The organism is Pseudomonas sp. TE31087 (assembly GCF_057284075.1).
The window spans coordinates 4,889,620-4,982,500 of sequence record NZ_JBXVNN010000001.1; the positions used below are offsets into that span (position 1 = coordinate 4,889,620).

Consider the following 92,881-nt stretch of genomic DNA (forward strand, 5'->3'; position numbering starts at 1 on the left):
AGCGCACCGCCATGGTCGATCTCAAGAGCGGCAGCCGGGTCAACCTGGAAAAGGCCCTGACCCCCACCACCCGCCTGGGCGGCCACCTGGTCAGCGGCCACGTCGACGGCGTCGGCGAGATCGTCTCGCGCGCCGATAGCGCCCGCGCTATCCAGTTCCGCGTGCGCGCGCCCAAGGAGCTGGCCAAGTACATCGCCCACAAGGGCTCGATCACCGTCGACGGCACCAGCCTGACGGTCAACGAAGTCGATGGCGCCGAGTTCGAGCTGACCATCGTCCCGCACACCCTGTCCGAAACCATCATGGCCGACTACCGCGCAGGGCGTCGGGTGAACCTTGAGGTCGACCTGCTGGCCCGTTACCTGGAGCGTCTGCTGCTGGGCGACAAGGCCGCCGAGCCGAGCAAAGGCAGTGGCATCACCGAAAGCTTCCTGGCCGCCAACGGCTTCTTGAAATCCTGATTGAGAAGGGGGTGCCGCGTGGCGCTCAACAGCATCGAAGAACTGGTCGAAGACATCCGCCAGGGCAAAATGGTCATCCTCATGGATGACGAAGACCGCGAGAACGAAGGCGACATCATCATGGCGGCCGAGTGCTGCCTGCCCGAGCACATCAACTTCATGGCCAAGCACGCCCGTGGCCTGATCTGCATGCCGATGACCCGCGAGCGCTGCGAAACGCTCAAGCTGCCGCTGATGGCGCCGCGCAACGGCTCGGGCTTCGGCACCAAGTTCACCGTGTCGATCGAAGCCGCCGAAGGCGTCACCACCGGCATTTCCGCCGCCGACCGCGCCCGCACCGTGCAGGCCGCCGCCGCCAAGGACGCCAAGGCCGAGGACATCGTCAGCCCCGGTCATATCTTCCCGCTGATGGCCCAGCCCGGCGGCACCCTGGCCCGCGCCGGCCACACCGAGGCCGCCTGCGACCTGGCGCGCATGGCCGGCTTCGAGCCAAGCGGGGTGATCTGCGAGGTGATGAACGACGACGGCACCATGTCGCGCCGCGCCGAGCTGGAAGTGTTCGCCGCCGAGCACGGCCTGAAGATCGGCACCATCGCCGACCTGATCCACTACCGCATGATCCATGAGCGCACCGTGCAGCGCGTCTCCGAGCAGCCGATCGAGAGCGAGCTGGGCCAGTTCAACCTGGTCACCTACCGCGATGCGGTGGAAGGCGATGTGCACATGGCCCTGACCCTGGGCAAGATCTGCGCCGAGGAGCCGACCCTGGTGCGCGTGCACAACATGGACCCGCTGCGCGACCTGCTGATGGTCAAGCAACCGGGCCGCTGGAGCCTGCGCGCAGCCATGAGCGCGGTGGCCGAGGCCGGCAGCGGCGTGGTGCTGCTGCTGGGCCACCCGCTGGACGGCGACGTGCTGCTGGCGCATATCCGCGAGAGCGCGGGCGATGCCCCGGCGAAAGCGCCGACCACCTACAGCACCGTCGGTGCCGGTTCGCAGATCCTGCGCGACCTCGGCGTGCGCAAGATGCGCCTGATGAGTTCGCCGATGAAGTTCAATGCGATATCCGGATTCGATCTGGAAGTTGTAGAATACGTGCCCTCCGAGTGACTTGAGGCGGCATTTTCGCCCCTGGACTCGAGTCCAAACCCTCCCGAGGCCGCCACAGCGCGGCCTCGCTCTTGAAGATGAGAACTCCGGAATGACCCTGAAGACCATCGAAGGTACCTTCATCGCCCCCAAAGGTCGCTATGCTTTGGTGGTTGGCCGCTTCAACAGCTTCGTCGTCGAAAGCCTGGTAAGCGGTGCAGTCGATGCCCTGGTACGCCACGGCGTCAGCGAAAGCGACATCACCATCATCCGTGCCCCGGGCGCGTTCGAAATCCCGCTGGTAGCGCAGAAAGTCGCCCAGCAGGGTGCTTATGACGCGATCATCGCCCTGGGCGCAGTAATCCGTGGCGGTACCCCGCACTTCGAATACGTGGCGGGCGAGTGCACCAAGGGCCTGGCCCAGGTGTCCATGGAGTTCGGTGTTCCGGTGGCCTTCGGCGTCCTGACCGTCGACTCCATCGAGCAGGCCATCGAACGTTCCGGCACCAAGGCCGGCAACAAAGGTGCCGAAGCTGCCCTGTCGGCCCTGGAAATGGTCAGTCTGCTGGCGCAGTTGGAGGCCAAGTGATTAGCGACGAAAGCGATCGTTTCAACCCGCGCGATCCAAAACCTGCGGATGCCGGCAAGCCCTCGAAGAGCGCCAAGCGTCGCGAAGCCCGCAAGCTCGCCACGCAAGCGCTCTACCAGTGGCACATGGCCAAGCACTCGCTGAACGAAGTGGAAGCGCAGTTCCGGGTCGATAACGATTTCTCCGATGTCGACGGCGCCTACTTCCGCGAGATCCTGCACGGGGTCCCAGCGAAGAAGGCCGAGATCGACGAGGCGCTCAAGCCTTGCCTGGACACGCCGCTGGAAGAACTCGACCCGGTCGAGCTGGCCGTGCTGCGCCTGTCCACCTGGGAGTTCATGATGCGCGTCGACGTACCGTACCGCGTCGTCATCAACGAAGGCGTGGAGCTGGCGAAGGTCTTCGGCGCCACCGACGGCCACAAGTTCGTCAACGGCGTGCTGGACAAGCTGGCTCCGCGTCTGCGTGAGGCGGAAGTCAAGGCGAACAAGCGCTGATCGCGGCGCTGACCAGCCATGGGTGAGTTCGAGCTGATCCGTCACTACTTCGCCGCCGCGCCTTGTGCGCAGGGCGGCGAGGGTGTGGCCCTGGGGATCGGCGACGACTGCGCCCTGCTGGACCTGCCCGCCGGCGAGCAGCTGGCGATCTCCACCGACACGCTGGTGGCCGCTGTGCATTTCCCCGCGGTCTGCGACCCGCTGCTGCTGGGCCAGCGCTCGCTCGCCGTGGCGGCCAGCGACCTGGCGGCCATGGGCGCCACGCCCATCGGCTTCACCCTCGCCCTGACCCTGCCCGAAGTCGGCCCGGACTGGCTCGAAGCCTTCGCCGATGGCCTCGGCCGCATGGCCCACCGTTGCCGCATGACCCTGATCGGCGGAGACACCACCCGTGGGCCGCTGAGCATCACCGTGACCGTGTTCGGCCGGGTACCGGCGGGCCAGGCCCTGCGCCGCAGCGGCGCGCAGCCGGGCGACCTGCTGTGCGTCGGTGGTTTCCTGGGCAATGCGGCGGGCGCCTTGCCGCTGGTGCTGGGCGAGCGCGAGGCGGCTGCCGAGGTGGCCGGCCCACTGCTGGAGCACTACTGGTCGCCTTTGCCCCAGCTGCAGTTGGGCGAGCGCCTGCGTGGCCTGGCCACGGCGGCACTGGATATCTCCGACGGCCTGCTGGCCGACTGCGGGCATATCGCCAAGGCGTCCGGCGTCGCGCTTGAGGTGAACCTGGCGCAGGTCCCCGTGTCTGCTCCTTTACAGGCTTTCCTGGGGCGCGAGGCGGCGGTGCAGGCGGCGCTCACTGGCGGCGACGACTACGTGCTGGCCTTCACCCTGCCGGAAAGCGCACTGACCTCCCTGGCCCGCGAGGTGCACGTCATCGGGCGCGTGCTGCAAGGGCAGGGCGTGACCCTGCGTGACCCGCAGGGCCAGGACATCACCCCCGTGCAGCGGGGCTATCAACATTTCAGGGAGACACCGTGACCGACCACCCCAACCAGGTGCCTGCGGAGTTCGTTCCGCCTTCGGTCTGGCGCAATCCGTGGCACTTCATCGCCTTCGGCTTCGGCTCCGGCACCCTGCCCAAGGCCCCCGGTACCTGGGGGTCGCTGGTGGCGCTGCCGTTCATCCCGCTGTGGCAGATGCTGCCCGACTGGGGCTACTGGCTGCTGCTGGGCATCAGCATGCTGTTCGGCGTGTGGCTGTGCGGCAAGGTGGCCAACGACTTGCGCGTGCACGATCACGAGGGCATTGTCTGGGACGAGATCGTCGGCATGTGGATCACCCTGTGGCTGGTGCCGGAAGGCTGGCAGTGGCTGCTGGCGGGGTTCCTGATGTTCCGCTTCTTCGACATCCTCAAGCCGTGGCCGATCCGCTGGGTCGACCGCCATGTGCATGGTGGCTTCGGGATCATGCTCGACGATATCCTGGCCGGCGTGTTCGCCTGGCTGGGCATGCAGGTTCTGGTGTGGGCGGTGGCCTGATACAGGGAGCGTTGCGATGGCCTTGAGGAGTGTGTTGCTGGCGTGGGTGCTGCTTTGCGCGGCGCCCGGCGTCATGGCGCAGGAGCAACAGGTGCGCCTGGTCAGCGAGGAGTGGCTCGACTACACCAACGCCGATGGCAGCGGGCTGGCCTGGGACGTGCTGCGCCAGGTGTTCGAGCCGGCCGGGGTCAAGGTCAAGGTGCTGAGCGCGCCGTACAGCCGCTCGGTCGGTTTGGTGAAACGGGGCGAGGCGGATGCCTGGGTCGGCTCGTACAAAGAAGAGAACGACGACAACCTCTATCCGCGCTGGCATTTCGACATGGACCATATCTACGCCCTTGGCCTGGCCGGCAAGCCGCAGCCCACGCTGGACACCATCGGCCAGTACCGCCTGGCCTGGGTGCGTGGCTATGACTACGCCAGCTACCTGCCCAAGGTGCACAACTTCCGCGAGGTCCAGCGCCGTGAAGGGATCCTGCCCATGCTTGAGCATGACCGGGTGGACTTCTACGTCGATGCGCAGACCGAGGTCGAATATGTGCTCGGACAGGCGCCCGAGCCCCAGCGTTTTCGCAGCACCCACGTTGCCGAGCTGCCGCTGTACCTGGCGTTTACCCGCAGCGCGCAGGGCGAGGCCTTGCGCGACCTGTTCGACCGGCGCATGGCGCAACTGGTGCGCAGCGGTGAGTTGAAGCCGATCTTCGAGCGCTGGAAGCAGCCGTATCCGTTCACTGCGGATAGCCAGCCGCATTAGGCTCATGTCGCTGTTCTTGTAGGAGCGGCCTTGTGCCGCGATGGGCTGCGTAGCGGCCCCAGCAATTTCGATGGTGGCTCGGAATCTGGGGCCGCTGCGCGCCCCGTTCGCGGCACAAGGCCGCTCCTACAGGATTTGGTCCTTGTTCCATAAGCATCGAACATTTCGATCTTAAGCCACCATATTCCTCCTGCGCACCTGCGCCGGGCTGCTGATACAATCGGCCGATCTGAAAAATCCTACTATCCAGGAGCACAACGTGCCCGTCGTCTTTGTTGCCGCCTCTAAACTCCCGACTCCCTTTGCGATCTTCACCATGCATGGCTTCCTCGACGAAGCCACTGGCCGCGAGCATGTGGTGCTCAGCCTGGGTGACATCGCGGACGGCGAGCCGGTGCTGGGGCGCCTGCACTCCGAGTGCCTGACTGGCGATGCCCTGTTCAGCCAGCGCTGCGACTGCGGCTCGCAACTTGAAGCCGCGCTGCAGGCCATCGCCCGCGAAGGTCGTGGCGTGCTGCTGTACCTGCGCCAGGAGGGCCGTGGCATCGGCCTGCTGAACAAGATCCGCGCCTACGAGCTGCAGGATGGCGGCGCCGACACTGTCGAGGCCAACGAGCGACTGGGCTTCGCCGCCGACCAGCGTGACTACGCCATGTGCCTGCCGATGCTCGAACACCTGGGCGTGAAATCGCTGCGTCTGATGACCAACAATCCGCGCAAGGTCAAGGCCCTGACCGACATGAGTATCAAGGTTGCCGAGCGCGTGCCGCTGCACACCGGTCACAACCCGCACAACCGCCTGTATCTGGCCACCAAGGCCGACAAGCTTGGCCACATGATGGGCAACAAGCACCAGGGCGAGGTGCCACAGGCGTGACCCGCGGCGAGGTGAAGCGGCGGCTGGCCCTGGCCTGGTGGCAGTACCTGGCCATGGGGTTGTTGCCGTTGCCGATAATGGCCTGGGCGTTCGGCGGCGGTGAGCCGCTGATCCCGGTGCTGGCCATGCCCTTGTTCATCGCCGGGGCCGCGACCATGTTCCTCAGCCTGCCGCGCTTCGGCACCTACAAGCGGGCATTGATCGCCACCGACAAGCAGCTGGGCACGCCGGACGAACCCGCTGCCTGGATCGAGTTGGCGCGGGTTCGACGCCTGGCCATGCTGTTCGCCTGCTTCCCGGCCTGGGTCGCTGCACTGTCGGTGTTGGTCGGGCTGGAGGCCGTGCCGCAGATCCTCCTCGCCCTGTCCTCCGTGGTGGTGCTGTACCTCTACCGTATTCCGCGCCAGCTCGGCTGATGCGGGCGTTTTTCGCCTCCCTCGCATTGTTGTGCCTCGGTACCCTGGCCGAGGCCGGGCCGCGGGTGGTCAGCCTGGCGCCGTCGATGACCGAGATCGTCCTCGAACTGGAGGCCGGCGACCTGTTGGTGGGCCTGTTGGACGCGGGTGAGCGTCCGCCGAGCCTTCAGGACCTGCCCTCGGTCGGGCGCCATGGCCAGCTGGACATGGAGCGCCTGCTCAGTCTCAAGCCTGACCTGCTGCTGCTCTGGCCTGGCAGCGTTGCACCGGCCCAGCGCGACCAGCTCAAACGCCTGGGTATCGCCACGTTCAGTGGCGAGCCCGGCGACCTCGACCAGTTGATCGAGCAGATCGAAGCCATCGCCCGGCGCCTCGGGCGTGACGAGCAAGGTCGTACTTATGCCACCAGCCTGCGTGCGCGGCTGCAGGCGCTGCGAGAGCGTTACCGGCGCGAAACACCACTGCGGGTGTTCTACCAGGTCTGGGACAAGCCGCTGTACACCCTGGGTGGGCGCCAAGTGGTCAGCGATGCCTTGCGCGTCTGCGGGGCACGCAATGTATTCGACGACCTGGCCCAGCCCGCGCCGCAGGTCAGTGTGGAGTCGGTGCTGCTGCGCGATCCCGAGGTGATCCTGGCGGGTGACGCGGCGCAGCTGGCCAGCTGGCGTAGCTGGCCGCAGTTGAGCGCCGTGAAGGGGGAACGCTTGCTGGTGGTGCCGGACAAGGGCCTGGAGCGGCCCAGCGGGCAGATGATCGAGGCCACTGCCCGGCTGTGCGCGCTGCTGGAGGCTAGAGGGTCGGGGTCCAGGTAAGGCTCAGCAGCCAGGTGCGGCCTTCTTCGCGATAGCCGTACTGGCTGCCGTCGAAGCTGTACAGGGCACGGCTGTAGTGCTTGTCCAGCAGGTTGTCGAGTTTCAGTTCCAGCCGAACCTCGTCGCTCGCGGCCCAGCCTCCACGCAATCCAAGCAGGCCGTAGCCACCCAGCGCATTGCGATTGGCCTCGTCATCGTAGCTGCCGCTCACTGCCTGCCAGCTACCGCCCAGGCTGAACCGTTCGAATTGTCGATCCAGATCCAGGCTCAAGGTCCGTCGGGCGCGGCGGGCGAGGGTGTGCCCGCTATCGCGATCGCGAGGGTCGATCAAGGCCAGGCCCAGTTGGCTGTGCCATGCGCCCCACTGCTGCTCCAGACCCAGCTCAAAGCCGTTGATCCGGGCCGATGCCACGTTACGGGGTATGGAGCCTGCGCCGAAGATGATCGCGTCACGCAGGTCGGTGCGGTACAGCGAAGCCTCCAGGCGGCTTTCCTTGCTCAGTTGACTGCGCCACTGCAACTCGTAGCTTTTCGAGCGCTCGGGGTCGAGGTTCGGGTTGCTGTACTGGGGGTAGTACAGATCGTTGAACGTCGGTGCGCGGAAACCTTCGCTGTAGGACAGCAACACATCGTTGTCGACATTGACCGGTACCGTGACGCTGCCGCTCCAGGTGGTCTGGCCGCCGAACTGCTGGTTCTGGTCGCGGCGCACGCCCAATTCGGTGGAAAAGTGTTCACCGGTGAAGCGATGCTGGATGAACACAGCGCGATTGAAGCGGCTGTCCTCGGTGAAGTCGGTGCTGGCGTGGACGCGATCCTGATACCAGTCGGTCCCCGCCAGCAGGTTGTTGCGCTCATCCACGACGAAGTCGTTCTGCCAGGTCGCCTGGTCGCGATAAGTGTTGAACACGAAGCGCTCATTGCTGAGCTTGTCGCGTTTGTCGTCGCGATTTTCGCTGTGACCCAACTCCAGGCGCGAATGCCAGGCCTCGGTGAGCTGGGCGTCCAAGTAGGTGCCCAGGCTGCTGACCGTGAAATCGGTATAGGGCTTTTGGCCGAAGCTCTGGAAAGTGGCCATGTCGAAGCGGCCAAAGGGATTGTCGTACTCGCTGCGTCCTCGGCTGTCGAGCAGGTTCAGGCCGGCTTCGTAACGTTCATTGAAGGCATGGCTCAGGCTGAGGTTGAATGAACGGTTGCGATAGGCGTCATGGTCGCCATCGCTGGAATACGACGGTCCGGTCGAATCGATGCCGGCGGTTTCGTCGAGGCTGGCGCCGAGGTTGAAGCGGGTCGCGCCATCACCGCCCGACAGCCCCAGGCTGCGTTGCCAGGTCTGATTGCTGCCGGCGGCCAGGCGCAGGCGCGGTTGCAGGCCCTGGCCGTCACCACGGCGGGTGAAGATCTGGATCACCCCGCCAATGGCGTCGCTGCCGTAGATCGCTGAGCGCGAGCCGCGCAGCACTTCCACACGTTCGATCTGGTCGATGCCGAGGAACTGCAGGGCGCTGTCGCCAGAGGTGGCATTGGCAATGCGCACGCCGTCGACCAGCACCAGGGTCTGGGCGGCCTTGGTGCCGCGGATGAAGATGCCGGGCAGGCTGCCGCGCCCGCCGGTGGGCGCCACCTGCACGCCGGGGACGCGGGTGAGCAGGTCGGTGACGCCGCTCGGTTGCAGGCGATCGATATCGGCACGGGTGAACACCGTGTTGGCGGCGCTGGTGGTTGTGCGTGACTCGACCTGGCGGCTGGCGCTGATCAGTACGTCGGGGAGTTTCAGGGCGTCATCGCGTTCGGCGGCCAGCAGGAACGTAGGGGCGCAGAGGAGTGCGGCACAGGCAGATTTTTTCATGGGCAGTTCCATCGCATTCGCGGGTAAACCCGCTCCCACAGGATCTCCACAGACCTTGAACGCTGTGCAGTCCCTGTGGGAGCGGGTTTACCCGCGAAAGGGCCCTAGAGGCCGAGCTTGGCCATCCGGGCTTTGACGGAGGCTTCGATACCGGCCGCATCCAACCCACATTCAGCCAGCATCTGCGCAGGCTTGGCATGCTCGACATAGATATCCGGCAGGCCCAGGTGCAGCAGCGGCTTGACCACGCCCTCGCGGGCCAGGAACTCGCCGACGGCGGCGCCGGCACCACCCATGATGGCGTTCTCCTCGATGGTCACCAGCAGTTCGTGGCTGGCGGCCATCTCCAGCACCAGCGCCTCGTCCAGCGGCTTGACGAAACGCATGTCGACCACGCTGGCGTCGATCTGCTCGGCCACCTGCAAGGCTTCGGTCAGTTGCACGCCGAACACCAGCAGGGCGACCTTGCCTCCCTGGCGGCGGATCACGCCCTTGCCGATCTCCAGTGGTTCCAGGTCGCCGCTGATCGGCGCGTTGGGGCCGGTGCCGCGCGGGTAGCGCACGGCGGCCGGGCCCTTGTAGTGGTGGCCGGTGCTGAGCATCTTGCGCAGCTCGTTCTCGTCGCTGGGGGTCATCACCAGCATGCCGGGGATGCAGCGCAGGTACGAGAGGTCGTAGGCGCCGGCGTGGGTCGGGCCGTCCTCGCCGACCAGGCCGGCGCGGTCGATGGCGAACAGCACATCGAGGTCCTGCACCGCCACGTCGTGGATCAGCTGGTCATAGGCGCGCTGCAGGAAGGTCGAGTAGATCGCCACCACCGGCTTGGCGCCCTCGCAGGCCATGCCCGCGGCAAAGGTCACCGCGTGCTGTTCGGCGATGGCGACGTCGAAGTAGCGCTCGGGATAGCGTTCGCTGAAGTCGATCAGGTCCGAGCCTTCCTTCATTGCCGGGGTGATGCCCACCAGGCGGTTGTCGGCGGCGGCCATGTCGCACAGCCACTGGCCAAACACCGAGGCGTATTTTGGCCCGCTGGCTTTTTTCGGCGCGACCGGCTTGTCGGCCGGCTCCAGCTTGGTGATCGCGTGGTAGCCGATCGGATCGACCTCGGCCGGGGCGAAGCCCTTGCCCTTCTTGGTCACCACATGCAGGAACTGCGGGCCCTTGAGGTCGCGCATGTTGCGCAGGGTGGCGATCAGGGTCGGCAGGTCGTGGCCGTCGATCGGGCCGATGTAGTTCCAGCCCAGTTCCTCGAACAGGGTGCCGGGCACCAGCATGCCCTTGGCGTACTCTTCGGTACGACGGGCGATCTCCCAGGCCCCGGGCAGGCGTGACAGCACTTTCTTGCTGCCCTCGCGCATGCTGGCGTAGGTGCGGCTGGAGAGGATCTTGGCCAGGTAGTTGGACAGGCCGCCGACGTTGCGCGAGATCGACATGTCGTTGTCGTTGAGGATGACCAGCATGTTGGCATCCACTTCCTGCGCGTGGTTCAGCGCCTCGAAGGCCATGCCGGCGGTCAGCGCGCCGTCGCCGATCACGGCAATCGACTTGCGCGGATCGTTCTGCAGGCGGGCGGCGATGGCCATGCCCAGCGCGGCGCTGATCGAGGTGCTGGAATGACCGACGCCGAAGGTGTCGTATTCGCTCTCGCTACGGCGCGGGAAGGCGGCGATGCCGTCCTTCTGGCGCAGGCTGAGCATGCGCTCGCGGCGGCCGGTGAGGATCTTGTGCGGGTAGGCCTGGTGGCCGACGTCCCACACCAGCCGGTCGTCCGGGGTGTCGAAGACGTAGTGCAGGGCGATCGTCAGTTCGATGACGCCCAGGCCCGCACCAAAATGCCCACCGGTCTGCCCCACGGTATAGAGCAGGTCCTGGCGCAGCTCGTCGGCCAGGGTCTCCAGGTCGGCTTCGGCCAGCCGGCGCAGGCCGGCGGGCGTGTCGGCGCGGTCCAGCAAAGGCGTGACCGGGCGTTCGCGGGGGATCTCTTGAAACGTCGTGGGCATCAGGCGTGTCGTTATAGGTGTGAAGACGCGGCAGTTTACCCCATTGTAGGAAAAGCTGCCCATTCGGACGGGTGTATGAGGACCACCAGTGCGGCAGAGATCCTGTAGGAGCGGCCTTGTGTCGCGAAAGGGCCGCAAAGCGGCCCCGGCAATCTTTGCGTCAACGCTGAAATCCCGGGGCTGCTGCGCACCCCTTTCGCGACACAAGGCCGCTCCTACAGGGGGATGTGTCAGGTTTTAGTGGCGGCGTTCGACGATGTAGCGGGCCAGCGCCCGCAACGGCTCGGCGTTGTCGCCAAAGCCTTGCAGCGCGGCCAGCGCCTGGTCGCGCAGCTCCACGGCATAGGCCTTGGCCGCCTCCAGCCCGAGCAGCGCCGGGTAGGTCGGCTTGTCGCGGGCGATGTCGGCGCCCTGGCGTTTGCCCAGGGTGGCGGTGTCGCTCTCCACGTCGAGGATGTCGTCCTGCACCTGGAACGCCAGGCCGATGGCCTGTGCATAAGTCTGCAGGGCATCGAGCTGGGCCTGATCGGCGCGGGCACTGGCCAGGGCGCCAAGGCGCACGCTGGCTTCGATCAGCGCGCCGGTCTTGTGCCGGTGCATGTATTCCAGGGCTTGCTGATCGAGCTTGACGCCCACCGAGCCCAGGTCGATGGCCTGGCCGCCGACCATGCCGGCGGGACCGGCGGCCCTGGCCAGGGCCTGGACCATCTGCAGGCGGATGGCGTCGGCCTGCGGGCTCAGGCGCGGGTCGAGCAGGGCGCTGAAGGCCAGGCTCTGCAGGCCGTCGCCGGCGAGGATTGCGCAGGCTTCGTCGAACGCCTTGTGGGTGGTGGGCTGGCCGCGACGCAGGTCGTCGTCGTCCATCGCCGGCAGGTCGTCATGCACCAGCGAGTAGGCATGGATCAGCTCCACCGCGCAGGCCGCGCCGTTGGCATGCTCGGGCGGCACGCCGAAGGCTTCGCAGGCGGCATAGGCCAGCAATGGGCGTACGCGCTTGCCGCCGTTCATCACGCTGTAGCGCATCGCGGCATAGAGGCGTTCAAGCTCCTTCGACGGCGCCTGGAACAGCGGTTCGAGGGCGGCATCGACCCGTGCCTGGGCGCTTTGCTGGTACTGGGCGATCATGCCTCGGGCTCCGCGTCGAACGGCTGGGCAGCCAGCTCGCCGTCACGCTCCAGCAGGATCTGCACCTTCTGCTCGGCCTGGGCCAGGGCGCCCTGGCAATCGCGGGTCAGGGCGATGCCCTGTTCGAAGGCGGCCAGCGACTCTTCCAGCGACAGTTCGCCGTTCTCCAGGCGCTCGACCAGGGCTTGCAGATCGGCGAGGGATTGTTCGAAATCGATGGAGGTTTTTTTGCGGGCCATGGCGACTGTCTCTGTGGCGTTCAGAACGGCGCGACACTAGCAGAGCGGGGCAGGGGGAGCAAATTGCGTGGGCCTATCGTTCGTCGCATTTTGTTGCACTTGTCTGGCGCAAGCCATCTTGCAATCCGTCATGCAATCGAATTGTGGGGGTGGCGGCCCTCTGCCATAATCCGCGCGCTCTGGCCTGCGGGTCAAAGACCTTCCTCCCCGACGTCATGTAATGGACTACGTTGTGAGCTTCCTCTCGATTGAATTCGGCCTCTGTTTCACGCTGTTCTTCCTGCTCTATTGGAGCCTGTGCTGGAGCGTGCGGTTGCAGAACCTGCTGCTCCTGACCGCCAGCTACGGCCTGGTGGCGAGCTTCAGCCTGCAGTCGCTGTACATCCTGCTGGGCTACAGCGCGCTGGTGTACCTGCTCGGCCAGCTGGCGGGGCGCTATCCCGGGCGCTGGTTCAGCCGCGTGCTGCTGCTGACGCTGGTGCTGGGCTGCTTCTACCTGTTCAAGTACCAGGCGTTCTTCGTCGAAGGCGCGCAGGCCGCGCTGGCCACCGCCGGGTTCGATGTGGCGCTGCCGCTGCTGGAAGTGCTGGTGCCGATCGGGCTGTCGTTCTACACCTTCCATTCGGTCAGCTACCTGGTGTCGATCAACCGCCGCGAGCTGGCGCCGGTGCCGCCGCTGGACCTGGCCTTGTACCTGGCGTTCTTCCCCAGCCTGGTGGCCGGGCCGGTCAACCGTGCCCTGCACATGCTGCCGCAGATCCGCCCGCCGGCCATGCGCCAGGTGCTGGAACCGCAGCGGGCGCTGGGGCTGATCGCCATGGCGGTGGTCAAGCTGTTCTTCCTCAGCGCCTGGCTGGGCAGCGAGTGGGTCGACCCGGTGTTCGACACCCCGGGCAGCGCCAGCCCCGAGCAGGTTCTGCTGAGCGTGTACGGCTACAGCTTGCTGATCTACTTCAACTTCAGCGGCTACACCAACCTGGTCACCGGCATCGCCCTGTTGCTGGGCTTCCGTCTGCCGGACAACTTCGACGCGCCGTACGCCGCGCACAACCTCAAGGAATTCTGGGGGCGCTGGCACATCAGCCTGTCGCGCTTCATCCGCGACTATGTGTACATCCCGCTGGGCGGCAACCGCAAGGGCGTATGGCGCGGCAACCTGAACATGCTGCTGGCGATGCTGGTGTCCGGCCTGTGGCACGGGGCGAGCGTGAACTTCATCATCTGGGGCGCCCTGCATGGCGTCGGCCTGGCCATTTCCAAGCTGTTCAGCCAGTGGTTTCCGGGTTTCGCGCGGCTGCCGGGTTCGGGCCTGATGGCGCGGTTGATGACTTTCCACTACGTGGCCTTCGCCTGGATCTTCTTCCGCAGCCCGACGCTTGAGGGCGCGATGGAGATGCTCGGCAACATCGCCCAGCTGAGCCTGGCGGGCCTGAACAGCGCCACGGGCCTGATGCTGCTGGCCTGTGTGTTGTTCGTGGCCAGTTATCCCCAGTGGCTGGCGCTGTTGCGCCAGAGTGGCGCGCTGTTCCAGCGCCTGCCGTGGCAGTTGTACCCGATCCCGCTCGGGGTCGGTGTGTCGCTGGTGATTTTCGCTTCGCAGTCGGGCGTGCCGGGGTTCATCTATGCAAGCTTCTGATAGCAAACAGCTGTTCCAGGTGCAGATGGGCGCCGCCCGTGGCTTGTATGCGATCGTGGTCACCACCGCGTTGCTGTTCTGGCTGAACCAGGATTCGATCAAGCTCTACTGCCAGCAGAAATACCACCAGAGCTGCGAGATACCGCTGCTGGGCCAGCTGCCAGCCTGGCGCATGGGCGCGCAGTTGACGGCGATGCTGGAAGCGCAGCGCGATGACCTGCTCGAGCAGATGCGGCCTGCGTCGCAACTGGCCGAGGAGCCGGCGATCGAGGTACTGCCCGCGCCGATGCCGGTGGTCACGGTCGATCTGCAAACCCCGGCGACCCTGGCCAAGCCGCTGCCACCAATGCCGACGCCCGCGCATGCACAGCCGACGCCTGCGCCGGTCCATGCGCCAGCCGCCGTCGTTGTCGCCCAGCCTGCACCGCCCACGCCGGCCCCGGCGTTGTTGCAGCCGGGGACTGTGGCCTCGCTGGCCGCTGGTGACGAAGTGTTCCTGGTCGGCGACTCGCTGATGCAGGGCGTGGCGCCGCACCTGGCCAACAGCCTGCGCAAGCGCTACCAGATCCGTACCGTCAACCTCAGCAAGCAGAGTACCGGCCTTGCCTACCCGGGCTTCTTCAACTGGCCGAAGACCGTGGCAGACACCCTCGATCATGAGCCGAACGTGCGCCTGATGGTGGTGTTCCTCGGTCCCAACGACCCCTGGGACATGCCCCAGGGCAAGGGCAAGCCATTCCTGCGCTTCAAGTCGCCGGAGTGGGAGGTCGCCTACCGTGCCCGTATCGATTCGATCCTCGAGCAGGCGCGCACACACAACGTGCAGGTGATCTGGGTCGGGCCGCCGAACATGGAGAAGGCGCGGCTGTCCACGGCCATGGGCTACCTCAGCGGGCTCTACCAGGAGCAGACCGCGCTGTTTGGCCAGCATTACGTCTCGGCCAACCCGATCCTCGGCTACACCGACGCCAACTTCTCGTATACGGTGCAGACACCGCAGGGCAAGCGGGTCAAGGTGCGGGTCGACGACGGTATTCATTTCACCATCACAGGCCAGAAGATGATCGCCGAACAGGTTCTGTCGCTGATCAGCTTTCCGGGCCTGACCGTTACAGGACATTGAGATGCGCCAATGGCATCACCTGCTGGGCCTGGCCCTGCTGATCAGCGCCGCGCCGGGTTGCAGTACCGGCGCCAACAGCGTGAGCGCCCAGCCCACGGCCCGGCCCGCCGCCGCGCCTGCCGCCCGTCAGGACGGCAACCTCGCCTTGCTCGCCGGCAAGCTGCGCAATGCCGGCCGGGCGCCGGTTGCCATCGTCCAGCTGGGTGACTCGCACACCGCCGCCGACCTGTTCAGCGGCGAGCTGCGCAAGCTGTTGCAGACACGCTACGGCGACGGCGGCATCGGCTTGGTGCCGGCTTCGCCGGTGCCGGGGATCCGCAACGATCGGGTGATCATCAAGAGCGAGAAGCGCCAGTGGGAGCTGGTGTCGGCGCGCAACCAGCAAAGCCCGCAGTTCCCGTTGGGGGGCTACCTGTCGCTGCCGTTGGCCAATCGCGCCAGTGTTGTGTTGCAGGCGCGTGATGAGGACCGCCAGCGCTACAAGGTCTCGGCGTTGTACCAGTCGACCACCAGTGCCAGCCTCTTCGTCAATGGTGGCCAGCGCCGCGTGCTGCCGGCGAGCAATGGCCAGTGGCGCTTCAGCCCGGCCTACGCCAATGTCGGCCTGCCGGTGCAATTGAGTGTCGAGGGTGGCCGGGGTGTCGCGCTGGGGGGCTGGTACATCCAGGGGCAGAAGAATGCCGGGGTGACCTACTCGGCGCTGGGCATCAACGGTGCGCGCCTGGACGTGGTGGACAAGTGGCAGCCGGGTTGGCGTGACAGCCTCAAGGCCGTGCGGCCTGACCTGGTGATCCTGGCCTACGGCACCAATGAAGCGTTTGACGACAAGCTCGACCTGGCGCTGTACCAGACGCAACTGGAGGCGACCCTCGTCGGCCTGCGCAGGGACCTGCCGCAAACGGCGATCTTGCTGGTCGGTCCACCGGACTCGATCAAGCAGCGCAAGGCGCGCAGCTGTGCGGCGCGCCAGCCTCAACCGTTGGCCTCGGTGATCCGTATCCAGAAGCAGATGGCGCAGAAGTACAAGGCGCTGTTCTGGGATTGGCAGGGGTTCATGGGCGGGCCGTGCTCGATTGCCGGCTGGCAGGCGGGCGGGCTGGCGCGGCCGGATCTGGTGCACCTGACGGCTGATGGCTATCGCAAGAGTGCGGCGGGGTTGTATGAGTTTTTGAAGGGGCCGTTGGGGTTGCGTTGACGGCAGCTTGATTGGCGTTGGGCTTTAGATTGTTGGGGCTGCTTTGCAGCCCTTTCGCGGCACGAGGCCGCTCCTACAGGGGATCGCAATTTCCTGTAGGAGCGGCCTTGTGCCGCGAATGGGCCGCACAGCGGCCCCAAGATGATTCAGGCGATCTCTGCTTCCAGCTCGACCATCGCCTCGCGATAGCGCGCCAGTTCCTCGATGGTCAACACCGGCAGGTTGTACTGGCGGGCATACACCGCCACCTGCTCGCCGCGGGCCATGCTGCCGTCGGGGTTCATCAGTTCGCACAGCACCGCCGCCGGGCGCAGGCCGGCCAGGCGGGCCAGGTCCACCGAGCCTTCGGTGTGGCCGCGACGGGTCAGCACGCCGCCATCGCGGGCGCGCAGCGGGAACACGTGGCCTGGGCTGACGATATGACGTTCCTGCGCGGTCGAGCGCAGCGCGGCTTCGATGGTGGTGATGCGGTCCTGTGCCGACACACCGGTGCTGACCCCTTCGGCGGCTTCGATGGTGACGGTGAAGCCGGTGCCATGGCGGGCCTGGTTATTCTGCACCATCGGCGCCAGCTGCAGGGCGTCGACGGTGGCTTCGTCAAGGCACAGGCAGACGATGCCGCTGCAGTCGCGGATCATCATGGCCATGGTCTGCAGCGACAGGTTCTCGGCGGCGGCGACGATATCGGCTTCATCCTCGCGGTCGTCGTCGTCAAGCAGCAGCACGGGGCGCCCGGCCTGGAAGGCGGCGATGGCGGCGCTGACGTTGGGGAATTGCTTGTGGTGCATGGTGGACATGAAACGCTCCTCGTGAATGATCGATGAACGTCTCGGGGCGAACAAAATGCGCGCGCAGGGGCGCCCGGACGGCCCCTGCCAAACGCCTTCTTTCATCCGGACTATGACCGTCGGCCCTGGAATCTCACCAGATCTGCTGACCCCCGGCATGGCCGGGGCGCTCGCGGGCTCATCTTTCGATTTACCGCCGGTGGGGACTTTCACCCCGCCCTGAAGACCGGCCAAGCATACCCCACTGTGCCAGCGTGCTGGCAAGCCCTACGACTTTAGTTGCTGCCAGTCCAGCCCGAAGCGCGCCAGGTACTTGCGCAGGCGGTCGGCATCGTTGGGGTTGGCCTTCTCCTGGCGCGATACCGCGAACAGCTGGCGTCCGGCTTCTGACAGGCTCGGCGCGCGGCGGCAGACGTCGATCACCGCCTGCAACTGCACCTGGTCGAACAGGTCCAGCTCGCGACCTGTGAGCAGTGGTTCGGTGTTCGGTTCCAGGCCCCAGGCGTAACGCAATCGACCGATCTCCTCCTCGACCAATGCCTCGTCGATACGCCCGCTGTCGGCCAGGGTCGCCATGCGCGTGATCGACGCCGACAGCTCGCGGAAGTTGCCGGCCCAGCGTGCCTCGCCGGCATGGGCGAAGTCCAGGTAGCGGCGCTTGGCCTCGAGGTTGAAGCGCACCTGGCGGCCTTGTTCGCGGGCATGGCGCTGCAACTCGAAATCGAGGTTCGGCTCGATGTCCTCGCGGCGTTCGGCCAGGCCCGGGAGGGCTAAGGTCCACAGGTTGATGCGGGCGAACAGGTCCTCGCGGAACGAGCCATCGGCGACCTTAGCGCGCAGGTCGCGGTGGGTGCCGGCGATCAGCTGGAAGTCGCTTTCCACTTCGCGGTCGGCGCCCAGCGGGAAGAAGCGTTTTTCCTCGATGGCCTTGAGCAGCATGGCCTGTTCGTCAGCGCCCAGTTCACCGATCTCGTCGAGGAACAGCATGCCGCCGTCGGCGGCGCGCAGCAGGCCGTCGCGGGCGTTCTGGGCGCCGGTGAAGGCGCCCTTGGCGTGGCCGAACAGGGTCGACATGGCGCCGTCGCCGCGCAGGGTGGCGCAGTTCACTTCGATGAAGCGTCCGCCCAGCTGATGGCGCCCGCGCTTGAGCTCATGGACACGGCGGGCCAGGAACGACTTGCCGGCGCCGGTCGGGCCGACCAGCAGCATGGGGGCCTTCGAGCGCAGGGCGACCCGCTCGATCTGTTCGATGGTGCGGTTGAAATCCGGGTTGCGCGTGGCGATGCCGGACTTGAGCAGCGACTGCCCCTCGACCTGCTCGCGGCGAAAGCGCGAGGCGATCGGGTCATAGCGCGACAGGTCGAGGTCGATCAGGGTGGCGATGCCGGCCGGGTCGCTGTTTTCGTCCTGCTTGCGCGAGGGCGAGGTCTGCACCAGGCGCGCCGGCAGGTAGCGCGCCTCGGTGAGCAGGAACCAGCAGATCTGCGCGACGTGGGTACCGGTGGTGATGTGCACCAGGTAGTCCTCGTGCTCGGTGTCGAAGCTGTAGCCGCTGGCGAAGTCGTGCAAGGCGCCGTAGACCTCCTCGAAGTCCCACGGGTTGCGCAGCGCCAGCGGGTGCAGGCGCACCTCGGTGCCGGGCGAGACCTGCTGGATGTCGCCGCGGATCCGGTCGGCCAGGCTCTGGTCGCGCGCACTGGGGCCGTGGATCAGTTCCAGGCGGTCCAGGGGCAGGTCGGCTTGCTGGCACAGGCCGATGGTCGGCCGCCAGCGGTTCCAGCGTGCGGCGCCCTTGCCGTTGCGGTCGAGGGTGGTGCCGAGGAAGCCGATGGCGACGAGAGGCTTGCTCATCCTTGATTATCCTAAAAGATAAATTGCTATCCGATGATATACGAAAAAATGAATCTCCATGAGTGCTTTCAGTTGTGCTCAAATGAATAAGATAAAAATAATTCTATATAAAACAATAAGTTAAAGAATTTTATCGATGCCAAATGAAAACCTGGCACGCCGCTCGCTATATCCCTCTCGACCGCATCGCCAGGCAGGCCCTCGGGACAGGGGAACCCCCCGCCGGTGCACGTACCCACCTTCAGGTGTCGGTGTCGTGCATGCCGCCGCCGCAACGACCGGTCATTGCTGCGCTGGGCCCCTGGAAAGGCCGGCGCAGACGCTCGCCGGGCAAAGCCCCGGCACTACCCTCCTAAGGTAGCTGTAACCGCAACACCCGCCGGTGGGGCACAGGCAACGCAAGCAGGGCCAGGACGGCCCGTCACTGCGAAGGAAGCCTGGCCCACCGCTGGCCCACCCGGCTCGCCGGCCGGGCCTGGCGCAACGATGGTGGCCGCTGGAGCAACGTTCCCGGCCCCGGACTCCGCCAGGCTTCGCTCGCGACGCCCGCTGGGTTGGCGACTCCGGCACTCAAGGACATTGGAAAAGGATGAGCAAGATGAAACTGTTGAAACGCTTTGTGGTGAAGAAAAACGAACGCGGCCTGTTGATGAGCGAAGGCGACTTCGTGTCGATTCTCGAGCCTGGCCAGTACCAGCGTTTCGACTGGCAAGACCGGCTGGCGGTGAGCACTTTCAGCCTTCAATCCCCGCTGTTCGACCATCCGCTGGCGCAATACCTGCGTGGGCATGAGCCAGCACTGGTCGGGCGGTATTTCGAAACCATGGACTTGGCCCCGCACGAGGCCGGCCTGCGTTTCGAGGACGGTCGACTGGTCGAGTTGCTGGCACCGGACAGCCGACGGCTGTACTGGAAAGGCCAGGTCGAGCACGGCTTGCAGCGCGTCGACCTGAACCAGGGCCGTCGCCTGGACGACGAACTGGTGAGTCGCCTGAACCGCCCCGGCGTGGCCGGCACGGATCTGGTGCTGCTGGCGCTGGTGCCGGCCTTCCATGTCGGCGTGTTGAAGATCGACGGCGTGGTGGCCGGGTTGCTCAAGCCAGGCCGGCATGGCTACTGGCGCTGCGGCAGCCAGGTAGCGGTGGAGATGGTCGATACCCGCCTGCAGGCGCTGGAAGTCAACGGCCAGGAGATTCTCACCCGCGACAAGGTCAGCCTGCGCCTGAGCCTGGTGGCTAACTGGCGCTACACCGATGTGCTCGGTGCTCACGGGCAGATGAGCAAGCCGGTGGAGCATCTGTACCGCGAGCTGCAGTTCGGCTTGCGTGCGGCAGTGGGTACCCGCACCCTCGACGAGCTGCTGGAAGACAAGCAGTCCATCGACGGTAGCGTCGCCGAGCACCTGCTGGCGCACCTGCAAGGCAGCGGCCTGGAAGTGAGCAGCCTGGGGGTGCGCGACATCATCCTGCCGGGCGAAATGAAGACTCTGCTGGCGCAGGTGGTGGAGGCGGAAAAGGCCGCCCAGGCCAACGTGATCCGGCGCCGTGAGGAAACCCAGGCGACCCGTTCGCTGCTCAACACCGCCAAGGTGATGGAAGGCAACCCGACGGCCCTGCGCCTGAAGGAGCTGGAAACCCTGGAGCGGGTGGCCGAGCGCATCGACCGGATTTCGGTGTTCGGTGGCCTGGATCAGGTATTGAATGGAATGGTCAGCCTCAAGGCGGGTTGACCCTTTGCGACACGACGTAGCGCAACAAGGAACAAGGCAATGAACATACTCGAAGTGGCGGGCGGCAAGCCGATCAAACTGTGGACCGACGGTGTGCCGGTCGAGGACGACGCCCGCAAGCAACTGATGAACACGGCGAAGATGCCGTTCATCTTCAAGCACCTGGCGGTGATGCCGGATGTGCACCTGGGCAAGGGTTCGACCATCGGCAGCGTGATCCCCACCGTGGGCGCGATCATCCCGGCGGCGGTGGGCGTGGACATCGGTTGCGGCATGATCGCCGCGCGCACCTCGCTGCACGCCCGTGACCTGCCGGACAACCTGCACGGCCTGCGTACGGCCATCGAGAAGGCCGTGCCCCATGGCAAGACCTTCGGCCGTCGCGACCAGGGCGCCTGGGACAATGTGCCGAACCAGGCCGACCAGGTGTGGAGCGGCCTGGCCGGGCGCTTCAAGGCGATCACCGACAAGCACCCGCGGCTGGAGAAGACCAACAACCGCCAGCACCTGGGGACACTGGGTGGCGGCAACCACTTCATCGAAGTCTGCCTGGACGAGGCCGACCGCGTCTGGTTCATGCTGCACAGCGGCTCGCGTGGTGTCGGTAACGCCATCGGCAACCTGTTCATCGAACTGGCCCAGGCCGACATGCGCCAGCACATGGTCAACCTGCCGGACCGGGACCTTGCGTATTTCGAGGAGGGCAGCCGGCACTTCGCCGACTATGTCGAGGCGGTCGAGTGGGCGCAGGACTTCGCCCGGCACAACCGCGAGCTGATGATGCAGGCGGTGGTTGCCGCCACCCGCAAGGTGCTGGGCAAACCGTTCGAGGCCAGCCTCGAGGCGGTCAACTGCCACCATAACTATGTGCAGAAGGAGCAGCACTTCGGCCGTGAGGTGCTGGTGACCCGCAAGGGCGCGGTGTCGGCGCAGAAGGGCCAGCTGGGCATCATTCCCGGTTCCATGGGTGCCAAGAGCTTCATCGTCCGGGGCCTGGGCAACGAGGAGGCGTTCTGTTCGTGCAGCCACGGCGCGGGCCGGGTGATGAGCCGCACCAAGGCCAAGAGCCGCTTCACCGTCGAGGACCAGCAGCGCGCCACCGCCCATGTGGAGTGCCGCAAGGACAAGGATGTGATCGACGAGATCCCGATGGCCTACAAGGACATCGATGCGGTGATGCAGGCCCAGCGGGAGTTGGTCGAAGTGGTGCACACCTTGCGTCAGGTGGTGTGCGTGAAAGGTTGAAATGGGCGCCGTGTGGCGCCCTGTACAAGGAACGAAGACATGTATCAGGACGACCCCCACCCATTGCCCGAGGCCATGCGTGCCCGGGTGCTCGATGAATTGCAACGTATCGAGCGCGAGCACGAGGTGACCGTGCTCTATGCCTGCGAGTCCGGCAGCCGTGCCTGGGGTTTCGCTTCGCCGGACAGCGACTACGACGTACGCTTCGTCTACGTGCCGCGCAACGACTGGTACCTGCGGGTGGACGAGCCTCGCGATGTGATCGAGCGTCCGCTCTGCGACGAGCTGGACATCAGCGGTTGGGAGCTGCGCAAGACCCTGCGCCTGATGCGCGGCGCCAACCCGAGCCTGCTCGAGTGGCTGGGCTCGCCGCTGGTGTACCGCGCCGACGCCGAGGCCACCAGGCGCCTGCGCGAGCTGGGCGAGGCTTTCTATTCACCACGCGCGGTGCGCCATCACTACCTGTCGATGGCGCGCAAGAACCTGCGTGGCTACCTGATGGGTGAGACAGTGCGCTTCAAGAAGTACCTGTATGTGCTGCGGCCGTTGCTGGCGGTGCGCTGGATCGACCAGGGGCTGGGTATGCCACCGACGGCGTTCGTCGCTTTGATGGCGCGTACCGTCGATGACCCGCGACTGCAGGCGGCGATCGACGCGTTGCTGGCTGTGAAGCGCCGCAGCGGCGAGGGCGAGCACGGACCTCGCGACGAGGTGCTGCATGGATTCATCGAGGCCGAGCTGGCGCGAGCCGATGAGGCGCGGGAGGTGCCGGTGACGCGTGGTGACAGCGGGTTGTTGGATGAGTTTCTGCGGGACACCGTACGCCGAAGTACGTGAAACCCACTAACGCCAACACCGCCCCCGAACGCAATTTTTGATTTAACGGGGGCAGCGTGGGAGCGGGCTTGCCCCGCGATTCGGTGCGTGGCACCGGCTCCGCCGGTGATCGCGGGGCAAGCCCGCTCCCACAGAGATAGCAGCTCCCTGCACGACAGCGCAGCCCGAAGGGCTGGGCGATCTCCTACAAGCTCCCGTCATGTCCGGACATCCTGTCCATCACGAACCGCAGCGAGGCCGGCAACATTGGCCCGTGGCCCAGACCATCGAATGGCTGGAACGCCACTGACAATCCCTTCACCCCGGCCAGACTGGCCACCAGCTCCCGGACCGGTCGTTGTACATCAGCCGACACCGGCCCACGCGGATTGGCCGGTTCCTGCGTGCCGCGCATCAGCAGCAGGCTTGGCCGATGTCTGCCCAGCCGCCCCTGCAGCCCTTGCATCTCGGCCACGATGGCGCAGTCGTTCCACCACAACGACGGGCTGGCCGCCGCATAGTCGCTGAACAGCCACGGGCGGGTGAACAGCGTGTGCAGCGTCAACAGCCCACCATAGGAGTGGCCCCAGAGCGTCTGCAGCTGCGGGTCGACGGGCGCCACAGCAGCAACCATCGGGCGCATGCGTTGCTCCAGCAGGTCGAGGAATTCATCGGCGCCACCGCTGGCCTGTCCGGTCAGGGGGTCGCGTTGCTCGGCCAGCCCGGGCACTACGGGGGTGTAGTCGTAGGTGCGAGCCGCACGCTCGATGCGTTGGTCTGTCTGGTAGCCGATGGCGACCAGCAGCGGTGCCTGGCCGCCGGCGAGCGCCTGAAGTTGCTGTGGCTCAAGGGCGGTGATGGCGGCGTTGCCGTCGAGCATCCACAGCACCGGGTAACCGCTGGCGGGGGCCGGGCGTCGGGGCTGGCCGATCCACAGGCGGTAATGGCGCTGGCCGTCGCGTGAATCCAGGTCGAGGTGGCTGAAGCGATAGGCCAGGTCCTGGCGCTGCAGCAGGGTGTCGTCCATCTTCTGCTCGGCTTGCGGCTGGGCCAGGGCCGAACCGCTCAGCAGCAGTGCCAGGACAAGGGAAAGGATCTTCATCGGTGTTCTCGTGAGGTCTTCCATGACAAGCCGCCGCGCCATCGTCGAGTGCAGCGGCGGCACGGGTTCAGAAGGAGGCGGTCAGGCTGGTGTAGAGGGTGCGCCCGGGTTCGTTGTAGGTGGCTGCGCCCGCGCCCTCGATACCGTTCACCGCCTGGGCGTTGCCGGCCCGGTACAGGCGTTTGTCGAACAGGTTGTCGATGCCGGCGGTCACGCTCAGGTTTTTAGTGAGCGCATAGGTGCCGCTGGCGCCGACCAGCGCGTAAGGGGCCATCTGGTCATTGGCGGTGCCGGTGACCCGCTTGCCCTGGTAGTCGTACTTCTTCGGCGTCTGCTTGCCGTACCAGGCCACGCTCAGCTGCAGCGACAGGTCGTCGGAGGCTTGCCAGTCGAGCATCGAATTGAGCGTGTAGGCCGGGGTCACCGACAGGGTCTCGCCAGTGGTCTTGTTCTTCGACTGCAGCATGTAGGTGAAGTTGTTGCTCCACTTCAGCTGTTCGCTCAGCGGGATGGTCAGGGTGCCCTCGAGTCCCTCGACCAGTGCCTTGGGGATGTTCTCCCACTGGTAGAGGGTGGCATTGGCGTTGGCGCCTGCGCCACCGGATGCCTGGCCGATGCCGCTCAGGCCCGAGTCGATCTTGTTCTTGTAGTCGTTGCGAAAGTACGTCAGGCCGGCGACCCAGCCGTTGTCCTGGAACTCGATGCCCAGTTCCTTGTTGACGCTGGTCTCGGCCTCCAGATGCGCGTTGCCCTGCAGGTAGCAGCTGGTGCTCTGCCCGTAGCAGCCCTGGCCACGGCTGTAGAGCAGGTAGTCGGGGTTGAGCTGGTACAGGTTCGGCGCCTTGTAGGCGCGGGCGATGCCGGCCTTGAGCGTCAGGGTGTCGGTCAGCGCGTGGGACAGGTTGAGCGACGGGCTCCAGTTGTCGCCGACGATGCTGTGGTGATCGAAGCGCAGCGCCGGAGTGAGCATGGTGCCGGGCAGCAGTTCGATGTTGTCCTCGGCAAACAGCGAGAAGATCTGCGCCTGGCTGCTGGTGCTGCGGCCGTTGCTGGCCAGGCCGGGCACGCTGCCGCCTTCGCTGGTGGTCTGGGTATTGGCGCTGGGGTCGTCCAGTTTCTGCTGGCTCCACTCGCTGCCCAGGGTCAGGGTCTGGTCGCGCCAGGCGTGCAGTGGCAGGTTGAGCTCACCGTGGGCGGTCAGGTCGCGCAGCGTCGAGGTGTAGAAGTCGGTGTTGCTGAAGATGCCTTCGGTGCCGCCGGCCAGGCCTTCGTTGATGCGCTGGTTGCGGGTCTTCTCGTATTGCAGGAAGGCCATGCTGCTGCCGAAGTCCCAATCGCCACGGTGGGTGATGGCGAAGTTCTCGCGGTAGAGAATGTTGGTCTCCTTGCCGAGCATGCTTTTGACGTTGGCATTGGAGTTGGTGTTCTGCGTATCGCCCGCGTACAGGTTGCCCTGGCGGCTGAAGCCGGCTTCGAGCTCCAGGGTCTGCTCCGGGGTCAGGCGCCAGCTCAGCAGGCCGTTGAGGTCCTTGTTGCGCACGCCTTCGCGGCCGGCGGGCAAGGTACCGGCCTGGGTGCCGCTGCGCGCGGATTCGTGGCCGGCGTTGATGTCCCAGTCGTCCGCGTCGGTCTTGGCCACGTTACCGTAGACCCGGTAGCTGAGGGTGTCGGTCAGTGGGCCGTTGAGGCCGAAGCTCACGCGCTTGGTGGCGCCTTCGTCACCGTGCTGCGGGAAGTTCTGGTACACGGTCATGTTGCCGTGGGTTTCACCCGCCGGTTGCTTGGTGATGATGTTGATCACCCCGCCCATGGCACCGGAGCCGTAGCGCGCCGCCGCCGGGCCGCGGATCACCTCGATGCGCTCGACCTGGTCGGCCGGCACCCAGTTGGTGTCGCCGCGCGAGTCACGTTCGCCGCGCCAGCCGTAGCGCACCGAGCTACGGCTGCTGACCGGCTTGCCGTCGACCAGGATCAGGGTGTTTTCCGGGCCCATGCCGCGGATGTCGATCTGCCGGTTGTTGCCGCGCTGGCCGCTGGTGGAGTTGCCGGTCAGGTTGACCCCCGGCATGGTGCGGATGATCTGCGACAGGTCGTTGGCCGGTGGTCGTTTCTGGATGTCCTCGGCGGTGATGACCGACACCCCCGGCGCCTGCTTGGTCTCCTCCAGGGCGGTGGCCACCACGTTCTGGCTTTCCAGCACGATCGGTTCTGGCTGGTTGGCGGCCTGCACGGCGCTGCTCAGCAGGCAGCTGGACAGCAGCAGGAAGGGGGCGAGGGGAAGCGGGCGGGGCGACATGTGTGATCTCCGGCACGGCGGGCTGAATTCAAGAGATCACAAATAGTAATAACTCCTATTTGAGAGTAAAGCGCATTAACTTTCTAAACACTTTCGCTGGCCGGCAGCAGCAGGTGCAGGCATAGCCCGGGATGGCCATTGCTTGCCCACAGGCGTCCGCCCTGCAACTCAATGGCGCGCCGGGCAATGGCCAGGCCCAGGCCGAAGCCGGCGCCGCTGCCGGGCAGGCGGCGGTAGGGCTGGAAGATCTGCTCGAGTTCGTCCTCCGCTACCCCAGGTCCTTGGTCGCGCAGGCACAAGTGCCAGAAGGCACCCTCGCGCCAACCGTCCAGGCTGACCCGGCCGGTGGCGGGCGAGTGGCGGATGGCATTGCGCAGCAGGTTTTCCAGGGCCTGGGCCAGGCTGTCCAGGTGCGCCTGGACCTGGCAGTCGAGCCCGAGCAAGCAGGGCAGCCGTTCGACCGGCCAGCCGCTTTCGAAGCAGCTGTCCTGGACCAGCGCCTCCCAGACCGAGAGCACCAGTACCGGTTCGGTCGCCAGTTGCGGCCGCTCGGTGTCCAGCCAGGCCAGGTCGAGGGTGTTCTCCAGCAGTTTCTGCATGTCGTCCACTTCGCGGTCCAGGCGCTGGCGTAGCAGTTCCGCCGGTAGTTCGCTGTCGTGGGCGATGCGCAGGCGCGCCAGCGGGGTGCGCAGTTCGTGGGACAGGGTACGCAGCAGCAGGCGTTGCTGGTCGAGGCTTTTGCGCAGGCGCACGGCCATGTGCTCGAAGGCCTGGGCCAGCTCGCCCAGCTCGTCGCGACGTTCCTGCAGGGGCAGGCCGGGGCTGTCCAGATCGTCGGCGCGCAGGGCGTCGGCACGGTCACGCAGGCGGTTGAGCGGCACGACCAGGTGGCGGTAAAGCGCCAGGCCCAGCAGCAGGGCGAGCAGGGCGGGGGCCACGCCGTGGGTGATCACGTGGGTCCAGGGTGTCAGGCCGGTGGGCAGCAGGTGTTCGGGGAGCTGGATGACCAGGCGGCCGTCCTCGGGGTGTTCGGGGAAGGCGATGCTCACGTATGGCAGCTCGTCCTACAGGCGCCGGCTCATCGGCCAGTCGAGCTTGCGCATGAAGGTAAGGCGGCTGGCTTCATCGGCGTTCAGCGGGGTAGTGCCGAGACTCTGCAGATGGGGGCCGATGATGGCGACCCAGGTGTCCTGCTCGGTTTCGAGCCGACGGCGCAGGCGTTCCACGCCATCGGCTCCCTCCGCGTGCCAGGCCTGCTCGGCCTGTTCGGCGAAGCCGGCGAGGAACACCCGGTCGGCGGGGGCGAGGAAGTAGGTGCTGCGTTCGACCGACAGGCCCCAGGTCCAGATCAGCCAGGTCAGCAGCAGGCAGAAGCACACCTGCAGCAGCGCCAGCTTCCACAGCAGCGGATGACGGCGCATCAGCTGCTGCCCGCATCGACCAGGATATAGCCCTGACCGCGCACGGCCTGGATCTCCAGGTGTCCGGCGCCGATGGCGCCGAGCTTGCGGCGCAGGTTGCACACATGCACGTCCAGGCCACGGTCGAGGCGGGTGTAGGCCCGGTGCAGGACGCTCTGGTACAGGAAGGCCTTGCTCAGTGCCTCGCCGGGATGGGCCTGCAGGGTCAGCAGCAATCGGTATTCGGAACCGGTCAGCCCGGCACTCTGGCCATGCTGGGCGACATCATGGTTGGCGGTATCGAAGGTCAGCGTGCAGGCGTTGCGTGGCGTGGGCGGGCGTCGGTCCAGCGCCACCCGGCGCAGCAGGGCATCGACCCGGGCATCCAGCTCGGCCAGGCTGAAGGGCTTGGGCAGGTAGTCGTCGGCGCCGCGGGTGAAGCCGCTGATGCGGTCCTGCTCGGCGCCCAGGGCCGACATCAGCATCACCGGTACCGCCTGGTGCCGGCGCAGTTCGTCGAGCAGGCTGAGGCCATCGATGCCGGGGAGCATGATGTCCAGCAGCAGCAGGTCGAAGGGCGCCTGGTGCATCGCGTTCAATGCCTGGGTGCCGTTCTCGCAGGCCTGGACGCTGAAGCCGCGACGCAGGAAGTGCTGTTCCAGGTCCTGGCGCAATCGGGGGTCGTCTTCGGCGAGGAGGAGTTTGGGGGGCACGGGGTGACCTTGATGAGAATTCATTGCAAATACGAATCATCCCATTGGCGATGGTGCCGGGGCAATGCCCGGATGCTGGCATTGCGTCGAGTGGTTCGTCACATAGCTCCCGTGGGCGCGGGCTTCACATGAATTATCGACCTGGAAGGGACCTGTGGGAGCGGCTTCAGCCGCGAACACCGGCGAAGCCGGTGCCATCCATCGAGTTGCTTGCTTCGCGGCTAAAGCCGCTCCCACAGGGTACGCGTTGGCCGCATAGTCGTAGGTTCCCTGCATGACAGCTGGGGGATCAGCGACTTATGAACATCCCACCAGCTTCGCTCCGCACGCGCAGGCCATGGCTCTCGCTCAGCATGGCCAGGGCCAGTGGCAGGTCATCGACCGGGAAGCTGCCGGAGACCCGCAGCTCGGCCACGGCCGGGTCGCAGACCAGGCGCTGGTCGGCGTAGCGCATCAGCTCCTGGGCCCACTGCAATAGCGGCATGTCGTCGACCACCAGCAAACCCCTGCGCCAGGCCAGCTGGGTGTCGCGGGCGGTTTCCACCAGGCCGAGCCGGTCGCGGTCGAAGCGTACCTGCGAGCCTGCGTGGATGACGCTGCCACGGCCAGCTTCGGGGGTGACGCGCACGGCGCCTTCATAAACCGCGAGCTGGGTCTCGCGAAGGAGCTGGCGCACGCTGAAGCGGGTGCCCAGCGCCTGCATCAGGCCGTGCTCGGAGCGCACCCGCAACGGCCGCGACGGGTCCGTCGCGGTGACGATGTACACCTCGCCACGGCGCAGGTACAGCAGGCGCTCCTCGGCCGAATACAGCACACGCAGCTCGCTGTGACTGTTGAGCGTGACCTGGGTGCCATCGCTCAGCAGCAACTCGCGCCGTTCGCCCACTGCGGTCTGGTAGTCGACACCCTCCCGGGCCTGACGCCATGCCCACCAGCCCAGCGGGGCCGCGCCGATCAGCCCCAGCAGGCCACGCAGTACGGTGCGCCGGCTGCTGTCCTGCGGGCGAGCGAGGGTTTGCCGGGCGAGGGTCGGCGGCAGGGTGCCGAGGCGGGTCAGCAGGCGCTGGGCACGCTTCCAGGCGCGTTCGTGGTCCGGGTCGCGGCGCCGCCAACACTCCAGTTCGAGCTGCTGCGCCGGGGTCAGCGGGCCTTCCTGCATCAGCAGCAACCAGGCGGCGGCCTCGGCGAGCACGGCCTGGGCAATGGCGGGCTGGTCACTCATCGGGCATCTGGCTCAGGCAGGCCATGTAGCCCTCGTGGATGTACTTCTTCACCGTCGGCAGGGCGATGTTCAGCGCCTGCGCGATGTCTTTCTGCTTCATGCCGTCCAGGGTGGCCATCAGGAATGCCTGCCTGACCCGTGGGCGCAGGCCGTCGAGCACTGCGTCGATCTCGTGCAGGGTCTCGAGGATGACGCTCTGCTGCTCGGGCGACGGCTGCAGCGCTTCGGGCACCAGCGCCAGCGCTTCGAGCCAGGCCTGCTCCAGCGAATGACGGCGGCGCCAGCTGACCAGCACGCAGTTGGCGATGCGGGTCAGGTAGGCGCGTGGCTGGCGCAGGGTATCGGGCTGGTTGCTGTCGCGGCTGGCGAGCACGCGCACGAAGATGTCCTGGGCCAGGTCGTCGGCCACGCCACGCCCCCAGGAGCGCAGTCGATACGCCAGCCAGCCGCGCAACCAGGCGTGGTGCTCGATGTACAGCGTGGTCACGGCGCAGCGCTCGGCGGGCTGGGGCGGAGTATTGAAAAGGGTCATGGCGGGGAGGTGTCAGGGTGTAAATGCAAACAATTATCACTAGATTTGGCCAAATCACAAGACCAAGTGAAAATGCGAATCGCACGCATATACCTTTTTCGCCGTCATGCGACAGAAGGGGTGCAAGCCCGCATCGAGTGCCGGGCACTGACCTCACGAGCGAGAAAAGCATGCCCGCAATCCGTCGGCTTTCCCCTGTTTCGCGTCCTTCGCAACGCTTGTCCCCGATCAGCTTCGCCGTGCGTTGTGCGATGCTCGGCTGCCTGATGGGCACGGCTTCGAGCCTGGCCCAGGCCGCCGATGCCCCGGCCATGGCTTCTACCCGGCCCGACGATGCCACGCTGCGCGACTACGACATCGCCAAGGGCCCGCTGGGTACCGCGTTAAGCGTGTTCGCCAGCCAGTCGGGCCTGCTGCTGTCCTATGATCCCGAGCTGACCCGCGGCCGCGCCGCGCCGGCACTCAAGGGCCGCTACACCGTGCAGGAGGGGGCCCGGCGCCTGCTGGCCAACAGCGGCCTGCAACTGCTGTCGAACTCCCGGGGGGCCTATATCCTCATCCCGCAGGCCCAGGCATCGACGATGGCGACGGAACTGACGCCGACCATGGTCGCGGCCAGCGAGTTGCTGGACCCACAGCGCGACACCTATCGCGCGCCACGCTCGACGGTGCACCTGTCGCGTGAGGACCTCGACCGCTTCAGCACCGTCTCGGTGGGCGACATGCTCAAGGGCGTGGCCGGCGTGCAGGTCGGCGACAGCCGCAACGGCGGCGCGCTGGACGTCAACATCCGCGGCATCCAGGGGCAGAGCCGGGTGGCGGTCAGGGTCGATGGCTCGGAGCAGGCGGTGGATGTCTACCGGGGCTACGGCGGCACCCAGCAGCGCAGCTACATCGACCCCGACCTGATCAGCAGTGTCACCGTGAACAAAGGCCCCAGCACTCGCTCGGGAGCGATCGGTGGCTCGGTGGAGATGAAGACCATCGGTGTCGATGACATCCTGGTCGATGGCAAGGATGTCGGCGTGCGCCTGACCGGCAACCTGTGGAACAACGGCGTGGAGCCCGAACACCGCAACCGCAACTCCAGGGACGAGGACCTGAGCGCGGTGCCGCGTGACGAACGCGGCAGCCTGTTCGGCTCCAAGGCCGAGTCCGGCAGCGCCGCCTTTGGCTACTCCCATGAACGCTTCGACCTGGTGGCGGCCTATGCGCACCGCAACCAGGGCAACTACTTTTCCGGCAAGAAGGGCCAGGACCGCTACCGCCTGTATGACCGCTGGGGTGACGAGCAGGCCAGTGTCGCCAATACCTACAACGCCGGCGAGGAGGTACTCAACTCGTCGTCCGAGACCGACTCCTATCTGCTCAAGACCACCTGGCGGCTGGCCGACGACCATACCCTGGACCTGGGTTATCGCCGCTTCGACGGGCACATGGGCGAGATCATGCCCTCGGACATCTTCCGCTACGGCACCGCCGGCATCTATCAGTACCCCACCAGCGAAATCCAGATCGACACCTACACCGCCCGCTATCACTACCTGCCCGAGGGCAATCCGTGGGTGGACCTCACCAGCAGGCTGTGGATGACCGACTCGAAGACCAGTACCTTGAGCGCGGCCTGGATGGCACCCAAGTCGCAGCTGTACCGTACCGACCGCGCCTGGTCCCGCCAGGACAACCGCCGCATCGGCGGCGACCTGACCAACGTTTCGCGCTTCACCACAGCCCATGGTGATTTCAAACTCGACCTGGGCGGCGCCTTCCAGCTCGAGGACCTCCAGCCGCAAAGCAACGTGGTCTCCACCCAGCACGACATCAACGCCAACCGCATGTTGCGCGATGCCTCGCGTCAGGAGTTCAGCTTCAACGGCAACCTGGAATACAAACCCACTGAAACACTGACGCTGTGGGGCGGCGGCCGCTATGCCCACTACCAGACCAAGGACAACACCGTGCTGGCCGAGGCGCGCCGCGAAGAGCGGGAAATGCGCTGGATCACCGCCAGCAGCCCGGGGCACTGGGGCAGCATGACGTGGTTCCCCGACCAGAACGGCCAGTACACCGACGCCACCGACCCACGCCTGAACAACGGCATCGTCTTCGAGAACAGCAACGAGCCGTTCAATGGCGTGCCGTTCAACGAGTCCGGCGCGACCAACGTGGTGGTCCATCCCGAAAGTGTCAGCAACGTGGTCACCGGCTACGACTACACCCCTCAGGGCAAGAGCCGCGGCGGTGGCTTCGCGCCGGCCTTCGGTATCAATGTCGAGTTCCTCCCGGACACCTTCGTCTACGCCTCCTACACCCAGGGCCTGCGCCTGCCGTCACTGTTCGAGACCAGCCAGGGCACCCAGCAGGTCACCCCGGGCAAGCACCTCAAGCCCGAGCGTTCGCGCAGCTGGGAAGTGGGCGTGAGTGCCTTGCGCAGCGACCTGCTGACCGCGGGCGACGAGGCGTCGGCCAAGCTGGCCTGGTTCGACAACGACATCAAGAACTACATCACCCGCTACTACGACCCGAGCCCGGGCCTGTGGGGGCAGATGACCTTCAGCAACACCGACAGCTTCCACACCCGTGGGCTGGAACTGCAGTCGCACTACGATGCCGGGCGCGTGTTCGCCAACCTTTCGGCCACCTACTACCTGATGACCGAGACCTGCGACGCGGCCTTCGCCGCCAAGCTGCGCGCCAGCGCCAATCGCTACCAGCGCACTCAGGACACCCCGGACTGCACGTCGGGCAGCTACATGGGCTCGTACACCAACACCCAGAACCCGCCACGCTTCTCGGCCAACCTGCTCGGCGGGATGCGCTTCTTCGACGAGGCACTGACCGTGGGCGGGCGCATGACCTACAGCTCGGGACCCACCGCGCAGATGGACAAACCCTGGCAGACCGGCGCGACCACGCCGCAGATCGACTACCGCTCGGTGGCGTTGTTCGACCTGTTCCTCAAGTACAAGCTGCTGGAGCACACCGAGCTGAATGTGTCGGTGCAGAACCTGACCGACCGCTACTACCTGGACCCGCTGGCGCAGAGCTTCATGCCGGCGCCGGGACGTACCTGGCGGGTGGGGATGGTGGCGCGCTTCTGAGAGCGCCTGCCTTGTCCAGCGCCTTGGCCCGATCGTCGGGGTGGCTGGAGCCCGCCGCAACCCTTGCAGCCGAGCGCCGCCCGCGCGGCGTTCGATCTCAAGTGCGCTGCAACGCTAACCCCTGATACCCCGCATCGCCGCTAGCCAATTGCAATGCCGAGCAGGTCCCGACTGCTGCTCGGGCAATGGCCAGGGTGCGAGCGTTGCCCCCCTGATATCGAACAGCGCTGCCATATTTTGCGCTGGGCCTGCTGAATACAGGTGTGCCGGATAATAGATTGTGCTTTATCTCGCGCATCTGCTGCGTGCGATAGTCGCCTCGTTGCGCAGGGCTATCGATAATGGCTAAAGAGTGGCTTGTATTGTCTTGGCGCTCCGTTTAGTATCCGCGAATATTCTAAGTTAATAACTATTTCTTCTGTTGACGTTCGTCCGGATTGGCCACGCCAAAACGCTTGGCGAGTGCTGCGCGCGCGGCTGCAATTTTCGGGTGTTATTGTGCGTTGCAGCGTCTATCCAGCCTGGATAGGCATTTTCAAGTCATTGATTTTAAGTGTTTTTATGCTTGTTTTTGAGCCGGGCTTGTTGGTTCTGCCTTCAAGGTTGCTTTGGCTTGCTGCGCTCGGTTGCCTGGCAATTAAACTTACGAGTTTAGTTTGTTCGCGCCAGCGACTGACAAATTAAACTTTGCAGTTTAAAAGTGCCAATAGTGTACTGAGGGTTTTATTAATTGGCGGTGTTGCGCAACTACTGCGTGGTGTCTCGTTGTGCCTGCGATTTACCGTTGTTTATTTACTCGTCGGTTTAATTAGTTGGCCGGTGCGATAGGGCCGGCTTGAAATTGTTTGTGACATTTTGCCGAAGGAAGTGTTGGCAACGTGTCCTTCCTGCGTCTCGCAGGAGGCATGGCGGCCTTTGGCAGCATTGCCAAGGCAAGGATCCACACACGTGAGAAAAGGAGTTTCAGGATGAGCAACGACGATATGCTGAACCGCTCGCTACCTCTGTTGACCGAGGCGGGCATCGACAAGCTTGCGTCCAGCCGGGTGGTGATCGCCGGTTGTGGCGGCGTGGGTGGCGCCATGGCACTCACCCTGTGCCGGATGGGCGTACAGTCATTCAAGCTGGCTGATCCGGGCGCTTTCGATCCGCCCGACATGAACCGCCAATGGGCCGCGACGGGTGCTTCGCTGGGCCGAAACAAGGCCCTGGTGTATCGCGAGCTGATTCTCGACCTCAATCCCCGGGCCAAGGTCGAGATCTTTGTCGAAGGTATCACCGACCACAACCAGGACGAGTTTTTGTCGGGCGCTGACATCCTGGTCGACTGCCTGGATGCCAACGTACCCCACTCGCTGCGTGAGTCCATCCACCGCAAGGCACGCGAGCGTGGGGTGTTCAGCGTTGTCGGGCCGATCATGGGCTTCGGCTGCTTTGCCTTGTGCTCCTCACCGCAAGGGTTGGGAATGGAGTACTGGACGCAGACGCTCAAGGTGGCCAAGGAGCAGGGCTCCCTGCCGCGGATCTTCGACGAAATCTTCGTGCCCCAGCACATGCAGGCGATCGTCCGCAGCCTCGAGGTTGGCAAGGTGCCAACGGTAGCTGTGGGGCCTCTGATCGCGACATCGCTGTTGGCCACTGAGTGTGTGAACCACCTGCTGCATGACCTGGTGCCGGGTTTCCGTGAACCGATCGTGCTGCCAAAGGTGATGTTCTTCGACCTCAATCGCATGAACCACAGGATCATCGACGTGTCCGAGGGAGCCTTGGCATGACGTTGCTGGCCGACACCGTCGAGGCCCGCGCGCGGGTCCTGGCTCAACATGGGTTCAACCTCGACCTGATACCGTCGCGGCTGGTCCTGGACGACTACCAGACCGACAGCCTGATGCACCGCGACTACCCGAGCGTTCCTCTATTGCGCCAGGACGGCGACGGTGAGCTGGACGAGCGACTGGCTGCGGCGTTCCAGGCCTTGTTCGGCCTGCCCCAGGTGCTGGCGTTGGCCCAGGGGCGGCTGGCGGAGGCGTTGCTGGTCAACGCCCTGGTCACGGCGGGCGACTGCGTGCTTGGCAGCGCGCCATTTCCCACGCTGCAGGCGCACCTGCAGCTCAGGGGCGCCACATACTGCACGGTGTCGACGGCAGATGCCGGTGGCCAATTTCGCGCTGACCTGGACTGCGTGGCCCTGGAGCAGGCGATCAAGCGTGTGGGCCGCCAGCGCATACCTTTCCTGCTGGTCGAAGCCTGCACCAATGCCATTGGCGGCGTACCCGTTTCGCTGGACAACCTGCGTGCAGTGAAGGCAGTGGCTGATCGTTACGGCATCCCGCTGCTACTCGACGCGACGCGGATCCTCAGCAATGCCTGTCTGATCCGCGAGTACGCCTGCGACTGGCGTGACCATGACGAACTGAGCATCGTTCAGGCCCTGTGCGCACTGGCAGACGGTGTGTTGCTGAGCGCGACGAAGGAGATGCCGACGACCATCGGTGGTTTCCTCGCGCTACGTGACCGCACCCTGTTCGAGCGTTGTCGCGACCAGGCGCTGATCTTCGGCACGGGCCTTGACCTGCTGGGCAAGCGTCGTTTGCTGGCGGCAATGCGCGAGCCGCATGGGTTGGTGAAGCAAGTTCGTTCGCGCATTGACCAGGTACGCCGTTTCCACGGCCTGTTGCAGTTGGGCGACGAGTCACAGGTGGGTGTCCATGGCGTGTTCCTCATGGCTGGCGCGCAGTTCACGGCCATGCATGCTCGCGCCTTCCTCAATCATCTGTATGTGGGCTACGGTGTGCGTGGCGCGCTCAATCCAGGGGGCTCGGCCGGCCCTGGCGATGCCCTGGTGCGTTTCGCTCTTGGCGTTCCAGGCAAGGACGAGCGTGTCCTGGACACGGCTGCGATCTGCATCGGCGAGGCGCTGCGCGAAACCGACCAGCACCTCGCCCTGGAGGAGGTCCACCGCCCTGCAGGCCTCGCCGGCGGCATGCTCGCCACTTATCGCCAGGCCGGGAGCGTGCAGCCATGAAGCGTTTGCTGATGATCATCGGCGTGCTCTGTCCGCTGCTGGCCTTCGCTGGCATGCCGGCGGGCAACCTGGTGCCAAGGGATATCATCGAGCGTTCCGAGGACCGCCCAACCGGCAAGGATTCGGTCTCGATGTTGTTGGTCACCCTGACCGACAAGGCTGGAACCAAGCGGCAGCGCGGGTTGCTTTGGTATCACCTGGCAGGCGAGCAGGGTGACCTCGACCTGCAGAAGTTCTTTTATCCCCGCAGCATTCGCAACATCGCCACCTTCAACGAGGAGGTGCGTGGCGCCGAGGACCTGCAATACCTGTACCTGCCGGCCGCCAGCCGGGTTCGGCGGGTATCTTCCAAGCACCAGACCTGGGTCGGGTCCGACTTGATCTACGAGGATCTGCAGAAGATCAACCTCGAGGACTGGACATTCAGCTATGTGGAGCAGGCCAGCGAGGAAGGTTTCGCAGTGCATGTGGTGGATTGCCAGGCCAAGCCGTCGTCGAACTCGGCGTATGCCAAGCGCCGCTACTACATCCGCGCCGACGGCAGTTACTTCCCCAGTCGGATCGACTTTTTCGATGCTGCCGGCCAGTTGATCAAGCAGGTTCGGCGCACCGAAGTGCAGGCATACGGCTCTGCCCTGTACGAGCGTTTCGTGCAGGTGAATGATCTGCGCAACGGGCATCAGACGCTGATGGAGCGACGTTGGGTTCGCGTCGATACCGGGCTGCCTGCGTCGCTGGTGACGGTGCGGCAGATGGAGAAGGGCATCGAGCACTTTGCCGAACCTGCGGACGTGCAACGCCTGGTCAGTGACGAAACCAGCAGGATGGTGGAGTGATGGTCGGGATTGTCCGAACACTTGCAGCCGTCTTGTCGCTGGCTGGCGCGCCTTGCGTGAGCGCCCAGGCGCTGGCGGCCCTGGGTGGCCAGAACACGGTGACGGGGTTTCTCGACCTGCGCTCGGCGGTTGGCCTGGGCAGCGGTGGCGAGGTGGGCTCGAGCGCCTTGAAGTCGAGCCTGGACAATGGCCTACGAGGTCGCGGCCGGGTCGAGCTGGATCACCAGGCCGACGGCCTGCGCACGCTGGTTTCGGCGGACCTGGAGCTGGAGCACAAGCGCATGCGTTCGGCAGCCGACGAAAACGAAAGCACTGCCAGGTTGTGGGAAGGGTACGTCGAATGGGAAGGCGAGACGACCAGCTGGCGCATCGGGCGGCAGGTGATCCAGTGGGGGGTGGCGGACGAGGTCAGTGTGATCGACAGCTTCACACCCCAGGATTTTCGCAGCTTCCTGATCCATACCCGCTTCGAACGCAAGTGGCCGGTGACCGCGGTGAGCGGTCGCTACTTTCTTGATGGCGGCGATTTCTTCGAGGTGCTTTGGCAGCCGCAGTTCCGTCAGGACCTGCTGGCCCAGCCAGGCGAGGAATGGAGCCTGTTCGTGGAGAACAACTACGTGCGCGGACTGGGGTTAAGCGAGCGCTCGACCAAGGTTGAAGGTGGTCCGCTGGGCGACAGCGTGTTTGCCGCTCGGCGAGTGCTGCGGCGCGACAATTATGACCTGTCGTTCAACTATGCCTACCAGTTCGAGCAGATGGCGGCATTTCGCGCCGATATCCAGGGCTTCGACGCCAGCGGCAGGGCAGTCGGTACCGTGCAGCCTTATCACGCCCGCCAGCACACCACGTCGATGGCGTTCGAGTCGGGGCGTGACGGGATCGGTGTGCGTGGCGAACTGGCTTACGTCACCGATGCCGGTTATGTCAGCTACGACATGGCTGTGCCGGGTCTGGTCGAGCGCCGTGACACGCTCAGGGGAGTGGCCGGCATGGACTACACCTTCGCCTCGCGGACCTACATCAACCTGCAGTACACCCTCGACTACATCCGTAACCACAACGGCAACATGCAGCCGGACAAGTACCGGCCAAGCGTGACATGGCGGGTGAACGTGCCGCTCAAGGGCGAGGACCTGTGGCTGGAGTTCCAGGGGCGCGAGTTCATGAACATGACCGACCGTTTCTGGCGCCTGCAATTGCGCTGGCGGGTCACCGACGACTGGGAACTGCGCACTGGCGGAATGCATTTTGCCGGGCATGACGAAGGTATCTTCGGCCAGTTCAGGGATAACGATCAATTGTACGCAGGGGTTCACTATTACTTCTGATTGACAGGGCAATGTAGTTGCGCGCGCATGTTCATGCGGGCCATTTGCAGTAAATGCGATCGTTTGAAACGGGAGGATATGACTGTCCGTCCCTTGGCCGCGATCGCCTGTTTCATGGACTTTAAAGGTTTTATTCATCCTACAAAGGAGCGTGAAAAATGAATGTTGGCAATGATCCGATCATGATGAACGAGTACCAGATTCGTATCGCGGCGGCACGTGAGAAGTTTGCCGCCCGTGACGATGTCCAGGCGTTGTTCAACGCGCCGATGGACGCGCCGTTGGTGAACCTCTTCATGATCTACTGGAGCGCCATGAGCGCGGCACTGACTACGCCTATTCCGGAGTACCTGGCCACGGCCGGCGTGCGCTGCGAGGCCCTGGGCCTGAACAGGCTGGCCGAGTTCTTCAAGGAGCACACCGAAGAAGAAGACGGTCACCACGAGTGGGCGGCGGCGGATGTCCACAAGTTGGTGAACCTGTGGAATGCGAAGTATCCGGGAATGCCGATCAATACCGACGACTTGCTGGTTTCCAATCTGACGCCTTCGGTGCGCCGTTATCACCAGTTGCACAAGGACGTGGTGGCCGGAGATGCACCGTGGGCCGAACTTGCCATTGATGTGGAGATTGAACTGATCACCACCCAATACGGCCCAGCACTGTTGAAAGCCTGTGCCGCAGCGCTGTGTGAAGAAGGCCAGCAAAGTATTTCCTTCCTGGCCGAGCATGTGAGATTCGACTTTGGCCATACCGATACCAACTTCCGCGTGGTCGCCGAGTTGCTCGAAGCCAAGCCTGAATACACCCAGCACCTGGTCGCCATCGGCGAGCAGGCACTGACCGCCTATGGCGATTTCCTTGGGGAGGCCCTGCAACTGGCCCGGCAAGCATACGCCCGCCTGCCACACGCCCAGGTCGCCGTGAACGCGTGACCTGACACGGACCGTTATCGGAGCACGACAAGGATAGAAAGGAGCTGGTCGGTATGTTCAAGAAAGTATGTGTCAGCTGCCTGCTGACCGACGACGTCGAAGGCGTGGCGCTGGATTCGGACGGCACCTGCAACCTGTGCCGCATCTCGCAGGCGGGGGGGCGGTTGCGCCAGGACGCGCAGCGCATGCGCTTCCAGCAGGACCTGGAGGCGACTTTGCGCGCCGCCAAGGGCAGTGGCAGGAAGTACGACTGCATTGTCTCCTTCAGTGGTGGCAAGGACAGTTGCTACCTGCTGCACCGGCTGGTGGTGGACTACGGCCTGAAGGTGCTGGCGTATACCAGCGATTTCGACATACCGGCCAGGACCTGGGACAACATCCGGCGGACGGTCAAGGCACTCGGGGTGGACCATCACGTGCACCGTCCGGTCCAGAGCGTCTACCGGCGTTTCATCCGCCATCTGCTGATGAACCAGGGCCCGAAGGGGGCAGTGCACACGGTTTGCTATTTCTGGCTGGACATCCGCGAAGGGGACCTGCTGCGTTTTGCCGTGGAGAAGGACATCCCGTTGATCTTCACCGGCTATTCACCCGGCCAGCCGGAGCCCGAGCGCATGCTCTACGAGATGCCGGCGGAGCGTATCGCCCAGGATTGGACGCCCCATGAACTGTTTGCCAACGGCGTGTTCAAGGAACACGAGCGGGCGCTGTTCTGGAACCCGCAACGCCATGGCGAGGGCATCAAGCTGCCGCGCATCCTCGCGCCGTTCCATGCCTGGGACTACGACCAGGCGCGCGTCACCAACACAGTCATCGAACTGGGCCTGGTGCAGAACAAAGTGCATGCCAACCCGGTGTTGAGCAACTTCACCCTGAATTGGCTGCTGATGTATTCGGATCTCAAGCTGCTTGGCTACAACCCGTACAAGCCCGAGTTCGCCAAGCTGGTTCGCGAAGGCAAGGCGGGGCGGCGCAAGTGGCTGCTGATCTTCGCACTCATGGACTTCATGGTCCGTCGGCGGATCTTCATGGGGCGGCACATCGACCGCTCGCTGCGCGAGCTTGACCTGCGTCTGGAGGATCTGAAGATGGCGCCGCTCGAAGCGCCACCCCCGTCCAGGGTGGTGAGGCGCGTTGCTGACCAGGCACGAGACTGCGCCTGAAGGCTTGACCGACGCCGCCACGCGCCTTGGTCAGCAAGGCGCGGGCGGCATGCACGAGCGGGTGGCCGGCTGTTGGCCGAGCACCTGCCGCGGATGGCTTACCACGGATGGTTGAATGAACGATCTAGCGCTCGCTGGCGACCTTTTCGCAGGTTGCTCGGATTTCCAGTTTTCCCACGAGGGCGTGACTCGCCAGGTCTTTCGCCTGGGCGAGGGGCCCGCGGTGGTGCTCATGCACGAAGTCCCCGGACTGCACGATGGCGTGGTGCGCCTGGCCCGGCGGCTTGCCGATGCGGGCCTTGGCGTGTGGATGCCAGTGTTGTTCGGCAAGCCAGGGGTGCGGGTCTCGGCGTTGTCGGTGGCCGGTTGCATGGGCCAGGTCTGCATCTCGCGGGAGTTCCGGGTCCTGGCCAGCCGGCGCAGCAGCCCGATTACCGACTGGCTGCGGGCCTTGGCCCGAGCGGCGCACGCGGCCAGTCCAGGCCCAGGAGTGGGGGTGATCGGCATGTGCCTGACCGGTGGCTTTGGCTTGGCCATGATGGCGGACCCTGCAGTCATCGCCCCTGTGTTGGCAAACCCCTCGCTGCCCTTCGCCCTGTCCGCTGCCAAGGCCGGTGCGCTGGGTATCGAGCAGGACACGCTGGACGCTGTCGTACGGCGCTCGACCGAACAGGCCATTCCTGTACTCGGCCTGCGCTTCACCGGTGACCCGGCGGTCCCAGACGCCCGTTTCGAAAGCCTGAAGCAGGCTTTCGGCGAGCGTTTCGTCGCTTGCGAAATCGACTCGTCGGCGGACAACCCCCATGGCATCGGGCGTTGGGCCCATTCGGTGCTGGGCGTGAGTTATGTCGACGAACAGGACCACCCCACTTACCTGGCCCAAGAGGCGGTGGTGGCATTTCTCCAGGCCCAGTTGGGCCTGGGCCAGCCAGGAGAACACGCATGCAAACCATAGAACTGGCCAGGCTGATCGCCCCGGTGCTGTTGTTCGTGATGATGATCGGCATGGGGCTGGGCCTGCGCCGCAAGGACTTCGTCGACCTGCTGCAGGCGCCGACCGGGGTCGCCATCGGCACCTTGGGGCAGGTGCTGCTGCTGCCATTGATGGGGCTCTGGGTGAACTGGGTGTTTGCGCTCGACGGCACCCTGGCCCTGGGGGTGATCGTGCTGTGCCTGTGTCCGGGCGGGGTGGCCTCAAACACCATCACCTACCTGCTCAAGGGCGACGTGGCGCTGTCGATCTCGCTGACCGTGATTTCCAGTTGCATCGCCTTCATCAGCGTGCCGCTGCTGGTGGCGCTGGCGCTGGCCCACTACGGCGTTCTCGGCCAGACCGTGCAACTGCCGATGGCCGACACCGTCGTGCGCCTGTTCCTCCTCACCTTGTTGCCCTTGGCCTTGGGCATGGGGCTGGCGCGGCTCTGGCCGACTGCTTGCAAACGTCTGGAACCGCTGCTGCGGATACTCGGCTTCGCGTTCCTCATGCTGATGATCCTGGTGGTGGTGGTGAAGGAATTCCCGCTGCTGCAGGCCTATGCCGCGCGCCTGGGCTTCAGCCTGGTGGCGCTGTTCGGCAGCACCATGGGCCTTGCCTGGCTGGCAGCCAGGATGGCGGGGCTCGGCAGTGCCCAGACCCGTTCGATCACTGTCGAGATCGGCATCCAGAACAGTGCCCTGGCGCTGGTCATCGCCAGCCTGCTGGGCAGTGTCGACATGGCGATCCCGGCGATTCTCTACAGCGTCCTCGTCTGCCTGGCCGCGTTGCTGGTGGTCACGTTGCACGCCGTTGCTGCTCGCTGGCGCGTGCACCCGACCAACCCCGGGCAGCGGCCGGTCGAACCCTTCGGCGATGGACGACTCATCGGACAGCACTCAGGCGCTGCGGCGCGCAAGGATTGATCGACCATGAACTCGGCAAACATCTTCATGCAATTGCTGGTGATCCTCGGGGTCTCCCACTGTCTGGGCCGCGTCAGTTTCTGGTTGGGTCAGCCCGCAGTCATCGGGTATCTGTTGACCGGCGTGATCGTCGGGCCGATGGTACTGGGCGCGATCGATCCCGGCCTGACCGGCGCGTTGTTCGCCAACGTCACCGGCCTGATGGCGCTGGGCAAGATCGGCCTGATCTTCATCATGTTTGGCCTGGGGCTGGAAACCGGCTCGGGGAGCCATGGTGGATCGCAGGCCAAGGCTGGTGGGGCGCTGCCGATCGCGGTGTTCGGTTTCATCGGCGCGGGACTGGCTGGGGTGCTGCTTGGCTATGCCAGCCACGGCGTGTTCTCCGGCCATGTCGATCGGCTGCCCTACATGCTGTTCTTTGGCGTCGCGATGGCGGCCACCGCTGTCCCGGTGCTGGCCGGCATCCTCGCCGATCCGCGTTTTCTCCACCACCGGCTGGCGCCGCTGGTGATGAACGCAGCGGTGATCACCGACATCCTCGCCTGGTTCGCCCTGTCCCTGGTGCTGGTGCTGCTATCGAGCACGGGCTCGGCGAGCATTCTGTATTCCGGCATCACCCTGATCGTGCTGGTGGCGGTGGCCGAGTTCGTGGTCAGCCGCCGCCTGGTCGCGCCTTCGTCCGCGACCGCCGGCAGTGATCCGTCACGGCCACTGGTCGCGGCGCTGATCGTGCTGTTCACCTTCTGTGTCATCACCGACCTGGCCAACGCCCACGTGACCATCGGCGCCTTCATCGCCGGGATCGCCTTCCGCCGTCACCAGGGCCTTCGCGAGTTCTGGGAAAAGGGACCGCAGGCCTTGGTCAACCTGTTCTTCGCACCCCTGTTCTTTGGCACGGCGGCGATGAACGTGAACATCGAGGCAGGTAGCTGGTCGGGCCTGCTGGCATGGGGCGGTTTGTTCCTGCTGGTCGGCGCGCTGGGCAAGGCTGGGGTTTCGTACCTGGTGGCGCGCTGCACGGGGCTTTGCCGTCCCGACGCATTCGTCGTGGCGACGCTGATGCACACCAAGGGGGTGATGGAAATCATCCTGCTGACGGTCGGGCTGGAGATCGGCGTCATCACGACCGACCTCTACGCGATTCTCATGGTTGTCGCACTCGCGGCGACGGTCATCACCTTGCCGATCGTCCGGCTGATCCGGCCGCGCGAGCCTGCGCCCACCGCCTCAAGCGCACGGGTCGTGGCAACGCGCGAAGGTCGAGAGCGGCCAGTGCTGGAAAACCCTTGAGCAATGACGCAACTGGCAGGGAGGAGCACGACACGCATGGATCTGGGCTTCGAAAGGTAGCGATAGGGATGTTCTCGTTCAATCGATAGGAAGTGAAGCTGATGAGACCTTTGTTGAGTACAGACGTAGAAAAACGATGTGTTGACGAGGCAGGGGGGACCTGGATCCTGAGCGTCGACGATGTCCGGGGCACGGCGCGGCTATGTTCGCTGAGCGAGTCGGCACTGTTGCTGGAGACGACCCTGGCAGTACGCGTGGGCCAGGTGCTGACACTGCAGGGCCGCGACGACATCGCTCGGCGCGACCTGGCCTTCGAGGCGCAGGTCGTGCAGGTGGAGGCCATCGGCGCGGTCGTGCGTTTGCATTGCCTGCCTTGCGAAACCTGCAATGGCGGGCAATGGCCGCGCGAGGTGAAGCACCTGTGCCAGCGCCTGAGGGTTGACCAGGCGATCGCCGAGGCTGGCGAACAGCCGGATCACCAACCGCGTTGCCCGGCCAGCGAACTGCACTCCAGCGCACCGGTGTTGCTGGGGCAGGCCAAATCGATCGACGACCGCGAGGCCGCCTATCGCCTGGTCTATGGCGCCTACTTCCGCAAGGGCCTGGCAGCGCCCGCGCAGAATGGGCTGTACACCAACAGCTTCCTGCTCAACCCGCAGACCGTGACCTTCGTCGGCAAGGTGGAGGGGGAGGTGGCGATGACCCTGACCTCGATTCCCGACTCGGTGGCAGCCTTGCCGATGGACGCGGTGTTCGAGGATTGCCTGGCGCCCTTGCGCAAACAAGGTCGCCGTCTGGTCGAGTTCGGCATGCTGGCGGTGAGCACCGAGCACTTCGGGGCGATGAACTACAGCATCCATGACCCCGAGCGCATGTTGTGCGTGTACTCGCTGTTCCGCATCGCCCTGCAACACGCCAAGGTCACCCGCGGCTGTACCGACGTGGTGTTCGCCGTACCGCCCAAGCACCAGGCCTTGTACCGCTTCATGGGGGTGAGCGCGATCTCCGAGGTGCGCTACTACAGCAACTACAACACCCCGGCCGTGGCGATTCGCATCGACCTGTTGTCGCTCGAACTGCGCCCGCATGTGCGCCAGTTCCTGTTCGGCAACCCCATGGCGCAGCTCCAGGATATCGGCTTGACCGAGTGGTCTGTCCAGGCCCTGGCTCGGCTGTTCGGCAGCGGTGCGGTGCAAGGTGCGCCGCAGGACGTCGCAGCGCATTTCAACAGTGAAACCCAATAAGACAACAGGGAGAGTGATAGCAATGGACAAAGTGATGAATTCCGGCAGTTTCGCCCACGTGGATTTCCCGACCATCGACCTGACCCACGACCCGAAGATCGACTGGCTGACCCGTAGCCAGTACTGGGCGGATTTCCTCCGCCGCTACTATTTCGTCGGGCGCAAGGAGCATGGCCCCTATGGCTCGCAGGCATGCATCGAGCGCACCCGGCGCATCGAGGCGCGCATCCAGGAGCAGTCCCGGGCCTACGGCGACGCTCCGACGCTGCCGGTGCCGGAGGTCGAGCTCAAGGACCTGTCGCCGGAAAACTTCCACAAGATCTACCTGGAACCCAACACCCCGGTGGTGTTCCGCGGCGCTGCCAAGGACTGGGAGTCAGTGCGCAAATGGACCCCGCAATACCTTGCCGAGCACTACGGCGATGTCAAGGTGGCGACCCGCGTGCGGGGCAACGAACTGAACGAGAAGGCGCTGCAGTACATCGACCTGCCGATCGCCGAAGTGGTGGAGAACATCCTTGGCGGAGGTACCTACTACCCGGGCCACACCGAGGACCTGTTCAACAAGCACCCCGAGCTGCGCCAGGAACTCGACCTGCCGACCCTGGGGCGCTACCTGAGCACCCGCGACAAGCGGATCATGTCGACGCAGATGTTCCTGTCTGCCGGCGGGGTGATTTCGGGCTGGCACTGCACCGGGGGACCGAACCTTTTCACCATGATCAGCGGCGTCAAGAAGTGGACCTTCGTGCATCCCAAGCACTCGATGTGGATGCACCCGATTACCCGCAAGGACATGTTCTACGCCGCAACCATGCTCGACTGGCGCAAGAGCCACGACGAGATCGAGGCCGACGGCTATCCGCTGTATCGCTACATTCCCAAGTACACCACCACCCTGGAGGCGGGTGACGTGCTGTTCTCGCCACACTGGTGGTGGCACTGCGTCGAGACCCCGGTGCCTTCGCTGGCCATTGCCTCGCGGGCGATCAACAAGATGATCATGGGCAACAAGATGTTCTCGCTGATGTGGGTGACCTCGCCACGCTTCCGCCAGACCGTGATGACCGTGCTCAAGGAAGGCTGGGGCTCGGACAAGGCGACCGGCGCAAAGCTTGCGTTCGAGTTCGACACCGAGGAATTCGTGCGGCGCGTATCGCTTTAAGCTCCGGTTGAAAAGAGCCCGGCTGTTACACTGGAGTTGCCCCGGAGGCCTGAACCGCCGGGGCATCGACCAAAACACCGGAAGTTATCTAAAGGAGTAGATATGAGCGTTGTTCTGTACAGCTACACCCTGTGTGTCCTGGTGCTGTTCGCCAAGATGTTCGCGATCTCGCTCTACCAGGGCGCATACCGGATTGGCCGCCTGACCTTCAAGAATGCCGAAGATGCCGGGTTCGTCGGCCGCCCCGCCAGTGCCGAGGAATTGCCGCAGGTCTCCCGCGCCTCCCAGGCGTGGATGAACGACCTGGAGAACATTCCATTGTTCTTCGTGCTCGGTGGCATCTACGTGCTGCTCGAGGGACCGGCAGGGCCTGCGGTATGGCTGTTCTCGCTGTTCACCGCTGCACGCATCGTGCACACCGTGACCTACCTGGCGCGCTGGCAGCCATGGCGGACCCTGGCCTATGCCGTGGGTGTCGTCTGCCTGTTTGGTATTGCCGGGTTAATCATCGCTCAGCTGGCCGCCAGGGCCGGCTGATGCACCGACGACAATGAAAGGATCGCCATCGCGCGAGGTACACCCATGGGCATGGATGCAATCATTCGATTTCTGATCAACTGGCGCAGGTTGAATGCGCTGTGGGTATTGATTGCCGTGCTGGCAATCGCGCCCGGTGCGCTGGGACTGCGGTTCGATGCGTCAATCGACTCCTTCCTGCCTGAAGGCAACACCGAGCGCCAGCAGTACGAAGCGTTCAAGCAGCGCTTCGGTGAAGACCGCATGGTGGTGATTGCCCTGCCACCCCAGGCGTTGTTCAGCGACCAGGCGATGGCCAGGCTCGAGGCGGTCACCGAGCGCTTCAAGCAGTTGCCCGACGTGGCCAAGGCGACCAGCATCGCCTCGGTCAACATCATTCATGGCCAGGAGCAGGCGCTGGATATCCTGCCGGTGGCCGAGGCGCTGGCCCAGCCGACGCAGTACGATCGCCAACGGGTGCTCGACAAGCTGCGCGCCAGCCCCTTGTACCAGCGTGACCTGATCTCGCCGGACGGGCAGTGTGGCGGCGATCCTCATCGAGGTACGCTCGGCGGCTGGCGAAGGCAAGTTCGAGCGGATCCTGGCGAGCGTGGCGCCGATCATGCAAGGCAGCGGCTTCACCCTGTACCACGTCGCCGGCGAGCCGGTGGTCGAGCAACAGGTGACCAGCGACATGTGGAAGGATCTCAAGGTCTTCATTCCTCTGACTTCGCTGGTGCTGCTGGTGTTGCTGCTGGCGTTCCTGCGCAACCTGGGCGATGTCTGGGTGGTGATGGCCGTCGTGACCCTGTGCACGGCGCTGCTGCTGGGCAGCATGGGACGCCTGGGGTTGCCGATGAACGCGGTCACGGTCGGCCTGCCGTCGATCATGATGTGCGTCGCCGTGCTGGATTGCCTGCACCTGCTGGATACCCACCGGCAGGGCCTCAACGACGGCCTGCCGGTGCTCGAGGCCGCACGTCGCTCGCTGCGGCAGAACTTCGTGCCGTGTTTCCTCACCTCCTTCACCACGGCCATCGGCTTTCTCACCCTGGCGGTCAGCGAGGTGGCGCCCATCCGCTCGTTCGGCGTGATCGCCGCGCTGGCGGCAATCCTTGCCTATGTGCTGTCCTACCTGGTGATGCCGTTCCTGCTTGAGTGCGCGCCGGCCAGGCGCGTGCGACGGTCCGAGCACAAGCACCATGCCAGGTGGGTGGAGCGCCTCGCGCCGTTGTATCGTTCGCCGCGCACGCTGCCGTTGCTGACGGTCGCGGTGGTGGCCCTGGCGCTGCTGCCGATCGGTCGCCTGCATGTGGAAGCCTCGTTCCTCAACTTCATCGATCGGTCAGCACCGGTGAAGGTGTCCACGGACTTCGTCGAGCGTGAGCTCGGTGGCGTGTCCAACCTTGAGGTCAGCCTGCGGACCCAGGACAAGGGCGGGGTACTCGAACCCGCTGCGTTGCGCGAGATCGCCGCGCTGCAGGATTACCTCGGGCGAATCCCTGGGGTGGACAAGACCTTGTCGGTGGTCGACTTCCTGCGCGATATCCATCGCGAGATGAATGGAGGCGACCCGCGCTTCCAGGTATTGCCCGACAGTCGGGAGGCGGCCGAGCAATACGTCTTCACCTACTCGCTGGCGGGGCCGGACCACGAACTGACGCGTTTCATCGACTACGACAACCAGTCCACCCGAGTGCGCGTGCGCCTGCAGCAAATGCCTCACGCCCAGCTGCAGCAGGTGCTTGACCAGGTGAACGATTACCTCGACCGGCAGCCGAGTGTGTTCGAGCACAGCCTGACATCGTACTCGGTGATGCAGTCGGCGATGGTCAAGTTGCTGCTCGACGGCATGCTGTGGAGCATCCTGTTCGCGGTCGCCTGCATGCTGGTCGCGTTTTACCTGCTCATTCGTTCGTGGAAGATCGCCGCCGTCGCAGTAGTCGTCAACATCATGCCGCTGGTGGCGGTGTTCGGTGTGATGGGGGCCTTGGGCCTGTCGATCAATGTGGGTACCTCGATGATCGGCTGCATCATGTTCGGCCTGGTGGTGGACGCAACCCTGCATTGCTTCTACCACGCGCGGCACGCCCCGGCGCACCTGTCGGCCCAGCAACTGGTGGTGATGATCTTCGAGGACATTGGCGAGGCGCTGTGGACCGGCGCGCTGGTGCTCTGTGCGGGGTTCCTCGTGCTCGGACTGGGCGAATCCTATTTCACCCGCCTGTTCGGGGTGTTCTGCGCCTTGGCGATCTTCGTCTCGCTGTTCTGCAACGCCGTGGGCATACCCTACCTCATCCACCATTTCGCCAGGCGCACCGAACCCAGCGCCGATGTGTCCGGCATTGCGCTTTCCGAACGCTGATTCAGTCAGACGATCTGTTCGAGGAATTAACCGATGATTGACTTGTATACCTATGCTACGCCAAACGGTTGGAAGGTCTCGGTGATGCTGGAAGAGCTCGCCACGCCCTACCGGGCCATTCTGGTGGACCTTGCCGCGCGGGAGCAGGAAAGCGAAGCCTTCAGGGCGTTGAACCCCAACAGCCGCATTCCAGTGATCGTCGATCGTGATTCAGAGGACTTTTGCGTCTTCGAGTCCGGCGCCATCCTGGTCTATCTGGCCCAGAAGCACGGCGCACTTCTGCCCGAGGAGACCAAGGCGCGTTCGACGGTGATGCAGTGGCTGATGTTCCAGATGGGCGGTGTCGGCCCGATGATGGGCCAGGCCAACGTCTTCAACCGTTACTTTCCAGAACGCATTCCAAGTGTGATCGCTCGCTATCAGGCCGAGAGCAAGCGCCTGTTGGCTGTGCTCGACAGGCGTCTGGCCGAGCATGAGTTCCTGGCCGGGGACTACAGCATCGCCGATATCGCCAACTGGTGCTGGGCTCGCGGCCACGAGTGGTCGGGTGTCGATGTGCAGGACCTGCCGAACCTGCGGCGCTGGCTGGCGGTTATCGAGCAGCGCCCCGCAGCGCAACGTGGCGTGAAGGTGCCGTTCGATATCAGTGATGTCTTCGGTGCCGGCCGCACGGCCGAGGCTAGCGAAACCTATGCACAGCAAGGGCAGCGATTGTTCGTGCCCTAGGGTCTGTACGAACGCAGTATGGGCGAGTGCAGATACATTTCGTACGGAGCCTGAGCCTTGCCGGCTGCCTGGTCGCCGACCGGGCCGTCTTAGCCTGCAACACTTGACTGGCCGGCTCGCAGCAATGCGGGCTGGAGGGGTCAGTCATCTAAAAATTAAACAAGAATGGTATGGAAATCAGATGTCCAAACAACCGGTGATGGTGAGTAGATCGGGTCGTCCCAAGGATCAAGCGAAGCGCAAGGCAGTCCTTGAAGCGGCTAAGAGCCTCTTTCTGAGCAAAGGCTACGAGGGGAGCAGCATGGATGCGATCGCCGCCGAGGCGGGGGTCTCGAAGCTGACTGTGTACAACCACTACAGTGACAAGGCGACGTTGTTCTCGGCAGCCATCACGGCCAAGTGCGACGAGCAGCTGCCAGAGCGGCTGTTCGAGTTTTCGCCGCATGCCAGCATCGAGTCGGTTCTGCTCAAGATCGGTGGCAAGTACCTGGACCTGATCTGCAGCAGCGAGGCGGTCGCGCTGCAACGCATCATCGTGGCGATGGCCCGTCAGGAGCCGAAGCTGGCCTGCATGTTCTACGAGGCGGGTGCACAGCACATGCTCAAGGAGATGACCAAGTTGCTGATGCGTGCTTCGCTTGCAGGTCGTCTGCGCGTCGAGGATGCGCAGACGTCGGCGAAACGCTTCTTCTGCCTGCTCAAGGGTGATGACTATTTTCGCGTACTGATCGGCCTGTGTGCACCGCTGCAGGGGGAGCACGCCGAAGCGCACGTGCGTGAGGTCGTGTCGATGTTCATGGCTTTGCATGGCGGCGCGGTGCCGAGTGCCGAAGGCATGGTCGAACGCAGTCTGGGGGGCGGGTACCGATCGCGCATGCTGTTCAGGCCGGTGTTGAGCAGCCTGCCGCAGCAGATAGCCGGCGTCGGCAGGAGCGACGTCGGGGCAGGCCATCTTGGAGAAATCGACAGGAATTAAAAAGCCGGCTTGTGGCCGGCTTCTCGGGGACGGTCTTGGCTCATTTTTGATAAGCCGCAACCGCCTTAAACGGTTGGCAACATGGCCTGAAAAAGATGGCGGACGGCTGTGTGAGACGTCGCCAGGCCCTCTGGAATGCGGCTTGCACCATCAGGGGGCATGATGTGCGGCGTAGCATACCCGTGTGTGTGGCACATGCCCAGCAAAAAGTGAGGTGCTTCAGCCGGGGCGTGCCGGGCGCAGGCTCGACCACCAGAACACCCAGCCGAGGATTTCCACGTTCTGCACCCGGCGCTGATAGGCCGTATAGCGTTCACTGGGATGGTTGAGGCGGTCATGGCTGTGCAGGCACAGCGTGCCATTGTGGCCAAGGGTGAGGTGTTGCACCCGCAGGCGACCGTTGTGCAGCAGGGCGTAGCATTCGCCTTCGACCACCCGGGTGCAGCCGCGCTCGATGGCCAGCAGGGCGCCCTGGGGCAGCAGCGGGGCCATGTTGTTACCTGGCATGCCGAGGCAGATGGCCTTTTCTGCGTTGACCTGCAGGCACTCCAGGGCTCGCCGGGGTATCGGCTGATAATGCCCTGGTAGCGCCTGCAGGCTGCCATCGCGCACCTGGTGCAGTGGCAGGTGGATCAGGTCCGTGTCCAGGGCCTGCAGCGGCGGCAACGCCAGGGCCGGTGCCGTTGGTGTCGCGGGAGCCAGAGGCGTCGGATGCTTCGGTCCCTCGCCACTGCGCAGCCAGCGCCTGCGTACGCAGAACAGGTCGGCGATTTCATCGAGCCGGGCCTGGGGCACGCCGCGCTTGAACCAGTTGTTGACGTGCTGCGACGAGACCTTGCGCTGGGCGGCAAAGTCGGAAGGGGTCAGGTGGCACTCCAGCAGGAGGGCTTTGAGACGGTCACCGGATGTTTTCATGGTGTCGAGTCTATAGGCCCTCGTACGGTGTGGAAATCAACCCGATGTAGAGGAATTTTGTAGGAAATGTGCTGGTTTGTAGGTATGCGCGTAGGAGCGGGTAGGAAGTTTCGTTTTGCGCGTTATCGCAGGGCAAGCCCGCCACGTGTCCGGTACACGAATACGTGCGGGCCTGTCTCGCGATGACGTCTCAGGCTTTGTTCAGATACATCCGCGTGGTCAGCAGATACACCGGCAATCCCGACACGACGATCAGCAATGCCGCATAAGGTGCCGCCGCCGCAAACTCGACGTTGGCGGTGTGCGCCCATACCTCGGTGGCCAGTGTGGTCATGCCGGTCGGGCTGAGCAGCAGGGTCGCGGTCAACTCCTTCATCGCATCCAGGAATACCAGGGCGAACGCCGCCGCCATCGCCGGGAAGATGATCGGCAGGGTGACCCGGCAGAACGCCGCGAAACTGCTAGCACCCAGGGTGCGCGCGGCTTCTTCCAGCGTCGGCGAGGCCTTGTTCAGCGCGGTGCGCACCGGCGACTGCGCCAAGGGCAGGAACAGCAAGGCATAGGCCAGGATCAGCAGCGCGGTGGTCTGGTACAGCGCCGGCACATAGTGCAGGGCGAAGAACACCAGGGTCAGGGCGATCACCAGCCCGGGCAGGGCGTGCAGCAGGTACGGCAGGCGCTCGGCCCAGATCGCCAGGCGCCCCTTGTAGCGCACCACCAGGAAGCTGATCGGCAGCGCCAGCAGCACGCAGAAACCGGCGCCGCCCAGGGATACCGACAGCGAGGTGGCCAGGGCCTTGCCGATGGCCGCGACCGGGAAGGCCGCCGACGAACCGACGCTGAGCCAGTAGCCGAGCATCGCCAGCGGAATGCCGCTGCCCAGCACTGCCAGGGCCAGGCAGAACAACTGCCCCAGTGGCATCCAGCCGCGCAGGCGCAGCGGCTGCGCGCGACGAGCGACACCCTGGCCAATGCGCACATGGCGGGCCTTGCCGCGTACCCGCAGTTCCAGCCACAGCATCGCCAGGCACAGCACCAACAGCACCGCCGAGAGCATGGCCCGCGTTGGCGTTGCTGAATTCCAGCTCGAACTGCTGGTAGATCGCCGTGGTGAAGGTCTGCAGGCCGAGGATCGACAGGGCGCCGAACTCCACCAGCATGTGCAGGGCGATCAGCAGCGCGCCGCCCAGCATCGATGGCCACAGCAGCGGCAGGGTGATCTTGTGGAAAACGCCCCAGCGGCCGCAGCCCAGCGTGCGCGCCGATTCCTCCAGCGAGGTGTCGAGGTTGCGCAGGGTGGCGGCCACCGGCAGGAACACCAACGGGTATTTCGACAGCGCCATCACCAGAATGGCCCCACCCAAGCCCTCGAAGTCCGAACTCAGCGACACCCAGGTGAAGCTGCTGACAAACGACGGCACGGCGAACGGCAGGCACAGCACCACGCCCCACAGGCGCCGCCCCGGCAGGTCGCTGCGCTCCAGCAGCCAGGCCAGGGCCACGCCAACCAGCAGACACAGCACGGTGACGCCGACCATCAGCATCAGGGTGTTGCGCAGCAGACCCCAGACAAACGGGCGCCAGAGCAGGCGCAGGGCTTCGTGCCAGCCGGCTTCCCAGGCCTTGAGCCCGACATAAAGCAATGGCAACAGGCTCATCGTCACCAGGAACAACACGGGCAACACCACCCAGACGGAGGGTCGCTTGCGCTTCGGTACGAAGCGCGACAAGGCGGGCGAGGGCAGGGCGGCGGTCATCAGAGCAGGCCAACCTCACGTTCAAGCTCGATCGCTTCCTCGGCATTGCCAAGGTCGGCCGGCGAGATCTTCGGCGGGCGCAGCTCATCGAACGGCTTCAGGCCACGGTCCGAGACCATGCCTTTGTGCAGCGGGTATTCGGCGGTGGTCTGGGTGATCACCCGCTGGCCTTCTTCACTGGCCATCCAGTTGAGCAGGGCCTGGGCTTCCTTGGGGTGCTTGCTGGCCTTGACCACCGCGGCGCCGGAAATGGTCACCAGGTTGCCAGCATCGCCATCGGCCAGGTAATAAAGCTTGGAGTCCAGCTTGCCGCGCTCGCGCTCGAGGGCATACCAGTAGTAGTTGTTCACCAGTACCGCGGCCACTTCGCCTTTTTCCACGGCCTTGAGGGCCACCATGTTGTTGGTGTAGGTCTTGCCGAAGGCTTTCAGGCCGGTCAGCCATTCTTCGGTGGCTTCGCGGCCATGCATCTTCAGGATGGCCACGGCCTGTTCCTGGAAGGCGCCGCTGGTGGGGACGTAGCCGACACGCCCTTCCCATTCGGGATTGGCGAAGTCCATGACCGTGGTCGGCAGGTCTTTCTCGTCGATCTTCTTCGGGTTGAACACCACGATACGGGTGCGCGCGGTGATGCCCATCCAGGTGCCGTTGGCGCCCACATATTCCTTGGGCATCATGTTCGCGGTGACGTCGTCGATCTTCGCCAGCAGGCCCAGTTCGCCCAGGTTGTTCAGGGGCGGGGATTCCTCGGTGTAGATGATGTCGGCCGGCGAGCGTGCGCCTTCCTCGATGATCTGGCTGGCCAGCTGGTTGCTGCTGCCCTTGCGGATATTGATGTGGATGCCGGTCTTGGCCTCGTAGGCCTTGGCGATGGCGTCACCGATTTCCTTGTGCTGGCCGTTGTACATCGTCAGCGTGACCGGTTCGTCTGCCAGGGCGGCCGGAGCGCCGATCACCAGGCTCAGAACTGCGGCGGCCAGGGTGCGCATCAGCGGTTGCGGGCGGATCGTCATGCGGGTATTTCCTCGCTTACGGCTACATATTTGGAAACAATGGTAAACGAAATTGTTTCTCAAATGGGCGCATGACGGGAAATTCATGGGATCTGTGTAGGAGCGGCCTTGTGCCGCGAAAGGGTCGCGCAGCGGCCCTAGGTTTCAGCGTTCACGTCAAGATCGCCGGGGTCGCTGTGCGACCCTTTCGCGGCACAAGGCCGCTCCTACAGGGGGCGCGTCGGGTGGCTGCAAAAATCGCAGGCAAGAAAAAACCCACTAGCAAGCTAGTGGGTTTTTGTATGGTGCCCAGGAGAAGACTCGAACTTCCACGACCGTTAAGTCACTGATACCTGAAACCAGCGCGTCTACCAATTCCGCCACCTGGGCAAAGCTTTGCATCATCTGATGAAGGCGACTATCGTTCGCTTTCACACAGTAGTAACAGATCCTTGGTCATCTGTTACTTGAAAAATTTTGGTGCCCAGGAGAAGACTCGAACTTCCACGACCGTTAAGTCACTGATACCTGAAACCAGCGCGTCTACCAATTCCGCCACCTGGGCACACATTCGAGATTACAAGATGCTTTACAGCGTCGTTCATCTCTACTACAACTTCGGGGTTGTCCGTCGTTGTGGTGCGCACTATACGGACGCTCCTGATGCCTGTAAACCCCTCGAACGAAAAAAAATTCAAAAAATTCAACTTGTTGATTCCGCAGGCCTATTGCTGCACGACGGACGCACTGCCGGGGCTGTCCAAGGCTGACATTTCCGGTTTCAATACGCCTATGCCAGAATTCATATCTATATACCCCAAGGTGAACCCCTTCTGATGGCCGATTGGCAATCCCTCGATCCCGAGGCCGCTCGCGAAGCGGAAAAATACGACAACCCCATCCCCAGCCGTGAGCTGATCCTGCAGCGCCTGGCCGACCGTGGCGAACCGGCTGCCCGTGAACAGCTGGCTGAAGAGTTCGGTCTTTACGAAGAAGACCAGATCGAAGCCCTGCGTCGCCGCCTGCGTGCCATGGAACGCGATGGCCAGCTTATCTATACCCGGCGCGGCACTTATGCCCCGGTAGACAAGCTCGACCTGATCTGCGGCCGTGTTTCCGGCCACCGTGACGGCTTCGGTTTCCTGATCCCCGACGACGGCAGCGAGGACCTGTTCCTCAGCCCGGCACAGATGCGCCTGGTGTTCGACGGCGACCGCGGCCTGGCCCGGGTGTCCGGTGTCGACCGCCGTGGCCGCCGCGAAGGCGTGCTGGTCGAAGTCATCTCCCGCGCCCATGAAAGCGTGGTCGGCCGCTACTTCGAAGAGGGCGGCATCGGCTACGTGACCCCGGACAACCCGAAGATCCAGCAGGAAGTGCTGGTCACCGCCGGGCGTAACGGCGGCGCCAAGATCGGCCAGTTCGTGTCGATCAAGATCACCCACTGGCCAACCCCGCGCTTCCAGCCCCAGGGCGACGTGATCGAAGTGATCGGCAACTACATGGCGCCGGGCATGGAGATCGACATCGCCCTGCGCAGCTATGACATCCCGCATGTCTGGCCGCAGGACGTGATCAAGGAAGCGCGCAAGTTCCGCTCCGAAGTCGAGGAGAAGGACAAGGAGAAGCGCATCGACCTGCGCCATCTGCCGTTCGTCACCATCGACGGCGAGGATGCCCGCGACTTCGACGACGCCGTCTATTGCGAACCCCTGGGCAAGCTGCGCCTGTTCTCCGGCGGCTGGCGCCTGTATGTGGCGATCGCCGACGTGTCCAGCTACGTGCGCCTGGGCTCGGCCCTGGACGTCGAAGCCCAGCAGCGTGGCAACTCGGTGTACTTCCCCGAGCGCGTGATCCCCATGCTGCCCGAGGAACTGTCCAACGGCCTGTGCTCGCTGAACCCGCACGTCGATCGCCTGGCCATGGTCTGCGAAATGACCATGAACAAGGCCGGCCAGATGGTCGACTACCAGTTCTACGAAGGGGTGATCCACTCCCACGCCCGCCTGACCTACAACAAGGTCAGCAGCATGCTCGAGCATGCCCGTACCCGTGAAGGCAAGGCGCTGCGTGAGGAATACAAGGAAGTCCTGCCGGACCTGAAGAACCTGTACAACCTGTACAAGGTGCTGGTCGACGCCCGTCACACCCGTGGCGCGATCGATTTCGAAACCCAGGAAACCCGCATCATCTTCGGCGAAGACCGCAAGATCGACGAAATTCGTCCGACCGTGCGCAACGACGCCCACAAGCTGATCGAGGAGTGCATGCTGGCGGCCAACGTCGCCACCGCCGAATTCCTGCAGAAGCACAACGTGCCTTCGCTGTACCGCGTGCACGACGGTCCGCCACCAGAGCGCCTGGAAAAACTGCGCGCCTTCCTCGGTGAACTGGGCCTGAGCCTGCACAAGGGCAAGGACCCGTCGCCGAAGGACTACCAGGCACTATTGGCGAGCATCGCCGGGCGCCCGGACTTCCACCTGATCCAGACCGTCATGCTGCGCTCGCTGAGCCAGGCGGTGTACAGCGTCGAGAACAACGGCCACTTCGGCCTGAACTACGAGGCCTACACCCACTTCACCTCGCCGATCCGCCGCTACCCGGACCTGCTGGTGCACCGTGCCATCCGCAGCGTGATCCGCTCCAAGGTCGATACCCCGCACGTCAAGCGGGCCGGCGCCATGAGCATCCCCAAGGCGCGCATCTATCCGTACGACGAGAACAGCCTCGAGCAGATGGGCGAGCAGTGCTCGATGACCGAGCGCCGCGCCGACGAGGCCACACGCGATGTGGTCAACTGGCTCAAGTGCGAGTACATGCGTGATCGCGTGGGCGAGACCTTCCCGGGCGTGATCACCGCGGTGACCGGTTTCGGCCTGTTCATCGAGTTGACCGACATCTATGTCGAAGGCCTGGTGCATGTCAGTGCCCTGCCGGGCGACTACTACCACTTCGACCCGGTGCACCACCGCCTGTCGGGCGAGCGCAGCGGTCGCAGCTTCCGCCTGGGCGATACGGTGGAAGTCAAGGTCATGCGCGTCGACCTCGAACAGCGCAAGATCGACTTCGAGATGTCCGAGAAGACCGTTACCGCACCGGTTGGCCGCAAGCCGCGCAGTGCCGCAGCGCAGCCTGAAACCGAAAAGGCTCCCGCCGCCGAAGCGAAGATTTCGCCCAAGCCGCGTAGCCGCAAGAGCGAAAGCGCCGACGCCTACTTCCCGAAGGACGCCGTGCAGCGCAACGCCGAGGTGCGCAAGAGTCGCGAGATGAAGAAGGCGCTGATGGGCGAGGCGCGCGCCAGCGGCCATGCTGGCAGCAAGTCGGAGAAGGGTGGCAAGTCTTCCGGCAAGCCGACCAAGCATCGCAAGGGGCCGCCCAAGTCCGGCGCGCCACGTAAAGGCAAGAACAAGTCATGAGTCAGCTGGAAAAGATCTACGGTGTACATGCGGTGCAGGCACTGCTGCAGCACCACCCCAAGCGCGTCAAGCAGATCTGGCTGTCCGAAGGGCGCAGCGAACCGCGCATCCAGGCCTTGCTGGCCCTGGCCGCGGAAAACCGCGTCCAGGTCGGCCAGGCCGAGCGCCGTGAGCTCGACACCTGGGTCGAGGGCGTGCACCAGGGCGTGGTCGCCGAGGTGAGTCCGAGCCAGGTGTGGGGCGAGTTGATGCTCGAGGAGTTGCTCGAGCGCACCGAAACGCCGCCGCTGATCCTGGTGCTCGATGGTGTCACCGATCCGCACAATCTCGGTGCCTGCCTGCGCACCGCCGATGCTGCCGGCGCCACCGCCGTGGTGATCCCCAAGGACAAGTCCGCGAGCCTGACCGCCGTGGTGCGCAAAGTGGCCTGCGGCGCCGCGGAAGTGATTCCGCTGGTGGCCGTGACCAACCTGTCCCGCACCCTGGAAAAACTCCAGCAGCGTGGCCTGTGGGTGGTCGGCACTGCCGGCGAGGCCGAGCAGGAGATCTACCAGCAGGACCTGACCGGCCCACTGGTGATGATCATGGGCGCCGAAGGCAAGGGCATGCGCCGCCTGACCCGCGAGCACTGCGATTTCCTGGTCAAGCTGCCGATGGCGGGCAGCGTCAGCAGCCTCAACGTCTCGGTGGCGACCGGGGTGTGCCTGTTCGAGGCCGTGCGTCAGCGCCAGATCAAACGCTGATGGCTTGATATCGGGCGGCGTGGGAGCGGGCTTGCCCCGCGATGGTGGTGGACTCGACATCGCATCGCGGGGCAAGCCCGCTCCCACGCTCCATGATTGCCCGCGAAATATGTTGCCGGCTGTTCAAATATTCGCCAATCACCTTGCTTGTGCCCCCGGCCTTCTCTACAATTGCGCCCCTTGCCAGCTGGCCGGTGCGCATGCGCCTACACGCCGGGGCAAGACTTACAGTGTCATTCACTCCTTGTCTGACCAGATACGCTGGCAGACTACTAACCCGTAAGGAGCATTCATGCGTCATTACGAAATCATCTTCCTGGTTCACCCGGACCAGAGCGAGCAAGTCGGCGGCATGGTTGAGCGTTACACCAAGCTGATCGAAGAAGACGGCGGCAAGATCCACCGTCTGGAAGATTGGGGTCGTCGTCAACTGGCCTACGCAATCAACAATGTTCACAAGGCTCACTACGTGATGCTGAACGTTGAGTGCACCGGCAAGGCCCTGGCCGAGCTGGAAGACAACTTCCGCTACAACGATGCCGTGATCCGTAACCTGGTCATCCGTCGTGACGAAGCCGTTACCGGCCCGTCCGAGATGCTCAAGGCAGAAGAGAACCGCAGCGAGCGCCGTGAGCGTCGCGAACGTCCTGAGCATGCTGATGGCGCCGAAGGCGACGACAGCAATGACAGCGACAACAGCGATAACGCTGACGAGTAATCCACGGACCTTTTGAGGAGCCAATCACATGGCACGTTTCTTCCGTCGTCGTAAATTCTGCCGCTTCACTGCTGAAGACGTGAAAGAGATCGACTTCAAAGATCTCAACACCCTGAAAGCTTACGTATCCGAAACCGGCAAGATCGTTCCAAGCCGCATCACCGGTACCAAAGCTCGTTATCAGCGTCAGCTGGCTACCGCTATCAAGCGCGCCCGCTTCCTGGCCCTGCTGCCCTACACCGACAGCCACGGCCGCTGAGACCGGGTCGTCGACTTAAGTAGCAAGGGATAAGCATGCGAGCGTTAGCTGGTTTCATCATGCGCGGTCGTGTGCAGGCCACCCTCGTGGTGGTCATCAGCGCGGTACTGCCGCTGCTGTTCTGGTTGAGTGCCGCCGCCGGGAGCCTGGTGCTCCTGCGGCGCGGGTTCAAGGACGCGTCATCGGTCATCGCCTGGGGCCTTTTGCCAGCGTTGATCATCGCGTTCTTCGGCGAACCAAGCACCTTGCTGGTGCTGTTGGGAACGCTGGGTCTGGCCGCCTTGTTGCGGGCCGGGCATTCCTGGACCCGGGTGCTGCTGTCCAGTGTCGCATTAGGCTTGCTGTACAGCCTGATCCTGGACGCGGTGATGCGCGAGACCTTCGAGGTGCTGGCCAAGGCGCTTGAAAAAGCCCTGCCGCAGATCGAGGGCCAGCCGGTACTACCTGGTGAGCTGATCGGCCCTTTGCTGGTCGCTTCCAGTGCGGTAATGCTGCAGCTGTTCAGCCTGCTGGCTTTGATGCTGGCGCGCTATTGGCAGGCGGCGTTGTACAACCCTGGTGGTTTCGCCCGCGAGTTTCGCGAGCTGAGGCTGCCGCTGGTACCAATGCTGGTGCTGGTGTCATTGATGGTGCTGGGCCCGTTCCTCGGGTCGTCGTTCATCGTCCTGGCCTCCGCCTCCAGCCTGGTGCTGCTGCTTGCTGGCATCGCCCTGGTTCATGGGCTGGTGGCACAGCGGCGACTGGCCGGTTTCTGGCTGGTGGGGATGTACGTGACGCTGCCGCTGCTCATGCAGCTGATGTATCCGTTGCTCGTGGTTTTGGCCATTGTCGACAGCCTGATTGATTTTCGCGGTCGCAAGTCCCCTTCACAGGGTGACGACTCCGCGAACGGTGAAGGTTAAAAGTTAAGAGGTTTTACCAAATGGAACTGATCCTGCTGGAAAAAGTCGCCAACCTGGGCAACCTGGGCGACAAAGTAAACGTTAAGGCTGGTTACGGCCGTAACTTCCTGCTGCCATTCGGCAAGGCCACCGTTGCCAACGCCGCCAACCTGGCCGCGTTCGAAGAACGCCGCGCCGAGCTGGAAAAAGCCGCAGCAGACAAGAAAGCTTCGGCTGAAAGCCGCGCTGCCCAACTGGCCGAGCTGGAAGTGACCATCACTGCCACCGCTGGCGACGAAGGCAAGCTGTTCGGTTCGATCGGCACCCACGACATCGCTGACGCCCTGACCGCCTCCGGCGTTGAAGTGGCCAAGGCTGAAGTTCGTCTGCCGAACGGCACCATCCGTCAGGTTGGCGAATACGACGTAGCCGTGCACCTGCACAGCGACGTTGAAGCCACCGTACGCGTGGTTGTCGTAGCTGCCTAAGCTGCCTTAATCGACTGGCTCCTCGTGGGTCAGGCGGTTAACATCGGGCACGGTCCTGTTTTGTGCAGGCCGTGCCCTTTGTCTTTTTCATCTTCCAGAATTCTTTCGTGGCCATGAACGAGATCACCACCCCCGAACAACTCGACCTGCAAACCGCTGCCCTGAAGGTGCCGCCGCATTCCATCGAGGCCGAACAGGCCGTGCTCGGTGGCCTGATGCTGGACAACAACGCCTGGGAGCGGGTGCTCGACCAAGTTTCGGACGGCGACTTCTACCGGCATGACCACCGCCTGATCTTCCGTGCCATCCACAAGCTGGTGGATGCTAACCAGCCGTTCGACGTGGTGACCCTGCACGAGCAGTTGGACAAGGAAGGCGTGTCCACCCAGGTCGGTGGCCTGGCCTATCTGGCCGAGCTGGCCAAGAACACCCCGTCGGTGGCCAACATCAAGGCCTACGCCGCGATCATCCGCGAGCGGGCCACGTTGCGTCAGCTGATCAGCATCAGCACCGACATCGCCGACAACGCCTTCAACCCCCAGGGGCGCAACGCCGAAGAGATCCTCGACGACGCCGAGCGGCAGATCTTCCAGATCGCCGAGGCGCGACCGAAGACCGGTGGCCCGGTGGGGGTCAACGAGCTGTTGACCATGGCCATCGACCGCATCGACACGCTGTTCAACTCCGACAGCGACATCACCGGCGTGTCCACCGGTTACACCGACCTGGACGAGAAAACCAGTGGCCTGCAGGCGGCCGACCTGATCATCGTCGCCGGCCGTCCCTCGATGGGCAAGACCACCTTCGCCATGAACCTGGTGGAAAACGCTGTGTTGCGCAGCGAGAAGGTAGTGCTGGTGTTCTCCCTCGAGATGCCCGGTGAGTCGCTGATCATGCGTATGCTTTCGTCCCTGGGTCGTATCGACCAGACCAAGGTGCGTTCCGGTCAGCTGGACGACGACGATTGGCCACGGCTCACTTCGGCGGTCAACCTGCTCAACGACCGCAAACTGTTCATCGACGACACTGCCGGCATCAGCCCTTCGGAGATGCGCGCACGGACCCGCCGACTGGCGCGTGAGCATGGCGAGATCGGCATGATCATGGTCGACTACCTGCAGTTGATGCAGATCCCGGGTTCGGCCGGCGACAACCGCACCAACGAGATTTCCGAGATCTCCCGCTCGCTCAAGGCGCTGGCCAAGGAATTCAACTGCCCGGTGATCGCCCTGTCGCAGCTCAACCGCTCCCTGGAGCAGCGCCCCAACAAGCGCCCGGTCAACTCCGACCTTCGTGAATCGGGTGCGATCGAGCAGGACGCCGACGTGATCATGTTCGTCTACCGCGACGAGGTGTATCACCCCGAGACCGAGCACAAGGGCGTGGCCGAGATCATCATCGGCAAGCAGCGTAACGGCCCCATCGGCTTCGTGCGCCTGGCGTTCATCGGCAAGTACACCCGCTTCGAGAACCTCGCGCCGGGCATGTACAATTTCGACGACGACGAATAAGACCATCGGGCTGGACTGGCTCCTGTGGGAGCGGATCGTGGGAGCGGGCTTGCCCCGCGATGGCGATGGTGAATTCACCGATGTCATCGCGAGGCAAGCTCGCTCCCACAGTGATATTCGTTCGCACGCTTGAATCCGCTTGAATCCGACCATCACCGTCGGATTTGGTCAAAATTTGTGCTATATTCCGCGCCCGCGATTTTCCTGCACATTAGAACCGGTCACTGACATGCAAGCAGCCAAACCACTCTACGACTATCCCAAGTACTGGGCCGAATGCTTCGGGCCAGCGCCTTTCCTGCCGATGAGCAGGGAGGAGATGGATCAGCTCGGCTGGGATTCCTGCGACATCATCATCGTGACCGGTGACGCCTACGTCGACCATGCGTCGTTCGGCATGGCCATCATCGGCCGCCTGTTGGAAGCCCAGGGTTTCCGCGTGGGCATCATCGCCCAGCCGAACTGGCAGTCGAAAGACGACTTCATGAAGCTCGGCGAGCCGAACCTGTTCTTCGGTGTGGCTGCGGGCAACATGGACTCGATGATCAACCGCTACACCGCGGACAAGAAGATCCGTTCCGATGACGCCTACACTCCCGGCGGCATGGCCGGCAAGCGTCCGGACCGCGCCAGCCTGGTGTACAGCCAGCGCTGCAAGGAAGCCTACAAGCACGTGCCGATCGTGCTCGGCGGCATCGAGGCCTCGCTGCGCCGCATCGCCCACTACGACTACTGGCAGGACAAGGTCCGCCACTCGATCCTGGTCGACGCCAGCGCCGACATCCTGCTGTACGGCAACGCCGAGCGGGCGATCGTCGAGGTCGCCCAGCGCCTGTCCCAGGGTGAAAGCATCGAGCACATCACCGACGTGCGCGGCACCGCGTTCATTCGCCGCGACACGCCGCAGGGCTGGTTCGAGATCGACTCCACCCGCATCGACCGTCCGGGCCGGGTCGACAAGATCATCAACCCGTACGTGAACACCCAGGACACCCAGGCCTGCGCCATCGAGCAGGCCAAGGGCGAGCAGGAAGACCCGAACGAAGCCAAGGTCGTGCAGATCCTCGACAGCCCGAGCGTCACCCGCGAGAAGTCGGTGATCCGCCTGCCGTCGTTCGAGAAGGTACGCAACGATCCGGTGCTCTACGCCCACGCCAACCGCGTGCTGCACCTGGAGACCAACCCGGGCAACGCCCGTGCCCTGGTGCAGAAGCATGGCGACGTGGATGTGTGGTTCAACCCGCCACCCATCCCCATGACCACCGAAGAAATGGACTACGTGTTCGGCATGCCCTACGCGCGTATCCCGCACCCGGCCTATGGCAAGGAGCGCATCCCGGCCTACGAGATGATCCGCTTCTCGGTGAACATCATGCGTGGCTGCTTCGGTGGCTGCACCTTCTGCTCGATCACCGAGCACGAAGGCCGGATCATCCAGAACCGCTCCCACGAGTCGATCCTGCACGAGATCGAGGAGATGCGCGACAAGGTGCCGGGCTTCACCGGCGTGGTCTCCGACCTCGGCGGCCCGACCGCCAACATGTACCGCATCGCCTGCAAGAGCCACGACATCGAGAAGCACTGCCGCAAGCCGTCGTGCGTGTTCCCGGGCATCTGCGAGAACCTCAACACCGACCACAGCTCGCTGATCGAGCTGTACCGCAAGGCCCGTGCCTTGCCGGGGGTGAAGAAGATCCTGATCGCCTCGGGCCTGCGCTACGACCTGGCGGTCGAGTCGCCGGAATACGTGCGCGAGCTGGTCACCCACCACGTCGGCGGCTACCTGAAGATTGCCCCGGAGCACACCGAGCGTGGCCCGCTGGACAAGATGATGAAGCCGGGCATCGGCACCTACGACCGCTTCAAGCGCATGTTCGAGAAGTTCTCGAAAGAGGCGGGCAAGGAGCAGTACCTGATCCCGTACTTCATCGCCGCGCACCCGGGCACCACCGACGAAGACATGATGAACCTGGCCTTGTGGCTCAAAGGCAACGGTTTCCGCGCCGACCAGGTGCAGGCGTTCTACCCCTCGCCGATGGCCTCGGCCACGGCCATGTACCACTCGGGCAAGAACCCGCTGCGCAAGGTCACCTACAAGAGCGAAGGGGTGGAGATCGTCAAGAGCGAGGAGCAGCGCCGGTTGCACAAGGCGTTCCTGCGCTACCACGATCCGAAGGGCTGGCCGATGCTGCGTGAAGCGCTGCAGCGCATGGGCCGCGCCGACCTGATCGGGCCGGGCAAGCACCAGCTGATCCCGCTGCACCAGCCAGCCACTGATACCTACCAGAGCGCCCGGCGCCAAGAACTCGACGCCGGCCGGCAGCCACAAGGTGGGCAAGGACCAGAAGATCCTCACCCAGCACACCGGCCTGCCACCGCGCGCCAGCGACGGCAGCAAGCCGTGGGACAAGCGCGAGAAGGCCAAGGCCGAGGCGTTCGCCCGCAACCAGCAGGCGGCCAAGGAGCGCAAAGAGGCAGCTAAGGGCGGCAAGGGCAAGAAGCCGCGTCAGCCGGTTATTCCGCGCTGATCCTGATGACTTGGTAGAGTCCTCTGTGGGAGCGGGTTTACCCGCGAATGCAATGGTGAAGCCACCGCCGCATTCGCGGGTAAACCCGCTCCCACAGGCAAGGTGTATATCTGCCAGCAATCAATCTGGTTTGCGATCGACCCACTTCGGCAATACCGGCGACTCGAACCGCTCCATCCCCTCCAGCAGCTCATCCGGCTGCTGCCCCAGCAACAGCATCGCCCGGTGCTGCGGCCGCACGAAGCCCTCTTCGACGATATGGTCGAGGAACCCGCCCAGCTTTTCATAGAACCCGTTCACATCCAGCAGCCCCAACGGCTTGGCGTGATAGCCCAGCTGCCCCCAGGTCCACACCTCGAACAGCTCCTCCAGCGTGCCCAGGCCACCCGGCAGGGCGATGAAGGCATCGCTGAGCTCGGCCATGCGCGCCTTGCGCGCGTGCATGCCGTCCACCACTTCCAGGCGGGTCAGGCCCTTGTGGCCGATCTCAGCGTTCATCAGGCTCTGGGGAATGATGCCGATGACTTCGCCACCGGCGGCCAGGGCGGCATCGGCGACGGTGCCCATCAGGCCGACCGCGCCACCGCCGTAGACCAGGGTCAGACCACGGCGGGCGATGGCCTGGCCAAGGGCGATGGCAGCTTCGCGATAGGCGGGGTTGGCACCGATGCTGGCGCCACAGAAGACACAAACGGAACGTACAGGCATTGCTTATCTCCCTTTACATGCGCGCACAGGGTAAGGCGCATGCCTGTCGCTTCCAAGGGGGGAGATCACTCGGGGCGGGCGAATTCGCAGATGGCGCCACTGGCTCCGTGGGCGTAGGCGGCGAGCAGACTGTTCATGAAGCTGGAAAGGGACATTTCATTCAACTCCTAAATGAGAGGTTGTCCCATCGTCTATCAAGAGGGCATGATGTGCACTTTGATTGGTTGTATACAATCCATTGAACAAATCTACTGCCTGGCCACTTGACACCCCTTGACCCACATCAGGTACGGGCGTCCTGTTTTCAGGCAATCTCGCAATTGATAAAACCCTGCCAAGGAGATTCATGATGTTTGCGAAAGCTGTAGCGGTATCCCTGCTGACCCTCGCCAGCGCCTCTGTCTTTGCCGCCGACTGCAAGGTGACTGTCGACTCGACCGACCAGATGTCGTTCAACACCAAGGAATTCACCATCGACAAGAGCTGCAAGACCGTCGAGATCGAACTGACCCACGGTGGCAGCCTGCCGAAGAACGTCATGGGCCATAACCTGGTCATCAGCAAGACCGCCGACATGCAGGCCATCGCCACCGAAGGCATGTCGCAAGGCCTGGACAAGGACTACATCAAAGCCGACAACGCCGCGATCATCGGCCACACCAAGATGATCGGTGCCGGCGAGAAAGACACCATCAAGCTCGACACCTCGAAGCTGGAAGCCGGTGGCGACTACAGCTTCTTCTGCACCTTCCCGGGCCACATCTCGATGATGAAGGGCAAGGTCGTCGTCAAGTAATCAAAACCTGACGCAGTACCCTGTGGGAGCGGGCTTGCCCCGCGATGGCGATGGTGAAATCACCGATGTCATCGCGGGGCAAGCCCGCTCCCACGTTCAGCCTCATGCTATTCAGGGCGCGAACGGCAGCTCGCGCTTGTGCTGGGTCTTGCGGTAGGTGGCGACGATGATGTCGAACGCTGCCTGGTCGACCGGCTGCCCATGCAGGAACGCATCGATCTGCTGGTAGGTCACACCGTGTGACGCCTCGTCCGGCTTGCCCGGCTCGAGGTCTTCCAGGTCCGCGGTTGGCACCTTCTCCACCAACGACTCTGGCGCGCCGAAGCTGCGCGCGATGGCCCGCACCTGGTTCTTCACCAGCCCGCTCAGTGGCGCCAGGTCGCACGCCCCGTCACCGAACTTGGTAAAGAACCCCATCACCGCCTCGGCGGCGTGGTCGGTGCCGATCACCAAACCCGCGCGGGCGCCGGCGACGGTGTACTGGGCGACCATACGGGTACGCGCCTTGACGTTGCCGACAACGAAGTCCACCAGCGTCGGCGAGCCGTTCTTAAGCTCCTCGACTTCGGCCGCCAGGGCCTTCACCGCCGGGGCGATGTCGATGGTGTGCACTTCGTCGGCCTTGATCACCTCCAGGCAGGCCTGGGCGTCGTGCTCGTCGTGCTGCACCTGGTACGGCAGGCGCACGGCGATGAAGGTGTAGGCCTGGTCGCCGGTCTCGCTGCGCAGCTCGTTGATGGCGCGCTGGGCGAGCAGGGCGGCGGTCAGCGAGTCGACGCCGCCGCTGATGCCCAGTACCAGGGTCTTGAGCCGGGCATTGGCCAGGCAGTCCTTGATGAAGGCCACGCGCCGGGCGACTTCCCGCTCGAGGGCGGCGGCGTCTGCGAACGGCGGCTGCACTTTGAGCGCCCGGGCAATCTCTTGCTGAACGGCTTGCATGGGTTACTCCTTGCTGGGGACTTTGAATACGTGACGCAGGTAAGTGACGAAGTTCTCGTCGCGGCACTGGGTCTTGGCGGCTTCGTCGGAGATCTTCGCCACTGGCGAGCCGTTGCAGTCGGTCATTTTAAGCACGATGTTCATTGGCGCCACGCCGGGGATGTCGCAGGTCAGGTTGGTGCCGATACCGAAGCTGACATTGATGCGCCCGCGCAGGGCGCGGAAGATCTCCAGCGAGCGGGTCAGGTTCAGGCCGTCGGAGAACACCAGGGTCTTGGTCATCGGGTCGATCCCCAGTTTCTGGTAGTGGGCGATGGCCTTCTCGGCCCAGGCCACCGGCTCGCCGGAGTCGTGGCGCAGGCCGTCGAACAGCTTGGCGAAGTACAGGTCGAAGTCCTGGAGGAAGGCATCCATGGTGATGCAGTCGGTCAGGGCGATGCCGAGCAATCCACGGTATTCGCGGACCCAGCAGTCCAGTGCGGCGATCTGGCTGTCGATCAGCCGCGGGCCGAGCTGCTGGTGGGCCATGATCCACTCGTGGGCCATGGTGCCCAGGGGCTTGATATCCAGTTTCCATGCCAGGTCGACGTTGCTGGTGCCGACGAAGCGGCCCGGGAACTCATCGCGCAGCACCCGCACCACTTCCTCCTGCACACGGCTGGAGAAACGCCGGCGGGTGCCGAAGTCGGCCACCTGCAGGTGGGCCAGTTCGTCGTCGCTGGCGTGGGCGCGCAGCCAGTCGAACTTGCGGTGCAGCTGGTCGCGGGCTTCGGCCAGGCGCATGCGCGGGTGCAGGTGGCGGTTGCGCACCTCGCTGATGATGGCCAGCAACGGCACCTCGAAGAGGATCACATGCAGCCAGGGGCCGCGCAGGCGCAGGAACAGCTGATCGTTTTCGATACCGATGCGCACATAGCGCAGGTTGAAGCGGAACAGGCGCAGGAAGCGCAGGAAGTCCGGCTTGAGGAAGCTGATGCGCTCGAGGAAGGCCAGTTGGTCATCGTCCAGGGTCAGCTCGCTGAGCAGTTCGAGCTGGTTGCGAATCTCCCCCAGGTAGGGCCGCAGGTCTTCGCCATTGCGGCAGCGGAATTCCCATTCGACGTCGGCGTCCGGGTAGTTGTGCAGGACGGCCTGCATCATCGTCAGTTTGTAGAAGTCGGTGTCGAGCAGGTTGTGCACGATGCGCTCGGCGAATGCGCTCTCGCTCATCAGGGGGAAGCTCCAAGGCGGGCAATGGCGACCATTGTGCCAGATCGCGGGGCAAGCCCGCTCCCACGCCGCCCGCGATCTTCGCCGCTACAGGTAATTTCCCGTGCACCGACTAGCCTTCTAACGGTGCCGCCTGTAGCAGTCACGCACCAGCGGTGTGCAGTTCGGTGACGTCCGCTGTTACAGGTCGGTTGCACGTTAACACTCGCAAGGGTTGCAATGATGGTGCTCGAAGGTTGCTCCTTGTCTAGGCGTGTCGGTGGCGCTCGCTGCGCAGTAGACGGTTGCACGCTCAATAAAGAAAAGGCCGCCGGTCGCCTCTGTTCACCCCCTGTCGTGTGTTTCCCCGGAAGACAAAACCACTGGCACGGCCCTTGCTCGGAGCACAGGGCTGAGAAGTTGTAGTGCCAACCAAAAAAAATACTCTAGGAGCACCACCTCATGTCGCAGACGTTTTACAAGAAAGGTTTCCTGGCACTGGCCGTAGCCACGGCACTGGGTGTTTCTTCGTATGTTCAGGCCGACATCAAGATCGGCGTCGCGGGTCCCATGACCGGGGCCAACGCAGCGTTTGGCGAGCAGTACATGAAAGGTGCGCAGGCAGCGGCCGATGTGATCAACAAGGCCGGTGGCGTGAACGGCGAGAAGATCGTCCTGGTCAAGGGCGATGACGCCTGCGAGCCGAAGCAGGCCGTGGCGGTGGCCAACCGCCTGGTCGACCAGGACAAGGTGGCGGGCGTGGTTGGTCACTTCTGCTCCTCCAACACCATCCCCGCTTCCGAGGTCTACGACGAGGCCGGCGTGATCGCCATCACCCCAGGCTCCACCAACCCGCAGGTGACCGAGCGCGGCCTGTCCGCGATGTTCCGCATGTGCGGCCGTGACGACCAGCAGGGCATCGTCGCCGGCAACTACATCGTCGATGTGCTCAAGGGCAAGAAGGTCGTGGTGTTGCACGACAAGGACACCTATGGCCAGGGCCTGGCCGACGCGACCAAGGCGCAACTGGAAAAACGTGGCGTCAAACCGGTTCTGTACGAAGGCCTGACCCGTGGCGAGAAGGACTTCAGTGCCGTGGTCACCAAGATCCGTTCCGCCGGTGCCGATGTCGTCTACTTCGGCGGCCTGCACCCCGAGGCCGGCCCGCTGGTACGCCAACTGCGCGAGCAAGGCCTGAAGGATGTGGCATTCATGTCCGACGACGGCATCGTCACCGACGAACTGGTGACCACCGCCGGCGGCGCCCAGTACACCAACGGCGTGTACATGACCTTCGGCGCCGACCCACGCCTGCTGCCCGACAGCAAGACCGTGGTGGAGGAGTTCCGCAAGAACGGCACCGAGCCTGAGGGCTACACCCTGTACGCCTATGCTTCGGTCCAGGCCCTGGCCGCCGCCTTCAACGGCGCCAAGTCGAACAAGGGCGAGGACGCCGCCAAGTGGCTCAAGGCCAACCCGGTCAAGACCGTCATGGGCGAGAAGAAGTGGGACAGCAAGGGCGACCTGACTGTCTCCGACTACGTGGTCTACCAGTGGGATGCCAACGGCAAGTACCACCAGCTGGAAAAACAACAATAACAACGGCCAACGGCCCGCGTGCGTGTCGCACCGGGCCGTAGCCCCGCGGTACCTGTCATTGTCAGTAGATCTGCACAGTTCTGCGCTGCGAGGGCCGTTGCATCCGGATCCTGCGTGGTCGGCGCTCGTGCAATCTCAATCAGGTGAGATTGCGTTATGGATGGTATTTTCCTGCAGCAACTGGTCAACGGCCTGACCCTCGGGTCGGTCTACGGCCTGATCGCCATCGGCTACACAATGGTCTATGGCATTATCGGCATGATCAACTTCGCGCACGGCGAGGTGTACATGATCTCCGCGTACCTCGCGGCGATCAGCCTGGCATTGCTGGCCTACTTCGGCATCGAGTCGTTTCCGCTGCTGATGCTGGGCACCCTGTTGTTCACCATCGTCGTCACCGGCGTCTATGGCTTCACCATCGAACGCATCGCCTACAAACCCCTGCGCAACTCCACCCGCCTGGCCCCGCTGATCAGCGCCATCGGCATCTCGCTGATCCTGCAGAACTACGCGCAGATCAGCCAGGGCGCCCGCCAGCAAGGCGTGCCGACCCTGCTCGAAGGCGCCATGCGCGTCGAGGTCGGCACAGGCTTCGTGCAGCTGACCTACACCAAGATCTTCATCCTGGTGGCCGCCTTCGTCGGCATGGCGCTGCTCACCTACGTCATCAAGTACACCAAGCTCGGGCGCATGTGCCGGGCGACGCAGCAGGATCGCAAGATGGCCTCGATCCTGGGCATCAACACCGACCGGGTGATCTCCTACGTGTTCGTCATCGGTGCGGTGATGGCTGCGCTGGCCGGCGTGCTGATCACCATGAACTACGGCACCTTCGACTTCTACGCCGGCTTCATCATCGGCATCAAGGCGTTCACCGCCGCGGTGCTCGGCGGTATCGGCTCGCTGCCGGGGGCGATGCTCGGCGGCATCATCCTGGGGATCTCCGAGTCGTTGTTCTCCGGCCTGATCAACTCCGACTACAAGGACGTGTTCAGCTTCTCGCTGCTGGTGATGATCCTCATCTTCCGTCCCCAAGGCCTGCTGGGTCGCCCGCTCGTGGCTAAGGTGTGAACATGTCCGCTGCCAATTCTGCCTCTGTTGCCCAATCCAAGGGTTTCGACCTCAAACGCAGCCTGCTGGAGACGATCGTCGCCGGCCTGCTGGCGCTCATCGTCTTCGGTCCGGTCGTCGGCGTGGTGCTCGACGGCTACAGCTTCAACGCCGAGCCGGCCCGCGTGGCCTGGCTGGTCGGCGGTGTGATGATCGGGCGTTTCATCCTTAGCGTGTTCCTGCAGACACCGACCGGCCAGCGCATGCTCCAGGGCTTCGACAGCGGTGGTTCGGGCGTGCATGTGCTGGCGCCGGACTACAAGTCGCGGCTGCGCTACATCATCCCGGCGCTGATCGTCATCGCCATCGTGTTCCCGGTGTTCGCCAACAAGTACCTGCTGACCGTGGTCATCCTCGGCCTGATCTACGTGCTGCTGGGCCTGGGCCTGAACATCGTGGTCGGCCTGGCGGGCCTGCTCGACCTGGGTTACGTGGCGTTCTACGCCATCGGCGCCTACGGCCTGGCCCTCGGCTACCAGTACCTGGGCCTGGGCTTCTGGAGCGTGCTGCCACTGGCGGCGATCGCTGCGGCGTTGGCGGGGTGCATCCTTGGCTTCCCGGTGTTGCGGATGCACGGCGACTACCTGGCCATCGTCACCCTGGGCTTCGGCGAGATCATTCGGCTGGTGCTGAACAACTGGCTGTCGTTCACCGGCGGCCCGAACGGCATGCCGGCGCCGTCACCGACCTTCCTGGGGCTGGAGTTCGGCCGCCGGGCCAAGGACGGCGGAGTGCCGATCCATGAGTTCTTCGGCTTCGATTACAACCCTAACCTTAAGTTCGTGTTCATCTATGCCGTGCTGTTCCTGGTGGTGCTGGCGGTGCTGTACATCAAGCACCGGCTGACCCGCATGCCGGTCGGGCGCGCCTGGGAGGCCCTGCGCGAGGACGAGATCGCCTGCCGCTCCATGGGCCTGAACCATGTACTGGTCAAGCTCTCGGCGTTCACCCTGGGCGCTTCCACCGCCGGCCTGGCCGGGGTGTTCTTCGCCACCTACCAGGGCTTCGTCAACCCGTCGTCGTTCACCTTCTTCGAGTCGGCGCTGATCCTGGCCATCGTCGTGCTTGGCGGCATGGGCTCGACCGTGGGCGTGGTGATAGCGGCATTCGTGCTGACCGTGGCCCCGGAGCTGCTGCGCAGCTTCTCCGAGTACCGGGTGCTGCTGTTCGGCGTGCTGATGGTGCTGATGATGATCTGGCGACCGCGGGGGCTGATCCGCATCAGCCGCACCGGCGTGGTCCCGCGTAAAGGAGTGGCGCCATGAGCGACGAAATCATTCTGTCGGTCGACAACCTGATGATGCAGTTCGGCGGGATCAAGGCGCTCAGCGATGTCAGCCTGAAGGTCAAGCGTAACCAGATCTTCGCCCTGATCGGTCCCAACGGCGCCGGCAAGACCACTGTGTTCAACTGCCTCACCGGCTTCTACAAGGCCAGCGGCGGGCGTATCGAGCTGAACGTGCGCGGCAGCCACACCAACGTCATCCAGCTGCTCGGCGAGCGCTTCCAGGCGGCGGACTTCGTCTCGCCGGCGCGCTTCGCCAACCGCCTGTACTACAAGATGTTCGGCGGGACCCACCTGGTCAACCGCGCAGGTCTTGCGCGCACCTTCCAGAACATTCGCCTGTTCAAGGAAATGTCGGTGGTGGAGAACCTGTTGGTGGCCCAGCACATGTGGGTCAACCGCAACCTGCTGGCCGGCGTGCTCAACACCCCGGGTTACCGCAAGGCCGAGAGCGACGCGCTGGACCATGCGTTCTACTGGCTGGAGGTGGTCGACCTGGTCGATTGCGCCAACCGCCTGGCTGGCGAGCTGTCGTACGGCCAGCAGCGCCGTCTGGAAATCGCCCGGGCCATGTGCACGCGGCCGAAGATCATCTGCCTGGACGAGCCGGCCGCCGGCCTCAACCCGCAGGAGACCGAGGCCCTCAGCCGCATGATCCGCGTGCTGCGTGACGAGCACGACATCACCGTGGTGCTGATCGAGCACGACATGGGCATGGTCATGAGCATCTCCGATCATATTGTCGTGCTCGACCACGGCAACGTGATCGCCGAGGGCACGCCACAGGACATCCGCCACAACCCGACGGTGATCGCCGCCTACCTGGGCGCAGACGAAGAGGAGCTGATATGAGCGCGCCCATTCTCGAGTTGAAGGACCTGGATGTGTTCTACGGGCCGATCCAGGCCCTGAAGAAAGTCTCGATGCACATCAACGAAGGCGAGACGGTGAGCCTGATCGGCGCCAACGGCGCGGGCAAGTCGACGTTGCTGATGTCGATCTTCGGCCAGCCGCGGGCGGCCTCCGGGCAGATCGTCTATCGCGGCACCGACATCACCCGCAAGTCGTCGCACTACATTGCCTCCAACGGCATCGCCCAGTCTCCGGAAGGGCGCCGGGTGTTCCCCGACATGACCGTCGAGGAGAACCTGATGATGGGCACCATTCCGATTGGCGACAAACATGCCGGTGAGGACATGCAGCGCATGTTCGAGCTGTTCCCGAGGCTCAAGGAGCGGCGCAACCAGCGCGCCATGACCATGTCCGGCGGCGAGCAGCAGATGCTCGCCATCGCCCGCGCGCTGATGAGCCGACCCAAGCTGTTGCTGCTCGACGAGCCCTCGCTGGGGCTGGCGCCGATCGTGGTCAAGCAGATCTTCTCCACCTTGCGCGAGTTGGCGCAGACCGGCATGACCATCTTCCTCGTGGAGCAGAACGCCAACCACGCGCTGAAGCTGTCTGATCGAGCCTATGTGATGGTCAACGGGCAGATTCGCATGACCGGGACGGGGCAGGAGCTGCTGGTCAACGAGGAGGTGCGTAACGCCTATCTGGGCGGGCACTGACTTATTCTTCGCAGATCGCGGGGCAAGCCCGCTCCCACAGGTGCCGGTTGGGTCTGTGGGAGCGGGCTTGCCCCGCGATGCGTTTTATGCCAGACGGCAGATGTGGACAACTTGTCGCATATCTTTCTTGAAACACTCCACATCCCCACTGCAAACCCTTGTTTCCACAAGTGGAAAACTTTCCACGGATTGTGTGGAACCGCCTGTGGAAAACATGGTGGCACCTCGCTCCAGCCCAGATAAACCAGCGCCTCCAAGTATTTGATCGTTTTTTGATCAAGTGCTGCTTGTGCATGATTTTGCATGGGTTTTGCGCAGCAGATCGGTTTGCCCAGAGCGCGTTGCTTTCTGTGGATAACTCTGTGAAAAAACCTTGGACAGACCGCCACAGGCAGCATGGTTGAAAGCGTTGCGCCATCATGCAGCGATGTCCACAACCTACAGAGGTTCCCTTGACCCGACGAGTTGCCCCCAATCCGTGGGGAAAGCCTTGTGGATAAGATGCGCATAGCCCGGCGCAGCCCTTCTATCACGGGCCTCAGCGGGGTTAGTACGTTTTTTGACCAGTGGCGATGACGGTTGTGGTCGGGCCTTGCGCCGGGCATGCTGCGAGGCCAGTCGACGACAATCCCACGCTGAGGAGAAGAGCATGACATCCACCGTATTCATCACTGGCGCGACGTCCGGTTTTGGCGAGGCCACCGCCCGCCGTTTCGCCGACGCCGGCTGGAAGCTGGTGCTCACTGGTCGGCGCAAGGAGCGCCTGGATGCGTTGTGCCAGGAACTGTCGGCCAAGACCGAGGTGCATAGCCTGGTGGTCGACGTGCGTGACCGCAAGGCGATGGAGGCAGCCATCGCCAGCCTGCCGCCGACCTTCGACAAGCTCCAGGGCCTGGTCAACAACGCCGGCCTGGCGTTGGGTGTCGACGCCGCGCAGAACTGCAGCCTGGACGACTGGGAAACCATGGTCGACACCAACATCAAGGGGCTGATGTACACCACTCGCTTGCTGTTGCCTCGGTTGATTGCCCATGGCCGCGGCGCGTCGATCCTCAACGTCGGTTCGGTGGCGGGCAACTACCCGTACCCGGGCGCGAACGTGTATGGCGGCACCAAGGCCTTCGTCGGCCAGTTCTCGCTGAGCCTGCGCTGCGACCTGCGAGGGACCGGCGTGCGGGTGAGCAATATCGAGCCGGGGCTGTGCGAGAGCGAATTCTCGCTGGTGCGTTTCGGTGGGGACCAGGCGAAGTATGATGCGACCTACGCCGGTGCCGATCCGATCCAGCCCCAGGATATCGCCGAGACCATCTTCTGGATCCTCAACCAGCCGGCGCATATCAACATCAACAGCCTGGAGCTGATGCCGGTGAGCCAGGACTGGGCTGGCTTCTCGATCGACCGATCGGCCAAGGGTTGAATCATGGTGCGGGGTTGCCAGGCAGCCCCGCAGACACGAGGTGTCCACGCTTGAAGAAAATCGCCCTGTTCGCCGATGTGCAGAACCTCTACTACACGGTTCGCCAAGGCCATGGCTGCCATTTCAACTACGCCGCGCTGTGGGCCGAGGTCAGCCGCGAAGGGCAGATCGTCGAGGCGGTGGCCTATGCCATCGACCGTGGCGACAGCAAGCAGCAGCAATTCCAGCAGATCCTGCGCAACCTCGGGTTCGAGGTGCGCCTCAAACCCTTCATCCAGCGCGCCGATGGTTCCGCCAAGGGCGATTGGGACGTGGGCATTACCCTCGATGTCATCGAGGCGGCGGCGCGGGTCGACCAGGTGGTGCTGGCCTCGGGCGACGGTGATTTCGACCTGTTGCTGGAGCGTGCTATGCAACGCCATGGCGTCGAAACGGTGGTCTACGGTGTACCCGGGTTGACAGCCCTGGCACTGATCCGCGCGGCCAGCCGTTATGTGCCCATCGAAGGCAAGTTACTGTTGCGCCACTGACCTGTACACAGGTTCCGGGCTGGAGTGGTGCGTGGGAGCAGTGCGTGGGAGCGGGCTTGCCCCGTGATCGCAATGCCGGCTCTATCGCGGGCCAAGTCGCAACGGCGAACCGCCGCTTCCGCGCTGCTGTTTCAGCTCTTTTTGCCGTTGCCCTCCAGGTGCCCCAGCGGCACCCGTCGCGCCACTGCGCTCGACAGGATGATCGAGGTCTTGGTGAAGCCCAGCTGCGATACGCGGTTGATCAGCGCCTCCAACTCGCCCATCGACGTGACGGCCGCCTGCATGATCACGCACGGGTCGCCGGTCACCCGGTGGCATTCGGTGAGTTCGGGGATTTTCTCCAGGGCCTCGTAGGCCTGCTGGTTGCCATGGCTGGCCAGGCGCAGTTCCATCACGCACTGGATCGGCAGGCCGATCTTCTCCAGATCGACCTTGGCCGTGTAGCCGCTGATTACCCCGCTGGCTTCCAGCTTGGCCACCCGTTCGGCCACCGCCGGGGCCGACAGATTGACCTGGCGCGCCAGCTGCGCGTAGGTGGCCCGGCCATTTTCCAGCAGGGCGGCGAGGAGCATGCGGTCATACTTGTCCATGGTGATTCCTGTTGGCTTTGTAATCGACGGCAAGGGGGCCGAACAACCATCTATTACAAAGTGTTTTGGTGTTTTAAACGTGTTTTGTAACTTAAGTTTGCGCCTGGGCCTTTCTAAACTAATCCACCCGTAAACGGATTTCGAGCCCTTGCCATGTCCTCCTCCCGTCGCTTCCCGTTGTTGCTTGTTGGCGCCTTTCTTGCCCTGTACCTGGTCTGGGGCTCGACCTACCTGTTTATCCGCATCGGCGTGGAGTCCTGGCCGCCGATGCTGATGGCCGGGGTGCGTTTCGTGATTGCCGGCAGCCTGCTCTATGGCTTCCTGCGCTGGCGTGGTGTGCCGGCGCCGACCTGGCCCCAGTGGCGCGCGGCCGGGGCGATCGGTTTCCTGTTGCTTAGTTGCGGCAACGGCGGGGTGACCCTGGCCGAGCATGCCGGGGTCGCCTCGGGCGTGGCGGCGTTGGCGGTGGCCACGGTGCCGCTGTTCACCTTGGTGTTCGGTCTGTTCTTCGGCCATCGCAACTCGCGCCTGGAGTGGGCGGGGATCGCCCTTGGGCTGGTCGGCATCGGCATGCTCAACATGGGCTCGAACCTGCAGGCCAGCCCCATGGGCGCGGCGCTGATCTTGTTCGCCGCGGCAGCCTGGGCCTTCGGTTCGGTGTGGAGCAAGAGCCTGCCGCTGCCCCAGGGCGCGATGGCCAGTGCCGCAGAAATGCTGGTGGGCGGCGCCGCGTTGCTGATCGGCAGTGCCGTCAGCGGCGAGCGCCTGACCCAGATGCCCACCGCCGCCGGTTGGGGCGCGCTGGCCTACCTGGTGTTCTTCGGCTCGATCCTGGCATTCAGTTCCTACATGTACCTGCTCAAGCACGTGCGCCCGGCGGCGGCCACCAGCTATGCCTACGTCAACCCGGCGGTGGCGGTGTTGCTGGGGATCGTCTTCGCCGGCGAGCAGATCGGCGCCGAGGAGTGCGTGGCCATGGCGGTGATCATCGGCGCGGTGGTGCTGATCGGCCTGCCGCAGTGGCGCAAGGCGCCGGAGTCGCCAGTGCCGCTCAAAGAAGGGGTGTGCAAATAAGGTAGCGGACTTCTGACCCTGTGGGAGCAACTGTCTTGCTCAATTTCTAGAATCTGGCGCGATCCGTGTGGGAGCGGGCTTGCCCGCGAACACGGGCGAAGCCCGTGCCATCCACCACGGTGTCGGCTTCGCGGGTAAACCCGCTCCCACAGGCCCTTTGTTCTTTGGGCCACCGTGGTGCTGGGGTAAACTTGCCGCCTTCGCTGAACCCCCTGACGGTATTGCCATGAATTTCGCCCAACTCGGCCTGATCGAACCGCTGCTGCGCACCCTGCAGACGCTGGACTACACCACGCCCACCCCGGTCCAGGCCAAGGCCATCCCCGCCGTGCTCGCCGGCCGCGACCTGATGGCCGCCGCCCAGACCGGCACCGGCAAGACCGCCGGCTTCGCCCTGCCGGTACTGCAACGCCTGGCGCTGGAAGGGGAGAAGGTCGCCAGCAACTCGGTGCGCGCGCTGGTGCTGGTGCCGACCCGCGAACTGGCCGAGCAGGTCCACGCCAATGTGCGTGAGTATGCCGAGAACCTGCCGCTGTCCACCTACGCGGTGTACGGCGGCGTCAGCATCAACCCGCAGATGATGCGCCTGCGCCGTGGCGTCGACCTGCTGGTGGCCACCCCAGGCCGTCTGCTCGACCTGTTCCGCCAGAACGCCATCAAGTTCGGCCAGGTGCAGACCCTGGTGCTCGACGAAGCCGACCGCATGCTCGACCTGGGCTTTGCCGAAGAGCTGCAGGCGGTGTATGCGGCGTTGCCGCGCAAGCGCCAGACGCTGCTGTTCTCTGCGACCTTCTCCGACCAGATCCGTATGCTCGCGGGCCTGGCGCTGAACGACCCGCTGAGCATCGAAGTCAGCCCGCGAAATGCCGCTGCCAACACGGTCAAGCAATGGCTGGTACCGGTGGACAAGAAGCGCAAGGCCGACCTGTTCTGCCACCTGCTGCGCAAGCAGCGCTGGAAGCAGGTGCTGGTGTTCGCCAAGACCCGCAATGGCGTGGACCAACTGGTCGAGCGTCTGCTGGCCGAGGGCGTGAACGCCGACGGCATCCATGGCGACCGTCCGCAGGCCACCCGCCAGCGCGCCCTGGACACCTTCAAGGCGCGTGAAGTCCAGGTGCTGGTGGCCACCGATGTGGCTGCCCGCGGCCTGGATATCGACGACCTGCCGCTGGTGGTCAACCTCGACCTGCCGATCGTCGCCGAGGACTATGTGCACCGTATCGGTCGGACCGGCCGCGCGGGCAACAAGGGTGAGGCGATCTCGCTGGTGTGCGCCGACGAGGTGCAACTGCTGGCGTCGATCGAGACGCTGATCCGCCAGGTGCTGCCGCGCCATGAGGAGCCGGACTTCATCCCCGATCACCGGGTGCCGGTGACCGATGCCAGTGGCCAGGTGCTGAAAAAGCCGAAGAAGCCCAAGAAACCGAAAGAGAACAGTGCCAAGCGTGGTCTGGGGCGCTGGATGGACAGCGAGGAGGCGGGGGCTTCGGCGCCGGCGGTCAAGGCCGTGCGCAAGGTGCCGAGCTTTGGGGGCAAGCCTAGCAAGCGCAAACCTTGAGATTTTGGGGCCGCTTTGCGGCCCTTTCGCGACACAAGGCCGCTCCTACAGAGGTCAGCGCATTACCTGTAGGAGCGGCCTTGTGTCGCGAAAGGACCGCAAAGCGGTCCCGGCATTCTTCAGACCATGCGCACCAGCCAATCCGCCGCCGCGCTCCCGGCCCGCAACCCACTGGCAAAGCACGCCGTCAGCAAGTACCCCCCAGTCGGCGCCTCCCAATCCAGCATCTCCCCCGCGCAGAACACCCCAGGCAGGTTGCGCGCCATCAGCCCCTCATCCAATCCTTCGAACCTTACGCCACCAGCACTGCTGATCGCCTCGTCCAGCGGCCGGGTCCGCACCAGCGTGATCGGCAATGCCTTGATCGCCGCCGCCAGGCGCTCGGGGTCGGCAAAGGTCGCCTGGTCGGTCAACTCGCGCAACAAGGCCGCCTTCACCCCGTCGATCCCGAGCTGGCCGTGCAGGTGCTTGGCCATCGAGCGCGATCCCCTGGGCTTGGCCAGGGCCTGGGCAATCTTGTCCACAGGCCGGTCCGGCAGCAGGTCGAGCAGCAGCGTCGCCCGTCCGTCGCAGTCGATCGCCTCCCGCAGCGCCGCCGACCAGGCATACACCAGGCTGCCCTCCACCCCTTGGGCGGTGAGGATGAATTCGCCCTTGCGCGACGCGGCGCCGGGCATGGCAAGGGCGATGTTCTTCAGCGGGGCGCCGGCGAACTTGTCCTTGAGCAGATCACTCCAGCCCTCGACCTCGAAACCGCAGTTGCTCGCCCGCAGCGCAGAGATATCCACACCGCGTTCGGCCAGCAGCGGCACCCAGGCACCGTCCGAGCCCAGGCGTGCCCAGCTGCCGCCACCCAGGGCCAGCACCACGGCGTCGGCCCGTACCTGCAGCTCGCCTTGTGGATAACTGATCCGCAGGGCACCTTCGGCTGTCCAGCCCAACCAGCGGTGCCGGGTGTGGATAACCACGCCGGACTCGCGCAGGCGCTTGAGCCAGGCGCGCAGCAGCGGCGCGGCCTTCATGTCGCGAGGGAACACGCGGCCCGAGGTACCGACGAAGGTTTCGATGCCCAGGCCGTGAATCCACTGGCGCAGGGCCTCGCCATCGAAGTCGCGCAGCAGCGTGTCGATCTCGCCCTGGCGTGCGCCGTAACGGCCGACGAAGGCGGGGTAGGGCTCGGAATGGGTGATGTTCATGCCGCCGACGCCGGCCAGCAGAAACTTGCGGCCCACCGAGGGCATGGCGTCGAACACTTCGACCGCCATCCCGCGCCGGGCCAGGGTCTCGGCGGCCATCAGGCCGGCGGGGCCGCCGCCGATCACGGCGACTAGGGGGCGGGAGGCGGGGCGGGGATCGTTCATGGCGGGCGACAGGCTGTGGAAAAGACCGCGCATTCTACCTCAGCGGGGCCTGTCACGACACTGCTCAAAAAACGATCAATTCTTTGCAGCTCAGGCAGTTAAAGGGCTGGAGCGGCTTTCCCGCAGGTTATCCACAAGCGGTTCCACAGTCATTGTGAACAACCGAGCACCCGCGCTGCGCTGTGGTGGAGGATGCCGTGGCGCCGGGCCAGGGCTTCGCGGTCCTTGCTGTAGCCGCCGCCGATCACGCCCATCACCGGGATGTCGCGGCCCAGGCACTGGCGCAACACATGCTCGTCGCGGGCGGCCAGGCCTGCGTCGGTCAGTTGCAGGTAACCCAGGGCGTCGTCCTTGTGCACATCGACGCCGGCGTCGTACAGCACCAGGTCGGGCTGGTACAGCGGCAGCAGGTAGTTCAGCGCATCTTCGACCACCTTGAGGTAGGCGCTGTCGTGCATGCCGCGGGGCAGGGGGATGTCCCAGTCGCTCTGGGCCTTGCGCGCCGGGAAGTTCTGCTCGCAGTGCAGCGACACGGTGATCGCCTCCGGCGTGTCCTGGAGCATGCGCGCGGTGCCATCACCCTGGTGCACGTCGCAGTCGAAGATCAGCACCCGGTGCACACGGCCGGCCTCCAGCAGGTAACGGCTGATCACCGCCAGGTCGTTGAAGATGCAGAAGCCGGCCGGGTGGTCGTAGTGGGCGTGATGGGTGCCGCCGGCCAGGTGGCAGGCGATGCCATGTTGCAGCGCCTGCTCGGCGGTCAACAGCGAGCCACCCACGGCGCGCACGGTGCGCCGGGCCAGGGCCTCGCTCCAGGGCAGGCCGAGGCGGCGCTGGTCCTCGCGGGACAGTTCGCCGTTCATATAGCGCTCGATGTAGTCGCGGTCATGGGCCAGGGCGAGGATGTCGTTGGGACAGATCTCCGGGCGCAGCAGGGCGGCGTCGGTGGTCAGGCCACTGTCCACCAGGTGATCGCGCAACAAGCGGAACTTGTCCATCGGGAAGCGATGGTCCGGCGGGAACTCGGGGCTGTAGTCGTCGTGGTAGATCAGCGGCAGGGGCATGGTGTCGGTGCGGTGGGGGCGAGCACCGATCTTGCCAGCTTTGCTGGCTTCTGTGGGAGCGGGTTCACCCGCGATCACCCGCATAGCGGGTGCCAGAGACCGCGCTGGCTGCTTCGCGGGTAAACCCGCTCCCACAGGGGATGGCGAATTGCTGGTAGCCGATCACTTGTCGGCCGACGCCAGCACCCTTTGCCAGTCCGGCTCGTTCATCCGCCCAAGAATCCGCGCCTTGCCGTTGCCATCCACCGACACGAACAGCGCGCTGGCATAACCGCTCTCGCGTTCACCGCCCGGCACATGCTGCTGGCGCGCGAAGTGATCGATGCAACCGTTGTGGGTCACCAGCACCAGGTTGTGCCCGGGCCGCTTGCGGGCCATGGCCTCGGCCGGGAACGGGCGGTCGCAGCGCTCCAGCCAGTCTTCGCTGGTCACGGCCTGGCCGAGGATGAAGTGCGCGGTCTGGCGGGTGCGCAGCTTCGGGCTGCTGAGCAGGTCGGCGCCGGCCAGCCCCAGTTGCTGCAAGCCCTGGCCTACCCGTTGCGCCGCCTGGCTGCCGGACAGGGTGATGCCGGTTGGATCGTCCAGGCACGGCCCCGGGGCACTGTCGCAGCGTTCGGCATGGCGAATCATCACGATCACCGCGCCTTCCTTCCAGTCCTGCAGCAGGCCGCTGTCGCTCAACTGTTGCTCATTGCCAAGGTTCACGATGTGCGTCCTCGTCGCTAGCCAGGTGCTGGCCCCGGCCAGTGTCAGGAGCAGGCCGATGACGGCGCCGACCACGGTGCGCGAGCGGCGGCGTTTGCGGGGGGCCAGCAGGGCCGGGTTGTGCAGGGTGTTGCTGGGGTGCATGCGTCACTCCGATGGCAGTGCGGCGTCGACGAAGGCCGCGATAGTGGCGGCATTGTGCGAAGCGGCCTGTCGGGGGGCGGTGAAGCCGATGTGAAAAAAGCATCGGCTGGCTGATGCGCGCGGCCTACGCTGTACACTGCCAGACCGTGATTTCGGAGCCGTGCCGATGACCCCCATTCTCGAACTGGAAAGCCCGCGCCTGGTGTTGCGCCAATGGCAGGACGACGACCTGCGCGAGTTCGCCGCCCTGTGCGCCGACCCGCAGGTGATGCGCTATTTCCCCGCGCCGATGACCCGGGTCGAGGCGGCGGCGCTGATCGGCCGGATCCGTGGTCATTTCAACGAGTACGGCTTCGGCCTCTGGGCCCTGGAGCGCAAGGACAGCGGCGCCTTCATCGGCATGACCGGCCTGCTCAACGTCAACTTCGCCGCCCCGTTCGGCCCGGCGGTGGAGATCGGCTGGCGCCTGGCCCGCCGCCACTGGGGGCTGGGCTTCGCCAGCGAGGCGGCCTGGGCCTGCCTGCGTTGTGCCTTCGCCCAGTTGCACCTGGACGAGGTGGTGTCGTTCACCACCGAGGCCAACCTGCCATCGCAGAAGGTGATGCAGGCCATCGGCATGGTCCAGGACCTGGCGGGCAGCTTCGAGCACCCGCGGCTGCCCGTCGGCGATCCGCTACGCCCCCATGTGCTGTACCGCATCGACCGCGACCGCTGGCAACAGAACCTGCGCGGCTGAATAGGTCGCCATTCGTACGACGGGATGAACGGCAAAACCCTGTATCATTCGCCGGTATAACCGCGCCGTATTGCCTTGCCAGGAGAACCCCATGAGCCACGTACTCGACGATCTGGTCGACTTGCTGAGCCTCGAGTCGATCGAGGAGAACCTGTTCCGCGGACGCAGCCAGGACCTGGGCTTCCGCCAGCTGTACGGTGGCCAGGTGCTCGGCCAGTCGCTGTCGGCGGCCAGCCAGACGGTCGAGGACGCCCGCCACGTGCATTCGCTGCACGGTTACTTCCTGCGCCCGGGCGATGCCAGCATGCCGGTGGTCTATTCGGTGGACCGCGTGCGCGACGGCGGCAGCTTCAGCACCCGGCGGGTCACGGCGATCCAGAAGGGCCAGCCGATCTTCACCTGCAGCGCGTCGTTCCAGTACGACGAGGACGGTTTCGAGCACCAGGCGCAGATGCCGGACGTGGTCGGCCCGGAAAACCTGCCCAGCGAAGTCGAGCTGGCCAGTGCCATGGCCGACAAGTTGCCCGAGCGTATCCGCGAGAAGGTGCTGTGCGCCAAGCCCATCGAGATCCGCCCGATCACCGAGCGTGATCCGTTCGACCCCAAGCCGGGCGAACCAATCAAGTACGCCTGGTTCCGCGCCGACGGCAACCTCCCGGACATCCCGGCGCTGCACAAGTACCTGCTGGCCTACGCCTCGGACTTCGGCCTGCTGACCACTTCCTTGCTGCCCCATGGCAAGTCGGTGTGGCGCAAGGACATGCAGATCGCCAGTCTCGACCATTCGCTGTGGTTCCACCGTGACCTGCGCGCCGATGAGTGGCTGCTATACGCCACCGACAGCCCCTGGGCCGGCAACGCCCGCGGTTTCTGCCGTGGCAGCATCTTCAACCGCGCCGGGCAACTGGTGGCCTCGTCCACCCAGGAAGGCCTGATCCGCCATCGCAAGGACTGGGCATGAGCCTCGGGGATATTCGCCACTGGGTGTTCGACATGGATGGCACCCTGACGATCGCCGTGCATGACTTCGCGGCCATCCGCGAGGCGCTCGACATCCCGTCCGACCACGACATCCTCACCCACCTGGCCGCCTTGCCGGCGGCGGAAGCGGCGGCCAAGCATGCCTGGCTGCTGGAGCACGAGCGCGACCTGGCAATCGCCTCCAAGGCCGCTGACGGCGCGGTGGAGCTGGTGCGTGAACTGGCCGGGCGTGATTGCCGGCTGGCCATCCTCACCCGCAATGCCCGCGAACTGGCCCATGTCACCCTCGAGGCCATCGGCCTGGCCGACTGCTTCCCGGTCGAGCACATCCTCGGGCGCGACGAGGCGGCGCCCAAGCCCAGCCCTGACGGGCTGCTGCAGATCGCCCGCGCCTGGGACGTGAGCCCCGGTGAGATGGTGATGGTCGGCGACTACCGCTTCGACCTCGACAGCGGCCGGGCCGCGGGCACCCGCACCGTGCTGGTCAACCTGCCGGACAACCCATGGCCGCAGCTGGCCGACTGGCATGCGGCCGATTGCCGGGCGCTGAGGGCGTTGCTCGGCTGATGCCTCTCATGCCCTGCACAATCCCTCTGTAGGAGCGGCCTTGCGCCGCGAAAGGGCTGCAAAGCAGCCCCAGGATCATCAGAGCCAAAATGGCTGGGGCCGCTGCGCAGCCCTTTCGCGGCACAAGGCCGCTCCTACAGGGGAATGGTGTCACCTTGGCGATGGCTTGCCCCGCGATCGTCCAGACCTGTCTAAGCTGCACTGCATCTTTTCCCTCGATGGAGACCCACCCATGAGCACCAAGGCCCTCTACGTCCTGCCCGGCGGCGGCTACGACAAGGTCCAGGTCGGCACCTGCGAAACCGCCGCGCCCAAGGCCGGCGAGATCACCGTGCGCCTGCACGCCAGCTCCCTCAACTATCACGACTTCGCCGTGGTCAGCGGCATGTGGGGGCCGAGCGAGCGGCGCATCCCCATGGCCGATGGTGCCGGCGAGGTGATTGCGGTGGGCGCCGGGGTCAGCGAGTTCCAGGTTGGTGATGCGGTGGTCAGCACCTTCTTCCCCGACTGGCTCGATGGCCAGGCCCAGGTCGAGGGCTTTGCCAGCGTGCCGGGTGACGGCATCGACGGCTATGCCCGTGAACAGGTGACCGCCCGGGCCAGCTCCTTCACCCTCGCGCCCAAGGGCTACAGCCATGCCGAGTCGGCGACCCTTACCACCGCCGGCGTCACTGCCTGGCGCGCCCTGATGAGCGATGACCACCTCAAGCCCGGCGACAGCGTATTGGTACAGGGCACCGGTGGCGTGTCGATCTTCGCCCTGCAATTCGCCAAGCTGGCCGGCGCCACGGTGATCGCCACCTCGTCCAGCGATGCCAAGCTGGAGCGTCTCAAGGCGCTCGGCGCGGATCACCTGATCAACTACAAGACCACGCCCGCCTGGGGCGAAAAGGTTCGTGCGCTGACCGGCGGACGCGGCGTGGACCATGTGATCGAGGTTGGTGGCCCGGCCACGCTGGAGCAGTCGATGATCGCCGCGCGTATCGGCGGGCATGTGTCGCTGATCGGCATCCTCACTGGCGTGGCCGGACAGCTGCCGCTGGTGCAGGCGCTGGTACGGCAGATCCGTCTGCAGGGCGTGCTGGTGGGCAGTCGCGCCCAGCAGCAGGCGATGGTCCGCGCCATCGACGCCAATGGCCTGCGGCCGGTGGTGGACAAGCACTTCGAGCTGGAGCAGATGGTCGAGGCCTTCAAGTACCAGGAGAGCAACAAGCATTTTGGCAAGATCTGCCTGACCTGGTGACATGGAAGCAGGCTTGCCCAGCGATTCAGGTATGCGAGAGCAATGGAAACATCAGCACCTGCCCATCGACACGGGTAGGTGCCGCTCCCCAGACGAACAACGCATCATCGTTATCCACAACCCGTGTCGCGAAGCCTTCGCAGTTCAGCGGCGCGAACCCCAGCACCACCTCCCGCGTGGTTGCCGTGACCAGTTCAGCCAGCACATCGGCCAGCGCCAGTTCGCGTTCGCAGAACACGTCCACCAGCACCATCCGCTCGCCATCCTGTTCCATCACCACATACGCCTCATGCTCCGAGGAATGGAACAAGGCCTCCCGGTAGGGCCCATCGCAATAGAACATCGTCAGCGGCACATTCGGCACCAGGCTCAATCGCGCCTGTGGACAACTCTTTTCCACCGCATCGATGAAACGTTGACGTTGTTCGCCATCATCCAGGTTCACCGGGTGGAAGGTTGTGGCCCGTGGTTGCGCCGACCAGGGCTGGTAGTACTCGTGTTCGACCACTCGGCGAAAACCGAACCTGGGATATAGTTCGAGTACGGTGCTGTTGGCGAACAGGTACAGCAAGTCGCAGTTACTTGCCCAGCGCTCCACCAGCACCTCCATCAGGAAACGGCTATAGCCACGGCCCTGTGCCTGCGGCGCGGTCATTACCGTACCGATCTGGACGCAGCGCAGGTGCTGGCCATCCAGGGTGAAATCGAGCAGGTTGGCCGAGGCGTTGGCCAGCATCTTCCCGTCGCGAACCAGTGAGCACGGCTGGTTGTCGGCTTGCCAGAAGCCGGCCTGGTACCAGGCTTCGAAGTCGAAGCCATAGGTCTGGCGGGTGAGGGCGTTGAGTTCGGCGCGCAGGTGCGGGTCGTCGCGGTAGTGCTCGACCTGCGCGAGTGCGGGGTCGTCGAGGAAGAGTGTCATGGCGTCCATACCGGTCCGTGAAGTGAGGGTGAACGTTAACCGCAGCGTGGATGAAAAGTTGTAAGGGTTTGTGCCATCGCGGTGAGGGCAGACGTAGAAAGATGGCCGCCCGCACCGCAGTCAGCCGGCGGTCTCTGTTTACGCCGCAGTTTCACTCCCTGCATACACCACCACCGCCGCCCGCAACTTGCGACCGCCGAACAGGCTCATGCGCTGGAACTCCTGGTGGCTGACCGGCAGGTGCTGGCAGTCCAGCACCTGCCGGTGACGAGCGTGGTCGGTGTCGGGGTCGTGCAGGTAGACGAAGTCGTCGTCGCAGGCGGTGACCAGCACCCAGTGCGGCGCCTTGCTGCCGGTCAGCCGGTAGTTGCTGATGAGTACCAGCGCCAGGCCGCCTTCGGCCAGTACCCGGGGCAGATTGGGCGCCTGCCGCGCGACTACCACGTCGCTGTCCTGCAACTCGGCGCAGAAGTCCTCATGGACCAGGCGCATGACTTCCTTCTTGCCGGGCTGGCGCACACCGTCGAGAAACAGCGGCCCCTCGGTATTGAGCAGCAGCCTGACGCGAAAGCCCCGGCGCCAGGCGGCCAGCGCCAGCCCATGAGGGCTGCAGCCGCCGTGACCGGAGGTCATGAACACCGTGGTCGCCTCGCGCCACAGGCGCAGTTCCTCGCGACGGCTCGGCGGGCGCTGCGGTTGCAGCGCGGCCATGGCCATCAGCAGGCAGGCCGGGCCGCAGGTGAAGTCGGTGGTCTGGGCGTAGTAGGGGACCGGTCGCGTCTCGCCCGTCGGGTGCTGGAGGATGCGCTTCTCGTAGCGCAGGGCGCTGGTGTGGTCCTCGTAGTAGTCGTCGACCTGGGCGAAACGACGGTAGCCGTGGCGTTCGTACAGGGCGATGGCTTTTGGATTGTCAGTGCGTACTTCAAGACGCAAGTAGGCGCGCTCGTGCTCCAGGGCGCAGCCTTCGGCCTGTTCCAGCAGGCGGGCGCCAAGGCCATGGCCACGCGCCTGTTCGGCAATGGCGATGGAATACAGGCGGGCCAGCGAGGTGCCGCGGTGGAACAGCAGCAATGCATAGCCCATCAGCTGGCCGTCGCGTTGCGCCACCAGCAGGCTGGCATTGGCGTGGGACAGCATCCAGCGAAAGCTGCGTGGGGTCAGCCGGTCGAGGGCGAAGCACTGGTTCTCCAGCGCCAGCAGGGCCGGCAGGTCGTCAACAGTTGCCAGGCGAAATTCGATGTGCATAGGGCCGCCGTAAAAGTTGCGTAATGAAACGGGACATTCGAAAAACTTCGTGCTTAATAGAAACCGTGTCTACCCAACACAGGGCTTCAAACATGTCTTCGTTTCAGGAACCCTTACCTGGCTGGCCCGGGGAAAGTTCACACTCAAGTACAACTGGTGTTATTTATCCACTGACCCTGGATAACAAGTCAAGTCAGCTGGTGATCATCGTGGAACGGCGTGAAGACTGGGCTTCGTACCTGCCCAGCGAGGATGTCGTGACAGCCCAGGAATACCTGGAGGAGCCACGCGAGGCCGATAACGGCAAACGTGTCCAGGTAATAAACCTATGTCGAAATTATAAATATCTAGGTCACGGTTATTATTGTTCGTTGTTGGCCGAGGCGCGCGGGCATAAAGTCATTCCCTCGGTCAGAAGTATCAGTGAGTTGACCCGCAAGTCGTTATACGGATTGGCCCTCGACGACATGGCGCGCAGCCTCGAGAGCGCCTTGGCCAATCACCCCTACGGCGAAACCGAAGGGTTCACCCTGACCCTGTATTTCGGCCGTACCGATCTGGAACCGCTGCAGGACATCGCCCGCCAGCTGTTCGAAAGTTTCCCGTGTCCGATTCTGCTGGTGGAGTTCCGCAAGACCAGCGCCTGGCATATCGCCGGGGTCAAGGCCGGCGCGCTGCACAAGTTGCGCGAAGACCAGCAGGACCCGTTCGCCAACGCCCTCGATGGCTTCAGTCGCCGGATCTGGCGCCAGCCGCGCTCGCGGCGGGTGGCGCGTTACGACCTGGCGATCCTTCACGACCCCGACGAAGCGCTGCCGCCGTCCAACCCCAAGGCGCTAGAGCACTTCATTCGCGCCGGGCGCCAACTGGGGGTCGATGTCGAGCTGATCGGCAAGAAGGACTACGCCCGCCTGGCCGAATACGACGCGCTGCTGATCCGCGAGACCACCAGCGTCGACAATCACACCTACCGCTTCGCCAAGAAGGCCGAGAGCGAAGGGCTGGTGGTGATGGACGACCCGGCGTCGATCCTGCGCTGCACCAACAAGGTCTACCTGACCGACCTGCTGCGCAGCCATCGCCTGGCCATGCCGGCCAGCGAGATCCTCTACCGCGACAACCCCCAGGCCCTGGAAGGCATCGGCGAGCGGCTGGGCTTTCCGCTGGTGCTGAAGATACCCGACGGCTGTTTCTCCCGGGGCGTGATCAAGGTCAAGGACCCCGCCGAACTCCAGGCCGCCACCGGCGAACTGTTCGAGCACTCGGTGCTGCTGCTGGCCCAGGAATACCTCTACACCGAATACGACTGGCGTATCGGCGTGCTCAATCGCAAGCCGATCTTCGCCTGCCAGTACTTCATGTCCAAGGGCCACTGGCAGATCTTCAACCACCAGGCCCAGCGCGACGAGGTCAACGGCGAGTGCCGCACCCTGGCCGTGCACGAGGCGCCGCGGGCGGTGGTGGAGCTGGCGGTGAAGGCCGCCAACCTGATCGGCGATGGCCTGTATGGCGTCGACCTCAAGCAGGTCGGTGATCGGGTGGTGGTGATCGAGGTCAACGACAACCCCAACCTCGACGCCGGCATCGAGGACGCCTACCTGCACGACGACCTCTACACCCTGGTGCTGGAGGAATTCATCCGCCGCCTGGAGCAGAAGCGCCGGGGGCAAGCCTGGTAACGAGGTGCTGGCATGATCGAAAGCTACAGCCTGGCCCATGGTCAGTTGCGCAAGCGCGAAGGGCTCGATTGCGAGGTGCTGCTGTTCGTTGAACCGGACAGCGCCGAGCGTGAACTGTTGCAGGCGTGGTTCCACCTGGATGCCCATGCCCTGGCTTCGGCACTCGACCCGGACGAGGTGTCGCGCATCGAACTGCACCGCGATGGCCTGTTTCTGATCTGGAAGCGCCCGGAGAGCTACACCGGGGGAGACAGTTTCGCCTTCCAGGTGTCTTCCTTCGGCATGCTGATGGTCGACGGCCACCTGGTGTTGATCGCCCCGGACGCCTCCCTGCTCGACGGCCTCGGACAGCGCCATGCACTGCACGATCCGATGGATGTGTTGTTGGCCATCCTGCTCGACAACCTGCACCACTACCTGGGGCACCTGAAGGTGATCAAGATGGTCGCCCGCGAACTGCAGCAACGTTTCGAGCAGTCGCTGGAGAACCACCACCTGATGCAGATGTTCAACCTCAGCGAAAGCCTGATCCACTATATCAATGCCATCCACAGCAATGGCGCGGTGCTCTCGCGCCTGCGCGCCCATGGCGAGAAGCGTCATTTCAACCCCGAGGTGCTGGCGCTGATCGACGACCTGGTGATCGAGAACAACCAGTGCCACAAGCAGGCCGAGATCTACTCGACGGTGTTCGCCGGCTTGATGGATGCCCGCGGCAACCTGGCCAACAACGCGATGAACGAGACCCTGCGCAAGCTCACCCTGATCAACGTGGTGTTCCTGCCGCTGAACCTGATCGCCAGCATTGGCGGCATGTCCGAGTTCAGCATGATGACCGCGGGCGTGCCGTGGTGGCTGGCCTATGCCGTGCTGGTGCTGGCGATGATGCTGCTGGGTGTGCTCATGGTGCTGGCGCTCAAGCGCCTGGCCCGTGGTCGTGTGGGAGCGGGCTTGCCCCGCGATAGCGCCAGCCCAGGCAAAGAGGTTTTCCCTGCAATCGCAATCGCGGGGCAAGCCCGCTCCCACGCCATACCTGATGCGTGCAACGCCATGAACGGGAGAATGCGATGAGCAACCTGCAGATCGGCCTGATGATCGTCACGGTGATCGTGGTGTTCGCGGTGGTGAACTTCTACTGGGACTATCTACGCGACCGCGAATGACGCAAACAGGCATGCCCAGGGGCTTGACTGACGTGCATGGGCACGCAGTGTCGTGATCGAACAGTTGTCTGACGTTTTCGAGCATTTTGCTGGCGCCGCGCCCGGCTTAAAGTGAAGCCCGCATCCCCACGGTGCGTTGCCCGGGCGCTTGAGAAGGCCGTAACAGAGCGTGCGCAACGTACTCCGCCCTTAGCCGAGGAGACCGTTTCGCCCGCGCCTGCCCGTCCCTTCCTTGTGTCAGCAAAAAGAGAACAAGACCAATGAACACCGTGGGAACTGATGGCAACCTTGCTCAAGGTTTCAAGCCACGTCACGTAACGATGCTGTCCATCGCCGGCATCATCGGCGCGGGGCTCTTCGTCGGCTCCGGACACGCCATCGCGGCGGCCGGTCCGGCCACCATCCTCTCCTATTTCGTGGCCGGCACCCTGGTGGTGCTGGTCATGCGCATGCTCGGCGAAATGGCCGTGGCCCACCCCGACACCGGCTCGTTTTCCACCTACGCCGACCAGGCCATCGGCCGCTGGGCCGGCTACACCATCGGCTGGCTGTACTGGTGGTTCTGGGTGCTGGTGATCCCCATCGAGGCGCTGGCTGCCGGGCATGTGCTCAACGCCTGGTTCCCCCAGGTGGACAGCTGGATCTTCGCCCTGGCCTCGGTACTGCTGCTGGCCTGCACCAACCTGTTCAGCGTGGCCAAGTACGGTGAGTTCGAGTTCTGGTTCGCCATTCTCAAGGTCACCGCCATTCTCGGTTTCATCGGCCTGGGCTTCGCCGCGCTGGCGGGCTGGTTGCCGGAACGCGAGGTCAGTGGGCTGAGCACGCTGGTGGATGAGCACGGCGGCTTCGCGCCCAAGGGCTGGTCCGCGGTGGTCGGCGCCTTCATCACCGTAATGTTCAGCTTCATCGGCACCGAGGCGGTGACCATTGCCGCCTCCGAGTCCAGCGACCCGGCGCGCAATATCGCCAAGGCCACCCGTTCGGTGATCTGGCGCATCAGCACCTTCTATATATTGTCGATCTTCGTGATCATCTCGGTAGTGCCGTGGAATGACCCGCAGCTGGCGGTGGTGGGTTCCTACCAGCGCGCGCTGGAAATCATGAACATCCCCAATGCAGCGCTGATGGTCGACTTCGTGGTGCTGATCGCGGTAACCAGCTGCATGAACTCTTCTATCTATATTGCCTCGCGGATGATGTACTCGCTGGCCAAGCGGGGTGATGCGCCGGCTTTGCTGAAGAACACTTCCAAGGTGGGTGTACCGCGCGCCGCGGTGTTCGGCAGCACCCTGATCGGCGCGGCCATCGCCATCCTCAACTACTTCGCGCCCAAGGGCGTGTTCGAGTTCCTGCTCGCCAGCTCCGGCGCCATCGCGCTGCTGGTGTACCTGGTGATCGCCATTTCGCAACTGCGCATGCGTGGGCGGCTGGAGCGCGAGAACGCCAACCTCAAGTTCCGCATGTGGCTGTTCCCCTGGCTGACCTGGGCGGTGATCCTGTTCATCAGTGGCGCCCTGGCCGTGATGATGTTCACCGAGGAGCACCGCGCCGAGGTAACCGCCACCCTGAGCCTGGCGATCGTGATCTCGTTCCTGGGTATCGTCACCACGCGTGGCCATTCCCGCAGCGCGGTGGGGGTGCGTTCGGCAGGATAACCAGTGGTGCCCACGCCGAAACCGCGTTGGGCCAACAAGGCGTACAGCGATAACCTTATTACAGGACAGACTGGCCCAAAACAGATGTGGGAGGTGCCTGTCTTGGGATTGGGTTGTGTGTGCGAGGTGTTCGCCGTGGGGGGGCGTTGTGTTCCAGAGGTGTTCGCCGAAGATTCTCTGGCGCCTATGAGATCGAGCGCCGCCCGCGCGGCGCATCGCGGGGCGAGCCCGCTCCCACATTTGTTTCGGGCCAATCGCTCCTGGGCCATTACCTGGTCCGCCTTGTTGGTCCGACGCGGTTTCAGCGTGGTCACCACTGCCGCTGCGCACGACTCGAGGCATGCACCAAGGCAGGCGCCGATACTTTCACAGGCATAATTGGCCCGAAACAGATGTAGGAGCGGCCTTGTGCCGCGATGCGCCGCGCGGGCGGCGCTCGGTCTGATAGGCGCTGC

At 64.5% G+C, this 92,881-nt stretch carries 79 protein-coding genes, 2 tRNA genes, 3 pseudogenes and 1 riboswitch (1 of these 85 cut by a window edge); of the genes and pseudogenes, 57 read left to right on the forward strand and 27 right to left on the reverse strand.

Going from position 1 to position 92,881, the window contains the following annotated elements:
• From ACZ899_RS22100 to ACZ899_RS22145, 10 genes are all read left to right on the forward strand, one after another.
• Positions 1–461, forward strand: partial view of a riboflavin synthase gene (locus ACZ899_RS22100; RefSeq protein ID WP_050703585.1) — the 3' portion only. 205 nt of this gene lie to the left of the window's left edge; only the last 461 of its 666 coding nucleotides appear in the window; its start codon lies off the left edge, out of view; the stop codon is at positions 459–461.
• 18 nt (positions 462–479) lie between these two features.
• Positions 480–1,571: a bifunctional 3,4-dihydroxy-2-butanone-4-phosphate synthase/GTP cyclohydrolase II gene (gene ribBA, locus ACZ899_RS22105; protein WP_050703586.1), complete on the forward strand. Its 1,092-nt coding sequence runs from the start codon at positions 480–482 to the stop codon at positions 1,569–1,571.
• Between the two features lie 91 nt (positions 1,572–1,662).
• Positions 1,663–2,139: a 6,7-dimethyl-8-ribityllumazine synthase gene (ribH, locus tag ACZ899_RS22110; RefSeq protein WP_003255395.1), complete on the forward strand. Its 477-nt coding sequence runs from the start codon at positions 1,663–1,665 to the stop codon at positions 2,137–2,139.
• On the forward strand, positions 2,136–2,636 hold the full coding sequence (gene nusB / locus ACZ899_RS22115; RefSeq protein ID WP_062575338.1) for a transcription antitermination factor NusB: 501 nt from the start codon (positions 2,136–2,138) through the stop codon (positions 2,634–2,636). The genes ribH and nusB overlap by 4 nt, the downstream gene beginning before the upstream one ends.
• Before the next feature lie 18 nt (positions 2,637–2,654).
• Positions 2,655–3,611 (forward strand): thiamine-phosphate kinase, encoded by a 957-nt coding sequence (thiL, locus tag ACZ899_RS22120; protein WP_203650066.1) that lies wholly within the window; start codon positions 2,655–2,657, stop codon positions 3,609–3,611.
• Positions 3,608–4,111, forward strand: coding sequence for a phosphatidylglycerophosphatase A family protein (locus ACZ899_RS22125; RefSeq protein ID WP_023632630.1), 504 nt, complete (start codon positions 3,608–3,610; stop codon positions 4,109–4,111). The genes thiL and ACZ899_RS22125 overlap by 4 nt, the downstream gene beginning before the upstream one ends.
• Before the next feature lie 16 nt (positions 4,112–4,127).
• A complete protein-coding gene (locus tag ACZ899_RS22130) occupies positions 4,128–4,865 on the forward strand; it encodes a substrate-binding periplasmic protein (RefSeq protein ID WP_234560570.1) in 738 nt (245 codons plus the stop codon).
• 259 nt (positions 4,866–5,124) lie between these two features.
• On the forward strand, positions 5,125–5,742 hold the full coding sequence (gene ribA / locus ACZ899_RS22135) for a GTP cyclohydrolase II (RefSeq protein ID WP_011531972.1): 618 nt from the start codon (positions 5,125–5,127) through the stop codon (positions 5,740–5,742).
• Positions 5,739–6,158, forward strand: coding sequence for an MFS transporter (locus ACZ899_RS22140; RefSeq protein ID WP_234560571.1), 420 nt, complete (start codon positions 5,739–5,741; stop codon positions 6,156–6,158). Before ribA ends, ACZ899_RS22140 begins: the two co-directional genes overlap by 4 nt.
• Positions 6,158–6,970, forward strand: a complete 813-nt coding sequence (locus ACZ899_RS22145) for a cobalamin-binding protein (RefSeq protein ID WP_234560572.1) — start codon at positions 6,158–6,160, stop codon at positions 6,968–6,970. Before ACZ899_RS22140 ends, ACZ899_RS22145 begins: the two co-directional genes overlap by 1 nt.
• On the opposite strand, the gene ACZ899_RS22150 is transcribed toward ACZ899_RS22145, so the two are convergent.
• The 4 genes from ACZ899_RS22150 to ACZ899_RS22165 all read right to left on the reverse strand — a co-directional run bounded on the left by ACZ899_RS22150 (position 6,948) and on the right by ACZ899_RS22165 (position 12,183).
• Positions 6,948–8,819 carry a TonB-dependent receptor domain-containing protein gene (locus ACZ899_RS22150; RefSeq protein WP_234560573.1) on the reverse strand — a complete coding sequence of 624 codons (1,872 nt, stop codon included), beginning with the start codon at positions 8,817–8,819 and terminating at the stop codon, positions 6,948–6,950. The genes ACZ899_RS22145 and ACZ899_RS22150 overlap by 23 nt on opposite strands.
• A 104-nt stretch (positions 8,820–8,923) precedes the next feature.
• On the reverse strand, positions 8,924–10,819 hold the full coding sequence (gene dxs, locus ACZ899_RS22155) for a 1-deoxy-D-xylulose-5-phosphate synthase (protein WP_234560574.1): 1,896 nt from the start codon (positions 10,817–10,819) through the stop codon (positions 8,924–8,926).
• A 237-nt stretch (positions 10,820–11,056) separates the two neighbouring features.
• A complete protein-coding gene (gene ispA, locus ACZ899_RS22160) occupies positions 11,057–11,944 on the reverse strand; it encodes a (2E,6E)-farnesyl diphosphate synthase (protein WP_234560575.1) in 888 nt (295 codons plus the stop codon).
• Positions 11,941–12,183 carry an exodeoxyribonuclease VII small subunit gene (locus ACZ899_RS22165; protein WP_028690287.1) on the reverse strand — a complete coding sequence of 81 codons (243 nt, stop codon included), beginning with the start codon at positions 12,181–12,183 and terminating at the stop codon, positions 11,941–11,943. Before ACZ899_RS22165 ends, ispA begins: the two co-directional genes overlap by 4 nt.
• Positions 12,184–12,403: 220 nt before the next feature.
• Between ACZ899_RS22165 and ACZ899_RS22170 the strand changes: the two genes are divergently transcribed.
• From ACZ899_RS22170 to ACZ899_RS22180, 3 genes are read left to right on the forward strand one after another with little or no spacing between them, the layout of a single operon-like run.
• A complete protein-coding gene (locus ACZ899_RS22170) occupies positions 12,404–13,819 on the forward strand; it encodes an MBOAT family O-acyltransferase (protein ID WP_234560576.1) in 1,416 nt (471 codons plus the stop codon).
• Positions 13,806–14,942: an SGNH/GDSL hydrolase family protein gene (locus tag ACZ899_RS22175; RefSeq protein ID WP_234560577.1), complete on the forward strand. Its 1,137-nt coding sequence runs from the start codon at positions 13,806–13,808 to the stop codon at positions 14,940–14,942. The genes ACZ899_RS22170 and ACZ899_RS22175 overlap by 14 nt, the downstream gene beginning before the upstream one ends.
• Position 14,943: 1 nt before the next feature.
• Positions 14,944–16,137 (forward strand): SGNH/GDSL hydrolase family protein, encoded by a 1,194-nt coding sequence (locus ACZ899_RS22180; RefSeq protein ID WP_234560578.1) that lies wholly within the window; start codon positions 14,944–14,946, stop codon positions 16,135–16,137.
• 146 nt (positions 16,138–16,283) lie between these two features.
• Here ACZ899_RS22180 and ribB read toward each other — a convergent pair whose 3' ends face one another.
• Together ribB and rtcR are read right to left on the reverse strand one after the other, a co-directional pair.
• On the reverse strand, positions 16,284–16,934 hold the full coding sequence (gene ribB / locus ACZ899_RS22185; RefSeq protein WP_234560579.1) for a 3,4-dihydroxy-2-butanone-4-phosphate synthase: 651 nt from the start codon (positions 16,932–16,934) through the stop codon (positions 16,284–16,286).
• Positions 16,935–17,014: 80 nt separating this feature from the next.
• Positions 17,015–17,156, reverse strand: a riboswitch (FMN riboswitch).
• 36 nt (positions 17,157–17,192) lie between these two features.
• Entirely contained in the window at positions 17,193–18,776 is a 1,584-nt protein-coding gene (gene rtcR, locus ACZ899_RS22190; RefSeq protein ID WP_234560580.1) for an RNA repair transcriptional activator RtcR, read from the reverse strand.
• 598 nt (positions 18,777–19,374) lie between these two features.
• Between rtcR and ACZ899_RS22195 the strand changes: the two genes are divergently transcribed.
• Genes ACZ899_RS22195 through ACZ899_RS22205 form a run of 3 tightly spaced genes read left to right on the forward strand, consistent with a single transcriptional unit; the run spans position 19,375 to position 22,587 of the window.
• Positions 19,375–20,505, forward strand: coding sequence for a slipin family protein (locus ACZ899_RS22195; RefSeq protein WP_234560581.1), 1,131 nt, complete (start codon positions 19,375–19,377; stop codon positions 20,503–20,505).
• Between the two features lie 39 nt (positions 20,506–20,544).
• The gene (locus ACZ899_RS22200) at positions 20,545–21,750 is read left to right on the forward strand and encodes an RtcB family protein (RefSeq protein WP_028690293.1); all 1,206 of its coding nucleotides are present in this window, start codon (positions 20,545–20,547) and stop codon (positions 21,748–21,750) included.
• 39 nt (positions 21,751–21,789) lie between these two features.
• Positions 21,790–22,587, forward strand: coding sequence for a nucleotidyltransferase domain-containing protein (locus tag ACZ899_RS22205; protein ID WP_234560582.1), 798 nt, complete (start codon positions 21,790–21,792; stop codon positions 22,585–22,587).
• A gap of 184 nt (positions 22,588–22,771) precedes the next feature.
• Here the strand turns inward: ACZ899_RS22205 and ACZ899_RS22210 are convergent, their stop codons facing one another.
• The 6 genes and pseudogenes from ACZ899_RS22210 to ACZ899_RS22235 all read right to left on the reverse strand — a co-directional run bounded on the left by ACZ899_RS22210 (position 22,772) and on the right by ACZ899_RS22235 (position 29,831).
• Positions 22,772–23,668, reverse strand: a complete 897-nt coding sequence (locus ACZ899_RS22210; protein ID WP_234560583.1) for an alpha/beta hydrolase — start codon at positions 23,666–23,668, stop codon at positions 22,772–22,774.
• 67 nt (positions 23,669–23,735) lie between these two features.
• The gene (locus tag ACZ899_RS22215) at positions 23,736–25,964 is read right to left on the reverse strand and encodes a TonB-dependent siderophore receptor (protein ID WP_234560584.1); all 2,229 of its coding nucleotides are present in this window, start codon (positions 25,962–25,964) and stop codon (positions 23,736–23,738) included.
• An 83-nt stretch (positions 25,965–26,047) separates the two neighbouring features.
• Positions 26,048–27,385 (reverse strand): annotated as a pseudogene (locus ACZ899_RS22220) (HAMP domain-containing sensor histidine kinase).
• Entirely contained in the window at positions 27,385–28,077 is a 693-nt protein-coding gene (locus tag ACZ899_RS22225) for a response regulator transcription factor (protein WP_232856643.1), read from the reverse strand. Before ACZ899_RS22225 ends, ACZ899_RS22220 begins: the two are co-directional and overlap by 1 nt.
• Before the next feature lie 289 nt (positions 28,078–28,366).
• Positions 28,367–29,299, reverse strand: a complete 933-nt coding sequence (locus ACZ899_RS22230; RefSeq protein ID WP_234560585.1) for a FecR family protein — start codon at positions 29,297–29,299, stop codon at positions 28,367–28,369.
• A complete protein-coding gene (locus ACZ899_RS22235; protein ID WP_234560586.1) occupies positions 29,292–29,831 on the reverse strand; it encodes a sigma-70 family RNA polymerase sigma factor in 540 nt (179 codons plus the stop codon). The genes ACZ899_RS22230 and ACZ899_RS22235 overlap by 8 nt, the downstream gene beginning before the upstream one ends.
• A 170-nt stretch (positions 29,832–30,001) precedes the next feature.
• Here ACZ899_RS22235 and ACZ899_RS22240 point away from each other — a divergent pair, with 170 nt between their 5' ends.
• The 13 genes from ACZ899_RS22240 (at position 30,002) to ACZ899_RS22300 (ending at position 46,354) form a co-directional block, all read left to right on the forward strand.
• A complete protein-coding gene (locus tag ACZ899_RS22240) occupies positions 30,002–32,932 on the forward strand; it encodes a TonB-dependent receptor (protein ID WP_267967074.1) in 2,931 nt (976 codons plus the stop codon).
• Between the two features lie 878 nt (positions 32,933–33,810).
• On the forward strand, positions 33,811–34,707 hold the full coding sequence (locus tag ACZ899_RS22245) for a ThiF family adenylyltransferase (RefSeq protein WP_234560588.1): 897 nt from the start codon (positions 33,811–33,813) through the stop codon (positions 34,705–34,707).
• Complete coding sequence (locus ACZ899_RS22250; RefSeq protein WP_203650122.1) at positions 34,704–35,957, forward strand: beta-eliminating lyase-related protein; 1,254 nt, start codon at positions 34,704–34,706, stop codon at positions 35,955–35,957. Before ACZ899_RS22245 ends, ACZ899_RS22250 begins: the two co-directional genes overlap by 4 nt.
• Positions 35,954–36,793, forward strand: coding sequence for an outer membrane lipoprotein-sorting protein (locus ACZ899_RS22255; RefSeq protein ID WP_203650124.1), 840 nt, complete (start codon positions 35,954–35,956; stop codon positions 36,791–36,793). The genes ACZ899_RS22250 and ACZ899_RS22255 overlap by 4 nt, the downstream gene beginning before the upstream one ends.
• A 56-nt stretch (positions 36,794–36,849) precedes the next feature.
• Positions 36,850–38,121 carry a DUF1302 family protein gene (locus tag ACZ899_RS22260; protein ID WP_203650126.1) on the forward strand — a complete coding sequence of 424 codons (1,272 nt, stop codon included), beginning with the start codon at positions 36,850–36,852 and terminating at the stop codon, positions 38,119–38,121.
• Between the two features lie 182 nt (positions 38,122–38,303).
• A complete protein-coding gene (locus ACZ899_RS22265; RefSeq protein WP_234560589.1) occupies positions 38,304–39,056 on the forward strand; it encodes a hypothetical protein in 753 nt (250 codons plus the stop codon).
• A 53-nt stretch (positions 39,057–39,109) separates the two neighbouring features.
• Positions 39,110–40,219 (forward strand): adenine nucleotide alpha hydrolase family protein, encoded by a 1,110-nt coding sequence (locus ACZ899_RS22270; protein ID WP_203650130.1) that lies wholly within the window; start codon positions 39,110–39,112, stop codon positions 40,217–40,219.
• 115 nt (positions 40,220–40,334) lie between these two features.
• On the forward strand, positions 40,335–41,174 hold the full coding sequence (locus tag ACZ899_RS22275; RefSeq protein WP_203650133.1) for a dienelactone hydrolase family protein: 840 nt from the start codon (positions 40,335–40,337) through the stop codon (positions 41,172–41,174).
• Positions 41,162–42,118 (forward strand): bile acid:sodium symporter family protein, encoded by a 957-nt coding sequence (locus ACZ899_RS22280; protein ID WP_203650135.1) that lies wholly within the window; start codon positions 41,162–41,164, stop codon positions 42,116–42,118. Before ACZ899_RS22275 ends, ACZ899_RS22280 begins: the two co-directional genes overlap by 13 nt.
• A gap of 6 nt (positions 42,119–42,124) precedes the next feature.
• A complete protein-coding gene (locus tag ACZ899_RS22285; RefSeq protein WP_232856635.1) occupies positions 42,125–43,408 on the forward strand; it encodes a cation:proton antiporter in 1,284 nt (427 codons plus the stop codon).
• Positions 43,409–43,521: 113 nt separating this feature from the next.
• Positions 43,522–44,652, forward strand: a complete 1,131-nt coding sequence (locus ACZ899_RS22290; RefSeq protein WP_234560590.1) for an N-acyl amino acid synthase FeeM domain-containing protein — start codon at positions 43,522–43,524, stop codon at positions 44,650–44,652.
• Between the two features lie 22 nt (positions 44,653–44,674).
• Positions 44,675–45,817, forward strand: a complete 1,143-nt coding sequence (locus ACZ899_RS22295; RefSeq protein WP_203650143.1) for a cupin-like domain-containing protein — start codon at positions 44,675–44,677, stop codon at positions 45,815–45,817.
• Between the two features lie 102 nt (positions 45,818–45,919).
• Complete coding sequence (locus tag ACZ899_RS22300; RefSeq protein WP_028690310.1) at positions 45,920–46,354, forward strand: MAPEG family protein; 435 nt, start codon at positions 45,920–45,922, stop codon at positions 46,352–46,354.
• A gap of 162 nt (positions 46,355–46,516) precedes the next feature.
• Here ACZ899_RS22300 and ACZ899_RS22305 read toward each other — a convergent pair whose 3' ends face one another.
• Positions 46,517–46,891, reverse strand: a complete 375-nt coding sequence (locus tag ACZ899_RS22305) for a hypothetical protein (protein ID WP_485627769.1) — start codon at positions 46,889–46,891, stop codon at positions 46,517–46,519.
• On the opposite strand from ACZ899_RS22305, the gene ACZ899_RS22310 reads away from it, so the two are divergent.
• From ACZ899_RS22310 to ACZ899_RS22320, 3 genes and pseudogenes are all read left to right on the forward strand, one after another.
• Positions 46,875–48,698 (forward strand): efflux RND transporter permease subunit, encoded by a 1,824-nt coding sequence (locus ACZ899_RS22310; RefSeq protein WP_485627771.1) that lies wholly within the window; start codon positions 46,875–46,877, stop codon positions 48,696–48,698. The genes ACZ899_RS22305 and ACZ899_RS22310 overlap by 17 nt on opposite strands.
• A gap of 33 nt (positions 48,699–48,731) precedes the next feature.
• Complete coding sequence (locus ACZ899_RS22315) at positions 48,732–49,424, forward strand: glutathione S-transferase family protein (protein WP_203650154.1); 693 nt, start codon at positions 48,732–48,734, stop codon at positions 49,422–49,424.
• A gap of 181 nt (positions 49,425–49,605) precedes the next feature.
• A pseudogene (locus ACZ899_RS22320) lies at positions 49,606–50,223 on the forward strand (TetR/AcrR family transcriptional regulator); the annotation flags it as partial.
• A 396-nt stretch (positions 50,224–50,619) separates the two neighbouring features.
• Here the strand turns inward: ACZ899_RS22320 and ACZ899_RS22325 are convergent.
• The 5 genes and pseudogenes from ACZ899_RS22325 to ACZ899_RS22345 form a co-directional block, all read right to left on the reverse strand.
• Positions 50,620–51,315 (reverse strand): LexA family transcriptional regulator, encoded by a 696-nt coding sequence (locus ACZ899_RS22325; protein ID WP_234560591.1) that lies wholly within the window; start codon positions 51,313–51,315, stop codon positions 50,620–50,622.
• Between the two features lie 190 nt (positions 51,316–51,505).
• Positions 51,506–53,072 (reverse strand): annotated as a pseudogene (locus tag ACZ899_RS22330) (ABC transporter permease).
• The gene (locus ACZ899_RS22335) at positions 53,072–54,085 is read right to left on the reverse strand and encodes an extracellular solute-binding protein (RefSeq protein WP_203650167.1); all 1,014 of its coding nucleotides are present in this window, start codon (positions 54,083–54,085) and stop codon (positions 53,072–53,074) included. Before ACZ899_RS22335 ends, ACZ899_RS22330 begins: the two are co-directional and overlap by 1 nt.
• Before the next feature lie 282 nt (positions 54,086–54,367).
• Positions 54,368–54,454: transfer RNA gene (locus ACZ899_RS22340), tRNA-Leu, on the reverse strand.
• 88 nt (positions 54,455–54,542) lie between these two features.
• Positions 54,543–54,629 (reverse strand) — tRNA-Leu (locus ACZ899_RS22345).
• A gap of 271 nt (positions 54,630–54,900) precedes the next feature.
• On the opposite strand from ACZ899_RS22345, the gene rnr reads away from it, so the two are divergent.
• The 8 genes from rnr to ACZ899_RS22385 all read left to right on the forward strand — a co-directional run bounded on the left by rnr (position 54,901) and on the right by ACZ899_RS22385 (position 64,559).
• On the forward strand, positions 54,901–57,477 hold the full coding sequence (rnr, locus tag ACZ899_RS22350) for a ribonuclease R (RefSeq protein WP_203650175.1): 2,577 nt from the start codon (positions 54,901–54,903) through the stop codon (positions 57,475–57,477).
• Positions 57,474–58,220, forward strand: a complete 747-nt coding sequence (rlmB, locus tag ACZ899_RS22355; protein ID WP_203650176.1) for a 23S rRNA (guanosine(2251)-2'-O)-methyltransferase RlmB — start codon at positions 57,474–57,476, stop codon at positions 58,218–58,220. Before rnr ends, rlmB begins: the two co-directional genes overlap by 4 nt.
• 292 nt (positions 58,221–58,512) lie before the next feature.
• Positions 58,513–58,938, forward strand: a complete 426-nt coding sequence (gene rpsF / locus ACZ899_RS22360; protein ID WP_011535936.1) for a 30S ribosomal protein S6 — start codon at positions 58,513–58,515, stop codon at positions 58,936–58,938.
• A 28-nt stretch (positions 58,939–58,966) separates the two neighbouring features.
• Complete coding sequence (gene rpsR / locus ACZ899_RS22365) at positions 58,967–59,197, forward strand: 30S ribosomal protein S18 (RefSeq protein WP_003249563.1); 231 nt, start codon at positions 58,967–58,969, stop codon at positions 59,195–59,197.
• 35 nt (positions 59,198–59,232) lie between these two features.
• Positions 59,233–60,099 carry a YybS family protein gene (locus ACZ899_RS22370; RefSeq protein ID WP_203650179.1) on the forward strand — a complete coding sequence of 289 codons (867 nt, stop codon included), beginning with the start codon at positions 59,233–59,235 and terminating at the stop codon, positions 60,097–60,099.
• Positions 60,100–60,119: 20 nt separating this feature from the next.
• The gene (rplI, locus tag ACZ899_RS22375) at positions 60,120–60,566 is read left to right on the forward strand and encodes a 50S ribosomal protein L9 (protein ID WP_011535934.1); all 447 of its coding nucleotides are present in this window, start codon (positions 60,120–60,122) and stop codon (positions 60,564–60,566) included.
• A 113-nt stretch (positions 60,567–60,679) separates the two neighbouring features.
• A complete protein-coding gene (gene dnaB, locus ACZ899_RS22380) occupies positions 60,680–62,077 on the forward strand; it encodes a replicative DNA helicase (RefSeq protein ID WP_110735182.1) in 1,398 nt (465 codons plus the stop codon).
• 229 nt (positions 62,078–62,306) lie between these two features.
• A complete protein-coding gene (locus ACZ899_RS22385) occupies positions 62,307–64,559 on the forward strand; it encodes a YgiQ family radical SAM protein (RefSeq protein ID WP_485627776.1) in 2,253 nt (750 codons plus the stop codon).
• Positions 64,560–64,725: 166 nt separating this feature from the next.
• Here the strand turns inward: ACZ899_RS22385 and ACZ899_RS22390 are convergent, their stop codons facing one another.
• Positions 64,726–65,313: a cytokinin riboside 5'-monophosphate phosphoribohydrolase gene (locus ACZ899_RS22390; protein WP_234560592.1), complete on the reverse strand. Its 588-nt coding sequence runs from the start codon at positions 65,311–65,313 to the stop codon at positions 64,726–64,728.
• A 349-nt stretch (positions 65,314–65,662) separates the two neighbouring features.
• On the opposite strand from ACZ899_RS22390, the gene azu reads away from it, so the two are divergent.
• Positions 65,663–66,109, forward strand: coding sequence for an azurin (azu, locus tag ACZ899_RS22395; RefSeq protein WP_050707129.1), 447 nt, complete (start codon positions 65,663–65,665; stop codon positions 66,107–66,109).
• 111 nt (positions 66,110–66,220) lie between these two features.
• On the opposite strand, the gene nadE is transcribed toward azu, so the two are convergent.
• Both nadE and pncB read right to left on the reverse strand, forming a co-directional pair.
• Positions 66,221–67,048 carry an ammonia-dependent NAD(+) synthetase gene (gene nadE / locus ACZ899_RS22400; protein WP_203650202.1) on the reverse strand — a complete coding sequence of 276 codons (828 nt, stop codon included), beginning with the start codon at positions 67,046–67,048 and terminating at the stop codon, positions 66,221–66,223.
• 3 nt (positions 67,049–67,051) lie between these two features.
• The gene (pncB, locus tag ACZ899_RS22405) at positions 67,052–68,257 is read right to left on the reverse strand and encodes a nicotinate phosphoribosyltransferase (RefSeq protein WP_203650205.1); all 1,206 of its coding nucleotides are present in this window, start codon (positions 68,255–68,257) and stop codon (positions 67,052–67,054) included.
• Positions 68,258–68,698: 441 nt separating this feature from the next.
• On the opposite strand from pncB, the gene ACZ899_RS22410 reads away from it, so the two are divergent.
• From ACZ899_RS22410 to ACZ899_RS22440, 7 genes are all read left to right on the forward strand, one after another.
• Positions 68,699–69,835 (forward strand): branched-chain amino acid ABC transporter substrate-binding protein, encoded by a 1,137-nt coding sequence (locus ACZ899_RS22410; RefSeq protein ID WP_234560593.1) that lies wholly within the window; start codon positions 68,699–68,701, stop codon positions 69,833–69,835.
• 156 nt (positions 69,836–69,991) lie between these two features.
• Positions 69,992–70,906, forward strand: coding sequence for an ABC transporter permease subunit (locus tag ACZ899_RS22415; RefSeq protein WP_102683954.1), 915 nt, complete (start codon positions 69,992–69,994; stop codon positions 70,904–70,906).
• Between the two features lie 2 nt (positions 70,907–70,908).
• A complete protein-coding gene (gene livM / locus ACZ899_RS22420) occupies positions 70,909–72,210 on the forward strand; it encodes a high-affinity branched-chain amino acid ABC transporter permease LivM (protein ID WP_203650209.1) in 1,302 nt (433 codons plus the stop codon).
• A complete protein-coding gene (locus ACZ899_RS22425) occupies positions 72,207–73,082 on the forward strand; it encodes an ATP-binding cassette domain-containing protein (RefSeq protein WP_050707124.1) in 876 nt (291 codons plus the stop codon). The genes livM and ACZ899_RS22425 overlap by 4 nt, the downstream gene beginning before the upstream one ends.
• On the forward strand, positions 73,079–73,795 hold the full coding sequence (locus ACZ899_RS22430; RefSeq protein WP_028688239.1) for an ABC transporter ATP-binding protein: 717 nt from the start codon (positions 73,079–73,081) through the stop codon (positions 73,793–73,795). Before ACZ899_RS22425 ends, ACZ899_RS22430 begins: the two co-directional genes overlap by 4 nt.
• Positions 73,796–74,444: 649 nt before the next feature.
• Entirely contained in the window at positions 74,445–75,212 is a 768-nt protein-coding gene (locus ACZ899_RS22435; RefSeq protein WP_203650211.1) for an SDR family oxidoreductase, read from the forward strand.
• Positions 75,213–75,262: 50 nt separating this feature from the next.
• Positions 75,263–75,742: an NYN domain-containing protein gene (locus ACZ899_RS22440; protein ID WP_186734492.1), complete on the forward strand. Its 480-nt coding sequence runs from the start codon at positions 75,263–75,265 to the stop codon at positions 75,740–75,742.
• Positions 75,743–75,873: 131 nt separating this feature from the next.
• Here ACZ899_RS22440 and ACZ899_RS22445 read toward each other — a convergent pair whose 3' ends face one another.
• Positions 75,874–76,332 carry an Lrp/AsnC family transcriptional regulator gene (locus ACZ899_RS22445; protein WP_110737865.1) on the reverse strand — a complete coding sequence of 153 codons (459 nt, stop codon included), beginning with the start codon at positions 76,330–76,332 and terminating at the stop codon, positions 75,874–75,876.
• A 153-nt stretch (positions 76,333–76,485) separates the two neighbouring features.
• On the opposite strand from ACZ899_RS22445, the gene yedA reads away from it, so the two are divergent.
• Together yedA and rhlE1 are read left to right on the forward strand one after the other, a co-directional pair.
• The gene (yedA, locus tag ACZ899_RS22450) at positions 76,486–77,406 is read left to right on the forward strand and encodes a drug/metabolite exporter YedA (RefSeq protein ID WP_232856630.1); all 921 of its coding nucleotides are present in this window, start codon (positions 76,486–76,488) and stop codon (positions 77,404–77,406) included.
• 226 nt (positions 77,407–77,632) lie between these two features.
• Positions 77,633–78,964 carry an RNA helicase RhlE1 gene (rhlE1, locus tag ACZ899_RS22455; protein ID WP_234560594.1) on the forward strand — a complete coding sequence of 444 codons (1,332 nt, stop codon included), beginning with the start codon at positions 77,633–77,635 and terminating at the stop codon, positions 78,962–78,964.
• A gap of 119 nt (positions 78,965–79,083) precedes the next feature.
• On the opposite strand, the gene ACZ899_RS22460 is transcribed toward rhlE1, so the two are convergent.
• The 3 genes from ACZ899_RS22460 to pmrG form a co-directional block, all read right to left on the reverse strand.
• The gene (locus tag ACZ899_RS22460) at positions 79,084–80,325 is read right to left on the reverse strand and encodes a TIGR03862 family flavoprotein (protein ID WP_234563006.1); all 1,242 of its coding nucleotides are present in this window, start codon (positions 80,323–80,325) and stop codon (positions 79,084–79,086) included.
• 149 nt (positions 80,326–80,474) lie between these two features.
• Positions 80,475–81,389, reverse strand: a complete 915-nt coding sequence (locus tag ACZ899_RS22465) for a histone deacetylase family protein (RefSeq protein WP_232856628.1) — start codon at positions 81,387–81,389, stop codon at positions 80,475–80,477.
• A gap of 162 nt (positions 81,390–81,551) precedes the next feature.
• A complete protein-coding gene (gene pmrG, locus ACZ899_RS22470; protein WP_234563007.1) occupies positions 81,552–82,238 on the reverse strand; it encodes a lipopolysaccharide core heptose(II)-phosphate phosphatase PmrG in 687 nt (228 codons plus the stop codon).
• 166 nt (positions 82,239–82,404) lie between these two features.
• On the opposite strand from pmrG, the gene ACZ899_RS22475 reads away from it, so the two are divergent.
• From ACZ899_RS22475 to ACZ899_RS22490, 4 genes are all read left to right on the forward strand, one after another.
• A complete protein-coding gene (locus ACZ899_RS22475) occupies positions 82,405–82,974 on the forward strand; it encodes a GNAT family N-acetyltransferase (protein ID WP_234563008.1) in 570 nt (189 codons plus the stop codon).
• A gap of 91 nt (positions 82,975–83,065) precedes the next feature.
• On the forward strand, positions 83,066–83,935 hold the full coding sequence (gene tesB / locus ACZ899_RS22480; RefSeq protein WP_050707021.1) for an acyl-CoA thioesterase II: 870 nt from the start codon (positions 83,066–83,068) through the stop codon (positions 83,933–83,935).
• A complete protein-coding gene (locus ACZ899_RS22485) occupies positions 83,932–84,522 on the forward strand; it encodes an HAD family hydrolase (RefSeq protein WP_234563009.1) in 591 nt (196 codons plus the stop codon). The genes tesB and ACZ899_RS22485 overlap by 4 nt, the downstream gene beginning before the upstream one ends.
• A gap of 232 nt (positions 84,523–84,754) precedes the next feature.
• Positions 84,755–85,765 (forward strand): zinc-dependent alcohol dehydrogenase family protein, encoded by a 1,011-nt coding sequence (locus ACZ899_RS22490; protein ID WP_203650232.1) that lies wholly within the window; start codon positions 84,755–84,757, stop codon positions 85,763–85,765.
• Between the two features lie 25 nt (positions 85,766–85,790).
• Here the strand turns inward: ACZ899_RS22490 and ACZ899_RS22495 are convergent, their stop codons facing one another.
• Positions 85,791–86,684: a GNAT family N-acetyltransferase gene (locus ACZ899_RS22495; protein WP_234563010.1), complete on the reverse strand. Its 894-nt coding sequence runs from the start codon at positions 86,682–86,684 to the stop codon at positions 85,791–85,793.
• A 138-nt stretch (positions 86,685–86,822) separates the two neighbouring features.
• Positions 86,823–87,929 carry a peptidase C39 family protein gene (locus ACZ899_RS22500; RefSeq protein ID WP_234563011.1) on the reverse strand — a complete coding sequence of 369 codons (1,107 nt, stop codon included), beginning with the start codon at positions 87,927–87,929 and terminating at the stop codon, positions 86,823–86,825.
• Between the two features lie 92 nt (positions 87,930–88,021).
• Between ACZ899_RS22500 and ACZ899_RS22505 the strand changes: the two genes are divergently transcribed.
• The 3 genes from ACZ899_RS22505 (at position 88,022) to gabP (ending at position 92,426) form a co-directional block, all read left to right on the forward strand.
• Positions 88,022–89,608, forward strand: a complete 1,587-nt coding sequence (locus ACZ899_RS22505; protein ID WP_234563012.1) for a RimK family protein — start codon at positions 88,022–88,024, stop codon at positions 89,606–89,608.
• Between the two features lie 12 nt (positions 89,609–89,620).
• Entirely contained in the window at positions 89,621–90,679 is a 1,059-nt protein-coding gene (locus tag ACZ899_RS22510; RefSeq protein ID WP_234563013.1) for a magnesium transporter CorA family protein, read from the forward strand.
• A gap of 352 nt (positions 90,680–91,031) precedes the next feature.
• Positions 91,032–92,426, forward strand: coding sequence for a GABA permease (gene gabP / locus ACZ899_RS22515; RefSeq protein ID WP_234563014.1), 1,395 nt, complete (start codon positions 91,032–91,034; stop codon positions 92,424–92,426).
• Positions 92,427–92,881: the final 455 nt, after the last annotated feature.

Coding starts and splice junctions, on each gene's coding strand:
- pmrG (WP_234563007.1), bottom strand. CDS start 82,238: ATGCACCCCAGCAACACCCTGCACAACCCGGCCCTGCTGGCCCCCCGC.
- ACZ899_RS22500 (WP_234563011.1), bottom strand. CDS start 87,929: ATGCACATCGAATTTCGCCTGGCAACTGTTGACGACCTGCCGGCCCTG.
- ACZ899_RS22430 (WP_028688239.1), top strand. CDS start 73,079: ATGAGCGCGCCCATTCTCGAGTTGAAGGACCTGGATGTGTTCTACGGG.
- ACZ899_RS22485 (WP_234563009.1), top strand. CDS start 83,932: ATGAGCCTCGGGGATATTCGCCACTGGGTGTTCGACATGGATGGCACC.
- ACZ899_RS22475 (WP_234563008.1), top strand. CDS start 82,405: ATGACCCCCATTCTCGAACTGGAAAGCCCGCGCCTGGTGTTGCGCCAA.
- ACZ899_RS22490 (WP_203650232.1), top strand. CDS start 84,755: ATGAGCACCAAGGCCCTCTACGTCCTGCCCGGCGGCGGCTACGACAAG.
- yedA (WP_232856630.1), top strand. CDS start 76,486: ATGTCCTCCTCCCGTCGCTTCCCGTTGTTGCTTGTTGGCGCCTTTCTT.
- livM (WP_203650209.1), top strand. CDS start 70,909: ATGTCCGCTGCCAATTCTGCCTCTGTTGCCCAATCCAAGGGTTTCGAC.
- ACZ899_RS22145 (WP_234560572.1), top strand. CDS start 6,158: ATGCGGGCGTTTTTCGCCTCCCTCGCATTGTTGTGCCTCGGTACCCTG.
- rplI (WP_011535934.1), top strand. CDS start 60,120: ATGGAACTGATCCTGCTGGAAAAAGTCGCCAACCTGGGCAACCTGGGC.
- ribH (WP_003255395.1), top strand. CDS start 1,663: ATGACCCTGAAGACCATCGAAGGTACCTTCATCGCCCCCAAAGGTCGC.
- ACZ899_RS22410 (WP_234560593.1), top strand. CDS start 68,699: ATGTCGCAGACGTTTTACAAGAAAGGTTTCCTGGCACTGGCCGTAGCC.
- dxs (WP_234560574.1), bottom strand. CDS start 10,819: ATGCCCACGACGTTTCAAGAGATCCCCCGCGAACGCCCGGTCACGCCT.
- ACZ899_RS22270 (WP_203650130.1), top strand. CDS start 39,110: ATGTTCAAGAAAGTATGTGTCAGCTGCCTGCTGACCGACGACGTCGAA.
- ACZ899_RS22495 (WP_234563010.1), bottom strand. CDS start 86,684: ATGACACTCTTCCTCGACGACCCCGCACTCGCGCAGGTCGAGCACTAC.
- nadE (WP_203650202.1), bottom strand. CDS start 67,048: ATGCAAGCCGTTCAGCAAGAGATTGCCCGGGCGCTCAAAGTGCAGCCG.
- rpsR (WP_003249563.1), top strand. CDS start 58,967: ATGGCACGTTTCTTCCGTCGTCGTAAATTCTGCCGCTTCACTGCTGAA.
- ispA (WP_234560575.1), bottom strand. CDS start 11,944: ATGATCGCCCAGTACCAGCAAAGCGCCCAGGCACGGGTCGATGCCGCC.
- ACZ899_RS22280 (WP_203650135.1), top strand. CDS start 41,162: ATGCAAACCATAGAACTGGCCAGGCTGATCGCCCCGGTGCTGTTGTTC.
- ACZ899_RS22180 (WP_234560578.1), top strand. CDS start 14,944: ATGCGCCAATGGCATCACCTGCTGGGCCTGGCCCTGCTGATCAGCGCC.
- ACZ899_RS22335 (WP_203650167.1), bottom strand. CDS start 54,085: ATGACGATCCGCCCGCAACCGCTGATGCGCACCCTGGCCGCCGCAGTT.
- ACZ899_RS22385 (WP_485627776.1), top strand. CDS start 62,307: ATGCAAGCAGCCAAACCACTCTACGACTATCCCAAGTACTGGGCCGAA.
- ACZ899_RS22150 (WP_234560573.1), bottom strand. CDS start 8,819: ATGAAAAAATCTGCCTGTGCCGCACTCCTCTGCGCCCCTACGTTCCTG.
- ACZ899_RS22425 (WP_050707124.1), top strand. CDS start 72,207: ATGAGCGACGAAATCATTCTGTCGGTCGACAACCTGATGATGCAGTTC.
- ACZ899_RS22510 (WP_234563013.1), top strand. CDS start 89,621: ATGATCGAAAGCTACAGCCTGGCCCATGGTCAGTTGCGCAAGCGCGAA.
- rpsF (WP_011535936.1), top strand. CDS start 58,513: ATGCGTCATTACGAAATCATCTTCCTGGTTCACCCGGACCAGAGCGAG.
- rnr (WP_203650175.1), top strand. CDS start 54,901: ATGGCCGATTGGCAATCCCTCGATCCCGAGGCCGCTCGCGAAGCGGAA.
- ACZ899_RS22390 (WP_234560592.1), bottom strand. CDS start 65,313: ATGCCTGTACGTTCCGTTTGTGTCTTCTGTGGCGCCAGCATCGGTGCC.
- pncB (WP_203650205.1), bottom strand. CDS start 68,257: ATGAGCGAGAGCGCATTCGCCGAGCGCATCGTGCACAACCTGCTCGAC.
- ACZ899_RS22175 (WP_234560577.1), top strand. CDS start 13,806: ATGCAAGCTTCTGATAGCAAACAGCTGTTCCAGGTGCAGATGGGCGCC.
- ACZ899_RS22305 (WP_485627769.1), bottom strand. CDS start 46,891: ATGAGGATCGCCGCCACACTGCCCGTCCGGCGAGATCAGGTCACGCTG.
- ACZ899_RS22250 (WP_203650122.1), top strand. CDS start 34,704: ATGACGTTGCTGGCCGACACCGTCGAGGCCCGCGCGCGGGTCCTGGCT.
- ACZ899_RS22465 (WP_232856628.1), bottom strand. CDS start 81,389: ATGCCCCTGCCGCTGATCTACCACGACGACTACAGCCCCGAGTTCCCG.
- ACZ899_RS22435 (WP_203650211.1), top strand. CDS start 74,445: ATGACATCCACCGTATTCATCACTGGCGCGACGTCCGGTTTTGGCGAG.
- ACZ899_RS22130 (WP_234560570.1), top strand. CDS start 4,128: ATGGCCTTGAGGAGTGTGTTGCTGGCGTGGGTGCTGCTTTGCGCGGCG.
- rlmB (WP_203650176.1), top strand. CDS start 57,474: ATGAGTCAGCTGGAAAAGATCTACGGTGTACATGCGGTGCAGGCACTG.
- ACZ899_RS22170 (WP_234560576.1), top strand. CDS start 12,404: ATGGACTACGTTGTGAGCTTCCTCTCGATTGAATTCGGCCTCTGTTTC.
- ACZ899_RS22370 (WP_203650179.1), top strand. CDS start 59,233: ATGCGAGCGTTAGCTGGTTTCATCATGCGCGGTCGTGTGCAGGCCACC.
- ACZ899_RS22165 (WP_028690287.1), bottom strand. CDS start 12,183: ATGGCCCGCAAAAAAACCTCCATCGATTTCGAACAATCCCTCGCCGAT.
- ACZ899_RS22415 (WP_102683954.1), top strand. CDS start 69,992: ATGGATGGTATTTTCCTGCAGCAACTGGTCAACGGCCTGACCCTCGGG.
- ACZ899_RS22460 (WP_234563006.1), bottom strand. CDS start 80,325: ATGAACGATCCCCGCCCCGCCTCCCGCCCCCTAGTCGCCGTGATCGGC.
- thiL (WP_203650066.1), top strand. CDS start 2,655: ATGGGTGAGTTCGAGCTGATCCGTCACTACTTCGCCGCCGCGCCTTGT.
- tesB (WP_050707021.1), top strand. CDS start 83,066: ATGAGCCACGTACTCGACGATCTGGTCGACTTGCTGAGCCTCGAGTCG.
- ACZ899_RS22240 (WP_267967074.1), top strand. CDS start 30,002: ATGCCCGCAATCCGTCGGCTTTCCCCTGTTTCGCGTCCTTCGCAACGC.
- ACZ899_RS22265 (WP_234560589.1), top strand. CDS start 38,304: ATGATGAACGAGTACCAGATTCGTATCGCGGCGGCACGTGAGAAGTTT.
- ACZ899_RS22275 (WP_203650133.1), top strand. CDS start 40,335: ATGAACGATCTAGCGCTCGCTGGCGACCTTTTCGCAGGTTGCTCGGAT.
- ACZ899_RS22235 (WP_234560586.1), bottom strand. CDS start 29,831: ATGACCCTTTTCAATACTCCGCCCCAGCCCGCCGAGCGCTGCGCCGTG.
- ACZ899_RS22195 (WP_234560581.1), top strand. CDS start 19,375: ATGAAACTGTTGAAACGCTTTGTGGTGAAGAAAAACGAACGCGGCCTG.
- rhlE1 (WP_234560594.1), top strand. CDS start 77,633: ATGAATTTCGCCCAACTCGGCCTGATCGAACCGCTGCTGCGCACCCTG.
- ACZ899_RS22255 (WP_203650124.1), top strand. CDS start 35,954: ATGAAGCGTTTGCTGATGATCATCGGCGTGCTCTGTCCGCTGCTGGCC.
- rtcR (WP_234560580.1), bottom strand. CDS start 18,776: ATGAGCAAGCCTCTCGTCGCCATCGGCTTCCTCGGCACCACCCTCGAC.
- azu (WP_050707129.1), top strand. CDS start 65,663: ATGTTTGCGAAAGCTGTAGCGGTATCCCTGCTGACCCTCGCCAGCGCC.
- ACZ899_RS22315 (WP_203650154.1), top strand. CDS start 48,732: ATGATTGACTTGTATACCTATGCTACGCCAAACGGTTGGAAGGTCTCG.
- ACZ899_RS22445 (WP_110737865.1), bottom strand. CDS start 76,332: ATGGACAAGTATGACCGCATGCTCCTCGCCGCCCTGCTGGAAAATGGC.
- ACZ899_RS22300 (WP_028690310.1), top strand. CDS start 45,920: ATGAGCGTTGTTCTGTACAGCTACACCCTGTGTGTCCTGGTGCTGTTC.
- ACZ899_RS22505 (WP_234563012.1), top strand. CDS start 88,022: ATGTCTTCGTTTCAGGAACCCTTACCTGGCTGGCCCGGGGAAAGTTCA.
- gabP (WP_234563014.1), top strand. CDS start 91,032: ATGAACACCGTGGGAACTGATGGCAACCTTGCTCAAGGTTTCAAGCCA.
- ACZ899_RS22230 (WP_234560585.1), bottom strand. CDS start 29,299: ATGAGTGACCAGCCCGCCATTGCCCAGGCCGTGCTCGCCGAGGCCGCC.
- dnaB (WP_110735182.1), top strand. CDS start 60,680: ATGAACGAGATCACCACCCCCGAACAACTCGACCTGCAAACCGCTGCC.
- ACZ899_RS22295 (WP_203650143.1), top strand. CDS start 44,675: ATGGACAAAGTGATGAATTCCGGCAGTTTCGCCCACGTGGATTTCCCG.
- ACZ899_RS22215 (WP_234560584.1), bottom strand. CDS start 25,964: ATGTCGCCCCGCCCGCTTCCCCTCGCCCCCTTCCTGCTGCTGTCCAGC.
- ACZ899_RS22205 (WP_234560582.1), top strand. CDS start 21,790: ATGTATCAGGACGACCCCCACCCATTGCCCGAGGCCATGCGTGCCCGG.
- ACZ899_RS22210 (WP_234560583.1), bottom strand. CDS start 23,668: ATGAAGATCCTTTCCCTTGTCCTGGCACTGCTGCTGAGCGGTTCGGCC.
- ACZ899_RS22200 (WP_028690293.1), top strand. CDS start 20,545: ATGAACATACTCGAAGTGGCGGGCGGCAAGCCGATCAAACTGTGGACC.
- ribB (WP_234560579.1), bottom strand. CDS start 16,934: ATGTCCACCATGCACCACAAGCAATTCCCCAACGTCAGCGCCGCCATC.
- ACZ899_RS22325 (WP_234560591.1), bottom strand. CDS start 51,315: ATGAAAACATCCGGTGACCGTCTCAAAGCCCTCCTGCTGGAGTGCCAC.
- ACZ899_RS22285 (WP_232856635.1), top strand. CDS start 42,125: ATGAACTCGGCAAACATCTTCATGCAATTGCTGGTGATCCTCGGGGTC.